92 protein-coding genes and 1 tRNA gene (1 of these 93 running past the window's edge) are annotated in these 115,343 nt (G+C 68.0%); 49 read left to right on the top strand and 44 right to left on the bottom strand.

Going from position 1 to position 115,343, the window contains the following annotated elements; translation table 11 throughout:
* The 3 genes from gyrB to dnaA all read right to left on the bottom strand — a co-directional run.
* Positions 1-1,674, bottom strand: the 5' portion of a protein-coding gene (gene gyrB, locus AC3WQZ_RS10030) for a DNA topoisomerase (ATP-hydrolyzing) subunit B (protein WP_492300442.1). The gene continues 852 nt to the left of window position 1, outside the view; 1,674 of the gene's 2,526 nt are visible here — the first part of the coding sequence; it begins with the start codon at positions 1,672-1,674; its stop codon lies off the left edge, out of view.
* 229 nt (positions 1,675-1,903) lie between these two features.
* Complete coding sequence (gene dnaN, locus AC3WQZ_RS10025; RefSeq protein ID WP_010811375.1) at positions 1,904-3,019, bottom strand: DNA polymerase III subunit beta; 1,116 nt, start codon at positions 3,017-3,019, stop codon at positions 1,904-1,906.
* 367 nt (positions 3,020-3,386) lie between these two features.
* Positions 3,387-5,153, bottom strand: a complete 1,767-nt coding sequence (dnaA, locus tag AC3WQZ_RS10020) for a chromosomal replication initiator protein DnaA (RefSeq protein ID WP_011614275.1) — start codon at positions 5,151-5,153, stop codon at positions 3,387-3,389.
* An 816-nt stretch (positions 5,154-5,969) separates the two neighbouring features.
* Here dnaA and rpmH point away from each other — a divergent pair.
* The 4 genes from rpmH (at position 5,970) to yidC (ending at position 8,686) form a co-directional block, all read left to right on the top strand.
* Positions 5,970-6,104, top strand: a complete 135-nt coding sequence (gene rpmH / locus AC3WQZ_RS10015; protein WP_008650850.1) for a 50S ribosomal protein L34 — start codon at positions 5,970-5,972, stop codon at positions 6,102-6,104.
* 133 nt (positions 6,105-6,237) lie between these two features.
* Positions 6,238-6,675: a ribonuclease P protein component gene (rnpA, locus tag AC3WQZ_RS10010; protein ID WP_492300440.1), complete on the top strand. Its 438-nt coding sequence runs from the start codon at positions 6,238-6,240 to the stop codon at positions 6,673-6,675.
* A 10-nt stretch (positions 6,676-6,685) separates the two neighbouring features.
* On the top strand, positions 6,686-6,997 hold the full coding sequence (gene yidD / locus AC3WQZ_RS10005) for a membrane protein insertion efficiency factor YidD (RefSeq protein WP_010811372.1): 312 nt from the start codon (positions 6,686-6,688) through the stop codon (positions 6,995-6,997).
* A gap of 21 nt (positions 6,998-7,018) precedes the next feature.
* Complete coding sequence (yidC, locus tag AC3WQZ_RS10000) at positions 7,019-8,686, top strand: membrane protein insertase YidC (RefSeq protein ID WP_011616294.1); 1,668 nt, start codon at positions 7,019-7,021, stop codon at positions 8,684-8,686.
* Positions 8,687-8,793: 107 nt separating this feature from the next.
* Here the strand turns inward: yidC and AC3WQZ_RS09995 are convergent, their stop codons facing one another.
* From AC3WQZ_RS09995 to AC3WQZ_RS09970, 6 genes are all read right to left on the bottom strand, one after another.
* Positions 8,794-8,958, bottom strand: a complete 165-nt coding sequence (locus AC3WQZ_RS09995) for a rubredoxin (RefSeq protein ID WP_035817912.1) — start codon at positions 8,956-8,958, stop codon at positions 8,794-8,796.
* Positions 8,955-9,830 (bottom strand): metal-dependent hydrolase, encoded by an 876-nt coding sequence (locus tag AC3WQZ_RS09990; protein WP_058697435.1) that lies wholly within the window; start codon positions 9,828-9,830, stop codon positions 8,955-8,957. Before AC3WQZ_RS09990 ends, AC3WQZ_RS09995 begins: the two co-directional genes overlap by 4 nt.
* 47 nt (positions 9,831-9,877) lie before the next feature.
* Entirely contained in the window at positions 9,878-10,840 is a 963-nt protein-coding gene (locus AC3WQZ_RS09985; protein WP_492300438.1) for an alpha/beta fold hydrolase, read from the bottom strand.
* Positions 10,837-11,727 carry an SDR family NAD(P)-dependent oxidoreductase gene (locus AC3WQZ_RS09980; RefSeq protein WP_011616291.1) on the bottom strand — a complete coding sequence of 297 codons (891 nt, stop codon included), beginning with the start codon at positions 11,725-11,727 and terminating at the stop codon, positions 10,837-10,839. Before AC3WQZ_RS09980 ends, AC3WQZ_RS09985 begins: the two co-directional genes overlap by 4 nt.
* 61 nt (positions 11,728-11,788) lie before the next feature.
* Positions 11,789-13,363: a flavin-containing monooxygenase gene (locus AC3WQZ_RS09975; protein ID WP_492300436.1), complete on the bottom strand. Its 1,575-nt coding sequence runs from the start codon at positions 13,361-13,363 to the stop codon at positions 11,789-11,791.
* A 258-nt stretch (positions 13,364-13,621) separates the two neighbouring features.
* Complete coding sequence (locus tag AC3WQZ_RS09970; protein ID WP_492300435.1) at positions 13,622-14,695, bottom strand: AraC family transcriptional regulator; 1,074 nt, start codon at positions 14,693-14,695, stop codon at positions 13,622-13,624.
* Positions 14,696-14,810: 115 nt separating this feature from the next.
* On the opposite strand from AC3WQZ_RS09970, the gene AC3WQZ_RS09965 reads away from it, so the two are divergent.
* The 7 genes from AC3WQZ_RS09965 (at position 14,811) to AC3WQZ_RS09935 (ending at position 23,214) form a co-directional block, all read left to right on the top strand.
* Positions 14,811-15,416 carry a hypothetical protein gene (locus AC3WQZ_RS09965; protein ID WP_011616288.1) on the top strand — a complete coding sequence of 202 codons (606 nt, stop codon included), beginning with the start codon at positions 14,811-14,813 and terminating at the stop codon, positions 15,414-15,416.
* A gap of 8 nt (positions 15,417-15,424) precedes the next feature.
* Positions 15,425-17,020, top strand: a complete 1,596-nt coding sequence (locus AC3WQZ_RS09960; protein WP_492298446.1) for a GMC family oxidoreductase — start codon at positions 15,425-15,427, stop codon at positions 17,018-17,020.
* A 268-nt stretch (positions 17,021-17,288) separates the two neighbouring features.
* Positions 17,289-18,263, top strand: a complete 975-nt coding sequence (locus AC3WQZ_RS09955; RefSeq protein WP_454750868.1) for a TetR/AcrR family transcriptional regulator — start codon at positions 17,289-17,291, stop codon at positions 18,261-18,263.
* A gap of 206 nt (positions 18,264-18,469) precedes the next feature.
* Positions 18,470-19,366, top strand: a complete 897-nt coding sequence (locus tag AC3WQZ_RS09950; protein ID WP_010811361.1) for a DUF1571 domain-containing protein — start codon at positions 18,470-18,472, stop codon at positions 19,364-19,366.
* Positions 19,367-19,617: 251 nt separating this feature from the next.
* Positions 19,618-20,970, top strand: a complete 1,353-nt coding sequence (locus AC3WQZ_RS09945) for a DUF2957 domain-containing protein (protein ID WP_492300434.1) — start codon at positions 19,618-19,620, stop codon at positions 20,968-20,970.
* 37 nt (positions 20,971-21,007) lie between these two features.
* Positions 21,008-22,288, top strand: a complete 1,281-nt coding sequence (locus tag AC3WQZ_RS09940; RefSeq protein WP_011616283.1) for a DUF2957 domain-containing protein — start codon at positions 21,008-21,010, stop codon at positions 22,286-22,288.
* An 86-nt stretch (positions 22,289-22,374) separates the two neighbouring features.
* A complete protein-coding gene (locus tag AC3WQZ_RS09935; RefSeq protein WP_010811358.1) occupies positions 22,375-23,214 on the top strand; it encodes an OmpW/AlkL family protein in 840 nt (279 codons plus the stop codon).
* Positions 23,215-23,282: 68 nt separating this feature from the next.
* On the opposite strand, the gene AC3WQZ_RS09930 is transcribed toward AC3WQZ_RS09935, so the two are convergent.
* The 3 genes from AC3WQZ_RS09930 to AC3WQZ_RS09920 all read right to left on the bottom strand — a co-directional run bounded on the left by AC3WQZ_RS09930 (position 23,283) and on the right by AC3WQZ_RS09920 (position 29,239).
* Positions 23,283-24,770 carry an efflux transporter outer membrane subunit gene (locus AC3WQZ_RS09930; protein WP_492300433.1) on the bottom strand — a complete coding sequence of 496 codons (1,488 nt, stop codon included), beginning with the start codon at positions 24,768-24,770 and terminating at the stop codon, positions 23,283-23,285.
* A 2-nt stretch (positions 24,771-24,772) separates the two neighbouring features.
* Positions 24,773-27,925 (bottom strand): efflux RND transporter permease subunit, encoded by a 3,153-nt coding sequence (locus AC3WQZ_RS09925; RefSeq protein ID WP_010811356.1) that lies wholly within the window; start codon positions 27,923-27,925, stop codon positions 24,773-24,775.
* A 63-nt stretch (positions 27,926-27,988) separates the two neighbouring features.
* Positions 27,989-29,239: an efflux RND transporter periplasmic adaptor subunit gene (locus AC3WQZ_RS09920; RefSeq protein WP_011616281.1), complete on the bottom strand. Its 1,251-nt coding sequence runs from the start codon at positions 29,237-29,239 to the stop codon at positions 27,989-27,991.
* 617 nt (positions 29,240-29,856) lie between these two features.
* Between AC3WQZ_RS09920 and AC3WQZ_RS09915 the strand changes: the two genes are divergently transcribed.
* A complete protein-coding gene (locus AC3WQZ_RS09915) occupies positions 29,857-30,600 on the top strand; it encodes a TetR family transcriptional regulator (protein ID WP_010811354.1) in 744 nt (247 codons plus the stop codon).
* A gap of 19 nt (positions 30,601-30,619) precedes the next feature.
* Here the strand turns inward: AC3WQZ_RS09915 and AC3WQZ_RS09910 are convergent, their stop codons facing one another.
* Positions 30,620-31,714: an ABC transporter substrate-binding protein gene (locus AC3WQZ_RS09910; RefSeq protein WP_454750887.1), complete on the bottom strand. Its 1,095-nt coding sequence runs from the start codon at positions 31,712-31,714 to the stop codon at positions 30,620-30,622.
* A gap of 296 nt (positions 31,715-32,010) precedes the next feature.
* Here AC3WQZ_RS09910 and AC3WQZ_RS09905 point away from each other — a divergent pair, with 296 nt between their 5' ends.
* Together AC3WQZ_RS09905 and AC3WQZ_RS09900 are read left to right on the top strand one after the other, a co-directional pair.
* Positions 32,011-32,685, top strand: a complete 675-nt coding sequence (locus AC3WQZ_RS09905; protein ID WP_010811352.1) for a response regulator — start codon at positions 32,011-32,013, stop codon at positions 32,683-32,685.
* 2 nt (positions 32,686-32,687) lie between these two features.
* The gene (locus AC3WQZ_RS09900; RefSeq protein ID WP_011616278.1) at positions 32,688-34,142 is read left to right on the top strand and encodes a sensor histidine kinase; all 1,455 of its coding nucleotides are present in this window, start codon (positions 32,688-32,690) and stop codon (positions 34,140-34,142) included.
* A 3-nt stretch (positions 34,143-34,145) separates the two neighbouring features.
* Here AC3WQZ_RS09900 and AC3WQZ_RS09895 read toward each other — a convergent pair whose 3' ends face one another.
* The 14 genes from AC3WQZ_RS09895 to AC3WQZ_RS09830 all read right to left on the bottom strand — a co-directional run bounded on the left by AC3WQZ_RS09895 (position 34,146) and on the right by AC3WQZ_RS09830 (position 50,875).
* Positions 34,146-35,615, bottom strand: coding sequence for a dihydrolipoyl dehydrogenase family protein (locus AC3WQZ_RS09895; protein WP_439668420.1), 1,470 nt, complete (start codon positions 35,613-35,615; stop codon positions 34,146-34,148).
* Positions 35,616-35,682: 67 nt separating this feature from the next.
* Complete coding sequence (locus tag AC3WQZ_RS09890; RefSeq protein ID WP_492300432.1) at positions 35,683-36,579, bottom strand: patatin-like phospholipase family protein; 897 nt, start codon at positions 36,577-36,579, stop codon at positions 35,683-35,685.
* Positions 36,580-36,601: 22 nt separating this feature from the next.
* A complete protein-coding gene (locus AC3WQZ_RS09885; RefSeq protein WP_010811348.1) occupies positions 36,602-37,024 on the bottom strand; it encodes a PaaI family thioesterase in 423 nt (140 codons plus the stop codon).
* Positions 37,025-37,074: 50 nt separating this feature from the next.
* A complete protein-coding gene (locus tag AC3WQZ_RS09880; protein WP_010811347.1) occupies positions 37,075-38,133 on the bottom strand; it encodes an AbrB family transcriptional regulator in 1,059 nt (352 codons plus the stop codon).
* 124 nt (positions 38,134-38,257) lie between these two features.
* Positions 38,258-39,772 carry a tripartite tricarboxylate transporter permease gene (locus AC3WQZ_RS09875; protein WP_010811346.1) on the bottom strand — a complete coding sequence of 505 codons (1,515 nt, stop codon included), beginning with the start codon at positions 39,770-39,772 and terminating at the stop codon, positions 38,258-38,260.
* A 32-nt stretch (positions 39,773-39,804) separates the two neighbouring features.
* Positions 39,805-40,278, bottom strand: coding sequence for a tripartite tricarboxylate transporter TctB family protein (locus AC3WQZ_RS09870; protein ID WP_010811345.1), 474 nt, complete (start codon positions 40,276-40,278; stop codon positions 39,805-39,807).
* Between the two features lie 230 nt (positions 40,279-40,508).
* Positions 40,509-41,477, bottom strand: coding sequence for a Bug family tripartite tricarboxylate transporter substrate binding protein (locus tag AC3WQZ_RS09865; protein WP_010811344.1), 969 nt, complete (start codon positions 41,475-41,477; stop codon positions 40,509-40,511).
* A 326-nt stretch (positions 41,478-41,803) separates the two neighbouring features.
* Positions 41,804-42,640, bottom strand: a complete 837-nt coding sequence (locus tag AC3WQZ_RS09860) for a ChaN family lipoprotein (RefSeq protein WP_058697425.1) — start codon at positions 42,638-42,640, stop codon at positions 41,804-41,806.
* Between the two features lie 90 nt (positions 42,641-42,730).
* The gene (locus AC3WQZ_RS09855) at positions 42,731-42,931 is read right to left on the bottom strand and encodes a hypothetical protein (protein ID WP_492300430.1); all 201 of its coding nucleotides are present in this window, start codon (positions 42,929-42,931) and stop codon (positions 42,731-42,733) included.
* Positions 42,932-42,961: 30 nt separating this feature from the next.
* Positions 42,962-46,159, bottom strand: coding sequence for an efflux RND transporter permease subunit (locus AC3WQZ_RS09850; protein ID WP_492300429.1), 3,198 nt, complete (start codon positions 46,157-46,159; stop codon positions 42,962-42,964).
* A 3-nt stretch (positions 46,160-46,162) separates the two neighbouring features.
* Entirely contained in the window at positions 46,163-47,386 is a 1,224-nt protein-coding gene (locus AC3WQZ_RS09845) for an efflux RND transporter periplasmic adaptor subunit (protein ID WP_492300427.1), read from the bottom strand.
* A gap of 260 nt (positions 47,387-47,646) precedes the next feature.
* Positions 47,647-48,285, bottom strand: coding sequence for an MOSC domain-containing protein (locus AC3WQZ_RS09840; protein ID WP_011616272.1), 639 nt, complete (start codon positions 48,283-48,285; stop codon positions 47,647-47,649).
* A gap of 165 nt (positions 48,286-48,450) precedes the next feature.
* Positions 48,451-49,623: an MFS transporter gene (locus AC3WQZ_RS09835; RefSeq protein ID WP_037025245.1), complete on the bottom strand. Its 1,173-nt coding sequence runs from the start codon at positions 49,621-49,623 to the stop codon at positions 48,451-48,453.
* A 226-nt stretch (positions 49,624-49,849) separates the two neighbouring features.
* Entirely contained in the window at positions 49,850-50,875 is a 1,026-nt protein-coding gene (locus tag AC3WQZ_RS09830; protein WP_010811338.1) for a D-2-hydroxyacid dehydrogenase family protein, read from the bottom strand.
* 461 nt (positions 50,876-51,336) lie between these two features.
* Here AC3WQZ_RS09830 and AC3WQZ_RS09825 point away from each other — a divergent pair, with 461 nt between their 5' ends.
* Positions 51,337-53,193: a phosphoenolpyruvate carboxykinase (GTP) gene (locus tag AC3WQZ_RS09825; RefSeq protein ID WP_058697423.1), complete on the top strand. Its 1,857-nt coding sequence runs from the start codon at positions 51,337-51,339 to the stop codon at positions 53,191-53,193.
* A gap of 61 nt (positions 53,194-53,254) precedes the next feature.
* Here AC3WQZ_RS09825 and AC3WQZ_RS09820 read toward each other — a convergent pair whose 3' ends face one another.
* Both AC3WQZ_RS09820 and AC3WQZ_RS09815 read right to left on the bottom strand, forming a co-directional pair.
* Positions 53,255-53,929, bottom strand: coding sequence for a response regulator (locus AC3WQZ_RS09820; RefSeq protein ID WP_010811336.1), 675 nt, complete (start codon positions 53,927-53,929; stop codon positions 53,255-53,257).
* A complete protein-coding gene (locus AC3WQZ_RS09815) occupies positions 53,926-55,332 on the bottom strand; it encodes a cache domain-containing protein (RefSeq protein WP_010811335.1) in 1,407 nt (468 codons plus the stop codon). The genes AC3WQZ_RS09820 and AC3WQZ_RS09815 overlap by 4 nt, the downstream gene beginning before the upstream one ends.
* 568 nt (positions 55,333-55,900) lie before the next feature.
* On the opposite strand from AC3WQZ_RS09815, the gene AC3WQZ_RS09810 reads away from it, so the two are divergent.
* The 3 genes from AC3WQZ_RS09810 to AC3WQZ_RS09800 all read left to right on the top strand — a co-directional run bounded on the left by AC3WQZ_RS09810 (position 55,901) and on the right by AC3WQZ_RS09800 (position 58,862).
* Positions 55,901-57,973 (top strand): carbon starvation CstA family protein, encoded by a 2,073-nt coding sequence (locus AC3WQZ_RS09810; protein WP_010811334.1) that lies wholly within the window; start codon positions 55,901-55,903, stop codon positions 57,971-57,973.
* Between the two features lie 14 nt (positions 57,974-57,987).
* Positions 57,988-58,182 carry a YbdD/YjiX family protein gene (locus AC3WQZ_RS09805; protein ID WP_010811333.1) on the top strand — a complete coding sequence of 65 codons (195 nt, stop codon included), beginning with the start codon at positions 57,988-57,990 and terminating at the stop codon, positions 58,180-58,182.
* A gap of 224 nt (positions 58,183-58,406) precedes the next feature.
* Positions 58,407-58,862 carry a YMGG-like glycine zipper-containing protein gene (locus AC3WQZ_RS09800; RefSeq protein WP_010811332.1) on the top strand — a complete coding sequence of 152 codons (456 nt, stop codon included), beginning with the start codon at positions 58,407-58,409 and terminating at the stop codon, positions 58,860-58,862.
* A gap of 293 nt (positions 58,863-59,155) precedes the next feature.
* Here the strand turns inward: AC3WQZ_RS09800 and AC3WQZ_RS09795 are convergent, their stop codons facing one another.
* Positions 59,156-59,410, bottom strand: coding sequence for a hypothetical protein (locus AC3WQZ_RS09795; RefSeq protein ID WP_010811331.1), 255 nt, complete (start codon positions 59,408-59,410; stop codon positions 59,156-59,158).
* A gap of 200 nt (positions 59,411-59,610) precedes the next feature.
* On the opposite strand from AC3WQZ_RS09795, the gene AC3WQZ_RS09790 reads away from it, so the two are divergent.
* On the top strand, positions 59,611-60,558 hold the full coding sequence (locus AC3WQZ_RS09790; protein ID WP_058697422.1) for a LysR family transcriptional regulator: 948 nt from the start codon (positions 59,611-59,613) through the stop codon (positions 60,556-60,558).
* Positions 60,559-60,632: 74 nt separating this feature from the next.
* On the opposite strand, the gene AC3WQZ_RS09785 is transcribed toward AC3WQZ_RS09790, so the two are convergent.
* From AC3WQZ_RS09785 to AC3WQZ_RS09770, 4 genes are all read right to left on the bottom strand, one after another.
* On the bottom strand, positions 60,633-63,320 hold the full coding sequence (locus tag AC3WQZ_RS09785; protein ID WP_011616268.1) for a DNA topoisomerase III: 2,688 nt from the start codon (positions 63,318-63,320) through the stop codon (positions 60,633-60,635).
* A 147-nt stretch (positions 63,321-63,467) separates the two neighbouring features.
* Positions 63,468-63,872: a thioredoxin family protein gene (locus AC3WQZ_RS09780; RefSeq protein ID WP_011616267.1), complete on the bottom strand. Its 405-nt coding sequence runs from the start codon at positions 63,870-63,872 to the stop codon at positions 63,468-63,470.
* 68 nt (positions 63,873-63,940) lie between these two features.
* On the bottom strand, positions 63,941-65,140 hold the full coding sequence (dprA, locus tag AC3WQZ_RS09775) for a DNA-processing protein DprA (protein ID WP_439668416.1): 1,200 nt from the start codon (positions 65,138-65,140) through the stop codon (positions 63,941-63,943).
* 7 nt (positions 65,141-65,147) lie between these two features.
* Positions 65,148-66,329: a LysM peptidoglycan-binding domain-containing protein gene (locus AC3WQZ_RS09770; RefSeq protein ID WP_010811326.1), complete on the bottom strand. Its 1,182-nt coding sequence runs from the start codon at positions 66,327-66,329 to the stop codon at positions 65,148-65,150.
* A gap of 161 nt (positions 66,330-66,490) precedes the next feature.
* Here AC3WQZ_RS09770 and def point away from each other — a divergent pair, with 161 nt between their 5' ends.
* The 12 genes from def (at position 66,491) to AC3WQZ_RS09710 (ending at position 77,707) form a co-directional block, all read left to right on the top strand.
* Complete coding sequence (def, locus tag AC3WQZ_RS09765; protein WP_010811325.1) at positions 66,491-66,997, top strand: peptide deformylase; 507 nt, start codon at positions 66,491-66,493, stop codon at positions 66,995-66,997.
* Between the two features lie 152 nt (positions 66,998-67,149).
* A complete protein-coding gene (gene fmt, locus AC3WQZ_RS09760) occupies positions 67,150-68,163 on the top strand; it encodes a methionyl-tRNA formyltransferase (protein ID WP_010811324.1) in 1,014 nt (337 codons plus the stop codon).
* Positions 68,164-68,352: 189 nt separating this feature from the next.
* Positions 68,353-69,213 (top strand): zinc metalloprotease HtpX, encoded by an 861-nt coding sequence (htpX, locus tag AC3WQZ_RS09755; RefSeq protein ID WP_010811323.1) that lies wholly within the window; start codon positions 68,353-68,355, stop codon positions 69,211-69,213.
* A gap of 132 nt (positions 69,214-69,345) precedes the next feature.
* Positions 69,346-70,746, top strand: coding sequence for a 16S rRNA (cytosine(967)-C(5))-methyltransferase RsmB (gene rsmB, locus AC3WQZ_RS09750; protein ID WP_010811322.1), 1,401 nt, complete (start codon positions 69,346-69,348; stop codon positions 70,744-70,746).
* A 9-nt stretch (positions 70,747-70,755) separates the two neighbouring features.
* On the top strand, positions 70,756-71,646 hold the full coding sequence (locus AC3WQZ_RS09745; RefSeq protein ID WP_011616262.1) for a DUF4390 domain-containing protein: 891 nt from the start codon (positions 70,756-70,758) through the stop codon (positions 71,644-71,646).
* Positions 71,643-74,075: a sensor histidine kinase gene (locus AC3WQZ_RS09740; protein WP_492300424.1), complete on the top strand. Its 2,433-nt coding sequence runs from the start codon at positions 71,643-71,645 to the stop codon at positions 74,073-74,075. The genes AC3WQZ_RS09745 and AC3WQZ_RS09740 overlap by 4 nt, the downstream gene beginning before the upstream one ends.
* A gap of 52 nt (positions 74,076-74,127) precedes the next feature.
* Positions 74,128-74,838: a response regulator gene (locus tag AC3WQZ_RS09735; RefSeq protein WP_010811319.1), complete on the top strand. Its 711-nt coding sequence runs from the start codon at positions 74,128-74,130 to the stop codon at positions 74,836-74,838.
* 60 nt (positions 74,839-74,898) lie between these two features.
* Positions 74,899-74,974: transfer RNA gene (locus tag AC3WQZ_RS09730), tRNA-Phe, on the top strand.
* 129 nt (positions 74,975-75,103) lie between these two features.
* Positions 75,104-75,304 (top strand): hypothetical protein, encoded by a 201-nt coding sequence (locus AC3WQZ_RS09725; RefSeq protein ID WP_010811318.1) that lies wholly within the window; start codon positions 75,104-75,106, stop codon positions 75,302-75,304.
* Positions 75,305-75,474: 170 nt separating this feature from the next.
* Positions 75,475-75,966, top strand: coding sequence for a hypothetical protein (locus tag AC3WQZ_RS09720; RefSeq protein ID WP_011616259.1), 492 nt, complete (start codon positions 75,475-75,477; stop codon positions 75,964-75,966).
* 107 nt (positions 75,967-76,073) lie between these two features.
* A complete protein-coding gene (locus tag AC3WQZ_RS09715; RefSeq protein ID WP_010811316.1) occupies positions 76,074-76,694 on the top strand; it encodes a LysE family translocator in 621 nt (206 codons plus the stop codon).
* A 287-nt stretch (positions 76,695-76,981) separates the two neighbouring features.
* Positions 76,982-77,707, top strand: a complete 726-nt coding sequence (locus AC3WQZ_RS09710) for an aquaporin (RefSeq protein ID WP_492300422.1) — start codon at positions 76,982-76,984, stop codon at positions 77,705-77,707.
* Here AC3WQZ_RS09710 and AC3WQZ_RS09705 read toward each other — a convergent pair.
* Complete coding sequence (locus tag AC3WQZ_RS09705) at positions 77,691-79,508, bottom strand: carbohydrate porin (RefSeq protein WP_454750766.1); 1,818 nt, start codon at positions 79,506-79,508, stop codon at positions 77,691-77,693. The genes AC3WQZ_RS09710 and AC3WQZ_RS09705 overlap by 17 nt on opposite strands.
* A gap of 349 nt (positions 79,509-79,857) precedes the next feature.
* Here AC3WQZ_RS09705 and AC3WQZ_RS09700 point away from each other — a divergent pair, with 349 nt between their 5' ends.
* From AC3WQZ_RS09700 to dinB, 3 genes are all read left to right on the top strand, one after another.
* A complete protein-coding gene (locus tag AC3WQZ_RS09700) occupies positions 79,858-80,994 on the top strand; it encodes a TRAP transporter substrate-binding protein (RefSeq protein ID WP_010811313.1) in 1,137 nt (378 codons plus the stop codon).
* A gap of 151 nt (positions 80,995-81,145) precedes the next feature.
* Positions 81,146-82,051 carry an EamA family transporter RarD gene (gene rarD, locus AC3WQZ_RS09695; protein ID WP_010811312.1) on the top strand — a complete coding sequence of 302 codons (906 nt, stop codon included), beginning with the start codon at positions 81,146-81,148 and terminating at the stop codon, positions 82,049-82,051.
* Between the two features lie 53 nt (positions 82,052-82,104).
* Positions 82,105-83,184: a DNA polymerase IV gene (dinB, locus tag AC3WQZ_RS09690; RefSeq protein ID WP_010811311.1), complete on the top strand. Its 1,080-nt coding sequence runs from the start codon at positions 82,105-82,107 to the stop codon at positions 83,182-83,184.
* Between the two features lie 74 nt (positions 83,185-83,258).
* Here the strand turns inward: dinB and AC3WQZ_RS09685 are convergent, their stop codons facing one another.
* The gene (locus AC3WQZ_RS09685) at positions 83,259-84,275 is read right to left on the bottom strand and encodes a DUF2272 domain-containing protein (RefSeq protein WP_011616254.1); all 1,017 of its coding nucleotides are present in this window, start codon (positions 84,273-84,275) and stop codon (positions 83,259-83,261) included.
* Between the two features lie 239 nt (positions 84,276-84,514).
* On the bottom strand, positions 84,515-84,793 hold the full coding sequence (locus tag AC3WQZ_RS09680) for an HU family DNA-binding protein (protein ID WP_010811309.1): 279 nt from the start codon (positions 84,791-84,793) through the stop codon (positions 84,515-84,517).
* 1,183 nt (positions 84,794-85,976) lie between these two features.
* Here AC3WQZ_RS09680 and AC3WQZ_RS09675 point away from each other — a divergent pair.
* The gene (locus tag AC3WQZ_RS09675; RefSeq protein WP_010811308.1) at positions 85,977-86,492 is read left to right on the top strand and encodes an SET domain-containing protein; all 516 of its coding nucleotides are present in this window, start codon (positions 85,977-85,979) and stop codon (positions 86,490-86,492) included.
* 43 nt (positions 86,493-86,535) lie between these two features.
* Here the strand turns inward: AC3WQZ_RS09675 and AC3WQZ_RS09670 are convergent, their stop codons facing one another.
* From AC3WQZ_RS09670 to phhA, 4 genes are all read right to left on the bottom strand, one after another.
* Positions 86,536-88,158: a sensor histidine kinase gene (locus AC3WQZ_RS09670; protein WP_010811307.1), complete on the bottom strand. Its 1,623-nt coding sequence runs from the start codon at positions 88,156-88,158 to the stop codon at positions 86,536-86,538.
* A gap of 128 nt (positions 88,159-88,286) precedes the next feature.
* Positions 88,287-88,991: a response regulator transcription factor gene (locus AC3WQZ_RS09665; protein WP_010811306.1), complete on the bottom strand. Its 705-nt coding sequence runs from the start codon at positions 88,989-88,991 to the stop codon at positions 88,287-88,289.
* Between the two features lie 158 nt (positions 88,992-89,149).
* On the bottom strand, positions 89,150-89,449 hold the full coding sequence (locus AC3WQZ_RS09660; RefSeq protein WP_010811305.1) for a 4a-hydroxytetrahydrobiopterin dehydratase: 300 nt from the start codon (positions 89,447-89,449) through the stop codon (positions 89,150-89,152).
* Between the two features lie 150 nt (positions 89,450-89,599).
* Positions 89,600-90,529, bottom strand: coding sequence for a phenylalanine 4-monooxygenase (phhA, locus tag AC3WQZ_RS09655; RefSeq protein WP_010811304.1), 930 nt, complete (start codon positions 90,527-90,529; stop codon positions 89,600-89,602).
* Between the two features lie 170 nt (positions 90,530-90,699).
* Between phhA and AC3WQZ_RS09650 the strand changes: the two genes are divergently transcribed.
* From AC3WQZ_RS09650 to AC3WQZ_RS09630, 5 genes are all read left to right on the top strand, one after another.
* Positions 90,700-91,185 carry an Lrp/AsnC family transcriptional regulator gene (locus tag AC3WQZ_RS09650; RefSeq protein WP_010811303.1) on the top strand — a complete coding sequence of 162 codons (486 nt, stop codon included), beginning with the start codon at positions 90,700-90,702 and terminating at the stop codon, positions 91,183-91,185.
* A gap of 109 nt (positions 91,186-91,294) precedes the next feature.
* Positions 91,295-97,366, top strand: a complete 6,072-nt coding sequence (locus AC3WQZ_RS09645) for an alpha-2-macroglobulin family protein (RefSeq protein WP_492300420.1) — start codon at positions 91,295-91,297, stop codon at positions 97,364-97,366.
* Entirely contained in the window at positions 97,363-98,067 is a 705-nt protein-coding gene (locus tag AC3WQZ_RS09640) for a lysoplasmalogenase (protein ID WP_011616248.1), read from the top strand. Before AC3WQZ_RS09645 ends, AC3WQZ_RS09640 begins: the two co-directional genes overlap by 4 nt.
* Positions 98,064-100,292 (top strand): penicillin-binding protein 1C, encoded by a 2,229-nt coding sequence (pbpC, locus tag AC3WQZ_RS09635; protein WP_492300419.1) that lies wholly within the window; start codon positions 98,064-98,066, stop codon positions 100,290-100,292. Before AC3WQZ_RS09640 ends, pbpC begins: the two co-directional genes overlap by 4 nt.
* A 59-nt stretch (positions 100,293-100,351) precedes the next feature.
* Positions 100,352-101,305, top strand: coding sequence for a delta(1)-pyrroline-2-carboxylate reductase family protein (locus tag AC3WQZ_RS09630; RefSeq protein WP_492300417.1), 954 nt, complete (start codon positions 100,352-100,354; stop codon positions 101,303-101,305).
* Here the strand turns inward: AC3WQZ_RS09630 and AC3WQZ_RS09625 are convergent, their stop codons facing one another.
* Positions 101,306-101,938 carry a TetR/AcrR family transcriptional regulator gene (locus tag AC3WQZ_RS09625; protein WP_037025237.1) on the bottom strand — a complete coding sequence of 211 codons (633 nt, stop codon included), beginning with the start codon at positions 101,936-101,938 and terminating at the stop codon, positions 101,306-101,308.
* 179 nt (positions 101,939-102,117) lie between these two features.
* Between AC3WQZ_RS09625 and AC3WQZ_RS09620 the strand changes: the two genes are divergently transcribed.
* Together AC3WQZ_RS09620 and AC3WQZ_RS09615 are read left to right on the top strand one after the other, a co-directional pair.
* A complete protein-coding gene (locus AC3WQZ_RS09620) occupies positions 102,118-104,106 on the top strand; it encodes an alkyl/aryl-sulfatase (protein ID WP_492300416.1) in 1,989 nt (662 codons plus the stop codon).
* Between the two features lie 270 nt (positions 104,107-104,376).
* Positions 104,377-105,099: an OmpW/AlkL family protein gene (locus AC3WQZ_RS09615; RefSeq protein WP_010811296.1), complete on the top strand. Its 723-nt coding sequence runs from the start codon at positions 104,377-104,379 to the stop codon at positions 105,097-105,099.
* Positions 105,100-105,171: 72 nt separating this feature from the next.
* On the opposite strand, the gene AC3WQZ_RS09610 is transcribed toward AC3WQZ_RS09615, so the two are convergent.
* Positions 105,172-105,372, bottom strand: a complete 201-nt coding sequence (locus AC3WQZ_RS09610; RefSeq protein WP_010811295.1) for a heavy-metal-associated domain-containing protein — start codon at positions 105,370-105,372, stop codon at positions 105,172-105,174.
* A gap of 197 nt (positions 105,373-105,569) precedes the next feature.
* On the opposite strand from AC3WQZ_RS09610, the gene AC3WQZ_RS09605 reads away from it, so the two are divergent.
* The 3 genes from AC3WQZ_RS09605 (at position 105,570) to AC3WQZ_RS09595 (ending at position 109,511) form a co-directional block, all read left to right on the top strand.
* The gene (locus AC3WQZ_RS09605) at positions 105,570-108,059 is read left to right on the top strand and encodes a heavy metal translocating P-type ATPase (protein ID WP_492300415.1); all 2,490 of its coding nucleotides are present in this window, start codon (positions 105,570-105,572) and stop codon (positions 108,057-108,059) included.
* A complete protein-coding gene (gene cueR / locus AC3WQZ_RS09600; protein WP_010811293.1) occupies positions 108,056-108,475 on the top strand; it encodes a Cu(I)-responsive transcriptional regulator in 420 nt (139 codons plus the stop codon). Before AC3WQZ_RS09605 ends, cueR begins: the two co-directional genes overlap by 4 nt.
* A gap of 103 nt (positions 108,476-108,578) precedes the next feature.
* Complete coding sequence (locus tag AC3WQZ_RS09595; protein ID WP_010811292.1) at positions 108,579-109,511, top strand: alpha/beta hydrolase; 933 nt, start codon at positions 108,579-108,581, stop codon at positions 109,509-109,511.
* On the opposite strand, the gene AC3WQZ_RS09590 is transcribed toward AC3WQZ_RS09595, so the two are convergent.
* On the bottom strand, positions 109,508-110,395 hold the full coding sequence (locus AC3WQZ_RS09590; RefSeq protein ID WP_010811291.1) for a LysR family transcriptional regulator: 888 nt from the start codon (positions 110,393-110,395) through the stop codon (positions 109,508-109,510). The genes AC3WQZ_RS09595 and AC3WQZ_RS09590 overlap by 4 nt on opposite strands.
* 230 nt (positions 110,396-110,625) lie before the next feature.
* Between AC3WQZ_RS09590 and AC3WQZ_RS09585 the strand changes: the two genes are divergently transcribed.
* From AC3WQZ_RS09585 to AC3WQZ_RS09570, 4 genes are all read left to right on the top strand, one after another.
* The gene (locus AC3WQZ_RS09585) at positions 110,626-112,185 is read left to right on the top strand and encodes a CoA-acylating methylmalonate-semialdehyde dehydrogenase (RefSeq protein ID WP_492300413.1); all 1,560 of its coding nucleotides are present in this window, start codon (positions 110,626-110,628) and stop codon (positions 112,183-112,185) included.
* A 27-nt stretch (positions 112,186-112,212) separates the two neighbouring features.
* On the top strand, positions 112,213-113,880 hold the full coding sequence (locus AC3WQZ_RS09580) for a GMC family oxidoreductase (RefSeq protein ID WP_010811289.1): 1,668 nt from the start codon (positions 112,213-112,215) through the stop codon (positions 113,878-113,880).
* A gap of 352 nt (positions 113,881-114,232) precedes the next feature.
* Positions 114,233-115,009 (top strand): ABC transporter ATP-binding protein, encoded by a 777-nt coding sequence (locus AC3WQZ_RS09575; RefSeq protein WP_010811288.1) that lies wholly within the window; start codon positions 114,233-114,235, stop codon positions 115,007-115,009.
* A gap of 17 nt (positions 115,010-115,026) precedes the next feature.
* The coding region (locus AC3WQZ_RS09570) for an ATP-binding cassette domain-containing protein (RefSeq protein WP_492300412.1) at positions 115,027-115,343 on the top strand (317 nt) is incomplete at its 3' end.

The following is a 115,343-nucleotide window of genomic DNA, read 5'->3' as shown; positions in this document are numbered from 1 at the left end:
CGCGATATAGACATAGCCGCGCTCGATGATGTCGGGCATCTGGCGGTAGAAGAACGTCAGCAGCAGGGTGCGGATGTGAGAGCCGTCCACGTCAGCATCGGTCATGATGATGATGCGGTGGTAGCGCAGCTTGTCCAGGTTGTAGTCGTCCTTGCCGATGCCGGTGCCCAGTGCGGTGATCAGCGTCAGCACTTCCTGGCTGGACAGCATCTTGTCGAAGCGGGCGCGCTCTACGTTCAGGATCTTGCCCTTCAGCGGCAGGATGGCCTGGAACTTACGGTCGCGGCCTTGCTTGGCGGAGCCGCCTGCGGAGTCACCCTCCACCAGGAAGAGTTCTGACAGGGCGGGGTCTTTTTCCTGGCAGTCGGCCAGCTTGCCGGGCAGGCCCATGCCGTCCATCAGGCCCTTGCGGCGGGTCATTTCGCGGGCCTTGCGGGCGGCTTCGCGGGCGCGGGCGGCGTCTACGATCTTGCTGCAGATGATCTTGGCGTCGCCCGGGGTTTCCAGCAGGAAGTCGCTCAGGGCCTTGCCGACGAGTTCTTCAACGGGCAGGCGCACTTCGGAAGAGACCAGCTTGTCCTTGGTCTGCGAGCTGAACTTGGGCTCGGGCACCTTGACGGAGAGCACGCAGGACAGGCCTTCGCGCATGTCGTCGCCGGTGGTTTCCACCTTGGCTTTCTTGGCGACTTCATTCTCTTCAATGTACTTGTTGATGACGCGGGTCATCGCGGCGCGCAGGCCGGTCAGGTGGGTGCCGCCATCGCGCTGCGGGATGTTGTTGGTGAAGCAGAGCACCTGCTCGTTGTAGCCGTCGTTCCACTGCATGGCCACTTCCACGGCGATACCGTCTTTTTCGGTGTTGGCGTAGAAGATGGTGGGGTGCAGCACGCTCTTGGAGCGGTTGATGTACTCCACAAAACCCTTCACGCCGCCGGAGAAGGCAAAGTCTTCTTCCTTGCCGGTGCGCTGGTCGACCAGCTTGATGTGCACGCCGTTGTTCAGGAACGAGAGCTCGCGGATGCGCTTGGAGAGGATCTCGTAGTGGAACTCGACGTTGGTGAAGATCTCTTCGTCGGCCAGGAAGTGGACTTCGGTGCCGCGCTTGTCGGTGGCGCCGATGATCTTCATCGGCGAGACTTCAACGGGCTGGCCGTCGGGGCCGGGCACGGTCTCGACGATGCGGTTCTGTACGTCGCCCTTGGCGAATTCGATCAGGTGGACCTGGCCGTCGCGGCGCACGGTCAGGCGCAGCCACTTTGACAGCGCGTTCACGCAGGACACGCCCACGCCGTGCAGGCCGCCAGACACCTTGTAGCTGTTCTGGTTGAACTTGCCGCCGGCGTGCAGCTCGGTCATGGCGATTTCTGCCGCGCTGCGCTTGGGTTCGTGCTTGTCGTCGAACTTGACCAGGGGCGGGATGCCGCGGCCGTTGTCGACGATGGAGATCGAGTTGTCGCTGTGGATGGTGACCTGGATCTCGGTGCAGTAGCCGGCCAGCGCTTCGTCGATGGAGTTGTCCAGCACCTCGAAGACAAGGTGGTGCAGGCCGGTGCCGTCGGAGGTATCACCGATATACATGCCCGGACGCTTGCGTACCGCCTCCAGGCCTTCCAGGATCTGGATCGAAGAGGCTCCGTAGGTGTTTTCCTGCTGCGGGTTCTGCTGTTCGGTCATGTCTTTCTACTCACGGCAATGGCGGAATTCGGGCCGGGCCGGCATAGCGGCGGGGCGCGAAAAGGTCCGCATGGCGGGTTACTAAAAACGGCAAAAGGGGCGGATCGTCGTTTCGATCCTGCCCCCGCTGCGGGATGGTCATCCCCAGGACTTCCCGGCCTGGGCCGGGTGTCGTTGCGTGCCGTTTGCTGCTCCGGTTCTTGTCTGGTCTGGTCCTGTTACCGGATCATCAGATGCGCATCGGCATGACGACGTACTTGAAGTTGTCGTCTTCCGGCACGGTAATCAGCGCACTCGAATTCGAGTCGCCGAGGCTGACCTGCACCTGCTCGCTCTTCAGGTTGGCAAGCACGTCAAGCAGGTAGGTCACGTTGAAGCCGATATCGAGCGCGTCGCCCGAGTAATCGAGTTCCAGCTCTTCCTGCGCCTCTTCCTGGTCGGCGTTGGTGGAGCTGATCTTGAGCATGTGCGTGTCGAGGATGCAGCGCACGCCCTTGAATTTGTCGGTCGTCAGGATCGCGGTGCGTTGCAGCGCCTGCTGCAGCCGCACGCGGTCGATGGCGAAGGCGTTCTTGTAGCCCTTGGGAATCACGCGCTGGAAGTCAGGGAACTTGCCTTCCACCAGCTTGGAGATCAGTTCGATATTGGCGAACGTGAACTTGACCTGGTTGGCGGCCAGCTGCACCTGCACCGGATCGTCGTTGTCTTCCAGCAGGCGCTGCAGTTCCAGGATGGTCTTGCGCGGGATGATGACTTCCTGGCGCGCGCCCACGCCGACGGCTTCGGTCTCAAGCTCAACGCCGCAGTACGCCAGGCGGTGGCCGTCGGTGGCGACTGCCATGACCTTCTTGCCTTCCACCACCAGCAGCATGCCGTTCAGGTAGTAGCGGATGTCCTGCTGCGCCATGGCGAAGTGGACCATCGCCAGCAGGTGCTTGAAGGTCTTCTGCGGCAGGCTGACGCTGGCGTTGAATTCGCTGGCTTCGGCAACGGTCGGGAATTCCTCGGCGGCCAGCGTCTGCAGTGCGAAGCGGCTCTTGCCGGATTGCACGGTCATGCGCTTGTCGTTGAGCGACAGGGCCACGTCGCCGTCAGGCATGGCGCGCAGGATGTCCAGCAGCTTGCGCGCGGCCACGGTGGTGGCAACGCTGTCGCTGCCAACGCCGCATTCGGCGTGCGTGGTGATCTGGATCTCGATGTCGGTCGAGAGGAAGGAAACGTTGGACCCGGACTTGCGAATCAGCAGATTGGCCAGGATCGGGAGGGTGTGGCGGCGCTCCACGATGCCGCTCACGATTTGCAGCGGACGCAGCAGGTTGTCTCGCGAGGTTTTGACCAATTGCATTGAATTTATCCTTCGTCGTTTGTAATCGGCGACCGCAGAACGCAAACAACTCCGAATTCACTTAGGAATCAAGGAGTTAATATGCCATTGTACCAAGGATAAGCCGCTGCGGTGAAGCGGGGCGGGACCGGCCGGGGGGCCAGCTGTGCCCAAAAAGCCACGCTGGCGCTGCCCGTACTTGCCATCCCGTCCCGACTCACCGCAAAGCCTTATCAGTGGCCATTTTCCGGACACTTGCCCCGGCGACGCTGACGTTAATTCCCCAGGCGCCACGGGATGTCCGTGGCGCGCACCCTACAGTATGCCAGCCCCGAGGGGCCGACCCTTCAAAACGCCTTCCCGGGGGTCCCCGGGCATCGGCCATGCATCAGCCCTTGAGCGTTTGCTCCAGCACGTGCAGTTCATGGTTGAGCTGCGCGTCCTTGCTGCGTTCGTCGGCGATCTTGCGCACGGCATGCAGCACGGTGGTGTGGTCGCGGCCGCCAAAGAGCTCGCCGATTTCGGGCAGGCTCTTCTGCGTCAGCTCCTTGGCCAGGTACATCGCAATCTGGCGCGGCCGTGCAATATTGGCAGGGCGCTTTTTCGAATACATGTCAGCGACCTTGATGTTGTAGAAATCCGCGCAGGTCTTCTGGATGTTCTCCACGGAGATCTGGCGGTTCTGCACAGTCAGCAGGTCCTTGAGCGCTTCGCGCGTCACCTCGATGGTGATGTCCTTGCCGTGGAAGTTGCTGAACGCCAGGATCTTGCGCAGCGCGCCTTCCAGCTCGCGCACGTTTGAGCGCAGGTGCTTGGCGACAAAGAAGGCAACCTCTTCGGGCACGTTGACGTTTTCCGCGGCGGCCTTCTTCATCAGGATGGCCACGCGCATTTCCAGCTCGGGCGGCTCGATGGCCACGGTCAGGCCCGAGTCGAAGCGCGAGATCAGGCGGTCGTCGATGCCGGAAATCTCTTTCGGGTAGGTATCGCTGGTGATGATCACCTGCGCCCGGTTGGCAATCAGGGCCTCAAAGGCATAGAAGAACTCTTCCTGCGTGCGGTTCTTGCCGGAGAAGAACTGGATATCGTCGATCAGCAGCAGGTCCAGCGAGTGGTAGTAGCGCTTGAACTCGTCGAACGCCTTGCGCTGGTACGCCTTGACCACGTCGGACACGTACTGCTCGGCGTGGATGTAGCGGATGCGCGCGCGCGGGTTCTCCAGCAACATGAAGTTGCCGATGGCGTGGATCAGGTGAGTCTTGCCGAGGCCCACGCCGCCATAGAGATACAGCGGGTTGTACGACTTGCCCGGGTTGTTGGCCACCTGGATGGCCGCGGCGCGGGCCAGCTGGTTGGCTTTGCCAGTGACGAAGTTGTCAAAGGTCAGGATCGGGTTCAGGCGCGAGCGCTCATGCACCGTGTCGCTGGGCTGGTGGCCGGGCATCGGCGTGGCGCCGCCCATCTGCTGGTGCGGCTGCTGCTGGGGTTGCTGCGGCGGCGCGCGGTAGGAGCGGGCGCTGGCTTCGGCGGGGTCCATCTGGACCACGTCGATCTCACCCATGTCGGCGCCGTGCGGCTGGTGGCCGTGCTGGCCAGGGTGGGGCTGGCCGCGCGCACCGGCCGGGACCGGTGCGGCGGACGGCATGCCGGCCGGATTGCCCGGGTTGCCCGGATTGCCATAGGGCGGTTGCCCCATGCCGTAGCCGGCCGCGCTGACCGGCTCGCCATAGCCATAGCCGGGCTGCTGGCCGGGCATGGCGAACGGCGGCTGGCCCATGGCCTGGCCGCCCATCGGCTGGGCGCCGGGATAGCCGCCCATGCCCGTACCCGGTGCTGCGTGGCCGTCCATGCCGCCCGGGCCCATGCCGGGCTGGGCCGGCTGCATATAGGCAGCGGCACGGCCCGAAGCGGCGGGATCCAGCACGAACTGGACGCTGACCTGCGCTTCCCAGTACTCGCAGGCCAGTGCGGTGATGCGCCCCGAAAACTGGCTCTTGACCCAGTCCAGCTTGAAACGGTTGGGCGCGGCAATGCGCAGCGCGTGCGTTTCTTCATCGAACGCAACGGGCGCCAGCGGCTTGATCCACGTTTTGAACTGTTGCGGCGTCAGCTCGCGCTCTAGTTGCGCTGCTGCCGCCTGCCAGAAATCTTGCATTGTTTGTTTTTTGGTAATCGTACCCGGCCGCAAATCAGCGGTTCCCCCGGCACGCCACAAGCAGCATCTACGCCGCGCGATCCGGGCCATCCTTACCGTATTAGGAATCAATTCCGTTCGGTGAGGCCTCCGCGGCATGCCAATGCAGCAGCAAGCGAGCCTTCAGGCTCGCCGCACTGGCGTGCGTTCAGTCATGCGTTGCCGCGGTGGGGGCCCGGGTTGCGCCTGCGCCACGCAGCCCGTGTTGTGTTTGGACCCGGATTGTACCCCCGCCCCTGAGTTATCCACAAAGGATAAGTCTGTGGATAACTTGTGCAAATGCAGTGGATTTGTGTGCACAACCCTTGGTGCGATGCGGCTTTCCGGGGTGTGGAAACGGGGGAAATCTCAGGCAAAACAGGGACTTCGCCTGTGGATGGATGCGGTAGAGGTGGCCCTCGGGACACTTGCAGTTACCCACTGGCCTTTGTGGACAATGGCGCACCACGGGCCACAGACGGGTGTGGCAATTGTGCCGGCGCACACAGTCTTGCGCCTTGACATTGCCGCAGAAAATCGGTTAAATGCCGGGTTCTGCGATGCGGCAGGGGATCACGTATGCGCATCGCCGGGTCTGGCCTGTTCGTGCCGTCCTTGCTAACAGGTCAGCGACCTGCACATGCATAAACACGGCCGGCAGCAAGACAGAACCAGAATCGTCGGCAATCCCGCTGCAGTGTCTTGCCAGCGGCAGCCCCATGCGAACCATACGCGGCGGCCACGGCACCCCGGCACCGGCCGGTGTCAGGCGCGCCCAGATCAACCAGAGAGTGCAACATGAAACGTACCTACCAACCTTCCGTTACCCGCCGCAAGCGTACCCACGGCTTCCGTGTCCGCATGAAGACCCGCGGCGGCCGTGCCGTCATCAACGCACGCCGCGCCAAGGGCCGCAAGCGCCTGGCCATCTGAGGCCGGGGCGACTGCTATGACGGCGCGCACTGCGTTGCCGTCATGGCCTGACGCCTCACCTCAGGGACGGCCGGCAGCTTGCCGCAGGGCTCAGCTAGTTAGTCAGCAGTATCTCTCGCCAGCATTGCCCAGCGTGTCTGCCCATGCCTTCCCCAAAGCCGCAAGGCTGACAAAGACGGATGAGTTTTCATCCGTTTTTGCTTTGCGGCCCCGGCGTCGCAGCCCGCATTTCGTGCTCTATGTGCGCGCCAATGACCGGCCGGAAGGCCGCCTTGGCCTGGTGGTGGGCAAGAAGTTCGCGCCGCGCGCCGCTGAGCGCAACCTGGTGAAGCGCATGGCGCGCGAGCTGTTCCGCCAGCGCCGTGAGCACCTGGCCGGGCGCGACGTACTGCTGCGCCTGCAAGCCAGGTTCCCGCGCGCGGAATTTGCGACGCGCGCGGCGGTCAGACAGGCGTGCCTGGCGGAAATCACCAGCTTGCTGGAAATTGCCGCCAGGCCGCTGCCGCCACCGCCGGCGGCAAACCCCGCTCCGCCTGCGCCACCCAGCCAGGCACCGGGCCTTCCAGCCTGACCACCCCGCCATGAAGCCGATCCTGCTAGCCCTGCTGCGTATCTACAAGATCGCCCTGAGTCCTTACCTGGGCTCGCGTTGCCGCTTCCTGCCGACCTGTTCCGACTACGCCCGCGACGCCGTCATCCATCACGGCGCCGCGCGCGGCAGCTGGATGGCCGCCTGCCGGCTGTGCCGCTGCCATCCTTTCGCCCAAGGCGGGTATGATCCCGTGCCGGGCACGGAAGCTGACGACACTGCCAGGCCGGACACCCACGCGGGCCGTTCCGTCCATGCCGCCGCAGGCCATGCGCCTGTTGCGATCCGTCTGCCCAGACCCTGATTTCTCCGACCACAGCCAGACATGGATATCAAACGCACCATCCTCTGGGTCATCTTCTCGATGTCCCTCGTGCTGCTCTACGACAACTGGCAGCGCTCCCAAGGCCATGCGTCGATGTTCTTCCCGAGCACGACCCAACAGGCCGCCTCGGCGCCCGCCGCCAGCGGCGCTGCCGCGCAGGGCGACGTGCCCAAGGCCAACGTGGCGCCAGGCGCAGCGGGTACCGCTGCCCCGGCCGCGCCGCAGGCCGCGGCCCAGCCCACCGGCGAGAAGGTCGTGGTGACCACCGACACGGTGCGCGCCGAGATCGACACCGCCGGCGGCATCGTGTCGCGCCTGGAGCTGCTCAAGGAGCATGAGAAGGACGGCAAGCCGGTGGTGCTGTTCGAGCGTGACAACGTGCGCACCTACATGGCACGCTCGGGCCTGATCGGCGGCGACCTGCCCAACCACACCACGGTGTTCACCGCCGCCCCGGGCCCGCGCACGCTGGACGGCGCCGAGCAGCTGGAAGTGGCGCTGACCGCCGAGAAGAACGGCGTGAAGCTGGTCAAGACCTATGTGTTCCGCAAGGGCAGCTATGTGGTCGACACCAAGTTCGCGGTGACCAACGCGGGTGCCGCGCCGGTCTCGCCGACGCTGTACCTGGAACTGGCGCGCGACGGCAGCAAGGTCGAGCAGTCGCAGTTCTACAGCACCTTCACCGGCCCGGCCGTCTACACCGACGCCGACAAGTACCACAAGATCGACTTCGAAGACATCGCCAAGGGCAAGGCCACCGTGCCGGCCGCCGCCAACAATGGCTGGGTGGCGATGGTGCAGCATTACTTTGCCTCGGCCTGGATCCCGCAGACCGGCAAGGAGCACAGCTTCTACGTCCAGCAGATCGATCCGCACCTGTACCGCGTGGGCGTGCAGCAGCCGCTGGGTGAACTGGCCCCGGGCGCCACGGTGACCACCGATGCACGCCTGTTCGCCGGCCCGCAGGAAGAGCACATGCTCGAGAAGATCGCCCCGGGCCTGGAGCTGGTGAAGGACTATGGCTGGCTGACCATCCTGGCCAAGCCGCTGTTCTGGCTGCTGGAGAAGCTGCACGGCTTCCTGGGCAACTGGGGCTGGTCGATCATCGCGCTGACGGTGCTGATCAAGCTGGTGTTCTTCCCGCTGTCGGCGGCGAGCTACAAGTCCATGGGCAAGATGAAGGACCTGCAGCCGCGCATGACGTCGATCCGCGAGCGTTACAAGAACGACCCGCAGAAGATGAACCAGGAGATGATGGGGCTGTACAAGACCGAGAAGGTCAACCCGCTCGGCGGCTGCCTGCCCATCGTGATCCAGATCCCGGTGTTCATCGCGCTGTACTGGGTGCTGCTGTCGTCGGTGGAAATGCGCGGCGCGCCGTGGCTGGGCTGGATCCATGACCTGTCGGTGCCGGATCCGTTCTACATTCTGCCGATCGTGATGGCCGTGTCGATGTTCGTGCAGACCAAGCTGAACCCGACCCCGCCGGACCCGGTGCAGGCCAAGGTTATGATGATCATGCCGCTGGTGTTCTCGGTGATGTTCTTCTTCTTCCCGGCGGGCCTGGTGCTGTACTGGGTGGTGAACAACATCCTGTCGATCGCCCAGCAATGGCAGATCAACCGCATGCTCGGCAAGGGCAAGGCGGCAGTGGTGGCGAAGAGCTGAAGCTGTTGCAGGTTGCGGTAAGCAAAAAAGCCCGGCAGTGATGCCGGGCTTTTTGTTTGATGGATCGGGGCGCTGACAGCCATCACCCCTCGTTGATCACCGCCCGCCTATAGCGCAACCATGTCGAAATCCGCTTTCGCCATGCCGCAGTCCGGGCAGCTCCACTCCAGCGGGACCGCGCCCCACGGTGTGCCGGGCGCGATCCCGTGCTCGGGCATGCCGAGCGCTTCTTCATAAACGAATCCACAGATACGGCACTGCCAGATGGTCATGCGGCCCCCCGCAGCGAGGGTGCACGGGTGGAGACGCCGGCGGCGCGCGCGGTGTTTTCGATCTCTTCGACCAGCGGGGCGATGCGCGCCAGCTCGGCGCGGTTGTCGTCGTCCCACGGATGGAAGCCCGGGCGGAAGTAGCTGAGCCATTCCGGGATCATCTTGGGCAGCACGCCGGGCGAGGCCCACAAAAAGCGCAGCACGCCGCCAAACCCGGTCAGCTTGTTGCGGCAGCCCTTGTCGCCCATCACCAGCGCGATGTGGAACACGAACACCATGGCCCAGAACGTCACCGTGGTGGTCAGCATGGTGAAGGTGCGCAGGAAGTAGCGGTAGGGGCCGGGCTTCATCACCGTGTTCCAGACATCGTAGGCCACGGCCTTGTGCTCGGTTTCTTCCAGTGCGTGCCAGGTCCACACCTGCCGGTAGCCGGTCTCAGAGGCCGCGCCCATGTGGCGCTGATCCTGCAGCAGGCCGCCGGCCAGCATCGCGGTGTAGTGCTCCAGCGCGATGGTGTGGGCCAGCTGCCAGGACTTGGGCAGGATCTTGCGCAGCAGGTCCAGCAGCTTCCACACCGAGCGGTCCAGCGCCGCGGCGGGCAGGCCGGCGTCTTCCATCAGCCGGTTGTAGAGGATGTGCTCGCGCGTGTGCATCGCTTCCTGGCCGATAAAGCCGGCGATGGCGCGGCTCAGTTCGGGGTCTTTCACCTGGTCGCGGTAGTTGCGCACGCTGTCCATGAAGAAGCGCTCCCCGGCGGGGAAGAAGATCGACAGCGCGTTGATGAAATGGGTGACGTGACGGCCCCGTTCGTGCCAGTCGCTGATGCGTTCTGGCGGCAGGTGGGGATGCACGTCGCGGCGGACTGGCATCATGGCGGTCTCCTTGGGTGACGGCCGGCGCGTGTTGCGCCGGCGGGGATTTATTGGGCGGCCAGGAACGGCAGCAGGTCTGCGGCCACGCGTTGCGGGTCTTCTTCCATCGGCACATGGCCAAGCCCCGCGTAGCGGCGCAGCTGCGCGCCGGGGATGCGCTCGGTGAAGGCCTGCGCGTGCGCGGGCGGGATCCAGCGGTCGCGCTCTCCCCACAGCACCAGCGTGGGCGCGCGCACGCTGCCGAGCAGGTGGGTATCAAGCTGGGCAAAGTCGAGCCTGGGCACCATCTTGCCGACGGCCTCGCGGCTGCCTTCGGCGTAGAAGAAATCGACGTAGCGGCGGAAGGTGGACTCCGGCACGCGTGAAGCATCGCCATAGACGTCGCGCGTGGCGGCGCGGATGATGAACTCCGGCAGCATCCACGGTGCCGACCAGCGCACCGGCGCATGGCGGAACAGGTCGATGTAGATCGGCAGCCGCATCGGGAAGCCGGCGGCGTCGATCAGCACCAGCTTGTCGACCGCATCGGGCCGGCGCACCGCCAGGTCCCACGCGATCAGCCCGCCCAGCGAGTTGCCGATGATGCTGGCGCGGCGCACGTTCACCGCGGCCAGGAAGGCATCGATGAAGTCGCGGTAGCGGTGCACGTCCATGGTTTCGATGCGGCCGCGCGCATCGCGCAGCGGCCCGGTCAGCCCGAACGGGGCGAGGTCCAGCCGCAGCACGCGGTAGCGCTGCGCCAGCGCCGGCACGATCCCCTGCCACGTATGCAGCGAAGCGCCGAAGCCGTGGATCAGCACCAGGGTCTCGCCGTCGGCGGGGCCTTCGTCGGTGTAGTGCACCATCGCATCCAGCACGCGCACCCAGCGCGAGGCCGGCAGCGCATGGCGCTGCGCCAGCATGGCGCGCGACAGGCTGAACAGCCCTACGCGGCCCTGCCCGAACCAGCGCGTCAGCGCCCCCGGTGGCGCCAGCAGCGCAGCATCCTGTTCGATCGCGAGCCGGTTCACGGGCGCTCTCCCTGGCCGACCGAGGCCGGTGCCGCAACCGGGCCCAGATCGCGCTTGCGGCGCGTCTCGCGCACCACCAGCGACTGGTAGGCGGCGGGCAGCAGCCGCGCCATGGCATCGGCGGCGTAGGCGTCGGGTCCGATCAGCACGCGCCGGCGGTTGCGGCGCACGCCTTCCAGGATCACGCGCGCGGCCTTGTCGGGCGAGGTAATGAAGAATTTCTCGAACTCATCCTTGCCGTGCTGCGCGTCGCGCACCAGGAAGCCGTTGACGCTGGATGACACGCGGCTGGCCTGGGCGATATTGGTCTTGATGCCGCCCGGGTGCACGGTGGTGGCCGACACGCCGCAGTCCATCAGGTCCAGCTCCTGCCGCAGCGATTCGGTGAAGCCGCGCACCGCGTACTTGCTGGCGTTGTAGGCGCCCATGCCGGGCTGGGCGAAGATGCCGAAGATGCTCGACGTATTGACCACGTGGCCGTCACCGCTGGCCTTCAGGTACGGCAGGAAGGCCTTGGTGCCGTAGACCACGCCCCAGAAGTTGATGCCCATGATCCATTCCAGGTCGTCGTAGCTCATGCCCTCGACGGTGCTGGACAGCGCCACGCCGGCGTTGTTGAAGATCAGGTTGATGCGGCCGTGGGCCTCGGCGGCCGCGGCGGCCCACGCGTAGACCGCGGCGCGGTCGGCCACATCCACGGTGTGCTGGGTGATGCGGGCCTGCGGTGCGGCGGCCATGGCCTGGGCCACGGTCTGCGCCAGCCCGGCCTCGTTGCGGTCTGACAGCGCCAGGTGGCAGCCCTGCCGTGCCAGCGCCACCGCCAGCGCGCGGCCGATGCCCGAGCCGGCGCCGGTGATCGCGGCAACCTTGTTGCGGAAGTCCTTCATGTCCGGTCTCCTTCCGGTGATGTCGTTCTTTTGGGTGTGAACCAGGGGGAATGCGTGTGCGTCAGGCACCAGCGACCGTGGCGATATCGGCCGACCCGGGCTGCATTGCGGTCTCGTCCGGCAATGCGCGCCGCACCGGGTACAGGTCGTAGTCGGTCATGCGAAAGCTCGCCGTGGCGCGTCGGAACTGCCAGGTGAAGCCCGGCCACAGCGTGGTGTTGCGGCCGCTGCGCGGGTCGATGTACCAGCTGGCGCAGCCGCCGGCGGACCAGATCGCATGGCCCAGCCGCGCCTGCAGCCGTTCGTTGAAGCGGCGCTGCACCGGCTCGCGCACGTCCACCGCCTGCACGCCTTCGCGGCGCATCTGCTGCAGGGCGTCCGCGATGTAGGCCACCTGCGACTCGATCATGAACACCATCGAGCTGTGGCCCAGGCCGGTATTGGGGCCGACCACGAAGAACAGGTTGGGGAAGCCCGCCACGGTGGTGCCCAGGTAGGCCTGCGCGCCGTCGCGCCAGGCATCGACCAGGTCCACGCCGTCAAGGCCGGAGATCACGCCGCGCGGCAGCGGGTCGGTGGCATGGAAGCCGGTGCCCAGGATGATGCAGTCCGCGGGCCGGCGCGTGCCGTCGCGCAGCACGACCGCGTCGCGCTCAACGCGGGCGATGCCGGTGGTGACCACGTCCACGTTGTCGCGTGTCAGCGCCGGGTAGTAGTCGTTGGAGATCAGCACGCGCTTGCAGCCGATGGTGTAGTCCGGCGTCAGCGTTGCGCGCAAGGCGGGGTCGCTCACCTGCCTGGCCAGATGGCGGCGTGCGACGCGCTCCACCACCTTCACGATCTTCGGATGCAGCACGAAGCCCAGCACGCGCGATTCCAGCATCCAGTAGATGCCGGTGCGCACCAGCGTCTGCGTGAACGGCAGGCGGCGGAACAGCCAGCGCTCGGTCGCGCTGACCTCGCGATCCGGCTTGGGCATGATCCACGGCGGGGTGCGCTGGTACAGGTCCAGCTGCGCCACCTGGGGCGCGATCTGCGGCACGAACTGGATCGCGCTGGCGCCGGTGCCGATCACGGCCACGCGCTTGCCGGCGAGCGCATAGGCGTGGTTCCAGTGCTGCGAGTGGAAGCACTCGCCCTCGAACGAATCCAGCCCCGGGATATTGGGGTAGGAAGGCCGGCTCAGCCCGCCCATGCCGGAGACCAGCACGCGCGCCCGCACCACCTTGCCGTCTGCCATCTCCAGGCGCCACACCTGCGCGGCCTCGTCCCAGGCGGCGTGGCGCAGTTCATGGTGCAGCCGCAGGTGCGGGCGCAGGCCGAAGCGGTCGGTGCAGCCTTCCAGGTAGGCGCGGATCTCCGGCTGGGTCGAGAACATGCGCGACCAGTCCGGGTTCGGCGCGAATGAAAAGGAATACAGGTGCGACTGCACATCGCAGGCGCAGCCCGGGTAATGGTTGTCGCGCCAGGTGCCGCCGACGGAGCCGGCCTTCTCGAAGATCAGGAAGTTGCGCTCGCCGCGCTCGCGCAGCCGTATCGCCATGCCGAGGCCGGCAAAGCCACTGCCGATGATGGCAATGTCTGTGTGCTCAAGGGCAGGGGATGCCTGCTGCGGCAGCTCCGCGGGTGCATTCATGGGCGCTCCTCACCGTTATTACAGTGTTTATTGTGACATTGATGGATGTCATCGTAGGAAGCGCAGGGCAGGTGGTCAATGCCGTGAGTTGAAGGATGGTTCTAATTTTTAGGGATTTCCAGCGGCGTTTCGCGCACATAAAACAAGGCGATGCCACCCCGCAGGCGCTTGCGCCATGGGATTCGGTCGTGTGTTTGAAACCGGGAGATTTTTTTCAGGCTTCGCGGATCACGAAAGCGTGGCCGCAACATTCAGGCGCTAGGCCGCCTGTCCCTTGCGGCGCCAGCCGTGCGGCGTTTCACCGGTCCAGCGCTTGAAGGCGTGGGTGAAGGCACTCTGCTCGGAATAGCCGAGCCGCATCGCGCACTGCGCCAGGCTGATGCCGGGATCGGCAAGATACTGCTCCGCCAGCGCGCGCCGCACGTTATCCACAAGCTGTGAATAACTGATGCCCTGCGCCTGCAGCCGCCGCTGCAGGGTGCGCACGGGCAGGCTCAGGTGCGCGGCCACGTCGGCAATCGGCAGTTCGCCCTGCGGCAGCCGCCCGCTGATATAGGCACGCGCCTGCGCCAAGGCGTCGGCCCCGGCCGGCGCGAGCTGCTGCAGCTGGGTATCGGCGATGCGCGTCATCTGCGCCTGCATGCCCGCGTCGGCCTGCAGCGACGGCAGGTCCAGCAAGGCCCGTTCGATATGCATGGCATGGCGCGCGGCGTTGAAGACCACGGGGCAGCCGAACACCTCGGCATGCAGGCGGGTATCGGCCGGCGTGGGATGCGGGAATTCCACCTGGGTGGCCACGTGCTGCTCACCGATCAGCCAGCGCGCGAACACCACCCAGGTTGCCATGTGCAGCTCATGCGCATGGCGCGACAGCGGGCCATGCCGGGCTTCCCAGGTCATGCAGGCGGCATGCGGCGTTTCGATCAGGCGGGTGCCGCCGATATCGTTGGCCAGCACCTCATAGCGGATGCCTTGCAGGATGGCGTCGCGCACGGTGGGCGTGGTCAGCACCACGTAGCCCATCTCGGCATAGTGGCGCGGCGCGAAGGCGGCGCCGGCGCGCAGGCCGACATCGGGATCGCCGGTGACCTGCTCCAGCCAGTCGAGCAGGGCCAGATAGGCGGCACCGGGAATGCGCGTGGCGGTCTGCGCACCGGTGGCGTGCAGCAGCTCGGGCGGCACGCCGACGGCGCGCAGCTGGTCGGCCGGGGCAATGCCCTGGCGCGCGCCGTGGTCGAGCACGGCGCGGAGGTAGGCGAGCGAGACGGTGCCCAATGCGGTGCCCGCTTGCATACCACTGGCACCGCCGTCGGGCAGGTTGGCGCGTGGCATCAAATCACCTGTCGTGCGGGATCAAGACCGGGCACCGATCTTTATCCATACTCCGGGTAGCGTCAATGCGGGCCTGCCCCCGCCTGAATACAGGAGACCGACGCAAGGAGACAACATGGCCCCCAATCATCCACACCGCCGTGCGGATGCCGATGCCGAGGCGCTGCACGCGCTGACGCGGCGCGGCTTCCTGAAAGTCGGCCTCGGCTTCTCGGCCGCGCTGGCCTGTACCGCGCTGGTGCCGTCGCTGGCCGGCTGCTCATCGGCCCATCCCGCGCCGCAGGCCGGCATGACCTGGCTGCGACCGGAAGACGTGGCGATGTTGCGCGCGCTGCTGCCGGCCATCGTCACCGAGCTGGCCGAAGCGCCGCCGCCGCGGCGCGCGGCCCTGGAGCAGGACGCGCTGCGCAATATCGACGCGACCTGCGCCGCCATGGGCGCGGGCGCGCAAGCCGAGCTGCGCAAGCTGTTCGGACTGCTTGCCAGCATGCCGCTGCGCTGGGCGCTGACCGGCATCCGCCAGGACTGGAGCGCGGCCACGCCCACGCAGGTGCAGGCATTCCTGGCGCGCTGGCGCGCCAGCCGCCTGGCCACGCTCAATGCCGGCGCGGTGGTGCTGGTCAAGCTCATCAGCGTGAGCTACTACGTGTTGCCGGCCGCATGGGCGGGCAGCGGCTATCCCGGCCCGAACGCGGCCGTCTACAAGGCGCTGCACGCCTGATCCCCGACATGGCCATCGACAATCTCTACGACGCCGGCATCGCCGCCGGCTGGAAGGTACTGGACGCTGCCACCTTCACCACCACGCGCACGCTCGATGCCGACGTCGTCATCGTCGGCAGCGGCGCGGGCGGCGGCATCAGCGCCGAGGCGCTCAGCCGCGCGGGCCTGCGCGTGGTGCTGCTGGAAGAGGGGGCGCTGCGCACCTCGGACAGCTTCCGCGACATGGACGAGAACCGCGCCTATCGCGAGCTGTACCAGGAGGCCGCGGCCCGCACCACGGCCGACGGTGCCATCGCCATCCTGCAGGGCCGCTCCGTCGGCGGCAGCACCACGGTCAACTGGTCATCGAGCTTCCGCACGCCGCCGCAGACGCTGGCGCACTGGGCCACGCATCACGCCGTCTCCGGCCACAGCGAGACCGACATGGCGCCGTGGTTCAGGAAAGTGGAAGAGCGCCTGGGCATCGCGCCCTGGGCGATGGCACCCAATCCCAACAACGACGTGCTCAAGCGCGGCTGCGAGACGCTGGGCTGGGAATGGCACGTGATCCCGCGCAATGTGAAGGGCTGCTGGAACTCCGGCTATTGCGGGCTGGGCTGCCCGGTCAATGCCAAGCAGTCGATGCTGGTGTCGACCATCCCCGCGGCACTGGCCAGCGGTGCGACGCTGGTGCACCGCGTGCGCGTGCGCACGCTGGACCATGACGGCAAGCGCGTGCAGTCGGTCACCGGCGAGGCGCTGGGCGCCGATGGCTACACGCCCACCGGCGTCGGCGTGATCGTGCGGGCCAGGCACTTCATCGCCGCCGGCGGCGCCATCAACACGCCGGCGCTGCTGCTGCGCTCGCGCGTGCCGGACCCGCATGAGCGGCTGGGACTACGCACGTTTATCCATCCGGTGAATATCAGCATCGCAAAAATGCCGGAGCGCATTGATCCTTATTATGGCGCACCGCAGTCGATCGCTTCCGACCACTTCCAGTGGAAGGACGGTGCGACCGGGCAGATGGGCTACAAGCTGGAGGTGCCGCCGCTGTTCCCCGGCATCAGCGCGGGCGTGGTCAACGGCGTGGGCGAGGCACTGCGCCGCGACATGGCGCAACTGCCCCATACCAACGCCATGCTGGCACTGCTGCGCGACGGCTTCGTGCCAGAGAGCGCGGGCGGGCGCGTGCGGCTGGCGGCCGACGGCAGCCCGCTGCTGGACTATGAGATGAGCGACTACGCCTGGGACGGCGTGCGGCGCGCATGGCTGAGCATGGCGCAGGCGCAGTTTGCCGCCGGCGCGGAGCGGGTGCGGCCCGCCCACCTGGACGCCGCCGAGTACCGCAGCTGGCCCGAGGCGCGCGACGCCATCGCGCAGCTGCCGCTCAAGCCGTTCCGCACCGCGCTGTTCACCGCGCACCTGATGGGCGGCTGCGGCATGAGCGACGATGCGCGCGGCGGCGTGGTGGACAGCCATGGCAACCACCACCAGCTGGCCAACCTGTCGGTGTTCGACGGCTCGGTGTTCCCGACCAGCGTGGGGGCCAATCCCCAATTGTCGGTGTTCGCGCTGACGGCGCAGAATGCGCACGCGCTGGCACGGAGCCTCACGTCATGAGGTATTGGCCGCGCAAGCCTGCAATGTCCTGCATTGCAGGCATCCGGCATGCCTGCTTCATGCAGGTTGCCGGCGACATTGTTGTGCGATTCCCCACACCAGTGGCGCAATTAGAATGTCCACTCCAATTCAGGTCTTGTGAAACGCTCGAAGCGGTGGATAGGCTTCGTACAGCTGTTTCAAGCATCCGTATGCCGTCAGAGCAGGGAGCGGAACAGCGTAGCAAATTGCTAAGGGGTTTAAGGCAGCAACGAAGAGAGACGCCCCCATGAAGACCGGCAAAAGCTCGGCAGGAGACACCAAGGCCCGGATTCTCGACGCCACGGAAAAGTTGTTTACCGAGGTCGGCTATGAAGCCACCTCGCTCAGGCAGGTCACGTCGCGCGCCATCGTCAACCTGGCCGCCGTGAACTACCACTTCCGCAGCAAAGACATCATGATGCACGCCGTGCTGAGCCGGCGGCTGGATCCGCTCAACGCGCGGCGCCTGGCGCTGCTCGATGCGTGCGAAGCGCGCTGGCCCGGCAACAGCATCCGCTGCGAGCACGTGATGGGCGCGCTGTTCGTGCCCGCGCTGCAGATGGCACGCGACCCGTCGGTGGGCGGGCCGTCGTTCCTGCGGCTGCTCGGGCGCGTGTATTCGGATACCTCGCCCTTTATCCAGCAATACCTGCTGGAGCACTACGCCCCGGTGTACGGGCGCTTCTTCGACGCCTTCTCGCGCGCCATTCCGGCGCTGCCGCGGCATGAGCTCGGCTGGCGCCTGCAGTTTGCGCTCAAGGCGCTGGCCGGCGTGCTGGCCGGCGAAGAGCTCACCAACCTGCTGCCCGCGTTCACGCAGGGCCGGCAGATGAGCGATGCGCACGTGCTGGCCCAGCTCACCGCCATGGTGGAAGCCGTGCTGAACGTGGCGCAACCCAGTGCGGACGACTTCTCGGCCCTGCAGTCGGTGTTCGAGCTTGGCGAGCAGCAGCAGGCCAGGGAGCGCGCCAGCAGGCTGGCCGCGGCGCAGTCTGCCGATGAACTGAGTGCCAGTTGCGCCGCGATGGCGGCAACCATGGGCGATGCGGCCAGCCAGACCGCCGCCGCACTCGGCAAGGCCCGCATCAGCGCACGCACCGTGCGCAATGAGGGCACCAAACGCTCAGCCGTGACCAGCATGCCGGTCCGCGCGCGCGAGCAAACCGTGAGCTTCCCCAGCAACCCGCTGGATGACTGGATGCGAATGCGCACCAGGACATAGCGGCGCGCGCCGCACCCGGTTACCGCCGGGCCGGCGCCACCGCCCTCACGCAAAAACTGAACCGTCGATCCATCCAGCGAGGCCACGCACAGGCCCCGCGGACCCCGTGCGCCTTATCGGATTTCCCAAGGGCGCGGCGGTGGCCCCGTTCGCCCTGCGCTGCCCGCGCTCCGCCTCCTGGCGGACATCTTGAGGAGGAAGCTGCCATGTCGATCCAACCGCTTTACCTTGCCGCCGTCGCCGGTGCCGTCATCGGACTGCTGGCTGCGCCACTGGCCATGCCCCCCGTGGCCATGGCCCAGACGGCCACAACCACCGCCGCCGCGGGCACGGGCTATGACGGCCAGACATCCGCACAGCAAGCCGCACTGTTCTCGCGCCAGGTCGCCAGCGGCGAACTCGCGCGGCTGTCCGATGAGCAGGTGCTGGCCGTGTTCCACGCGCTGCAGCCGGATGCACTGCTGAAATGGGCGCGCGCCGAGATGAACCGCTATCCCGAGTACGAGTACTGGATGTCGCGCCAGGAACGGCTCAACAACCAGTGGCAGGACCAGCCCGCCAGGATGCAGATCCGCTACCGCCACCAGCCGCGCCAGCTCTATGCCAAGTGGCTGCCCGGCGGCGCGCAGTCGGGACAGGAAATCATCTACGACGAGACCCGCCGCAAGGACGAGATGTACGGCCACCTGGGCGGCGTGCTGGGCTTCACCTCGATGTGGATTGCGCTGGACGGCACGCTGGCGCGCTCGCAGTCCAACCACACCGTGCGCGACCTGGGCTTCCAGTTCGTGCTGTCGATGCTGGAGCGCGATGCCAGGTCGCTGCGGGCCGCCGGCCTGTCCGAGAAATACAGCAAGGCCGAGATCGTACAGGAGCAGGGCGTGCGCATGGTGGCGCTGACCTGGGACCTGCCGGCCGGCGCGCCGCAGTACTACGCCAAGAAGGTGCAGCTGATGCTGGACCTGAAGCATCCGTATATCCGCGTGGAAACCGCCTGGGATGCCGACGGCAACATGGTCGAGAAGATCGTGTTCGACAAGCTGGTGCGCAAGACCTTCGAGGCCTCGGCGTTCGATCCGGCCAATCCTGACTATCGCTTCTGAGATGCGGCAAAGCGGCGCGCACCGTGCGTTTGAATCGGTGGCCGCGCCGCTTTGCCGCGCAGTCCGTGCAACACCCGCAATCCACCGCCACGTGCGGCATGCACGCCAGGCGCGCCTGTTTGGAACGGCCGCTCTATTGACGCCAAAACACGCGAGCGGCGAGAGTCGCCGCACCCGGGAGGGATCCGGCCGCAGAGCCGGACACCAGATCCAGAACCAGGGGTCGCCAAGAAAAAATCAGGAGACAGGCAATGACCATGTCGATGCTTCGACGCAGCACTTTGGTTTTGACAGGGGTGAGCCTTGCCGCGGCGCTGGCCGGCTGCGGTGGCGGCGGCGGCGATGAAGAGGCGCCGCGCGCCGGCACGCAGGCACCGCAATGCGCTGACACGGGCACGTGCCCCGCGCAGGGGCCGGTCACCATCGGCGGCCCGCCGGGGTCGTTGTGCCCGGCGGCACTGGACTACAGCACCACCTTCACCGGCGGCTCCGGCGCGGGCGAACTGGTGAAGCTGCGCTTCGACACCGCGGCCCGCACCTACCAGCTGGAGATCATCGAGTCGCCGGTGCCCAAGCAACCCGGCAGCGTCAGCCCGACGCGCGCGGGCGTGACTTTCACCGGCACCTTCGCCAACCTGACCTCGCTGCCGACCGCCGAGCAGAACCGCTGCGCAGTCGCGCTGCAGACGGCCACCGCATCCGACGGCACCTCGCAGGCCAATATCGACAGCGCCAGGCCGCCGGTGATCTTCCTGGGCAATGGCGTTGCCGGCGGCGGCATCCCCGGTGCCACCATCTCCTATCCGGGCGTGCTCGGGCTGGGTGCGATCCCGGCCACCACGTTCCCGTTCTACCCGGTGCTGGCATTCGCACAGACCGAGACCGACTTCACCAGGGTGGCCGGCAGCTACAACCTGCTGGGCTACCACCAGGTGCCGTCCGGCGGCTCGCTGACTTCGTCGAGCCACTTCACGCCCGCGACCGCGCAGACCACCGAGACGCTGAACGCCGACGGCAGCTGCACGGCCCCGGCCGGCAGCTGCCTCAGCACCGGCAACAGCTGGAAGCTGCGCAGCGCCGATGGCGCCTTCGAAAGCAGCAATGCCGATGGCAGCCGCCGTTACCCGTCGTTCCAGAGTGCGGCCATCACCAGCAACAACGCCAGCCGCGCCAAGGGGCTGATGGTGGTGGGCAAGCTCAACGGCGCACTGGTGCCGCTGCTGGTGCGCACCGGCTACGCGCAGATCTCGCTGCTGCCACTGACGGTCAATGTCGACGACGAATCGGGCCTGGCACTGATGGCGCCGGCGAAGGCACTGGCCAGCGGCCAGCTTGACGGCGGCTATATCGGCTCGGGCAGCGACTTTGTCTACACCGCCTCGCTGGTCAAGGGCACGCGCGTGGAGCTGCTGGACCCGATGACGATGAACCAGACCGGTGCCTTCCAGCTCGACTTCACGCAGAACGCGCCGGGAATGATCGCCACCACCGACAACAGCGGCACCACCGGTGCGCTGATTGCCAGCGGGCGCGTGTTCAGCCACCTGTCCGGCACCGGCAGCGCCAGCCCGACCTTCCGCGTCGGCGTGCTGGCAGCACCCTGAGTCCACCAAGAACACACAAAACCGAGGAGACCACGCCATGCAACCCCTTCGACTGATCCTGCCGCGGGCCTCGCGCCCATCCACGGTGCCGGCGCGTGCGCTGGCCGTGGCCGCCACCGCCATGCTCGCCGCCTGCGGTGGCGGCGGCGGCGACGACGCGCCGTCCACGCCGGCCGCGGTGCAGACGCGGCTGTGCCCGGCAGCGCTCGACTACTCCACCACCTTTACCGGCGGCACCGGCTCCGGCGAGCTGGTGAAGGTGCAGATCGACACCACCAAAAAGACCTGGCAGGTGACCTTCGTGGACTCGTCGGTGCCGCGCCAGACCGGCACCGTGCAGCCCACGCGCAGCGATCCCACCAACGGGCAGAACGTGATGCGCGGCACGCTGAAGGCGGAGACGGGGTTGCCGACCGAGAAGCTCAACCAGTGCGCGTTCGAGCTGAGCGGCGCCAGCCTCGATCCGAACCGTCCGGCCAAGCTCTTCGTCGGCGAAGGCGTGGTGGGCGGCACCATCCCGGGCGCGCGCATCCAGTTCAACGGCGTGCTGGGCGCCGGCGCGGTGCCGGACACCACCTTCCCGTATTTCCAGTTCATCGGCTTCGCGCAGACCGAGACCGACCTGTCGAAGATTGCCGGGCAATACAACGGCACGGGCTTCCACGAGGTGCCGTCCAAGCAGTTCCAGCTGGTGGCGCAGGACTACCGCATGGCGCTGGCTGCCGATGGTTCCTTCACCGTCTGCGACAACGCCACCAACACGTGCGAGCGCAAGGGCAACAACTTCGTGCCGCAGGCGAGCGGCGCGCTGCTGTCGACCAACTACAAGGCCGAGAGCCAGCCGCCCACGCTGGGCGGCACGCTGGGCAAGGCCTACCTGATCGTGGGCAAGCTGCGCGGCCAGCTGGTGCCGGTCATGATCCGCGTGGGCTATGCCAATGACTCGCTCGCCAACGGCCCGCTTGGCGCCGACGACGAGATCGGCATCGGCATGATGGCGCCGGCCGTAGCGCTTACTGAAGGCACGGTCAACGGCGAATACGTCGGCGTGGACAGCAACTTCAACTACCGCGTGACGGCACTGGTCGGCGCCGCGGCCACCATGATGGATCCGTTCCGGCCGCATGATGCCTCGCTCGCCATCCCGTACCGGCTGGATTTCTCGCAGCAGGTGCCGGGCGTGGTCCGCACGTCGCGGCGCGATGCGCCTGCAGGCTCGGCGCCGACCGGCAAGCTGATGTTCACCGGCGGCGTGTTCGGCTTCCTGGAACAGCGCGACAGCGGCCCGTACTTCACCGTCGGCGCATTCGTGCAGTAAGCACGCTGCCAGGCCCGGGCCATTGCAGCCCGGGCCACTGCGCCACGATCCGACCATACAGAGACATCCACTGCCGGGGACACAAGATGAAAACCATACGCCTCACGCTCACACTGATGCTGGCCGCGCTGGCCAGCTTCGCCCTGCCTGCCCACGCCCAGAAGAAGGGCGACAACGTGGTATCCGCGGGCTGGTTCCATATCCAGACCCACGGCCAGAGCGCTCCGCTGACTACCACCTTGCTCGACGTGCCGATCAACTACCCGCTCGGGCTGCCGTCCAGCTTCACCGCACCGGGCAGCAGCATCTCGTCATCCAACGCCAATACGCTGGGGCTGACCTTCAGCCACTTCGTCTCCGACCATATCGCGATCACCGCGGTGGGCGGCATCCCGCCGGAGTTCAAGCTCTACGGCCACGGCGAACTGATCCCGCCCGGCCCGGCCGGAGCGCTCGGGCGCCAGAGCCTGGGCGATCCGTCGCTGAACCCCATCGTCACCAAGGCACGCCAGTGGAGCCCGGCGGCGATGGTGCAGTACCACTTCCTGGATCCGGGCACGCGCTTCCGCCCGTTCCTGGGGTTGGGGGTGTCGTACAACTTTTTTACCAACATCGAGGTCAATCCGGCGTTTGCGAGCTCGGTCAACAACAACCTCGGCGCGATCCTGGCGGCGGGGGCGGGCATCCCAGGTCCGACTTCGGTGAGTGCGGATGCGTCGTCGTCATGGGCGCCCGTGTTCAATATCGGCGGCACCTACAACTTCGACGAGCATTGGGGGCTGACGGCGGCGGTGACTTATATCCCGCTGAAGACGACGTCGACGATGACGATCAAGGCGGCCGACGGGACCGTGCTGTCGACCTCTAAGACCAAGCTGGAGCCGAATCCGCTGGTGTTCTTCCTGGCGGCTTCGTACAAGTTCTGACGCTGAAAGAAAAAAACGACGCGCCTGAGCGCGTCGTTTTTTATTGCTGCAACGGCAAGCGGCAACCTTTACTGCGTCACCGTCCCCGGTTGCGCAGGCGTCGCCTGCTGCGCCACCGGACTGTTCTCCTGCAAGCCACCGCCCAGCGACCGGTACAGGTCGATCGCGTTGTTCAGCCGCAGCTGCCGCGCCTGGATCAGCGCCTGCTCGGCGGTGAACAGCTGGCGCTGCGCATCGAGTTCGTCCAGGTAGCTGGCCACGCCGCTGCGGAACCGCAGGCGCGCCAGCTCGTAGCGCGCGGCTTCGGCGTTGCGCACCTCTTCCTGGCCGGAGACCTGGTCTTCCAGCGTGCCGCGTGCTACCAGCGCATCCGCCACTTCCGCGAAGGCCGTCTGGATGGTCTTCTCGTAGTTGGCGATCTGGATGTTCTTGCGCACGTTGGCCAGGTCCAGGTTGGACTTGTTGCGGCCATAGTCGAAGATCGGCAGCGTCAGTTGCGGCGCGAACGACCACGCCTTGGTGCCGGCATCGAACAGGTTCGAGAACGTCGGGCTGATGGTGCCAACGCTGGTGGTCAGCGTGATGCGCGGGAAGAACGCCGCGCGTGCCGCGCCGATATTCGCGTTGGCCGACAGCAACTGCTGTTCGGCCTGGCGGATGTCCGGGCGTTGCTCCAGCAGGTCCGACGGCAAGCCCGCGGGGATATCGCTGATGATGCGTTCGTCCGACAGCCGCATCGGCTCAGGCAGGTTCCCGATGCTGCCGATGGGCTTGCCCACCAGCACTTCAAGCGCGTTCTGCGCCTGCGCGCGCTGGCGTGCTAGCTGCGCGGCGGCGACACGCGCCTGAGCCACCAGCGACTCGTTGTCGCGCAGGTCCAGCGCGGATGTGGCGCCGACGTCGAAGCGCTGCTTGGCGAGCCCATAGGTGCTCTCGCGCGCCTTGAGCGTGTCCCGCGCAATTTCGTACTGCTCGGCGAAGGAACGCTCGGACAGATAGGCCTTGGCCACTTCCGACACCAGCGAGATATACGCCGAACGATGCGCCTCTTCGGTGGAGAAGTACTGCGCCAGCGCCGCGCTCGACAGGCTGCGCACGCGGCCGAAGAAGTCGAGCTCGTAGGACGAGATGCCCAGGTTGGCCTGGTAGACCTGCGTCACCCCGGGCTGGCCGAGCACGGTCGAGGTCCCGGCGGCGTTGGTGCTGGCACGGGTGTAAGCAGCGTTCGCGTTCACCGTGGGCAGCAGGTCGGCGCGCTGCACCTGGTACAGCGCGCGCGCTTCTTCGATGCGCAGCGCGGCGGTGCGCAGGTCGCGGTTGTTGTCCAGCGAGGTCGCGATCAGCGACTGCAGGCGCGGGTCGCGGAAGAACTCGCGCCAGCCGATGTCGACAGCGCGGCGGGTCTCGCCGCTCTTCGCCTCGGCGGTGGCGTAGCCCTCGGGCGCCACCGGGAAGCTGTCTGCCACCGGCGGGGCAGGGCGGTCATAGTGGGGCGCGAGCGTGCACCCCGTCAGAACGCCGGCCACCAGCAGCAGTGTGGTCAGAGTCTTGGTCATGTTCAGATTTCCTCTTTCGGCTCGTGCCACTTCTGGTCCAGCATGCGCTGGCGCGCACTGCCCTTGAAGCGCTTGCGCACCACCACGAAGAAGACCGGCACCAGGAAGATCGCCAGCACCGTGGCCGTGATCATCCCGCCCATCACGCCGGTACCGATGGCGCGCTGGCTGCCCGAGCCCGCGCCGGTGGCGATCGCCAGCGGCAGCACGCCCAGGATGAACGCCATCGACGTCATCAGGATCGGTCGGAAGCGCAGGTGCACTGCTTCCAGCGTGGCTTCGATCAGGCCCTTGCCCTGCGCCTGCAGGTCCTTGGCGAATTCCACGATCAGGATGGCGTTCTTCGCCGACAAGCCGATCGTGGCGATCAGGCCCACCTTGAAGTACACGTCGTTGGGCATGCCGCGCAGCGTCACGCCGAGCAGCGCGCCGAGCACGCCCAGCGGCACCACCAGCAGCACCGAGAACGGGATCGACCAGCTTTCATACAGCGCGGCCAGGCACAGGAACACGATGATCAACGACAGCGTGTACAGGATCGGTTCCTGCGAGCCGGCCAGGCGTTCTTCATAAGACTGGCCGGACCACTCGAAGCCGAAGCCCGGCGGCAGCTTGGCGAAGTTCTCTTCCATCACGCGCATGGCTTCACCGGTACTGCGGCCCGGCGCGGCCTGGCCCGCCAGCTTCACCGCCGGCATGCCGTTGTAGCGCTCCAGGCGCGGCGAGCCCATTACCCACTTGGAGGTCGCGAACGCGGCAAACGCCACCATGTCGCCGTTGCTGTTGCGCACGCGCAGCTTGGTCAGGTCGTCCGGCAGGCGGCGGTCCGAGCCTTCTGCCTGCACGATCACCTTGCGCACGCGGCCTTCATAGATGAAGTCGTTGACGTAGTTGGAGCCGAACGCAATCGACAGCGTCGAGTTGATGCTCGCCACCGTGACGCCGAGCGCCTTGGCCTTCTCGCGGTCGATGTCGATCTGCAGCTGCGGCGCATCTTCCTGGCCTTCCGGGCGCACGCCCATCAGCACCGGGCTCTGCGCGGCCATGCCGAGCATCATGTTGCGCGCTTCCATCAGTTTGGCGTGGCCCTGGCCGGTGCGGTCCTGCAGGCGGAAGTCAAAGCCCGAGGAGTTGCCCAGCTCGGAAATCGCCGGCGGGTTGAGCGGGAAGATGATCGCGTCCTTGATGAACGACAGCGCGCCGAAGGCACGGCCCACCAGCGCCTGCGCGGTCTCGCCGTCGCCGGTGCGCTCCTTCCAGTCCTTCAGGCGCACGAACGCGATACCGCCGTTCTGGCCGCGGCCGAAGAAGGAGAAGCCCGCCACCGTGATCATCTGGTCAACCACCTTGCTTTCCTTTTGCAGGTAGTAGTCCTCGATCTGCTTGAGCACGCCGATGGTACGGTCCTGGGTGGCGCCGTTGGGCAGCTGCACCACGGTGATCATGTAGCCCTGGTCCTCATCGGGCAGGAACGACGACGGCAGGCGCTTGAACAGCACCACCACGCCGACGATGATGACCGCGTAGATGATCAGGTAGCGGCCGGTGCGCTTGAGGATGCGCGCGACCACGCCCTGGTAGCTGGTCGACGCGCGCGCGAAGGTGCGGTTGAACCAGCCGAAGAAGCCCTTCTTCTCATGGTGATGGCCGGCTTCCACGGGCTTGAGCAGCGTCGCGCACAGCGCCGGGGTCAGCGTCAGCGCCAGCAGCGCCGAGAACGCCATCGAGGAGATCAGCGACAGCGAGAACTGGCGATAGATGTTGCCCACCGAGCCCGAGAAGAATGCCATCGGGATGAACACCGCGGTCAGCACCAGCGTGATGCCGACGATGGCACCGGTGATCTGGCCCATGGCCTTGCGCGTGGCTTCACGTGGCGAGAGTCCTTCCTCGCTCATGATCCGCTCGACGTTCTCGACCACCACGATGGCATCGTCCACCAGGATACCGATGGCCAGCACCATGCCGAACATGGTCAGCACGTTGATCGAGAAGCCGAACGCCAGCAGCGCGCCGAAGGTGCCCAGCAGCGCGATCGGCACCACCAGCGTCGGGATCAGCGTGGCGCGGAAGTTCTGCAGGAACAGGTACATCACCAGGAACACCAGCACCACGGCTTCGAGCAGGGTCTTGATCACTTCCTCGATCGAGATCTTGACGAAGGCCGAGGTGTCGTAAGGCACTGAGTACTGGTAGTCCGCCGGGAAGTTCTTGGACAGCTCTTCCATCTTGGCGCGCACCGCGGTGGCCGTGGCCAGCGCGTTGCCGGTCGGGGCCAGCTTGATGGCGATGGCCGCCGACGGCTTGCCGTTGGTGCGGGCCAGCGTCGAGTAGTCGGCACCGCCCAGCTCCACCCGGCCCACGTCCTTGATGCGCACCGAAGACCCGTCCGGGTTGGTGCGCAGCAGGATGTTGCCGAACTGCTCAGGCGTGGTCAGGCGGCTTTCGGTGGTGACGGTGGCGTTGAGCTCGGTGCCCTTGGGCGAGGGCGTGCCGCCCAGTTCGCCCACGGCGACCTGGATGTTCTGCTCGCCCACCGCGGCGGTGACGTCGGTCGGGGTCAGGTTGTAGCCGGTCAGCTTGGCCGGGTCCAGCCAGATCCGCATGGCGTACTCGGTGCCGAACAGGTCGGCCTGGCCCACGCCCGGCACCCGGCGGATCGAGTCGATCACCTGCGCCGAGACATAGTTGCCGAGCTGGATCGCGTCGGCCGTGCCGGACTTGGACGACACGGTCAGGAACATCATGTAGTTGTTCCCGGCCTTGTCCACGCGCACGCCCTGCTGGCGCACTTCAGCCGGCAGGCGCGCTTCCACGCGCTTGAGGCGGTTCTGCACTTCGACCGAGTTCAGGTCGACGTTCGAACCCGGCGCGAAGGCGATGGTGATGCTCGCCAGGCCGGACGACTCGCTGGTGGAGTTGTAGTAGAGCAGGTTAGGGGCGCCGTTGAGCTCCTGCTCGATCACCGAGGTGACGGAATCCTCCAGCGTCTTGGCCGACGCACCCGGGTAGGTGGCGGTGACCGAGATCGTCGGCGGGGCGATGTTCGGATATTGCGCGATCGGCAGCTGCAGGATCGACAATATGCCGCCCAGCACGATGATCAGCGCGAGCACCCACGCGAACACCGGCCGGTCGATAAAAAACTTGGCCATAAACTGGCTCCCTCTTGGTCTAGCGGTCTAGCCGTATTTGCCGTATTGGTGGTACGGCAGGGTTCAGCCTTGCTTGGCGTCAGACTTGGCTTGCTGCGGGCCCTCGGCCTTGGGGGCCGAGGCCGGCGCCGCCGGGGCGGAGGCCGTCGCCGCGGCCGGTGCCGAGGCCCCGGCCGGCTTGAACGGTACCGCCCTGGCCGGCGCACCGACCTTGACCTTCTGCAGGCCTTCGACGATCACCTTCTCGCCGCCCTTCAGGCCTTCGGTCACGACCCAGCGGTCGCCAATGGCCTGCGGCGCCTTGACCGGCACCGCCGCGACATTGCCGTCCGTGCCCACCACCATCACGCTGGCACCCTGCGCGCCGCGGATCAGCGCCCGCTGCGGCACGGTCAGTGCGTTCTCGTCCACGCCCTGCTCGATCTTCACGCGCACGAAGGTGCCCGAGAGCAGCTCGCGCTTCGGGTTCGGGAACTGCGCGCGCAGCGTGATCGCGCCGGTGGTCGGGTCGACCGTCATGTCCGAGAACAGCAGCTTGCCGGTGTGCTCGTACTCGCGGCCGTCTTCCACGAACAGGCGCACGTTGGCGCCGCCGTTGACGCCCTTGACCACGCCGGACTCGATGGCGCGGCGCAGGCGCGTGACTTCCGAAGCCGGCTGGGTGAAGGTGACCCACATCGGGTCGACCTGCTCCACCAGCGCCAGCTTGGTCGCCTCGCCCTTGCCCACCAGCGCGCCCTCGGTCACCAGCGCACGGCCGGCGCGGCCGCTGATCGGCGCGGTCACGGTGGTGTAGCCCAGGTTGATCTGGGCGGTGCGCACCGCCGCCTTGGCCGAGGCCACGTCGGCGTTGGCCTGGCCGGCGGAGGCCACGGCGTCGTCGTACTCCTGCTTGCTGACCGCGTTGACGGCCACCAGGGGCTTGTAGCGATCGGCCTTCAGGCGCGCCGACACGGCGTTGGCCTCGGCGCGCTGCAGCGCGGCCTGGGCCGAAGCCAGCGTGGCCTGGTAGGGTGCCGGGTCGATGCGGAACATCACCTGGCCGGCCTTCACTTCGCCGCCTTCGGTGTAGTTGCGCGACAGCACGATGCCTTCGACGCGAGCACGCACTTCGGCCGTGCGTATGCCTTCCAGGCGGCCCGGCAGTTCATTGACGACGGCGACCGGCGACGGCGTCACGGTCACCACACCCACTTCCGGCGGCGGCGGGGCGCCGCCTTCGGCCTTCTTGTCGCCGCAGGCAACAAGCGCCACGGCAGACAGTGCCGCTAGTGCATAGGCAGCAACGCAACGGATACGTTGGGACTTCCTCATCGATAACCCCATGATGGCAATTTGAGATCTGCCGCATCGTCCCGACCTGTCATCCGACAAACGGATACGACACAGCCCGCCGCACGGTTTGCGGCGGACAAAAGCGTGATGCTAGCCACAAATCGCGGCGTCGCAGTGTCAAATGCGACGAACGGCGGCTTTTATGTAACGACTGGATTCATGACCGGCTGGCCTGCGGCAGGGATTGCCAACTGTGCTGGGTATGTCACAGAAGGCGGCTGGCCGAATGCCGGACAAGCGCGTATTATATATACATTCAAGCATGTATGTTAAGTTGATGTTGCAGAAGGGACTTTCGGCGCACAACCTGCGCCGCAGGGCCGCGGCAATACGGATCCCGCCCCCGGTCAAACCCAACCGGCCGGTCCAAATTGCTCCCCACCCGTTCGGAATCACGGCGCAAATCGCCGGCTCGGGTTAGGATGCGCGCCGTCGTATCGGCTCGCAGGCTGCAAGCACATTGGCATGTGACGACAACGACCCGCCGGCGCATGCGCCGGCCGTGCGGCTGCCACAGCGGGGCCGCACCCAGGGAGAACCAACAAGGCTGGCCATGACGGATCCATTGCGTCATGCCGCCGGCACCAGAGACAAAAATGGTCAGACGTACCAAGGAAGAGGCGCTTGAAACGCGCCACCGGATTCTCGACGCGGCCGAAGCCGTGTTCCACGCCCGCGGCGTGGCACGCCCGTCGCTGGCGGACATCGCCGAGGCGGCGGGTGTCACGCGCGGCGCGATCTACTGGCACTTCAAGAACAAGAGCGATGTGTTCGCCGCCATGTGCGACCGCGTCAACCTGCCCGTGGAAGCGCTGTGCGACCCCGAGCGGCTCGCGCGCCAGGAAGACCCGCTGGGCGGCATCCGCGACATCTGCGCCTATGTGATGCGCCAGACCGTGGTCAACCCGCGCTGGCGCCGGGTGTTCGAGATTATCTTCCACAAGTGCGAGATGGTGCAGGACAACGGCGCCATCTTCGAGCGCCAGCGCCAGTCGCACCAGGAAGGCCTGGTCAAGATGCGCGAGCACCTGCGCCTGGCCCTGGAGCGCGGCCAGCTGCCCGCCGACCTGGACCTGGACCTGGCCGTCAATGCCTTCCATGCCGCCATCGGCGGGGTGCTGGCGCACTGGCTGTTCTCGCCCCAGGACTTCGACCTCGACGCCAACGCCGAGCGCATGTCCGACGCCTTCATCGATACCCTGAAGTTCTCGCCGGCGCTGCGCCACGGCTACGTGCCGCGCCCGATGGCGGCGCTGGACCGGGAACTGTCCACGCTGTGCCAGCAGGCCTGCCCCAACGCCCAACCGGGCGGGCTCGATACCGGCGACCTGGTCCCCTGAGCGGCGCGCTTATCCGCGCTTATCCGCGCATGGCCTCGCGCCAGCGCGCCAGGAATGCGCGCTTGCGCATCGCGTCCTGCGCGGCCAGCAGGCCCGGGCCGACGCTGATCGGCTTGAGCGCGTAGCCCAGCCGCTCCGACAATGCCGCCGCGGTGTGCACGCTGTCGGTATCGGTGCGGATGGTGTAGAGCTGCGAGGTGGACTTGGCCAGCAGCGCCTGGCCCTCGCGCGAGAGCAGGTAGTCCAGCCACAGCCGCGCCGCATTGGGCCGCGGCGCGCGCCGGGCAATAAAGGCTACTCGCGACATCACCAGCGTGTAGTCGCGCGGGGCGATCACGTCGATGGCCGCGCCACGCTCCATCAGCGACAGCGCGTACGAACCCAGCAGGTTGTAGCCCATCACCAGCTCGCCGCTGGCGATGCGCTCGATCATCTCGGCGGTGGACGCCGACAGCTGCACCCCGGCGCGCCCCAGCGCCTGCGCCAGGTACCAGAACTCACTGCCCATGCGCGCGTCCTGCTGCGCCAGCAGGTAGCCCACGCCCGAGCGCTCCACGTCATACGTCACCACCTTGCCATGCCAGCGCGGCGCGTGCTCCTGCAGCAGCCGCGCCAGCCCGCTGCGGCTGCGCGGCGGGCGCATGCCGGCCAGGTGGTGGCGGTTGTAGACGATCACCGCGGGCTCGAAGGTGGTGCCCCAGGCCTCGTCGCGCCACACCGCCCAGCCGGGCAGGCCGGCGCGCTCGGGCGAGGCGTAGCGCTGCGCATGGCCGTCGTTGACCAGCTTGATCTGCAGGTCCATCGCCGTGCTCCACAGCACGTCGGCGAAGGCCGCATCGGGCGCGGGCCGCTTGCCGCCCAGCGCCGCGGTCTCAGCCAGGAAGCGCTGGTTCAGCTCGATCGTGTTGAGATCCTGGTAGTGCACGCGGATGCCCGGGTAGCGCGCCTCGAACGCGGCGATCAGCGGCTGCGCCACTTTCAGGTCGGTCGATGCATAGACCGTGACCACGCCTTCGCGCATGGCGCCGGCGATGGTGGCGTCATACCCGGACGGATACCCCGGCGGCGGCGCCGGGGGCCTAGACTGGGCATGAAGGGGCCACGCGGCCGGCAAGGTGGCGCCGGCCAGCAGCGATGCGCCCAGCAAGCGGCGGCGCTGCCCCGAGGCAGGCGGCTCGCAAGCGCACGGCAGGGACGGCGGGGGTGGACGCGTGGGCACGGTGGTCGGAAACGGAAGAACTGCCTGTGGAAGGGAGCGGGCGCACGGACAACACGCGCCGGGACCAGCGGGGCGGGGTTATTATAGGCGCCCGCGGCGGGCGCGCTCCATCGGTGCAGCCCCCTGTTCTCCGGACGGTTTCCGCCGCCGCAACCGAAACATGGACCAAACCGGCAGAGGAGGAGACCGGCATGCGCATCCTGCTGGTGGAGGATGAAATCGAACTGGCACGCTGGGTCGCCCGCGCGCTGGAGCAGGGCGGCTTTGTGATCGAGCATGTCGCCGACGGGCTGCAGGCCGAGGCCCGCCTGCAGGCCGAGGAATACGACGCGGTGCTGCTCGACCTGCGCCTGCCCGGCAAGGACGGGCTGGCCGTGCTCAAGTCCATGCGCGCGCGCGACGACCGCACGCCGGTGCTGATCCTGACCGCGCAGGACACGCTGGACGAACGCGTGCGCGGCCTGAACCTGGGCGCCGACGACTACCTGCCCAAGCCCTTTGCCATTGCCGAGCTGGAAGCGCGGCTGCTGGCGCTGATCCGCCGCAGCCGCGGGCGCGCGCATCCGCGCCTGCAGTGCGGCACGCTGGTGTTCGACGGCGAGACCCGCAGCTTCACGCTGGACGGCGCCCCGCTGGCGCTGACCCCGCGCGAATCGACCCTGCTGGGCGCGCTGCTGGCACGCAGCGGCCAGCCGCTGACCAAGGCGCAGCTGCTCGACAAGGTGTTCTCGCTCGACGCCGATGTCTCGCCCGACGCGATCGAGGTGCTGGTCTACCGGCTGCGCAAGAAGCTGGCCGGGCACGGCGTCACCATCGTCACCCTGCGCGGCTTCGGCTACCTGCTGGAGCCCGAGGCCGGACGCTGAAGATGGCGCGGCGCCATCGCGTCCCGTCCTGGCGCCGCGGCAGCCTGCGCCGGCAACTGCTGTTGCTGCTGGTGCCGGCGCTGGCGGCGATGATGGCGATCGACACCTGGCTCACCTACGGCACCCTGCGCGACGCCGCCAACACGGCTTATGACCGCTCGCTCTATGGCTCGATCCGCGCCATCGACAGTGCCATCGGCATGGCTGGCGACAACGTCCAGCTGACCCTGCCCGATGCCGCCATGGAGATGTTCGAGACGGCGGCGCAGACCCATGTGTTCTACCGCGTGTCGACCGAGCGCGCCGGCCAGGTCGAGACCGTCACCGGCTACGACGACCTGCCGCTTCCTGCCGGCACCCTCGTCAACAACCAGCCGCGCTTCTACGACGCCGAATACCTGGGCGAGTCCGTGCGCATCGCCGCGATGGCGCGGCCGGTATACCGCCCGGACGCGCGCATGCGCGTGATCATCCAGGTGGCCGAGACCGCCGAGCCGCGCACCACGCTGATCGGCACGGTCTGGCGCAGCGCGCTGGCGCGCGACCTGCTGCTGATCCTGCTGAGCGCCGGCATCCTGGTGGGCGGCGTCACCTACGTGCTGCGCCCGCTGGCGCGCGTGCGCGACGACGTGGAAGCGCGCTCGCCGGATGACCTGACACCGCTAACGTTCGAGCGCGTGCCCGCCGAGGTGCGCCCGCTGGTCGACGCGGTCAACCTGCACGTGTCGCGCTCCGCGGCAATGGCGCAGTCGCAGGCCCAGTTCATCGCCGACGCCGCGCACCAGCTGCGCACGCCGCTGGCCATCCTGAAGACCCAGGCCGAATACGCCCAGCGCCAGCTGCGCGCCCCTGACCCCGAGACCGCGCGCCAGGCCGCCGGCGAAGCCGTGGGCGGCATCGTCACCCAGCTGGAACAGGCCGCGCGCCTGACCAACCAGCTGCTGGCGCTGGCGCGGGTACGCCAGCACCACGGCGAAGCCGCCCAGGAAGCCGATGGCATCGACATCATCGACGCCGTCACCGTGGCCGAGCAGGTGGCGCTGGACTACCTGCCGCTGGCGCGCGGCAAGCAGCAGGACTTCGGCTGGGAGCCGGTGCCGGGGCTGAAGCTGCCGGTGCGCGCCGACCCCGCGCTGCTGCGCGAGGCGCTGGCCAACCTGGTCCACAACGCGATCCAGTACTCGCCACGCGGCAGCCGCATCACGCTGTCGGCCACGCGCGCCGACCAGACCGCCTGCCTGGTGGTGGAAGACGATGGGCCGGGCATTCCGGCCGAAGAGCGCGAAAAGGTCTTCGCGCGCTTCTACCGGCGCGTTGGCAATGCGGAGCCGGGCTCCGGGCTGGGGCTGGCCATCTCGCGCGAGATGGCGGCGCGGTTTGGCGGCACGGTGGAGCTTGGCGACGGCTTGCAGGGCACCGGCGTGCGCGCGGTGCTGAAGCTGCCCATCGGCGAATAACCCCTAACCATATAACTCCTCCGCCACCGTCGGATGCAGCTGCACCGTGGTCTGCAGGTGCGATTCGCGCACGCCCAGCCGCAATGCCACCGCCAGCGTCTGCACGATCTCGGGCGCGGCGTCGTCCATCAGGTGCGCACCGAGCACGCGCCCGCTGCGCGCGTTCAGCACCAGCTTGAACATCGACTGGTGGGAGTTGCCGGCAAAGCGGTTTTCCAGCGAGACAAAGCGCTTGACCACGGTGCGGATGCGCTCGGGCCTGCCGGCGGCTGCGATCGCCTGGGCCTCGGTCAGGCCCACGGCGCCGATGGCGGGCTCGCAGAACACCGCAGTGGGCACGAAGTCGAAATCGGCGCGTTCGCCGCGCCGGCCGTACAGGCGGTCGGCCAGCCAGCGGCCCTGCGCGGTGGCCACCGGGGTCAGGTGCAGGCCGTCGATGGCGTCGCCGAGCGCGTAGATGCCGCGCACGTTGCTGCGGAACTGGCGGTCCACGCGGATGCCGCCCTTGTCGCCAAAGTCCACGCCAAGCGCCTCCAGCCCGAAGCCCTGCACGTTGGAAATGCGCCCGATCGCCGCCAGCGCGGCCTGCGCGCGCACAGCCTCGGTCTGGCCGGGGCGGTCGGTGGGGCGGTAGCACACTTCAACCGCGCCGTTGGCCTGGCTCAGCAGGTGCACCCTGGCGTTCAGGTGCAGGCGCACGCCGCGCGCGGTCAGTGCCTCGGCCAGCGACCGGGAGATGTCGTGGTCGAAGTGGGGCAGCAGCCGGTCGCCGGCAACGATCAGGTCTACCTTGACGCCGTAGCGCGACAGGATCGAGGCCTGCTCCACGCCGATGTAGCCGCCGCCGATGACCGCGATCGAACCCGGCACGGTCTGCCAGGTGAAGACATCGTCTGAACTGGCGGCCAGTTCGCCGCCCGGGACTTCGAGCGCGCGCGGGCGCGCGCCGGTGGCGATCAGGATGCGGCGCGCGTGAATGGTCTCGTCGCCGACGCGCACTTCGTCCTTGCCGGTAACCAGTGCATCGCCGCGCAGGATTTCCACGCCGGATTCGTGCAGGCGCTGGGTGTAGCCCGCGTTCAGCCGCGCAACCTCGGCATTGACGCGCACGATGGCGTCGCGCCAGTCCTCACGCCCACCGGTATGCGACAGGCAGCCCGACAGGATGGCCGACCAGCCGGCGCCGTAGGACAGCATCTTCTTGGGCACGCAGCCGCGGTTGACGCAGGTGCCGCCGATGGCATCGCGCTCGACCAGGATCACGCGTGCGCCGTGCGCGGCGGCACGCCGCGCGCAGGCCACGCCGCCCGAGCCGCCGCCGATCACCACCAGGTCTGCCTTGCGCACCTTGTCATTGCGCCGCGTGCGGCCGTCGCGCACGCGCGGCACCTGCTCCACCGGCGGCGCCGCGCTGACCTCGCGGGCGCGCCGCGGTTCCCTGGCCCCGGCGGGGGTTGTCTGGCGCTTAGTCATCCATGCCTCCTGTCGCGGCACACGGGCCGCATCGACAACAATCAGGCCAGCGCCAGCAAACAAGAAACTAGGCAGCGGGCCGCAGTTCGGTATTCAGGATCGACGGCCACTCGCGCAGGAAAGTTTCCCCGTCGCGGCGGCCCAGTTCGTAGGCGTGAGTCATGGCATCGGGCCGGGTGTAGTCCCAGCTCGAGATCGGCACGCGCTGCGAGGGCTGCAGGTACAGGCGGCGCTGGCCGCCTTGCTCAAGCACGAAACGGCGCGGGCGCGGATACAGCCTTGTCACCAGCACCAGCACATTGCCCGGGGTGGCATCGAGCGCGTCCACGGGCACGTTGTCGACCAGCCCGCCGTCCAGCACCGGGCGGCCGCCGCGGCGCAGCACCGGCGTAAACGGCGGCGTGGAGGCCGACTGCAGCAGCAGGTCGGCCAGCTGCTCGGGCGAATCGCAGTCCTGCGCGCGCACGAACTCCGGCCGGAAGCCCAGCTTGCGCCCCAGCCGCGGGTGCAGCGTCTTGAGCACATGCTTGTCGATGTTGTACGCCAGCAGCCCCGCTGCCACCGCCAGGCGCGGGCCGCTCCAGCGCGGGATATGGGCCACGCCGATGCGGATCTCCGGCGCCTGCTGCAGGTGCGAGAGGCGCCCGTCGGCGAAGATCGTCAGCAGCGCGGTGCGGTAGATGCCGTAATGCGGGAACACGCGCTCATTGCGCAGCAGGTTGCCCCAGTAGGCATTGCGGCGGTTGTTGGACAGGACCTCGCGGTAGTAGTCCATGGTCTGGTGCGAGTCGTGCGCATAGACCATGCACGCCGTCGCCGCGCCGGCCGAGATCGCGGCGATCACGCGCGGGTGCAACTGCAGTTCCGGCGCGACCGTGTCCCACCAGCCCGCCTGCCACCAGCAGCGGTTGCCACCGCCGGCAAAGACGACCTGGTCGAAGGGATGGGCGTGGCCGGAAGTCATGGGCGCTGGCGTTGCGAGCGGATCAGAGCAGGGCGTAGGTGGTGGTGGCCTGCACCGCCAGCTTGCCGTCGGTGCCGGTCAGCTCGATCTCGCCGAACACCACGGTCTTGCCCAGGCGCAGCACGTTGGCGCGCACCAGCACGTCGCCGTCGATCACCGGGCGCATGAAATTGGTGGTGAGCGTGACCGTGGTCATCGGGCGGAAGGCGCCCAGCGCGCTGGCCACGGCGACGATCATGGCGGTATCGGCGGCGGACATCAGCACCTGGCCGCAGACCACGCCGCCCGCATGGCGGAACGATTCGCTGAACGGCAGGCGCAGCGTGACGCCCTGGGCATCGACGGCTTCGGCACGCAGGCCGAGCTGGCGCACCCATGGCGCCAGCACGCGCTCCAGCGTGGCGTCGATATCGGTGAGGCTGAATTGCGGTGCGGCTTCGGACATGGCGCTCCTGGTTCTGGCTGGCCGCACCGTAGCCGTCCTGTAACGGACCGCTACTCTGTCTCCTCCGGCGCGACGCGATGTTTGAGGCAATGATACAGGGGGCCGGTGGCCAGCACCACGAAGGCCATCCGGATCACGTGGAACGCGGTCACCAGCGGCACCCCCACCTCCAGCACCTTGGCCGTGATGCACATCTCGGCGATGCCGCCCGGCGTGGTGCCCAGGATCACCGTGGCCGGGTGCGCGCCCGACTGCGCCGACAGCCCCCAGCCCACCAGCGCCGATACCACCAGCGCCAGCACGGTGTAGAGCGCCACGCCCGACAGGAAGCGCGGCGCGGTATGCAGGAACTCGCGCGAGAAGCGCACCCCCAGCGAGACCCCGATCAGCAGCTGGCCGGCACGGCTCATCCAGGTGGGGATGGCCGACAGCTCGATCCCGGACGCGGTCAGCACCGCCGCGGCCAGCAGCGTGCCGATCACGAACGGGTTGGGCATGTTCAGCCGCTTCACCAGCAGCGCCACGCCCAGCGTGATCGCGACCAGCGCCAGCAGCCCCGGGGCGCTGACCACGCGCGGGCCGGGGATATAGGGGTCGAGCCCGTGGATGCCGCCGTACTGGAAGATGGCCGGCACGGTCACCACCACCATCAGCACCCGCAGTGAATGCGCGGCCGCCACCTGGTCGATGCGCGCGCCGTTGCGCTCGGCCAGGTTGGCCATCTCCGAGGCGCCGCCGATGGCGGTGGAGAAGAACGCGGTCTTGAAGGCCACGCCGGTGGTCCGCCGCAGCAGGATGGCACCGCCCGCGCCCAGCACCAGCGCGAACAGCGAGCCGGCAATGATGTAGGGCAGGTATTCCACCAACCGCGCCACCACGTCCGGCGTGAAGTAGAGCCCGAGCGACGCGCCAATCACCCACTGGCCCGCGTTGCGGGCCTGCGACGGCGCCCGCAGGTCGGCCCCGGCCATGCGCGCGGCGGCCACGGCCAGCAGCGGGCCGATCATCCACGGCAGCGGGGTATGCAGCGCGGTGCAGAGCAGGGCGGCGGCCAGCCCGAGCGCCAGCGTGGGCAGCGCGGACAGCCAGGGGTTGGAGAAGAGACGCATGGTTCAGCGGCCTGGCACGGAAGCGCCGGCGCCTTGTTGTTTTGGAAAACGAGAGACGAAAGACAAGAGGCCCGCACACCATTGGCGTGCGGGCCTCGCAAAGCTTACCGCAAGATCGCGCGCATCAGGCCGCGTTGTCGGCCTGCGCGTGCGCCGAGGTGCGGGTCGCGTGCCAGCGCAACAGGCGCGGGATCACCACCACCGCCACGGTCAGCGCCAGGATGGTGGCCGAGATCGGCTGGCGCAGGAACAGGGTCCAGTCGCCCTGGCCGATCGACAGCGCATTGCGCAGCTGCTTCTCGGCCATCGGCCCCAGGATCATGCCCACGATCACCGGCGCGGTGGGGAAGTCGAAGCGGCGCATCACCATGCCGAGCAGGCCGACCACGAACAGCAGCAGCAGGTCGAACCACGACTGGCGGATGCCGTAGGCGCCCAGCCCGGCGAAGATCAGGATGCCGCCGTACAGCAGCGGCGTGGGCACCCGCAGCATGCGCACCCACAGCCCGATCGCCGGCAGGTTCAGCACCAGCAGCATGACGTTGCCGATATACAGCGACGCCAGCAGGCCCCACACCAGGTCGCCCGAGGTCTGGAACAGCATCGGGCCCGGCTGCAGGTTGTAGTTCTGGAACGCGGCCAGCAGGATCGCGGTGGTGTTGGAGGTGGGGATGCCCAGCGTCAGCAGCGGGGCCAGCGTCGCGGTCACTGCGGCGTTGTTGGCCGCTTCGGGGCCGGCCACGCCTTCGATCGCGCCGACCTTGCCGAAGTCTTCCTTGTGGTCGGACAGCTTCTTCTCGGTGGCATACGACAGGAAGGTCGGGATCTCGGCGCCGCCGGCGGGGATCAGCCCGAACGGGAAGCCGATGAAGGTGCCGCGGATCCACGCCGGGATCGAGCGCTTCCAGTCCGACTTGTTCATGTGGACCGAGCTGAGCTTGTTGAAGGTGCCCGCCGGCTGCGGGAAGAACGCGTTGAACAGCGCCTCGCCCACCGCGAACAGGCCCACCGCCACCACCACGATGTCGATGCCGTCGTACAGCTCCTGCACGTTCATCGAATAGCGGGTCTGGCCCGACAGCGAATCCATGCCGATCAGGCCGATGCCCAGGCCCAGGAACAGTGCGGTCATGCCGCGCAGCAGCGACGAGCCCAGCACGGCCGAGACCGTGGTGAAGGCCAGCAGCATGATCATGAAGTACTCGCCCGGGCCGAACTGCAGCGCCACGTCCGCCGCCACCGGCGCGAACATCGACAGCATCACCGTGGCAATGGTGCCCGCCACGAACGAGCCGATCGCCGCGGTGGCCAGCGCCGGGCCGGCGCGCCCGTTCTTGGCCATCAGGTTGCCTTCCATGGCTGTGACCATGGTGGAAGACTCGCCCGGCGTGTTCATCAGGATCGAGGTGGTCGAGCCGCCGTACATCGCGCCGTAGTAGATGCCGGCGAACATGATCAGCGCGGCGGTCGGTTCCACCTTGGCGGTCAGCGGCAGCAGCATCGCCACCGTCAGCGCGGGGCCGATGCCCGGCAGCACGCCGATGGCGGTGCCAAGGAAGCAGCCCACCAGGGCCCACATCAGGTTGATCGGCGTGATGGCCACGGCAAAGCCGTGCATCAGCTGGTTCAGGGTATCCATTCGAAGACTCCTTGCTGGACGGGCGGGCGGGCTCAGAAGCCGGCGATGGGCAGCAGCGGCAGGTTGATGCCGAGCAGGAACTCAAACAGCGCCCACATCGGCACCGTGATGCACAGGCCCATCAGCGCGTCGCGCACGATGCGGCGGCTGCCGTAGCCACGCGCCACGCACACCATCAGCAGCGTGGAAGCGATCACGAAGCCAAGCGTGCCGATCAGCGCCATGTTCAACACCAGGCCCGCGGCCACCCACAGGAAGCCGCCGAAGTTATGCGGCGCGTTGGGCAGCTCGGCATCTTCTTCCGGCATGTTGCGGAAACCGCCGCGCACGCCCTGCCAGGTCAGCAGCGCGCCGCACACGGCCAGGCCGACGGCCACCAGCGTGGGCACGAAGCGCGGCGACAGGCCGGCGTAGCCCTCGTCGCCGGAAATGCCGGACAGCCCGAGGAAGAAAAACAGCGAGAGCGCCAGCACGGCAATGCCGATGGCGAGGTGCGAGGGTTTCATGGAGACTCCTTGGCCTTTGTCGCCAGCATGGGTGCTGGCGTCCGCGACGCTGGCAGGTGCTGCCTGCGCGGCGGCAGGGCCCGGCGACATATGATTATTTGTCTGGTATCGCAGGTGGACACCGGGCCCTGCGCCGTTTTCCTGCCGCCGGGTTCACCGGCGGGATTGGCAGGCACGACAGGTAAAGCAGGTTGATGCGGTACTGCCGGTTTGGGTGCTGCCGGCAGTTCTTACTTGGCCACGCCCAGTTCACGCAGCGAGCCGCCCAGGCGGGCCGATTCGCTGTCGACGAACTTGCCGAACTCGTCGCCGGTCAGCAGGAACGGGGTCCAGTCATTCTTCTGCAGCGTGTCCTTCCAGGCCTGGCTCTCGGTGGCCTTGACCACGGCGTCGATCATGGCCTTGCGCTGCTCGGCGCTGATGCCGGGCGCGCCGTACACGCCGCGCCAGTTATAGATCTCGACGTTCACGCCTTGCTCCTTGAGCGTCGGGATATCGGCGGTGCGGTCCTTGGAGGTCACCGCCAGCGCGCGCATCTTGCCGCTCTTGATGAAGGGCAGGAATTCCGACACGCCGGCGATGCCCACCGTCACGTGGCCGCCCATGATCGAGGCCGAGGCTTCGCCGCCGCCCTGGAACGGCACGTAGTTGATCTTCTTGGGATCGACGCCCGATTCCTTGGCGATCAGGCCGGCCAGGATGTGGTCGATCGAACCCTTGGAGCCGCCGCCCCAGCTGACGCTGCCCGGGTTGGCCTTGAGCTGCGTGGTCAGGTCCTTGACCGACTTGATCGGCGAGCTGGCCGGCACGGTGATGACCATGGTGTCGGCGAACAGGCGCGCGATCGGGGTGGCGTTCTTCAGCGTGACCGGCGGCTTGTTGGTCTCGATCGCGCCCACCATCACCGCGCCCACCACCATCAGCGCATTGGGGTTGCCCTTGTCGGTATTGACGAACTGGGTCAGCGCGATGGTGCCGCCGGCGCCGCCCTTGTTGTCGTATGAAGCGGTCTTGGCCTGGCCCGCGGCAATCATCGCGGCGCCCAGCGAGCGGCCGGTCTGGTCAAAGCCGCCGCCGGGGTTGGCGCCGATCATGACCTTGACGCTATCGAGCGCAAAGGCCGGCGCGGCGGCGAAGGTGGCGGCAACGGCGGCCGATGCCATCACGGCATGGGCCAGGCGGGAATAGGTACGGCGCATAGTGGTCTCCTGGTGTTACCGGGGATGCGCCATGCCAGCCTGCTGGCAGCCGCGATCCGACCCGGGCGTTCCGGCTGCCACTGCGTTGCGGGGGACGGGAAGACAGCCTGGCGGACTGCGCGAAAGGCGCAGTGCCGGTGCTTGTCTCCTGTCCGGCGCGGCGGGGCGTGGCCGGGACTGTTCTTGGACTTTTGGTGAACGTCAGACCGGAATTACCGGTCATGGGGCGGATTCTAGGCGGGGGAAACTGTCAAAAGGCTGTCAATCGGGGGCAGAAAGGGTCGGGGTTTACGTGGATGGCGGATTGCAGCGCGGGCGCAGGCCCCTCAACCCGCCGGCTTCGCCTGCAGGCACGGGTCCTTGCGCGCCACCGCCGGCACCACCACGGCCATGTCGAACTCGCCGTCGGCAGGCGGGTTTTCCACATACCCCACGCTGACCACCTGCCCCACGCCCGCCCCCAGCCAGCGCGGCACGCCGATGTCGCGCCGCACGTGGCCGTTGCCGGCGATCAGCACCGCGCCGCGCTGCGCGTAGGGGCGCAGCGTCTGCGCCATCACCGCATCGCGCGCGGACTGCGCCGCCAGCATCCCGGGCAGCATGGCCTTGGGGAAATTGCCGCAGTGGCCCCGGTCCAGCACCGCCGTCTGCGCGGCCACGAGGTCGCCGGGGAGCGCACCGGACAGACCCAGCTGCTGGCGCTCGCCGGCCGGGAACAGGCTGTCCAGTCCGCCGCGCACGATCTTGCCGGCGTCGGCGCGCGACAGGTTGGCCGCCACCAGCGGCAGTTCGTACCGCAGCGCCAGCGCCACCACCGGCCGGTACAGCGGCCATTGCCAGGCACCGCCGCCGGCCTGGGCGATCAGGTAGTCGGCATCGCGCGGGCGCTCGCGGCGGGCGCGCTCGATATCGGGCTGGCGCTCGCGGTCGAACTGTTCCATGGCGATGGCCGGGCGCCAGCCTTGCTCGACGGCACGCGTCAGCGCGGCCAGGCGCTGCTGCTGCGCGGCAGCGTTGTCGTGGACCTCGCCCAGCAGCACGTAGGACTTGCCGGCGAAGGCGGCGCTGACCGCCTCGGGTGCCGGGCCGGTGGCGGCACAGCCGGTCGCCAGCACTGCGACAGCGGCGGCCAGCATGCCGGCAATGCGCAAACGGAATGACATCACGCAGTTCCTTTCCCTATCTCGTTGTAGTGGCGGGGTTGGCGGCCTGCGCTCCCGCTTGTTGCCCGGGTTGGTGTGATGGTCACGTCATCATTCCGTGACGATGCGCGGGCGTTCCAGCAGGCGGTGCGCGGCGACGTCGAGCGCGTCGGTGTTCGCAACCTTGTGCCGGCGCGCCCACGTCACCAGCACGTAGCCGCGCCCGCTTTCAGGCGGATGGCGCGCGCAGCCACTACATGTCGCTGATGTCCGACCCTGGCCGGCACCTCGAAAGCAAAGAGCCTGCAGCAATGCTGCGGCCTCCTCTTGTCTGCCGGTGCCTCAGCGCTGGTGCACGGTCTCGCCCGAAGCCTTGTCCGGCAGCTTGGTGCCTTCAGAATCAATCTGCAACGGCCCCGTCCCGGAGAACCGGTCCAGCGCGAGGTAGATCACCGGCGTGATAAACAGCGTGATCACCTGCGAGAACAGCAGGCCGCCGACCACGGCCAGGCCCAGCGGCTGGCGCAACTCGGCACCGGCGCCTAAGCCGAGCGCCAGCGGCAGCGCACCCATCACCGCGGCGAAGGTCGTCATCATGATCGGCCGGAAGCGCAGCAGGCACGCCTGCCGGATCGCCTTCGCCGGCGTCATCCCTTGTTCGCGCTGCGCGGCCAGCGCGAAGTCGATCATCATGATCGCGTTCTTCTTGACGATGCCGATCAGCATCAGCACGCCGATCACGGCAATCAGCGACAGCTCGACATTGAAGATGAACAGCGTCAGCAACGCGCCCACCGCCGCCGAAGGCAAACCCGCCAGGATCGTCAGCGGATGAATATAGCTTTCATACAGCACGCCCAGCAGCGTGTAGATCACCGCGATGGCTGCCACCAGCAGCACGATCTGCGTCGCCTGCGACGACTGGAACACCGCCGCGTCGCCGCCCCAGCTGGTGAAGATCGAGCTGGGCATGGCGATCTCCTGCCGGTAGCGGTCGATGCGTGCCGAAGCATCGCCCAGCGCCGCGCCCGGCGCCAGGTTGAACGACACCGTCACCGAAGGCAGCTGCCCCTGGTGGTTGACGGAGATTGGCCCGACCCGGCGCTCGGTGGTGGCGAAGGCTGAGACCGGCACCATCTGGCCGGTCTTGCTGCGCACATAGAGCTTGGAGAACGCGCTCTCGTCGGTGCGGTCGACATCGGCCGCCTGCAGGATCACGTAGTAGTTGTCGATCGGCGTATAGATGGTCGACACCTGCCGCTCGCCGAAGGCCGAGTACAGCGCGGTGCGCACGTCCTGCATCTGCACACCCAGCGCATTGGCCTTGTCGCGGTCGATCGACAGGTGCGCCTCCAGCCCGGACTGCTGCGAATCGCTGGTGACGTCGCGGAAGATCGGATCGGCGCGCATCTTTGCCATCAGCTGGTCGGACGAGTCCTGCAGCTGGCCGGCCTTCACGCTCTGCAATGTGTACTGGTAGCGGCTCTTGCTCTGGCGCCCGCCCAGCTGCAGGTTCTGCACCGGCGCAAAGTACACCGCCAGGCCCGGCACACCGGCAACATCGCGCCGCAGCGACTCGATCACCTTCGGCATCGCTTCGCGCTCGCCGCGCGGCTTCAGTTCGACAAACATGCGCCCGGTGTTGATGGCGGGCGACGGGCCGCCGCCGATGGCGACCACGATGCTCTTGACCGCGGGGTTGGCGCGCATGCGCTCGGCGGCGTCGCGCAGGCGTTCCGCCATGGCGTCGAAGGAGATGTCCTGCGGGCCTTCGGCGTTGACGCGGATCTGGCCGATGTCCTCTTCGGGGAAGAAGCCCTTGGGAATGGTGACGAACAGCACCGCGGTCAGCACGAAGGTCAGGCCCGCGACCGCCAGCACGGTGCGGCGGTGCGCCAGGCACCAGTCCAGCCCGCGCGCATAGCGGTGCAGCGTGAACTCGAACAGGTTCTCAAACCACTGCGTGGAGCGCATGCCGAAGGTCTGCTTCTGCACGATGTCGGGCTGCGCCGACGCGTGGTCGCCGTAGGCATGGTGCGATTCATCCACCGGCACGTTCTCGGCCGACAGGAAGCGCGCGCACAGCATCGGGATCAGCGTCAGCGACACCAGCGCCGATACCAGGATCGCCAGCGACACCACCGCGGCAAATTCATGGAACAACAGCCCGATCACGCCCGGCATGAAGAAGATCGGGATAAACACCGCCACCAGCGAGATCGAGATCGACAGGATGGTGAAGCCCATCTCGCGCGAACCCACCAGCGCGGCCTTCAGCGGCGCCACGCCTTCCTCGATATGGCGCACGATGTTCTCGAGCATGACGATGGCGTCGTCCACCACCAGGCCCACCGCCAGGGTGATGGCCAGCAGCGAGACATTGTCCAGGCTGTAGCCGAAGGCCTTCATCAGCGCCACCGTGCCGATCAGCGAGATCGGCAGCGACACCGTGGGGATCAGCGTGGCGGCGGCGCGGCGCAGGAACAGGAAGATCACCATCACCACCAGCGCCACCGTCAGCGCCAGCGTGAACTGCACGTCGTGGATCGATTCGCGGATCGAGCGCGAGCGGTCGTTGACCACCGACACATTGACCGAGCCCGGCATCTGCTGGATCAGGCGGGGCAGGGCGGCGTTGATCGCATCGACCACTGCCACGGTGTTGGCGTCGGGCTGGCGCAGCACGGCCAGCACAATCGAGCGCTCGTTGTTGAGCCAGCTGCCGGTCTTGATGGTCTCGACGCTGTCCTCGACCTCGGCCACGTCAGAGAGCCGCACCAGCGCGCCGCTGGGCTGGCTGGCGACGATGATGTTGCGGAAGGCGTCGGCGCTGGTCAGCTGCCGGTTGGCCTGGATGGTCAGGGTCTGGCGCGCGCTGTCGAGCGTGCCCACCGGCGTGTTGGCGTTGGCGCGATTGAGCGCCGTGGCCAGCTCGTCCAGCGTCAGGCCGCGCGCGGCGAGCGCATCGGGGTGGGCGCGCACGCGCACGGCAAAGCGCTTCTGCCCGAAGATCTGCACCTGCGCCACCCCCGGCAGCGTGGCCAGCGTGGGCGAGATCAGGTTGTCGCCAAAGGCATTCAGGTCGGCCAGGCTCATCGCCGGCGAGTTGATCGCCAGCAGCAGCACCGGCGCGTCGGCCGGGTTGACCTTGCGGTACGACGGCGGCACCGTCATCTCGATCGGCAGCGAACGCTGGGCGCGGAACAGCGCCGCCTGCACGTCGACGGCCGCGTCGTCGATATTGCGGTCGTTGTTGAATTCGATGGTGATGCTGGAGTTGCCGAGCGTGTTCTGCGAGCTGATCACCGTCACGCCGGGGATGGTGGCGAACTGCTTCTCCAGTTGCGTGGCCACCGACGCCGCCATGGTCTCCGGGCTGGCGCCGGGCAGCGTGGCGGTGACCTGGATCACCGGCGAGTTGAAGCTGGGCAGCGCCGCGATCGGGATGGTCGGATACAGCACGATGCCGGCGACCACCACCGCCAGGCACAGCAGCACCGTCATCACCGGACGGCGGATGCAGAGTTCAGACAGCGTCATGGCTCAGTGCCCCGCGGTGGCAGGGGCCGGACGGGCGGCGGCGGCCGGGGCCTCGCGCACCAGCGCGCCGGGGCGCAGGTTCTGCATGCCTTCCACGACTACGCGGGCGCCGGGTTGCACCCCCTCGACCACGGCGGCGGCGGCAGTGGTGGTCACCACCTGCACCGGCACGCGCGCCACCTTGCTGTCGGGCTGGACCACATAGACAAAGCGGCCTTCGGGGCCGGTCACCACCGCCTGCGGCGGCACCGACAGCGCGCCCTTCAGGGTCTGCACCACGGCGTTGACGTTGGCATAGGTGCCCGGCCACAGCCGCTGCTCCTCATTGTCGAACTGCGCCTTGACGCGGATGGTGCCGTACTGCGGATCGACGGTGTTATCCACAAAGGTGATCCTGCCGGTCACCGGGGTCTTGCTGCCGTCGTTGGGCAGCGCGGTGACCTGCACCGGGCCGGCGTGCAGCGCCTCGCGCAGCGCGCCCAGCTGCCGCTCGGGCAGGCTGAAGGTGACGGCAATCGGCTGCACCTGGGCGATGATGACCATCGGCTGGGTGCTGTTGGGCAGCACCAGCGAACCCGGGAAGGCGTTGATCACGCCGGTGCGGCCGCTGATGGTGGCGCGGATGGCGCCGTAGCTGACCGCCACGCGGCTGGCTTCGATCGCGGCCTGGTCGGCGCGCACGGTGGCGGCAAAGCCATCCACCTTGGCCTGGGCGGTGTCGACCGCGCTCCTGGAGATGAAGTTGCGCTGCAGCAGCTCCTGGCTGCGCGCGAGCGTGCGCCGGGCATCGGCCAGGTCGGCCTGGTCGCGCAGCAACTGGGCCTGAGCCTTGGCCAGGTTGGCCTCGTCCATGCGGGTATCGAGCGAGAACAGCAGGTCGCCCGGCCTGACGGTCTGGCCTTCCTTGATATGGACGGTGCGCACGGTGCTGGACACCTGCGGGCGCACCTCGACCGTGGACAGCGCGGTGACATTGCCGTTGGCCGTGACCTGCAGCGGCACGTCGCCCTGCTGCACGCGCGCGGTGGACACCACCACGGCGGCCGGCGCCTTGGGCGCGGGCTTGGGCGCAAACCAGGTACGCCAGGCAAACCAGCCCAGGCCGGCAATGACCAGCACCACGGCCACCACCGCCCACGGCGATACGCGGCCGCGCCCGGTTCCGGTGGCCGCCCTCCAGTTGCTGTCGACGAAGCCCTTGGGCTGGTCGATCCTGTCAGATTTCATATTTGTGTGGACCCTCTGCACCGCGTCTTCGCGCCACTCCCCGTAATCGCCCGGCTGGTTGTGCCCAGATGTTGCCGGTGCGCGTCGCGCAAAGACTCTACTAGTACCGCGCTTCGCCCGCCGGAGCCAGCGCCGCGTATTACAGTCCGTTACAGGGTTGCAAGGGTCTGGTAATGCCCGGCACCGGCAAACGCCGTCCGGGCCACAGGGGAGGCCGGAGATGTGTTTAGCGGGGCGCTTGTATGGTTAGACAAACATTATCAGAAAAGCTGCCGCCGGCCATCGCGGCGCCACTGATTGACGCTGTCGACCGACAGTTCGCGTGGCCCGGCCTGCACAACCACGACATCGCCGGCGCGCACTTCTCCCTTCAGCACCACGCTGAGGTAGACCCCGGAGTAGCCGCTCTGGATCATGTCGCGCACCGCGTGGCGGTAGCCCAGCGCGGCATTGAACTTGTAGCAGGGCTTGCGCGGCGACTCCACCCGCAGCAGGGCCGTGCCCACGCGCACGAGGTCGCCGATCCAGAGTTGGGATTCAAGCAGCCCCTCCAGGGTCAGGTTCTCGCCGATGGCGCCAAACGGCAACGGCGGGCCTGACTCAGGCTGCCCGCACGCGCGGCGGCGCGCGTTCCACCACGGGTAGTGCTCGAAGGGATAGGCGTAGACCGCCTTGTCCAGGCCGCCGTGCACGGTCAGGTCACCCTGTTCGTCGCCGGCCAGGCCCAGCGGCTGCACCTGTACCCGCAACGGGTGCAGCAGGGTACTGACAGGGTGCTTGCGAATGCCCGACAGCACCACCGCCTCGGTGCCAGCCCCCGCGACCACCAGCGGGATGGCCTTGCCCAGGCTTACCGCCAGCACGCGCGCAAGGCCCGGCCGAGGTCTGGATTCGCTCACGTGCGCCCCCGCTTCGTGGTTACCCTTCCGGCTGTGGAAAGGGTTGTGGATAAGCTGCGGATATGCCTGAGGATAACGGGGCGGATAACACTGTGGACAAGTGCTTGGTGCGGTCCCTCACAAGGAAGCCGGCGGCGGGGAGCCGCCTCTGGTTTCAGCCTTGCATCACACCTGCTGCGCCGCCTGCGGCCGCTGCCACTGGCAGCCCAGCGCCCGGGCGCGTTGCGATACCGCCAGCGCCACCAGCATCAGCGCCGCCGCGCCCCAGTGCAGCGTATCGGCGCCGGCCAGTGTGTAGATGGCAGCCCCGGCCATGGCGCCGGCGGCCTGGCCCAGGTAGATCGACGAGGAATTGAGCGAGATCGACACCGATGCACGCTCCGGCGCCAGCAGCACCAGCCGCGCCTGCTGCGCGCTGTTGGTGGCAAACCCGCCCGCGCCCCACAGCATGAACAGCAACACCAGCGCAACGCTGCCCAACCCGGCCAGCGGCCACAGCACCATGGCCGTGATCGAGGTCAGCAGCGTGACCTGCACGATCCGGCTGGGCGTGACCCGGTCCATGCGCGACGCCGCCATGGCATTGCCGAACACGCCGCAGGCGCCGTAGGCCAGGAACATCAGGCTGAGCGCGCCACCGCTGATGCCGTAAACGTCGCGCATCAGCGGGGCGATATAGGTGAACACGGTGAACATGCCCGCCGACGAGATCATGGTGGTCAGCACCACCAGCATGATCGGCTTGTGGCGCAGCACCGCGCCCCAGGCCTCGCGCCCGGCCGGCGGCACCTTCAGCCCGCGCGGCAGCGCGCGCCAGACCGCCGCCGACACCAGCAGCGCCAGGGCCCCGACCAGCGCCATGCTGACGCGCCAGCCCAGCGTGCTGGAAATCCACGTGCCCAGCGGCACGCCCACCACGCTGGCAATGCTCCAGCCAAGAAACACAAAGCTGATGGCGCGCCCGCGCGTCTGCGCGTTGACCAGCAGCGGCAGCGTGGCGGCGGTCTGGGGCGTATAGATGGCCGCGCCGATCGCGGTCAGGAAGCGGATCGCCATCAGCGCCGCAAAGCTGGGCGCAAACGCGGCGGCCAGGTGCATTACCCCGTAGATCAGCAGCGACCCGGCCAGCAGCAGCCGGCGGTCGATGCGCGAGCCCAGCGTGGCAAACAGCGGGGCGCCGATGCAGGTGGCCAGCGCAAACACCGAGATCAGCTGCCCGGCGCTGGCCGCGCCCAGCCCGAAATCGCCGGCAATGTCGTTCAACATGCCGGTAACGATCATCGCACCGGTGCCAATGACGAAGTTGCCGACGCAGAGCGTCACTAGCCTGGGGTCCATGCCGGCCTTGGGAATTGTGGATTGGCGCAGGGGGCGCCTTGTTGTTGTCTGGGCTGCCGCGGGCCGTGGCAGGCCGGGCGGTAAGGGAAGTCCCGAGTGTAGCGGTTTCATGGAATTCGCGTTTCCCGGAGGAAATGCCCGGCCAGATGTGAAACACCCCTGTCCCGCATGGCGGAACAGGGGTGTCGGGGGCGGGCCGTCCGGAGGCAATCCGGCCGCTGGTGACTCAGCGCGTCAGCACCGGCGCCAGCGCCTTCGGGTTGACGATGCAGTCATGGTTGCCGGCCAGCACGTCCAGGATGTTCTGGAACGCGGTGCGGAAGTACAGCTCGTAGCTGTCGCGCTCAACATAGCCCAGGTGCGGCGTGCAGATGCAGTTTTCCATGCGCAGCAGCGCGTGGCCCTGCAGGATCGGCTCGGACTCGAACACGTCGATGGCCGCCATGCCCGGGCGGCCCCGGTTCAGCGCGGTGACCAGCGCGTTCTCTTCCAGCAGTTCGGCACGGCTGGTGTTGACGAACAGCGCCGTGGGCTTCATCCGGGTCAGGTCAGTCATCTTGACGATGCCGCGGGTGTCGTCATTCAGGCGCAGGTGCATCGACAGCACATCGCTGTCGGCAAACAACTGCTCCTTAGATTCGGCCACGCCCAGCCCGTCGGCACGGGCGCCTTCGAGCGACGCCTCGCGGCCCCAGACCAGCACCTTCATGCCAAAGGCGCGGCCGTAGCCAGCCAGCAGCCGGCCGATCTTGCCGTAGCCCCAGATCCCCAGCGTCTGGCCGCGCAGCACCTGCCCAAGGCCGAAATTGGGCGGCATCGTCGTCGATTTCAGCCCCGATTGCTGCCAGGCGCCATGCTTCAGGCTGGCGACGTATTGGGGAATGCGTCGCTGCGCCGCCATGATCAGCGCCCAGGTCAGCTCCGCCGGCGCAACTGGCGAACCCACGCCCTCGAGCACAGCCACGCCACGGTCGGTGGCGGCATCCAGGTCGATATGGCTGCCGGGGCCGGCGCCGACCTTGCCGGTCTGGCTGATCAGCTTCAGTTTGGGCAGTTTTTCCAACAGTTGCCGGGTGATGCGTGTGCGTTCGCGGATCAGAACCACGGCTTCGACGTCTGACAGGCGCGCGGCCAGCTGGCCCACGCCCTTGACGGTGTTGTTGAACACCTTGACGTCGTGCCCCTCCAGCAAGCTGAAGCAAGGCAGCTTGCGCACGGCATCCTGGTAATCGTCGAGTACGGCAATCTTCATCGGCAACTCTGGTTATCTAACGGTCTTGTGCCGGTTGGTGCGCGCGGCCACCGAGCAGCGCGCCGGCCAACAGTATTGTTGAGAAATATCGAAAAACCCGCGCCGGCCGGTGGCGGCGATTGTTGCATAGCAAAAAACAGGGGGGTGCGCCAGTGGTATCCTTGCCCGTTCCGGTGCCGCCGCGGATTGTCGGTCGAGCATTGCTCCCGCCACGCGATCGCACCCGGGCAAAGTCCGGCCAGCCCGCGCAGCCACCCCTGCGCGCGCGAAGCGCAACTGTAGCGCAGCCGCAGGGACCGCCGCGACCTTTTGCATAAACGGGGCCGCCGCGGAGTTGTAACGGGATGTGTCGATCCGAGTGTGACCATCACTCCGGGCGTGTGACGGCCCCATCTGCCCGCTGGCCAGGCTTTGCAAGGATTCCTTCCCTTCCTTCCCTTTACGAATCTGGAGTCTGCAGTATGAACCACCCCACGATGCAAGGTACGGCGCCCGTCAATGCGCCGGCCTGGGTCAAGCACCCCAAGCTGGTGGCCTGGGTCGCGGAAATCGCCGCCCTGACCAAGCCTGACAATATCTATTGGTGCGACGGCTCCCAGGAAGAATACGACCGCCTGTGCGAGCAGATGGTCGCCGCCGGCACCATGAAGCGGCTGAACCCGGCCAAGCGCAAGAATTCCTTCCTGGCACTGTCGGACCCCTCGGACGTGGCGCGGGTGGAAGATCGCACCTTTATCTGCTCTGAAAAGCAGGAAGACGCCGGCCCCACCAACAACTGGACCGCACCCGCCGAGATGCGCCAGACGCTGAACGGCCTGTTCGACGGCTGCATGCGCGGCCGCACGCTGTATGTGGTGCCGTTCTCGATGGGCCCGCTGGGTTCGCCGATCGCCCATATTGGCGTGGAACTGTCCGATTCGCCGTATGTGGCGGTCAATATGCGCATCATGACGCGCATGGGCCGCGCCGTGTACGACGTGCTGGGCACCAACGGCGAGTTCGTGCCGTGCGTGCACACCGTGGGCAAGCCGCTGGCCGCCGGCGAGCAGGACGTGGCCTGGCCGTGCAATCCGACCAAGTACATCGTCCATTTCCCGGAAACGCGCGAGATCTGGTCGTTCGGCTCCGGCTACGGCGGCAACGCGCTGCTGGGCAAGAAGTGCTTTGCACTGCGCATTGCATCGACCATGGGCCGCGATGAAGGCTGGCTGGCCGAGCACATGCTGATCCTTGGCGTGACCTCGCCCGAGGGCAAGAAATACCACGTCGCCGCCGCGTTCCCGTCGGCCTGCGGCAAGACCAACTTCGCCATGCTGATCCCGCCCAAGGGCTTCGAGGGCTGGAAGGTCACCACCATCGGCGACGACATCGCCTGGATCAAGCCGGGCCAGGACGGCCGCCTGTACGCGATCAACCCGGAAGCCGGCTACTTCGGCGTGGCCCCGGGCACCAGCGAGAAGACCAACTACAACGCGATGGCGACGCTGAAGGAAAACGTCATCTTCACCAACGTGGCGCTGACCGACGACGGCGACGTGTGGTGGGAAGGCATGACCAAGGAAGCGCCGGCGCACCTGATCGACTGGCAGGGCAAGGACTGGACCCCGGAAATCGCCAAGGCCACCGGCGCCAAGGCTGCGCACCCGAACGCCCGCTTCACCGCGCCGGCATCGCAGTGCCCGTCGATCGACGACAACTGGGACAACCCGGCCGGCGTACCCATTGATGCGTTTATCTTCGGCGGCCGCCGCTCGACCACCGTGCCGCTGGTGACCGAGGCCCGCAACTGGACCGAAGGCGTCTACATGGCCGCCACCATGGGTTCGGAAACCACCGCCGCGGCCGCCGGCCAGCAGGGCGTGGTGCGCCGCGACCCGTTCGCCATGCTGCCGTTCTGCGGCTACAACATGAGCGATTACTTCGGCCACTGGCTCGAACTCGGCAAGAAGCTGGAAGCCGCGGGCGCGAAACTGCCGAGGATTTACTGCGTCAACTGGTTCCGCAAGGACGCCGACGGCAACTTCGTGTGGCCAGGCTTCGGCGAGAACATGCGCGTGCTGTCGTGGATGATCGACCGCGTGGAAGGAAAGGGGCAAGGCGCCGAGCATATGTTCGGCACTACCCCGCGCTACCAGGACCTGAACTGGAATGGCGTTGACTTCACGCCGGCGCAGTTCGCGCAGGTGACTTCAATCGACCGTGAAGCGTGGCAGCAGGAGCTGGTGCTGCATGATGAGTTGTTCACCAAGCTGCGGCATCGGCTGCCGCAGGCGCTGGCGGATGTGCGGGCGGCGCTGGGCAAGCGGCTGGAAGGCTGATCGCGCCACGGTTCGCGCAGTTCGCAATAAAAACGCCCGTCTCTGCCGAGACGGGCGTTTTTTATCCCGCCTCGCTATCCCCCAGCGTCTCCACTGCGTACTTCACCAACCCCGCCCGCCCCTCGATCCCCAGCTTGCGCTTCAGGTTCAGCCGGTGCGTCTCCACCGTGCGCACCGAAACCCCCAGCTGCGCCGCGATCTCCTTGTTGGCCAGGCCCCGCCCGATGCCGCGCAGGATGTCGCGCTCGCGCGGCGTGAGCGCATCGAGCGGCCCTGCGGCGGGGCTCTGCTCGGCCATGCCGCGCGCAATGCGGGCGCTGTAGAAGACCCGTCCGGCCAGCACGGACTGGATCGCCGCCATCAGCTCGTCGGCGGGCGCGTCCTTGAGCACATAGCCGCGCGCACCCGCACGCACCGCCTGGCGCACGTATTCCAGGTTGTCGTGCATCGACACGATCAGCACCGCCAGTTCCGGATAGCGGTCATGCAGCGCCGCGGCCAGGGCAATGCCGCCCATGCCGCGCATGCCGATATCGGTGATGACCAGGTCGGGCAGCTCGGCGGCACCGGCTCGGTCCAGCCACGCCAGCGCGGCCTCGCCGTCGTCGGCTTCACCGACCACGCGCAGGCCGGGCTGCAGCGCCAGATGCATGCGCATTCCGTCGCGCACCAGCGCATGGTCGTCGATCAGTAATACGCGGGCGGGCACTTCGGCGGAGTCGGCTAGCTGGGTCATGACGGCGAGGGTCCTGCTGAAACGGGATCGTGCGCAATGGCCGCGGGCCTGGCCAGCGGCAGTGAAGCGACCAGCTGGGTGCCGCCCATGCCCGAAACGATGTCGAACTGCCCGCACAGCGCGGCGATGCGCTCGCGCAGGTTGCGCAGTCCGATGCCGCGCTGCGGGTCCTCCTGCATGCGCGCCACGTCGAAGCCATGCCCGTCGTCGCGCACGGTGAGGCGCGTGGCATCGGCATCGAAGGCCAGCGCCACCACGACCCGGCGCGCGCCGGCATGGCGCTCGACGTTGGTCAAGGCTTCCTGCGCGATCCGGAACAGCGCCGTGGCCTGCTCGTCGGGCAGTTCGCGCGGGGTGCCGCTCTGAGTCACCGCAATTTCCAGCCCGCTGCCGCCCTGCATCTCGCGCGCCAGGTGCTGCAGCGCGGCGTACAGGCCCAGGTCGTCGAGCAGGGCGGGGCGCAGGTTGCGCGCCACGCGGCGCACTTCATTGAACACGGTATCGAGCCGGTTCAGCGCCATGCCCAGCACCGGCGCCACCGCGGCGCCTTCGGCCGGGGCCAGGCGCAGGCGGTTGGTGGCGGTTTCCAGCACCAGCTTGACCGACACCAGCAGCTGGCTGATGCCGTCGTGCAGCTCGCGCGAGAGCCGGGCGCGCTCTTCTTCCTGCGACTGCACCACGCGCTGCGCCAGCTGGCGCAGCTTGGCGTCGGCCTCGCGGTGCTCGCTGACGTTCAGCGCCAGGCCGCTGGCGGCGACCAGCAGGATGCTGATGCCGGCAATCACGCCGATCCAGGCCATGGTCTGGCGGATATCGGTCTCGGCACGGGCATCGAGCTGGCGCAGCGTGCTTTCCACGTCATCCAGGTAGATGCCGGTGCCCACCATCCAGCCCCATTCGGGCACCGCCACCACATAGCCGAGCTTGGGCGCCAGCTGCTGCGACGAGGGCTTTCTCCACAGGTAGCGCACCGCGCCGCCACCACCCTTGGCCGCGGCAATCAGTTGCTGGATGGTCAGCGCGCCCTGCGGGTCGCGCAGCGTCCACAGGTCCTGGCCGACCAGTTCGGGCTGGCGCGGGTGCATCAGGTTGCGGCCGTGCAGGTCATACAGGAAGAAATAGCCGTCGGGGCCGTAGTCCAGCCGCGCAAGTGCCTCCATCGCGGCCTGCCGGGTGGCGGCGTCGGTGCGCCCGGAGCGCACCAGCGGCGCGATCGCGCTCTGCGCCAGTTCTACGTAGTGGCGCAGCTCGGTTTCCTTGCTCTGCAGGTAGGCGGCCTCGACCAGCGCGCGTTCATGCTGCGCGAGCTGCGTGGCCTGGAAGCGCACGGCAAGTGCGATGCCCAGCATGGCAACCGCAAGTGGCGCCACGGCTAGCAACAGGATCTTCTGGCGGAGTTTCATACGAGTGCGGGGGGACCGGGGGTAAACACCGATGCCGCGCAGGCGGCATGCCACCGTCGATTTGCGTAGTACTACGCAGAAGTGCTGCGTAGTTACGCGCTTGTGCGGGGTTTGGCGGGTGTCAATACTACACGCCGAACGCGCCGCCGCCTTAGTGGCCTGTTCCGCAGGTAACTTGCCAAGAATGAAATCGTCCAGTTGGTCGTCAGGCTAGGCGCGAGGAGGCGCCATAGCCGTAGCTATGGCAACGACGAGCAACGACGCATGGCGGCCAACTGGGCGGTTTCATGGCAAGGTACCTGCGGAACAGGACACGATCAGGGCGCATGCGCGGACGCAGCTGGTGCACCGTCCACACCCGGACGGTGCGTCGCCTGCCTGCAAGACGAGATCCGGAAACGACGACACAACCGGGCGCGCAGCAGCTATCCCAGGAGACACCCTCACCGCCGGATTGCCCCCGCTGCCCGCCCTCGGCGCACCCCCGCTGCCGATCCTGCCAGTTGCCTGTTACCAGTCTTTCGCCGCCGCAGGCTATCCATATCCCGGTCTGAGGAGACCCTTCACTATGAATCGCATCGGAGAACACCTGGTGTGGCTGGCTGTCGCCGTCCTTGGCGCGTTTGCCTTCGGCACTGTCGCGCTGGCGCGCGGCGAGGCCGTCAGCGCGCTGTGGATCGTGGTTGCCGCGCTCTGCATCTACCTGATCGCCTACCGCTACTACAGCCGCTTTATCGCCGACAAGGTGATGCAGCTCGATCCCAAACGGATGACGCCCGCGTGGCGCCATAACGACGGCCTGGACTACGTGCCGACCAACAAGGCGGTGCTGTTCGGCCACCACTTCGCCGCCATCGCCGGCGCCGGCCCGCTGGTCGGCCCGGTGCTGGCCGCGCAGATGGGCTATATGCCGGGCATGCTGTGGCTGCTCGCCGGCGTGGTGTTCGCCGGCGCGGTGCAGGACTTCATGGTGCTGTTCATCTCCACGCGCCGCGACGGCCGCTCGCTGGGCGACCTGGTCAAGTCCGAGATGGGCACGATCCCGGGCATGATCGCGCTGTTCGGCTGCTTCATGATCATGGTCATCATCCTGGCGGTGCTGGCGCTGATCGTGGTGAAGGCGCTGGCCGACTCGCCGTGGGGCACGTTCACCGTGGCGGTGACGATCCCGATCGCGCTGTTCATGGGCATCTATACGCGCTATATCCGCCCGGGCCGCATCGGCGAGGTGTCGGTGATCGGCTTCGTGCTGCTGATGCTGGCCATCATCGGCGGCCAGTACGTACACGAGAGCGCCGTGCTGGCGCCGCTGTTCACCTATGACGGCAAGGCGCTGACGTGGATGCTGATCATCTACGGCTTTATCGCCGCCGTGCTGCCAGTGTGGCTGCTGCTGGCGCCGCGCGACTACTTGTCGACCTTCCTGAAGATCGGCACCATCATCGCGCTGGCGGTCGGCATCCTGATCGTCGCCCCGGACCTGAAGATGCCGGCCTTCACGCAGTTCGCGCAAGGCGGCGGACCGGTGTGGTCGGGCAACCTGTTTCCGTTCCTCTTCATCACCATCGCCTGCGGCGCGGTGTCGGGCTTCCACGCGCTGATCTCGTCGGGCACCACGCCCAAGCTGCTGGAGAACGAGACCCACGCGCGCTTTATCGGCTACGGCGCGATGCTGGCTGAATCGTTCGTCGCGATCATGGCACTGGTAGCCGCCTCGGTGATCGAGCCGGGCGTGTACTTCGCCATGAACAGCCCGGCCGCCGTGATCGGCACCACGCCGGAAGCGGTGGCGCACGCGGTCTCGACCTGGGGCTTCGTGATCACGCCTGACGTGCTGGTGCAGACCGCCAAGGACGTCGGCGAAAACACCATCCTCTCGCGCGCCGGCGGCGCGCCGACGCTGGCCGTGGGCATCGCCCATATCCTGCACCAGGTGGTGGGCGGCCAGGCCATGATGGCGTTCTGGTACCACTTCGCCATCCTGTTCGAGGCGCTGTTCATCCTGACCGCCGTCGACGCGGGCACCCGCGCCGGCCGCTTCATGCTGCAGGACCTGCTGGGCAGCTTTATCCCGTCGATGCGCAAGACCGATTCGCTGGTCGCCAACCTGACCGCCACCGCGCTGTGCGTGGCGGCATGGGGTTACTTCCTGTACCAGGGCGTGGTCGATCCGCTGGGCGGCATCAACACGCTGTGGCCGCTGTTCGGCATCTCCAACCAGATGCTCGCCGCGGTGGCGCTGGTGCTGGGCACCTGCGTGCTGGTCAAAATGAAGCGCGGCCAGTACGCCTGGGTCACGCTGGTGCCGACCGTGTGGCTGCTGATCTGCACGCTGACCGCCGGCTGGCAGAAGCTGTTCCATGCCGACCCCAAGGTCAGCTTCCTGACCCACGCCGCCAAGTTCAGCGCCGCCATTGCCGAAGGCAAGGTGCTGGCCCCGGCCAAGTCGATGGAGCAGATGCACCGCATCGTCTTCAACGACTACCTGGACGCCGGCCTGTGCGCGCTGTTCATGCTGGTGGTGCTGTCGATCGTGTTCTACGGCTTCAAGACCGCGCTGCAGGCGCGCGCCGCGAAGCGCCCGACCGACAAGGAAACGCCGTTCGAGCCGCTGCCGGGCGCCGCCTCGGCCCAGTCCTGATACCGGAGCCCGCCATGCTGGAACAACTCGGAACGATGGGACGCTACCTGGGGCAGTCGCTCAGGCTGATGGTCGGGCTGCCCGACTACCAGACCTACGTGGCCCATATGGAAAGCACCCACCCCGACCGCGAGCCGATGAGCTACGAGGAATTCTTCCGCGAGCGCCAGGAGGCACGCTACGGCGGCGGGCAGGGCAAGTGCTGCTGAGCACACGCTGAACGCCGTCCTCCTGCGGGGCCGGCGGCATACAAAGCAGACAGGCGATCACTTGATCGCCTGTCTTTTTATCAAGTGTTGCGTGTTTACCGCGCTTTTGTAATGCACGGATACCGTTTCTGTAGCGGGTTACAGGGCTTTACAGGTAGTTACAGCAAGGGTGCGGCTCCTTCTCTACACTTGCGACACATCATGGCAATTCGAGGAAAAAAGATATGACTCGCCATCCCGTTCGCAATCTGACCATTGCCCTCGCCCTGGCGGCCTGCGCGCTGCCGGCCGTCGCGAGTGACATGAACAACGCCCTGGGCGGCGCACTTGGCGGCGTCGCCGGTGCCGCGGTGGGCGGCGCGCTGGGCGGCAGCACCGGCGCAGTGATCGGTGGTGCAGTAGGCGGCGGCGCCGGTGGCGCAGTGACCTCCAACCGCCGTGAGCGCACCGGTGCCATCATCGGCGGCGCGCTGGGTGGCGGTGCCGGCACCGCAGCTGGCAACGCCATGGGCGGTCGCACCGGTGGCCTGATCGGCGCCGGCCTGGGCGGCGGCGCGGGTGCGGCGCTGGGCGGCAATGTCTCGCGCAGCAACTCGTACGACGATGACCACCGCCGCTATTACAAGAGCAGCTACAAGCGCAAGAAGCACAAGCACCATCGCCACCACTACGACGACTAAGAAGTCGTAGTGGTCAGCAAAACGGGCCGTCATGGCCCGTTTTTTATTTGCGGCGTCTGGCATAATCATCCGCCAGTGCTTGCAAAGCCGCCGGATGCAGAAACAAAGAAGCCCGCAACCGGAACCGGTGCGGGCTTTTTCTCCAATAAAGGCGGAGAGGCTGCAAGGCGCTCCCCCAAGGACCTGTGGAGACCAGGTTTGAAGCAGGCGGGGCCGCACAAGCGGAGGAAGCGGCCCCGGGATCGCGCTGCCAGAGACCGCCGGGGAGGCAGGCCTGAGGCGGCCAGGCGGCCTTACAGCGGCGCGCGATCGGTAGTGGTGTCGTACTTGCCGCCTTCGGTGTAGGTGTCGAACTTGCCGGTGCGGGCGCCATCGACGTACGGATCGAACTTGCCGGTGCGGGCGCCGTCGGTGTACGGATCGAACTTGGCTACCTTGGCGCCGTCGGTGAACACATCGAACTTGCCGTTCTTGGCAAAGGCCGGTGCGGCCGACAGGGCGGCGGCGAGGGTGGCGACAGCGATCAGGGCGTAGCGGTTGGTTTTCATGATTCAGGCTTTCTCTATTGCATGGATGCCTGAGCCGTCACTTCGACGAAAGACTATGTTGCATTGCGGCATCCGATGGCTAGATATTAGGCATTTCCCTCATATCAATAAATATCAGGATCCACAATGATTAGTTTTGATTCGAACAATAAAATAGGCTGATTACGTAAGAATTCAGCGCAGAACCGGGAGACTGTGTCATGGATCGCCTGCAATCGATGCGTGTGTTTTCCAAGGTGGTGGAACTGGGAAGCTTCGCGCGTGCAGCGCAGCAGCTGGAAATGTCCAACGCAGTGGTGACGCGCTACGTGGCCGACCTGGAGAGCCACCTGGGCACGCGCCTGCTCAACCGCACCACCCGCAGCCTGTCGCTGACCGACGCCGGCGAAACCTACCTGCAGCGCTGCCAGCAGATCCTGGAAGACGTGGAAGAAGCCGAAAGCGTGGTCACGGCGCGCAGCCAGTCGCTGTCAGGCACGCTGCGGCTGGTCACCCCGGTGATGTTCGGCCTGCACCTGCTGCCGGAATTGCTGGCGCGCTTCCAGCAGCTGTATCCGGACGTGGTGTTCGACGTGATCCTGTCGGACCGCAACGTCGATATCGTCGAAGAAGGCCGCGACGTGGCCGTGATGCTGTCCGACCTGGGCCTGGGCTCGCACCTGGTGGCGCGCCCGCTGCTGTCGGCCGAAGTGATCCTGTGCGCATCGCCGGGCTATGTGGCGGCGCACGCGCCGATCCGCCATGCCCATGAACTCAGCCACCACCGCTGCATTGCCATGCGCCTGCCCAGCGCCGAGCACGAATGGACGCTGCTGGGCCCGGAAGGCGAGGTGACCGTGCCGATCCGCCCCGGGCTGCTGTGCAGCAATGCCGAGCTGGCCCACCAGGCGGCGCTGGCCGACATGGGCGTGGCCATGCTGTCGTCCTACCTGGCGCGTCCCAATATCGAATCCGGCAAGCTGGTGCATGTGCTGCCGCAATACCAGCTGCCGCGGCGCGATGTCAGCGTGGTCTACCCGAGCCGCAAGTTCTTGCCGACCAAGGTGCGCGCCTTTATCGACTTCCTGCTCGAAGAAGGGCAGGTACGCGGCAAGGAAGCGCAGCCGGCGCCAGCCGCCAGCCACGGCACGCAAGCCGTGCGCACCTGAGCGGCTACCTAGGCCGATCCACCCAAAGCAAAACGCCCGGCGATGCCGGGCGTTTTGCCGTGACGCGCTGACGCTTACTCGCCGGCGGCCGCCGCGCGCGACTTCTTGGCCGCGGCGGTCTTGGCGGGGGCCTTCTTGGCTGCCGCCTTCTTGGCCGGTGCCTTGGTGGCCGGAGCCTTGGCGGCTGGCGTCTTGGCCGCGGTCTTCGCTGCCGTCTTGGTTGCCGGCGCCGCCTCGGCCGTGCCATTCGATGCCGCCTTGGCCGTGGTCTTCGCCGCCGTCTTGGCGCCCGCCTTGGGCTCGCGCGCCTCGAACTCGAAGCCGATCTTGCCGTCCGGCTGCTTGACCAGGAAGGCCTTGAAGTTGCGGCCGGTGCGCGACGACTTGAACCCCGTCAGCAGGTCGGTCTTGCCGTCGGTGAGCAGCTTGCCGATCTGCTCGCGGCTGATTTCCTGCTGCAGGATGATCTTGCCGGTGGTGAAGTCGCAGCTCTTGGGGCTGGTCGCGCTGTTCTCGCAGACGTACTTCATGCCGTGCTCGAACACCGAGCCGCCGCACTTCGGACAGGTGCCCACCGGCTCCTGGCCGCTGAAGTCGACCGGCTCGCCGTCGTTGTCGTCGTCGTTCTGGCCGAAGTCGAATTCCATCTTGTAATGGCCTTCGTCGTCCTTGCCCAGCTTGAGGATGGCGGCGAACGGACGGCCCATCTTGCTGCGGAAACCCTGCAGCGGACCGATTTCCTTCTTCAGCAGCAGTTCTTCGACCTCATCGATCTCGAACTGGCGCCCGCCCGGGATCTTGCTGATCGAGAACTCGCACGCGGTGCAGGCAAAGCGGCGGTAGTTCTCCTTGACCTGTCCGCCGCATTGCGGGCACGGCGTGTCCAGCGTGGCGTAGTCGCCCGGGATGGTGTCGCTGTCGTATTCCTTGGCGCGCTTGACGATCTGCTGGGTCATCTGCGCGATCTCAAGCATGAACTCGTCGCGCTTCAGGCGCCCGCGCTCGATCTGCGAGAGCTTGTGTTCCCACTCGCCGGTCAGCTCGGCCTGCGTCAGTTCCTGCACGCCCAGGCCGCGCAGCAGCGTCATCAGCTGGAACGCCTTGGCAGTCGGAATCAGCTCGCGGCCTTCGCGCACCAGGTATTTTTCCGTCAGCAGGCCTTCGATGATGGCCGCGCGCGTCGCCGGCGTGCCCAGGCCCTTGCCGGCCATGGCCTCGCGCAGCGCGTCGTCGTCCACCAGCTTGCCGGCGCCTTCCATCGCCGACAGCAGCGTGGCTTCGTTGTAGCGCGCGGGCGGCTTGGTGGTCAGGCCGACGCTCTCGACCTTGTCGGTCTTGACCTTCTCGTCCTTGGCCACCGGCACCAGGTTGGCGGCATCCTTGTCGCCCTGCGCCTCGCGGCCGTAGATCACCAGCCAGCCCGGGTTGACCAGCACCTTGCCTTCGGTCTTGAAGTGGTGGCCGGCGACTTCCGTGATGCGGGTGGTGACCTGGAACTCGGCCGCCGGGAAGAACACCGCCAGGAAGCGGCGCACTACCAGGTCGTACAGCTTCTGCTCCGGTTCGGACAGGTTCTTTGGCGCCTGCAGAGTCGGGATGATGGCGAAGTGGTCGCTGATCTTGCTGTTGTCGAAGATCTTCTTGTTCGGCTTGACCCAGCCCTGCGCCAGAATCTTCTTGGCGTGTGGCAGGTAGTTGGGCGAGCTGTCGGCCAGCATGTCCATGGTCTGCTTGACCGTGTCCAGGTAGTCCTCGGGCAGCGCGCGCGCATCGGTACGCGGGTAGGTCAGGACCTTGTGCTTTTCATACAGCGCCTGCGCCAGGCCGAGCGTGTTCTTGGCCGAGAAGCCGAAGCGCGAGTTGGCCTCGCGCTGCAGCGTGGTCAGGTCGAACAGCGCCGGCGACTGCTGCGTCGACGGCTTGGATTCCTCGGTGACGGTGCCCGGCTTGTCGCGGCAGGCGGCGACGATGCTCTTGGCCTCGGCCTCGCTCCACAGTCGCGATTCGCGCGCCTCGGGATCGAACTCGCTCTTCTTGAACTTGGGGTCGAACCAGCGGCCTTCATACAGGCCGGCGGCGGCGATGAACTCGGCCCGCACTTCCCAGTAGTCGCGCGGCACGAAGTGCTTGATCTTCTCTTCACGCTCCACCACGATCGACAGCGTCGGCGTCTGCACGCGGCCCACGGTGGTCAGGAAGAAGCCACCGCCCTTGCTGTTGAAGGCGGTCATGGCGCGGGTGCCGTTGATGCCGACCAGCCAGTCGGCCTCGGAGCGGCAGCGCGCGGCGTCGGCCAGCGGCAGCATGTCTTCGTCTTCGCGCAGGCTGGCGAAGCCATCGCGGATCGCCTGCTGCGTCATCGACTGCAGCCACAGCCGGCGCACCGGCTGCTTGGCCTTGGCCTGTTGCGCGATCAGCCGGAAGATCAGTTCGCCTTCGCGTCCCGCGTCACAGGCGTTGATCAGGGCGGTGACGTCCTTGCGCTTGATCAGCCGGTTCAGCACCTTCAGGCGCGACTCGGTCTTGGCGATCGGGCGCAGGTCGAAATGCGGCGGGATCACCGGCAGGTTGGCGAAGCTCCACTTGCCGCGCTTGACCTCGTATTCGTCCGGCGCGGCGATCTCGACCAGGTGGCCGACGGCGGAGGACAGCACGTAGTCGTCGCTCTCGAAATACTCGTCGTGCTTGGTAAACCCCCCGAGGGCACGGGCGATATCCGCCGCGACCGACGGTTTTTCCGCGATGATGAGGGCTTTTGACATGGGAAGGGTCCTTGCGAGCTGCATCCGGCAACCCGCGAATTGCACTACAAACGAAGTAATCAGAACGCCGGGGGGCTATGAGGCGCCAATAATAAGCGCGCTTTCAACGGCGGTGCAAGCAAGCCCCGCCGCCGACCCTGTCGCCGCCTAGGCGGCGCTGCTCCCCCCGGCAAGCAACCAGTCCAGCACCTGCGGCACGTCTTCGGCACTCGCCGGCATCGCCGCACCGCGGCTCAGCATGCGTTCCAGCACCTCGATGTGCGGCAGCAGGGTGCCATAGAACTGGGGCGTGCCGCCCGACGCAGGCTGCACCAGCAGCGTCGGGAAATTCTCAATATCGATATCGCCAAGCGCATCCGCGTGCGTCTCGATGTCGATCCAGACGAAGCAATCCTCCGGATGGCGCGAGGCCAGCGCGGTCAGCGCCGCCAGGTAGTCCCGGCACGTGCCGCACCACTGCGCGCACAGGCAGGCCACCAGGCGGCCCTGCGGCCGCGCTGCCAGGCACCCGGCAATGGCGCCTGCGTCACGTTCTGGAAAGTAAACGGTCATGGCATCGGAAACATGAGGCGCCCGCGGCACGCGGGCTGCCGGCGATTGTATCGGTATTGCGCTGCGGCTCACCCAAGCCGCCGAAACACGTTTCCCGGTAGACGCTCGGCGTGCCCGGCCAGTTCCAGTTCCAGCAGGCGCGCCGCGACGGCTTCCGGCGGCTGGCCGCTGCGCTCGCACAGCGCATCCAGCGTAACCGGATCGTAGCCGAGAGCGGCCAGCAGGGGGTCGGCGTGGCCGGCAAAGTCAGAAAGATCTGGTTGCTCCGGTACGGACGCGGGAACGCGCGCGGCAGCGGGGCGGGCAGGTGCCGGCAGCAGGTTGATCTCTTCCAGCACATCCTCCACGCGCTCCACCAGCTTCGCTCCCTGGCGGATCAGCAGGTGGCAGCCGGCTGACAGCGGCGCGTGGATCGAGCCCGGCACCGCAAATACCTCGCGCCCCAGGTCGGCCGCCAGCCGTGCGGTTATCAGCGAGCCCGAGCGCGCCGCGGCCTCCACCACCAGCACCCCGCGTGCCAGGGCGGCGATGATACGGTTGCGGCGCGGGAAGTTGGCGGGCAGGCCCTGCATGCCGAGCGGGAACTCGGTGACGATCGCGCCGCGCGCGGCCACTTCGTGGGCCAGCGCCAGGTTCTCGGCCGGATAGACCCGGTCGGCCCCCGTACCCGTAACAGCGACGGTACCGCCGCAACCCTGCAGCCCGCCGGCATGGGCGGCGGCATCGACGCCCAGCGCCAGCCCCGAGACCACCGCCAGCCCCGACTCGGACAGCGCCCGCCCGAAGGCCTGCGCATCGCGCTTGCCCTGCTCGGTGGCGCCACGCGCGCCGACGATGGCCACCGCAGGACGCGCCAGCAGCGCGGGATCGCCCTTGATATATAGCAGCGGCGGCGGGTCGGGCAGGTCGAACAGGCGGGCAGGGTAGGCGTCGTCGCCAAACGTGACCACGTGGTTGCCGGGCGTGCCGAGCCAGCCGAGGGTGCGTTCGACCAGTGCCGGCAGCCCGGTGCCGGGCCTGGCCAGCACCGCGCGGGCGTGTTTCTTGGGGACGACGGACGACAGCGCTGCCACGCTCTGCGCCAGGATCTGCTGCGGCAACCCGAATGCGGTCAGCAGCAGGCGCACCGTGACCGGGCCGACCCCGGGCGCGCAGGCGAGCTGCAGCCACGCCTTCAGCTCGTCGGGATCGCGCGTGGTGAGCTGCCGGGCAGCGCCGGCATGGCAAAGAGAAGCGGCGGCCGCCAGGGCCGCCTGCGATGTCGCCAAGACCGGCTCAGCGCGGCGAGGTCGCCCGGTCGCCGACCGCGATCACGTTGGAGGCGTCGGTGACCAGCGCATACGACACCCCCGGGAACACGCGGAAGACAAAGGCCAGGCCGTAGCGCTCGTCGGGCAGGCGGATGGCGCGGTTGCTGTCGGTCTTGTCGGCGACGGTCTCGCCAGTGCGCGACAGCGCCAGCACATGCCCGGGCTCCACCCCGGCCTGGCTGCCGAGGTTGAGCACCACCACCTGCTTGGCGCCGCCGAACTCGACCCCGCCATAGACCTTGGCCACGCGGCCGTCGAGTTGCGTATCGGGCGCGTGCGGCACATAGCGCGCCGCTTCGCGCGCGGGCTGCGGCATCAGCAGCGTGCCCACGCCCATTTCCTGCCTGGCCTGCGTGACCTGCATGGTCGAGACCGCATCCGGGCCCTGCGCAGCGCGCGCCAGGCGCACGTTGCCTTCGTATTCGGCCTCGTAGCCGAGCACGGCATTGGAGACGGGGTCGCGCACCGGGGTGACCGGACGGTAGGCCTGCCAGTCGCTGCCTTGCGGCGCGTCGGCGGGGATGCCGCGCGCGTAGCCGGTATCGTCGCGGCCAAGGATGACGCGCGACTCGGACACGGCGACGATGCGTGCCGAGGTGGCCAGCGTATCCTGGTCGACCACCAGCGGGCGGATCAGGAAGGGCTCGATATCGGAAGACGCGATGCTCAGGATGGCGGCGCCGTCGGCGGCGTTGCCGCGTATCTGCGGCGACAGGCGCACCGTGCCGCTGCCGGCGGGCGTGGTCGACAGCCAGGCGCGGCCGTCGCGCTGGATCAGGTACAGGATCTGTCCCGGATAGATCAGGTGCGGGTTGCGGATCTGTTGCCGGTTCATGCCCCATAGCTCAGGCCAGCGCCATGGCTGGCGCAGGAAGCGGCCCGAGATCCCCCACAGCGTGTCACCCGTGCGCACGGTGTACTGCGACGGCGCATTGGCAGCCAGGTCTGAAACGGGGATGCCCTGTTGGGCCGTGCGCTGGGCTTCGGCCTGCTGCGCCGGCGTGACCGTCAGGTCCGCAGCCAGGGCCGGAAGCGCGGCCGCCGCAGTGATGCCGGCGGCACTCAGCAACGCATAGGCAAGCTTAGGGATGAACGCGTGCAGCCTGCGGCCCGACGCCGCCTGGTGTTCTTTGGTAAGATCGCGCATTTTCCTGACCGGCCGGTGGTTTCGGCCGGATTGACCCGGGAGAGCGTGCCTGTTTCGGCGCGCCTTGAATTTTTGTACTTGCGCCCCGATTCTGCATGTAAACACCCGCCGCCGCAACGCGGCCCGGTTGCCGGCAGCAGCCGGCGTTGCGCCTGAGCATCATGGCAAAACTCGATATCCTGACCTACCCCGATCCCCGTCTGCACACCGTTGCCAAACCCGTTGCGGCAGTGGACGACCGCATCCGCCAGCTGGTGAAGGACATGGCTGAAACCATGTACGAAGCGCCCGGCATCGGGCTGGCCGCCACGCAGGTCAACGTGCATGAGCAGGTGGTGGTGATCGACGTCTCGGAAACGCGCGACCAGCTCCAGGTCTTTATCAACCCGGAGATCGTCTGGGCCAGCGACAACCGAAAGGTGTGGGAAGAGGGCTGCCTGTCGGTGCCCGAGGTCTATGACCGCGTCGAGCGCCCCGACCGGGTGCGCGTGCGCGCGCTCAACGAGAAGGGCGAGAGCTTCGAGCTCGAAGCAGACGACCTGCTGGCCGTCTGCATCCAGCATGAGATCGATCACCTGCGCGGCAAGGTCTTTGTCGAATACCTGTCGCCGCTCAAGCTCAACCGCATCAAGAGCAAGCTGCAGAAGCGCGAGCGCACCCGCATGTAAGCGGCGCCCTGCCACAAAGATGTAACAGCCCGCCCGGATTCCCGCCGCCAGCGCGCGGCACCCGCGCGGGGTCTGTTATCTTTATGACTTCCGAAGAACAAAAGAACCGGCCGCGATAGCGGCCGGTCCTGTTTCAGGCCACGGAACCTGCCATGTCCCAAGCCAGACCCCTGCGTGTTGCCTTTGCCGGCACGCCCGAGTTCGCGCGCGTCGCGCTGGAAGCCATCCACGCCGCCGGTTTTCCCATCGTGGCGGTGCTGACGCAGCCTGACCGCCCCGCCGGCCGCGGCCTGCAGCTGCACGCCAGCCCGGTGAAGCAGTTCGCCGCCGCCAGCGGCCTTGGGCCAGTGCTGCAGCCGCGCTCGCTGCGCCGCCAGGGCAAGTACCCGGAAGACGCCGCCGCGGCCATCGACGCGCTCGCCGGCACTGCGCCCGACGTGATGGTGGTGGCCGCCTACGGCCTGATCCTGCCGGCCGAGGTGCTGGCCCTGCCGCGCCTGGGCTGCCTGAATATCCACGGCTCGCTGCTGCCGCGCTGGCGCGGCGCGGCGCCGATCCACCGCGCCATCGAGGCGGGCGATGCCGAGACCGGCATCACGCTGATGCAGATGGACGAAGGCCTGGACACCGGCGACATGCTCACGCGCGCGGCCGTGCCGATCGGCCCGGACGACACCACCGGCACGCTGCACGACACGCTGGCCGCGCTGGGCGCGCGCATGACCGTGGCAGCGCTGCAGGAGCTCGCCGCCGGCCGCGCGCTGGCCGCCACGCCGCAGCCGGCCGAAGGCGTCACCTACGCCGAGAAGATCGCCAAGGACGAGGCCCCGCTGGACCTGCGCCGCCCGGCCGCGGCGCTGGCCAACCAGGTGCGCGCGTTCAACCCCTTCCCGGGCGCGACGGTGCAGGTCGGCGATACCGTGATCAAGTGCTGGCAGGCCGTGCCGCTGGCCGCCGCCAGCAGCCTGCCGCATCCGCCCGGCACAGTGCTGGCGGCCGACGCCGCCGGCGTCCTCATCGCCTGCGGCGAGGGCAGCGCACTGCAGGTCACCGAGCTGCAGAAGCCGGGCGGGCGCCGCCAGCCGGCGCAGCAGTTCCTGCAGGCCCTGCCGCTGCCGCCGGGCACGCGCTGCGCGGTACCCGGCAACGGCGCCGCGCAGGCATGATCGGACGGGCCTTGGCCGCACATGGCGGCATAAGTGCCGGCGGCACCGCCCCGGCCGGCGCAAGCGGCCACGGCTCCCCCCTGAAACCGTTGAACAGCCGTTGAATTTTCGGGTATCGCCCCCTATCTAACGGTCATCGCGTCCGCTTTCCCCCGGGACGCGGCTCACGATTACACGGAGATCACCGCAATGTTCAACTGGGTCAAGACCTTCATGCTGATGGCGGCCATCACGGCGCTGTTCATCGTCATCGGCGGCATGATCGGCGGGCGCAGCGGCATGATGATGGCGCTGCTGCTTGCGCTGGGCATGAACTTCTTCTCCTACTGGTTCTCGGACAAGATGGTCCTGCGCATGTACAACGCGCAGGAAGTCGACGCCGGCAGCGCGCCGCAGTTCTACGGCATGGTGCAGGACCTGGCGCAGCGCGCCGGCCTGCCGATGCCGCGCGTGTACCTGATCAACGAAGACGCGCCCAACGCCTTTGCCACCGGCCGCAACCCGGAGCACGCCGCGGTGGCGGCCACCACCGGCATCCTGCGGGTGCTGTCCGAGCGCGAACTGCGCGGCGTGATGGCGCATGAGCTGGCGCACGTGCGCCACCGCGACATCCTGACTTCGACCATCGCCGCCACCATGGCCGGTGCGATCTCGGCGCTGGCCAACATGGCGATGTTCTTCGGCGGCCGCGACGAGAACGGCAACCGCAGCAACCCGATCGCCAGCATTGCCGTGGCAATCCTGGCCCCGCTGGCGGCATCGCTGATCCAGATGGCAATCTCGCGCGCACGTGAATTCGAAGCCGACCGCGGCGGCGCCGAGATCAGCGGCGACCCGCAGGCACTGGCCAGCGCACTGGACAAGATCCACCGCTACGCCCAGGGCATCCCGTTCCAGGCGGCCGAAGAACACCCGGCCACGGCGCAGATGATGATCATGAACCCGCTCTCGGGCGGCGCCATCGCCAATTTGTTCTCGACCCACCCGGCCACCGAGGAGCGCATCGCGCGCCTGATGCAGATGGCCCAGACCGGCACCTATCCCGCCTGAGCGGCCGGAAATCCGGGGCAGGGCCCCCGCACAGGGTAAACTGCCCGCTGTTCCGCATGGACCGGCGGGCTTTTTTTGTGCCCGCGCCGGCCTGCTTCCCGATTCCAACGCCTGACCCGCCGCCTGACCGATATGCGCCTGCCTCCCGATTCGCTTGCCTTCCAGATGCTTGGCGCCGCCGCCGCGGTGCGCGCCGTCAGCGAAGGCACAGCCTTGCCCCAGGCGATCGAGGACGCCGCCGCGCAGCTGCGGCTGGACCGCGTGCAGGATGCCGCCACGCGCGGCGCGCTGCAGGACATCGCCTATCGCACCATGCGCCAGTTCGGTACGGCACGCGCACTGGTGACAAAGCTGGTCACGCGCCCGCCGGGCGCGCAGGTCGATTCGCTGCTGGCGGTGGCGCTGGCGCTGCTGCTGGAACACGCACCGGGCCCGCGCGACAAGCAGGACGGCGCGGACGCCGGCCGCCCGGGCTACAGCACCTTCACCGTGGTCGACCAGGCGGTCAGCGCCGCCGCCTCCGAACCCAAGACTGCGCATGCGCGCGGCCTGGTCAACGCGGTGCTGCGCCGTTTCCTGCGCGAACGCAAGGCGCTGCTGGCCGAGGTCAACCGCGACGAGCAGGCGCGCTGGAACCTGCCGCCGTGGTGGCTGCGCATGCTGCGCGAGGCCTACCCGGACCAGTGGATGGCCCTGGCCGCCAGCGCCAACGTGCGCCCGCCGATGACGGTGCGCGTCAACACCGCGCGCGTGTCCGTGCAGCAGTACCAGACCGATCTTGCCAACGCCGGCCTGGCTGGCCATGTGGTCGGCCCGCAGGCCGTGCGCCTGGTGCGCGCGGTGCCGGTGACGCAGTTGCCGGGCTTTGCCGAAGGCGTGGTCTCGGTGCAGGATGCCGGCGCACAGCTGGCCGCGCCGCTGCTCGAGGTGGCCGACGGCATGCGCGTGCTGGATGCCTGCGCGGCGCCCGGCGGCAAGACCGGGCACCTGCTGGAACTGGCCGATATTGAAGTCACCGCGGTGGAAAGCGACCCGCAGCGCACCACCCGCATCGCCGAGAACCTGGCGCGCCTGGGCAAGCAAGCCAGGATCGTGGTCGGCGATGCCAGCCGGCCCGCCGACTGGTGGGACGGCCAGCCCTTTGACCGCATCCTGGCTGACGTGCCGTGCTCGGCTTCGGGCATTGTGCGGCGCCATCCCGATATCCGCTGGCTGCGCCGCGAGACCGATATTGCCAAGCTCATCACCGAGCAGCGCCGCATCGTCTCGCAACTGTGGCCGCTGCTCAAACCGGGCGGCATCCTGGTCTATGTCACCTGTTCAATTTTCCCAACGGAAGGCGAGGAGCAGGCGCGCTGGTTTGGTGCACAGCTGGCAGATGCGATACGATTGCAGGCGCCGGGGCAGCTGCTGCCCGGCACCCATGCCACGCAAGCCGCCGGCGCCAATGGCGAAAAGGACGCCACTGCCGGCACCAGCCTGCCGTCGGATCACGATGGCTTCTTCTACGCCCGCTTCCAGAAACGCGCCTGATCTGATCCGATGCTGAGCACGCCGCGCCTGTCAGACTTCCGCGTCATGGTGGACACGAACGTGGACACTGCCGCGGACCGGGCGTGCCTGCATCTGCGCCCCGGCGGCGCGGGCAGGCGTGGCCTGCTGGCGCGGTGGTGGCTGGCACTGGTGCTGGCGCTCGCCTCGCTACTGTGGCTGCCGCCCGTCGCGCGCGCGCAGGTCATCGAGGCCACCGAGGCGCGCATCGAATTCCAGGACGGCGGCTTCGAGCTCGCCGCCAGCTTCGACTTCGACCTGCCGCCCGCGCTGGAAGACGCGTTGCACAAGGGCATCTCCCTCTATTTCGCGGTCGACTTCCAGCTCTCGCGCTCGCGCTGGTACTGGTTCGACGACAAGCCGGTCAACACCACCCGCAGCGTGCGCCTGTCGTACCAGCCGCTGACGCGCCAGTACCGTGTCTCCACCGGCGGCCTGCAGCTGCCGTTCACGCGCCTGAAGGGCGCGCTGCAGTTCATCCAGCGCGTGCGCGGCTGGCGCGTGTTCGAGCGCAATGTGGTCAAGCCGGGCGAGACCTACCACGCGGAAGTGCGCATGCGGCTGGACCTGTCGCAACTGCCCAAGCCGTTCCAGATCAACGCCGTCAACACGCGTGAATGGAACCTGGCCTCCGACTGGCGGCGCTTCGCCTATACGGTGCCGACGGACCTGAACGCAGCGCCCCCACCTCCGCTGCCCGCAGCGCCGCCGCCCGCGCCGGCCCCAGGCCCCGCATCGCCGGCGCTGCCGGCCTCGCCCGCCGTACCCGCGCCTGCGTCGGCGCCTGCCGCTGCCATTGACGCACGCGGCCTGACCATGCAGACGGTGTCGTACGGACTGTCGCCCGCACTGCTGCTGCAGCCCGCCTCGAGCCAGCCATGAGCAACTCGCTGTGGGACAGCCGGTTCCGGCGCGTGCTGTACCGCGTCGTGGCCGGGATCATCGTCTTCCTGGCACTGGTGCTGGTGGGCCTGCTGGCCGGCGCATCGGCCAACACCGAATTCTTCGATCGCTATTTCACGCTGCTGTTCAAAGTGAACCTGGTGATCGGCGCGCTGCTGGTGCTGATCGTGGGTGCGCTGGCGCTGACGCTGTGGCTGCGCTATCGCCGCGGCAAGTTCGGCACGCGGCTGATGACCAAGCTCGCCGTGTTCTTCGGCGTGGTGGGCGTGCTGCCCGGCGTGCTGATCTACCTGGTATCGCTGCAGTTCGTCTCGCGCAGCATCGAGTCCTGGTTCGACGTGCGCGTGGAAACCGCGCTCGAGGCGGGCCTGAACCTGGGCCGCTCCACCATCGACAGCTCGCTCGCCGACCTGCAGGTCAAGGCACGCCTGATGGCCGAGCAGCTCGCCGGCGCCTCCGGCGTGGCCACTTCGCTGCAGCTGAACCGGCTGCGCGAGCAGTATGGCGTCCAGGAAGCCGCCATCTTCACCGGCAGCGGCCGCGTGCTGGCCACGGCGTCCAGCAACTACGCGTCGCTGGTGCCGGACCTGCCTTCGGGCGTGCTGGCCGAACAGGCGCGGCTGGCCGGCGGCTACGCGGCGGTGGAGGGCGGCACCGACCCGTCGGGCGACGGCAGCCCGAGCCCCGAACGCGTCGACAGCAGCCACCTGTACCGGCTGCGCGTGATCATTCCGCTGGGCGCCAGTCCAACCGCGGCACAGGATGACGCCGCAGGCGGCAGCGCCCCGCGCGCGCTGGCCAAGCCGCCGCGCTGGGCCGGCTCCGGCCTGTCCGTGGAGCGCCGCCCGGAGGAATCGCCGTCGAGCGGCTTCGGCCTGGTCGGCGAGACCGTGCGCGAGGAACGCTACCTGCAGGTGCTGCACCCCGTGCCGGCGGTGCTCGCGCGCAATGCCGACGAGGTCCAGCGCGCGTACCAGGAATACCAGGAGAAAGCGCTGGGCCGCACCGGCCTGCGCAAGATGTATATCGGCACGCTGACGCTGACGCTGTTCCTGGCCGTGTTCATCGCGGTGATGCTGGCGCTGCTGCTGGGCGGGCAATTGGCGCGGCCGCTGCTGATGCTGCTGCAGGGGACCAAGGAAGTGGCCGAGGGCGACCTCTCACCCAAGCGCGAACTGAAAAGCCGCGACGAGCTCGGCATGCTCACGCAGCAGTTCAACCAGATGACGCGACAGCTGGCCGAGGCGCGGCTGGCGGTGGAAGAGAACCGCACCGCGCTCGAGCAATCGAAGGCCTACCTGGAAAGCGTGCTGCAGAACCTGACCGCCGGCGTGCTGGTGTTCGACCGCCGCTTTGTGCTGATTACCGCCAATCCGGGCGCGGAGCGCATCTTCCGCCAGCCGTTCGGCGCGGTGCTGGGCCTGCCGGTTGAGCAGATCCCTGGCATGGGGCCGTTCGGCGAGATCGTGCGCCAGGCCTTCTCGGACCAGAACACCAGCGAGGTGCTGGGCGGCGCCGAGCACTGGCAGAAGCAGATCGAGCTGCCGCAGGGCGAGGAACAGCCGCTTACGCTGCTGGTGCGCGGCGCACGCCTGCCCGGCTGCGAGCGCGATGAGCCCGGCTACGTGATCGTCTTCGACGATATCTCCGATGTGATTTCCGCTCAACGCTCGGTGGCCTGGGGCGAGGTGGCACGGCGCCTTGCGCACGAGATCAAGAACCCGCTGACGCCGATCCAGCTCTCGGCCGAGCGCCTGCAGATGAAGCTCTCGCCCAAGCTCGAAGGCACCGACGCCGATGTGCTCAAGCGTGGCGCGGCCACCATCGTCAACCAGGTGGCCGCGATGAAGCGCATGGTCGATGACTTCCGCGACTACGCGCGCACACCGCCCGCGGTGCTGCAGTCGCTGCAGCTCAACAGCCTGGTGGCGGAAGTGCTGCACCTGTATGGCATCGATGATCCCGCGGTGCACGAGCATCCGGTGATTCATCCGACGCTGGGCACCGCGCTGCCCGAGATCAAGGGCGATCCGACGCAGTTGCGCCAGGTCATCCACAACCTGCTGCAGAACGCACAGGATGCCGCCACCGAGAACGTCGCGGCCGGTAGGGCGGCGCCCCATATCACTCTGAACACCGAGACTGTAGAATACAAAGATTCTGCCGGCGAAAACCGGCAGGCCGTCAAGCTCACCATTGCGGACAATGGTCCCGGTTTTGCGCCACGAATCCTGAGCCGTGCGTTCGAGCCCTACGTGACCACGAAAGCCAAGGGCACGGGCCTGGGGCTCGCGATGGTAAAGAAGATCATTGACGAACACGGCGCGCGAATCGAGATGCGCAATCGCATGGAAGGTGCGGAGATCGTCGGTGCACAGATCTCGATCCTGTTCGTTAAACTGACATAGTCAACAATGGCGTCCGGTCCCGGAACGCTGCGGTGGGGTTAAGAGGGGAAGTATGGCAACGATCCTCGTAGTCGATGACGAAATGGGAATCCGGGAGCTGCTCTCGGAGATCCTCAGCGACGAAGGCCACGTGGTTGAACTCGCGGAGAACGCGCTGCAAGCGCGCGAATACCGCGCGGCGGGTACGCCCGACCTCGTGCTGCTCGATATCTGGATGCCCGATACCGATGGCGTGACCCTGCTCAAGGAATGGTCCGCGCAGGGACAGCTGACGATGCCCGTCATCATGATGTCGGGCCACGCCACCATCGACACGGCGGTCGAGGCGACCAAGATCGGCGCGCTCAATTTCCTTGAGAAGCCGATCGCACTGCAGAAGCTGCTGTCCGCGGTCGAGCAGGGCCTGGCCCGCGGCATCGAACGCCCGCGCAGCAGCTCGGCCACCACCACTGCCCCCGCCACGGTCCCGTCTGCCGAACCCGGTTCGTCAGACATCGTGCCCGAGGCCACTGCCGAGGCCGCCCCCAACGGCAGCCCCGCGCGCGTGCCCGAGGCCGAGATGCAGTTCTCCTTCGACATGCCGCTGCGCGAAGCGCGCGACCTGTTCGAGCGCGCCTACTTCGAATACCACCTGCTGCGCGAACACGGCAGCATGACCCGCGTGGCCGAGAAGACCGGGCTGGAGCGCACCCACCTGTACCGCAAGCTCAAGCAGCTCGGCGTCGAACTGGGCCGCAACAAGCCCGAGCCGGCCGAGCAATGAGGCTGTGACGCACATGACGCTTGACTGACCAAAAAAGTCCAGTTATAGTTTCCCTTCTTTGGCCCGGTAGCTCAGTCGGTAGAGCAGAGGATTGAAAATCCTTGTGTCGGCGGTTCGATTCCGTCCCAGGCCACCAGAACAAGAAAAGCCCGGCTCCCGCAAGAGCCGGGCTTTTTGCTTTGTGGCATCGCATAGGCAGATTTGTGTACAGGCAGCGCTGGGCCCTGTGAACCGGCGTTGGTAACCCGCCGCGAGGTACTGAACCATGTCGACGAAACGCAAAATCCATATCCCATCTGATGCCGAGGACAAGGCGCTGACGCTTGCCGCGCGCGCGGACGCGGACAACCCCCCGCTCACCGCCCGGGAACTGGCCCGCATGCGGCCGGCGCGGGAAATCCTGCCGAGACTGGTAGGGGATAAGATGGCCCTGGTCATGCTGCAGCCCCGCTGCCGGCGTGCTTGACCAACGCGCAACAGCCAACCCAGAAGTAAATATCTTCTACTTGGCAGCCGATATATGTATCTCTACGATGGCCTGACGCGCTGCCGCCCGGCGGCGCGGACCGAGCCGGCCAAGCCGCACCCATAACGCGGACAGCTGGTCCAGGGCTTACTTTCTTACCGGGGGGTCTGATGGATACGTTGATCGGGACAGACAACCGCTGGCCGCCGCAGACTGCGGGCGAAGAGCGCGGATTGTGGAAGAGCACCATGGCCGCGGCCAGCCACGCGCTGGGGGCGGCGGGGCGGGTGCAGCAGGCGGTCTCGCAGACGCTGAAGCTGCAGCACAAGATCCGCGCGCTGCGCGACGAGCTGCACCAGATGGAGGCCGAGCGCGACGTCTACCGCGAGCTGCATGCGCGCACGGTCGAGGAGCTGCACCAGGCGATCGACCGCAGCCCGGCAGAGATCCGGCGGCTGCGTGCGGAGACCGAGGCCATGCAGGTGCGCCACCGCGCCTACAAGCTGCTGGTGCAGCACTACATGCGCCTGGGCACGCCGATCGATCCCGGGGTCTTTGCCGAGCAGCGCAGCCGCGTGCAGCAGCACATCCTGTTCCAGCGCCGCAAGGGCATTCCGGTGGCACAGATCCGCGTCGAGGACATCGCGTTCCTGCTGCGCTGAGGCGCGCTGCAGCCGTCAAGCCATGCGCTTTGCCGCGATGGGCCAGGCTGCACTAACATGGCGGCAGCGATGCATCCCGCACTCGCATCCGACACTGCCAGGCCACCATGTTCGACATCCAGAACTACACCAGCTTCGTGCTCGCCATCCTGGTGTTCCAGCTGATCCCCGGCCCGGGCACGATCGCCATTCTCAACGCCACCGCGCGCAATGGCATGGCGGCCGGCATGGGCGCGGTCTGCGGCACGCTGCTGGGCGACCTTGTGTACATGCTCGCCGCGGTGGCGGGGCTGGCGGCGGTGATGCAGGCCAATCCGCTGCTGTTCCACGGCTTGCAATGGTTCGGTGCCGCGTACCTGTGCTGGATGGGGGTGCAGCTGCTGCGTACACGCTTTGCCGCGGACGCCGGCGTGCCCGAGCCGCGCAAGTCCACGCGCGTATACCTGCGCCAGGGCTTCACGGTGAGCCTGACCAACCCCAAGGTAGTGCTGTTCTTTGTCGCGTTCTTCCCGCTGTTCCTGCGCCCGGATGCGTCGCCGGCCACGCTGGCGGCGATGATGGCCCACGTCACGGTGCTCAGCCTTGCCTACCAGGCGGCGCTGGTGCTGGCGGGCAACGCGGTGGCCAGCCGGCTGCGGGCGCTGCCGTTCGCGCGCACGCTGGCAACGCGACTGGCCGGGATCGCGCTGGTCGGCTTCGGCCTGCGGCTGGCGGCCAGCAACCGGTAACGGCCCGCGGCCAGCGCCGCGATTCGATACCGCGCGTCTGCACACAACAAAGCGGCCACGCATTGACGCGCTCCGTGCACGAACGGAACACTGTCGCGTCCGCGCTCACCGCATGTGCGCGGGCTTGCTACTGAACCGCCACCGTTCGAGGCGTCGTCTCAGGCGACGTTGTCCATCTTGCCGCTGCACGTTTTCCTTACTGCCTTTGCCGCGATCTCGCGGTCGCTCTCGTATCCCGTTCGTTGCTCCGCTTTATCGCTGCCGCGCGCCGTCAACGGAGCGCAGCGATGAGTACGCTCGTACGCCGCCTGGTGGCCGAAGGCCTGGGCACGGCCCTGCTGGTGGCGATCGTGGTGGGCTCCGGCATCCGTGCCGAGCGCCTCGCCGCAGGCGACACCGCGCTGGCGCTGCTGGCCAATTCGCTGGCCACCGGGGCTGGGCTGGTGGCGCTGCTGGTGTCGCTGGGCCCGGTGTCGGGCGGCCATTTCAATCCGGTGGTGAGCCTGTCGGCGCTGCTGCAGGGCACGCTGCCGCCGCGCGATGCGCTGCGCTATGTGCTGGTGCAGGTGGCGGGCGGAGTCTGCGGCGTGCTGGCCGCCCATGCGATGTTCGGCGAGCCGGCGCTGGCCTGGTCGGCGCAGAGCCGCACCGGCGCGGCGATGTGGTGGAGCGAGTGCGTGGCCACCTTCGGCCTGGTCGGCGTGGGCATCGGCACGCTGCACAGCCGGCCGCAGCTGGTGCCGTTCGTGGTGGCAGGCTATATCACCGCGGGCTACTGGTTCACGTCGTCGACCTCGTTTGCCAACCCGGCGCTGACCATCGCCTGCGCGCTGACCGATACCTTCACCGGGATCCGGCCGCAAGACGTGCCGGGCTTCGTGCTGGCCCAGATCGGCGGCGGGCTGGCTGCCACGCTGCTGTTCCACTGGCTGTGCCGCAAACCCGCTGCGGCCGCCACGGCGCAGGCCGACTGGCGCGCTGCGCCCGCCAGCGCCCCTACCAGCGCCGATTGAGCTGCACGCCGAAGATCGAGCCGCTCGCCTGCGAGGCCCACGCGTCGGCCGGCGCAGTGTAGCCGATGCCGTCGACGTCGCTGGCACGGCTATAGGTGTAGAAGGCGCGCAGGTTGGCATTGCCGGCCGACTTGCCCAGCGTCAGCGTGGGCGCCACGGTCAGCGCGGTGCGCTGGCCGCTGACGCCGAAGCCGGACGAGATCTGGTCGTGCGAGACCTCGAAGTTCAGGCGGAACTGGTTGCTGGCCACGTAAGCAGGACGCAAGCGCGTGGTGGTCCACTGCAGCGTGCCGACCGGCGACCGGTCGAACTGCAGGCTTTGCTCCACCGCGCCGCTCAGCCCTGAACGGCCCCTCCATTCCATCGATTCCGCCACGCGCGTGCGCGACAGCGCCGGTCCCATGCCGGTGTAGCCGGTCATGGCGTTGCGCGATCCCGATCCGAACTGCACCCCGAACCGGTTGGTGCCGTACAGCACGCCTTTCTGCTCATGCAACGCAGACGCCCACCATGCACCGCCGGGGTCCTGCACCAGCGGCTGCGCCTCCACCCGCGTGAAGCCGAGCTGGATCGAACCCTGTTCGTTGGTGTTGATGGGCGCGGTGCGCAGCGAGTGGTAGCTGGGCAGGTTCTGGCCGTTCTGGTCGGCGCGCGCGGTGTACTGGTAGCTCAGGCCGATATCGCCGATCACCTTGGCGTTGTCGATGCCGAAGCGCATCGCCGTGGAATTGGGCGGCAGCAGGCCGGACGACAGCAGGAACGGCGCATTGTCGCGCCGGCCGGCCCACATGGTGGCGCCGTCCAGCACCGCCAGGCCGCTGACGGCGGTATAGAACTGCGGCACCAGGGCGTAGGGATCGATCGCCGCGGGGCGGCCATTGACCGTGGTGGCGTCGGTGCCGCGCGCCTGCGCGATCAGCATCACCTGCGCGCCGCCATCCAGGTCCAGCACCGATTCGCGGATCTTGACCTCGCCGGCGCTGCGGCAGGCCAGGCCGTTGCCGATGCCGGTGGAAAGTGCGCCGCCGGGGCAGGCGCGCATGGTGGCCGGGCGTTCCTCGGCCGCGGCGCGGCCGCTGTAGCCGAGGCGCCACACGGAATCCCCGGCGGGGTCGTCGGCGGGCAGCTGCGAGTGCAGTACCGGCGGGGCGTCCGGCGGTATGCCACCGGTGGTGCTGTCCGCCGGCTCGGCGGGCGCCTCGGCCTGGAACTGGCCGAGCCGGGGCGGGAACAGCACCAGTGGCGGCGGCGGCTGGGGTGGCGGTTCAGGCGGTCCGACGAAGCTCGGGTCGGCAGCGGAGCTGGTGCCGGCCAGGGTTGCCGGCGCGCTGCCGTCAGGCTGCACGCCGGGCTGGGCAGCCGGCTCGCCCGTGGTACCTGGCGCCGGTGCCGCTGGCACGGTCACGCTGGCCGCGGGTGCCGCTTCGCCGGCGATCAGCGCCGCCAGCGGATCCTCCGTGCTTGCCGTGGCCGGCGTGGCAGGCTCGGCGGCTTGCGCCGAACCAGCGGTCACCACCGGCGGCACCGCCGGGCGCGGTTCGATGCGGGGCGGCGGGGTGGTCGCGCTGGTCGTCGCATCCCCGGTCTGCGCGCACGCGACCAGGCCCCACGCGGCCAGCACGGCAAAACCGAGGCGGCGCAGGGGCAGGCCACCGCGTCCGGCAGGGCCGGGACAAAGCGGGATGGCGGGAATCCGACGAGAGACTGGCGGCAATTCGGACAGCAATTCAGTCAAGCAACATCGATGGCCGGAGCAGGCAAGGGCTCCGGAGGCGGGACTGTTTTTTATCAGCCGACCCATTTGACCGCAAGCCGGGTTACAAAATCCATCACACTGTGCGCCGTCTCACAATGCGAAAAACCCCCGGATATGTCGCGATTGACTAGCGAAAACCCGCACTTGCGCGATACCCCGTGGCGAAAGAGCCACCGCTATAATCGGCTGGCTTGTCTTTCGGGTAAGACAGCCCTTTGCCGTGGCCCGCGTCCGGCGCCAGGCATGCTGGGCACGCCGCCGTGCCCGTTCGCAACAGGCACAGCGTTGCGCAAGCCGCTGTACCCCGGCGGCTGGTGCGTCACGGTCCGGCGCGCGGCATCATGCAAGCCGCGAGCCTGCATCCGAATCAATATCTATAAGAGGAGAAGTGGAGATGGAACGTCGTTCCTTTCTGTTGAAAGCGTCGGCCGTGGCCGCCACCGGGGCACTGGCCGCGTGCGGCAAGGGTGAAGAGAAGGCTGCACCTGCCGCCGCCAGCGGGCCGGCAGCGCCGGCCGTGGTCGGCAGCAACCCGGCCGTGGAATGGCGCCTGGCCTCGAGCTTCCCCAAGTCGCTCGACACCATCTTCGGCGGTTCCGAACTGCTGTCGGCCCGCGTCAAGGAACTGACCGACGGCAAGTTCAACATCAAGGTCTTTGCCGCCGGTGAAATCGTGCCGGGCCTGCAGGTGCTGGACGCGGTGCAGAACAACACCGTGCAGATAGGCCACACCGCCGGCTACTACTACTTCGGCAAGAACCCGACGCTGTGCTTCGACACCACGGTGCCGTTCGGCCTGACCGCACGCCAGCAGAACGCCTGGATGATGCAGGGCAACGGCATGAAGCTGATGCGCGAGTTCTTCAAGGAATACAACGTCGTCAATTTCCTGGGCGGCAACACCAATGCACAGATGGGCGGCTGGTTCCGCAAGGAAATCAAGACCGTGGCCGACCTGCAGGGCCTGAAGTACCGCATCGCCGGCTTTGCCGGCGTGGTGCTGTCGCGCCTGGGCGTGGTGCCGCAGCAGATCGCCGGCGGCGACATCTACCCTGCGCTGGAAAAGGGCACCATCGATGCAGCCGAGTGGGTGGGCCCGTACGATGACGAGAAGCTGGGCTTCTACAAGGTGGCGCCGTACTACTACTACCCGGGCTGGTGGGAAGGCAGCGCGCAGCTGTCGTTCTACGCCTCGGCCACCGAGTACGAGAAGCTGCCGGCGCTGTACAAGCGCGCGCTGGAAACCGCCACCATCGAGGCGCACACCAACATGATGGCCAAGTACGACACGGTCAACCCGCAGGCGCTGGCCCGCCTGCTGGAAAACGGCGTCAAGCTGCGCCCGTTCTCCAAGGAGATCATGGAGGCCTGCTTCAAGGCGACCCAGGAATCCTACGCCGACGAAACCGCCAAGAACCCGTCGTTCAAGAAGATCTACGACGACTGGCGCGTGTTCCGCAACAACCAGGCCGCCTGGTTCAACGTGGCCGAGCAGGGCTTCGCGCAGTTCAGCTTCGCGCGCAAGCTGTAAGCGGCACACTGCCCCGGGCCGCACGGGGCTTGCCGCAAACCCCATGTTCCCTCGGGAGCATGGGGTTTTTTGTTGGCCACGGCAGGCGGGCGCCCGCCGGGCGGGGATCGCGCGGCGCCGGTAGAATCGCCGGCATCTACCGGAAATCCCTATGCAACTCGGCATTCTCTACGCCCTCCTGGCCTACATCATCTGGGGGCTGCTCCCGCTCTATATCAAATCGCTGCCCGGCATTGCGCCGCTGGAGATCCTGCTGCACCGGATGGTGTGGTCGCTGGTATTCCTCGGCCTGATCCTGACCTGGCGGCACCAGTGGGCGTGGCTCGGCCGGGTGCTCAGGGACCGGCGCCTGCTGCTGTCGTTCGGCGCCAGCGCGGCGCTGCTGTGCGCCAACTGGTTCCTCTACATCTGGGCGGTGTCGGCCAACCGCGTGGTCGATGCCAGCCTGGGCTACTTCATCAACCCGCTGTTCAGCGTGCTGCTGGGCGTGGTCTTCCTGCACGAGCGGCTGCGCCTGGTGCAATGGCTGTCGATCGCGGTAGCCGCGGCCGGTGTGGCCTGGCTGACGGTGGCGGCAGGCCAGCTGCCGTGGATCGCGCTGGGGCTGGCGGCCAGCTTCGGCGGCTATGGCCTGCTGCGCAAGACCGGCGCGCTGGGTGCGCTGGAAGGGCTGTCGCTGGAGACGCTGCTGCTGTTCCCGCTGGCCGCGGCGGCACTGGCCTGGCTGTTCGCGACCGGCCAGGACAGCTTCACCCACGCAGCGCCGGGTACGCAGTGGCTGCTGCTGCTGGCCGGGCCGGTCACGGCGGTGCCGCTGCTGTTCTTTGCGGCCGGCGCGCGGCGCATTCCGCTGTCGTTGCTGGGCCTGCTGCAGTACACCGGGCCGACGCTGCAGCTGCTGCTGGGCGTGTGGCTGTGGAACGAGCCGTTCCCGGCGCAGAAGCAGGTCGGCTACGCGCTGATCTGGCTATCGCTGGCCTTGTATGCAGCCGAGGGGCTATGGATGAATACGCGGCAGAAGCCCGCTATCATCCAGTCGATCAATGAAACCAACTAGAAATCAACTCATTTCATTTGTCACACGCATAACTGATACGGTGCCTGGCCACCATGTCTGCCCCGCCTGATGCCACCCCCGCAGTCCAGCGCAAGATCATCCATTGCGACTGCGACTGTTTCTACGCCTCGGTCGAGATGCGCGACGACCCCTCGCTGCGCGGCCGCCCGATGGCCGTGGGCGGCTCGCCCGACCGGCGCGGGGTGATTGCCACCTGCAACTATGAAGCGCGCGCCTTTGGCGTGCGTTCGGCGATGCCGTCGGCGCAGGCGCTCAAGCGTTGCCCGGACCTGCTGATCGTGCGCCCGGCGATGGACAAGTACCGCGAGGTCTCGCGCCGGATCTTCGCGATCTATCGCGAATACACCACGCTGGTCGAACCGCTGTCGCTGGACGAAGCCTACCTGGACGTGAGCCTTTGCACCCGCCACGCCGGCAGCGCCACCCGCATCGCCGAGGAAATCCGCCAGCGTGTGCGCGATGAAGTGGGCGTGACGGTATCGGCCGGGGTGGGGCCGAGCAAGTTCGTGGCCAAGATCGCCAGCGACTGGAACAAGCCCGACGGGCTGTTCGTGGTCAAGCCGGCGGCGGTCGATGGCTTTGTCGCCGCGCTGCCGGTGGAACGCATCCACGGCGTAGGCAAGGTCACCGCGGCCAAGCTGCGGCGCCTGGGTGCCGGGACCTGCGGCGACCTGCGGCCGTGGTCGCCGGACCGGCTGCACCGCGAGTTCGGCGTCTTCGGGGCGCGGCTCTACAAGCTGTGCCGCGGGGTCGACGAGCGCGAGGTCACGCCCGAGCGCGAGCGCAAGTCGATCAGCGTGGAAGAGACCTATGCCGACGACCTGCCCGACCTGCAGGCCTGCATGGCCGAGCTGGAACCGCTCATCGCCATGCTGGAAGCCCGCATTGAGCGGGCTCAGGCACACGACACCATCGACAAGCTGACCGTGAAGCTGCGCTTCTCTGACTTCCGCCAGACCACGGTGGAATGCCGCGGCCACGCGCCGGACCGCACCGTCTACGCGCGCCTGCTGGCTGAGGGCCATGCGCGCCGGGGCTTGCCAGTGCGGCTGCTGGGGGTGGGGGTAGGGACCAGCGACCGGGATACGTCGCAGCTGGAACTGTTCGACTGAGCGCAGGATTATTCGAGCGAATAATCAACGCACCTTAAATAATGGTGTATTGATAAATCGCATCAATAGCCAAGCTATTGCAGGTCGTTGCGCATCACCAGCAGCCACGGCATATGCGAATTGGTGACGCCGTCGAGCCGGCCCGAATCGCCCAGCTCGATCTCCTCCATCGACACCGACTGCTGGACATTGCCGCCGATGGCACGCACCACGCGCGTGGCCGGATCCACGCCGACCACGATGTCGCAGTGCATAGGGGTGGTGCCGAAGCCGATTTCGGCGATGTCCTCCAGATAGCGGTCGCGTCCGCGCCCGGCGCAGATGATGTCGCCGGGCCGGGGCATGGCGGGGACGGGCTCGATATGGAAGGCTGGCCTGGGCAGGATGCCGTCGCGGGCATCGACCACGTACATCGAGTGCGACTGCCCGGTCAGGAACTGGCGCTCGTCCAGCCCCGCCTTGCGCAGCACCCATGAGATAAACACCGCCGACCAGGCCCAGGATCCCTGCGTCACCTGCCGGCAGCCGGGCGCTTCGCCGACGATGCCCCAGTAGCGGCGCGCCAGCGAGCAGCCCAGGGGCGTGGCTTCCATGCCGGTGCCGTCCGGAAAGGACAGGCAGCTGGCGGCCGGTGGCGGATTGCCGTTGGTCTTGGATTCGGTATCGGTGGTGGCGGCAGCGGGTGCCCCGGCCTCCGCGGGGGACGGTGGCTGGGCCTCCGGGATCTCTGGCAGTGGCGCAGGCAGTTCCGGTGCGGGCACCGGGCTGTAGGTGACGCAGGAGGTGTCGTCCCGGCCCAGCCGCACCACCTGCCCGCCCCAGCGGGCCCATTCCTGCGTGGCGATCTCGACGATGCGTTCGCGCGGCGTGGCGCCCGGGCGCGTCACCGGCCTTTCGGTGTCGGGCAGCGCGCGCGCCTGCGGCCGCACCGGCTCGCTGACGGTGGTGCAGGCACTCAGCAGTGCCAGCGCCACGGCAACACAGGCCGCGCGCATGGTGCCTGCAGCCTGTGGAGAAAGCTGTGGAACCGGCTGTGGAAAGCGCTGTGCATAACGCTGTGGAGATCTGCGGCGCGGCGGACGGGCAAGCATGGAGGCCCCATGTGGCACGGCACCCGGTCCGGCCTGTCACGGCCACGGCTGGACGCCTGTTGGAAGACTTCGCGCGCGATCGCTCCGGCGACGGATTCAGCGATGCGGCGGATACTGCAGAAAATCAGCTTACCGCTGTGGATAACGTCCCCCGCCTGGCGCTCGCCTGCGCCCTCGGGCACCGGGCGGCGGCATGGCGGGGTCTGACAATTCGGGCCCTGCAGTGCAGCCCGTCAGGCTCACTGGTTGACAGCGTCCTTGAACTTCTGGCCAGCCTTGAACTTCACGGTCTTGGCTGCTTCGACCTTGATTTCTTCGCCGGTACGCGGGTTGCGCGCCATGCGCTCGCCACGCTCGCCCTTGCTGAACGTGCCAAAGCCGATGAGGCTCAGCGTTTCGCCCTTGGCCACGGCGTCCATGATGGCCGACAGGGTCACGTTCAGTGCCTGTTCCGCCTTGGACTTGGTCAGACCGTCCACCCCGGCTGCGATAGCGTCGATCAGTTCGGTTTTCGTCATGCTTCACTCCGTATCGAGTTGATAAAACACAGGCGTCCGCATGCCGGGCGGCCTGACTGGCACCGCTCCGGCAAAGACACCGCGGGCCACATGATACCGTGTCGGACAAGGCGCACCGGGAACAGATTGTTACCTGGCAGGTTCCGCGAGGCCGCGCCAGGCTGGGCTTCGCGGCAAATCGACGCAGCTGGGTACAGCCATCGCAAGCCGCGGAAGGTGACGAAAGCGTCCTAAGCTGACAGGCAGGGCCCCCAGGTCGCGCAGGCGAGATAGCGGGCGGGCCGCGTACCTAGCCTCTCACCCATCCCTCGCCAGAGGCCCTCAGAGGCCCTCTGCGCACGCGCAGGCGCATTGGACAGGGCTGGAGAGCGAGTGACGGCCAGAAACGCTTGCAGGCGCTCTGGCAGCCTCGGAGGCGCAGACTGCACTATGTTGCATGTTGTCGGATCATTGGGCTGGCGGCGAACCGAGCCGCTATTCGGCGCATGCATGGCACCTTGCCGGGGCGGTTTACGGGCCAGCTCCAGATCCTGCGGGCGGCGTATACGCGCAAGTCGGTGTGGTTGGGCGTATACGCCCGAGGTATACGCCGAATCTTCAAATCCAAAACCACAAAGCTTCGCGCTATCGCGACGTTTACAGTCCCGGCCATTTGGATGACGCCTTGGGGGCATTCTTTTGCTGACGCCGTTGGTTCGTTCTTTCGGTTTACCTTTTTCTTTCATGTATACAAATAGTAGTAGTAAGTAAACACCCGCCCCCGCTGTGGAAAACCACGTAAACGTCTTTCGGTTCAACGGTTTACGTAAACGAGAAGTGGTCGTATCCAATGTTGGTCGAGGTGGATGACTCAGCCATCCGGAGGAGGCCAGTGCCGCAAGCCCTCCGACTTATGCCTGAGGCATCCCCATGCCAGCCCCAGGCAGCCCACATCCAATCCGCGTGCTTGTCCACAGTTCGAGGCGGGGTTATCCACACGCGGGGACGTAAACGGGCGTCGCGGCTGAGGCGGAAATGGGGTGCCGTATACGTGTCAATCGCAACCAGGGCGTATACGGTGAGGTCGCCGGAAAGGGGGGTTACGTATACGTGTCACGGTTGCACCGGTATCATCCCCGATCGCGCCGGAACGGCCGGCACAGCGGGCCACTCAGGCAAACAGGCGACGAGCACGGAAAGGCAAATGGCGGACAAGGCAAAGCGCAAGGCAGCGGACGAGGGCAAGAAGAAGACGGCGAGCGACCGGATCGAGGTGCGCCAGTCAGGCGTGCACGGCAAGGGCGTCTATGCGATCGGCCAGATCGCCGAAGGCGAACGCGTGATCGAGTACAAGGGCGAGCACATTTCGTGGAAGAAGGCGCTGGAGCGCCATCCGCACGATCCCAGCGATCCCAACCACACTTTCTACTTCAGCCTGGACGACGGCAGCGTCATCGACGCCAAGTACGGCGGCAACCGCGCGCGCTGGATCAACCACGCCTGCGAACCCAACTGCGAAGCGCGCGAGAAAAAGGGCCGCGTCTTCATCCACGCGCTGCGCGACATTGCCGAGGGCGAGGAGTTGTTCTACGATTACGGCCTGGTCATCGACGCGCGCTATACCGCCAAGCTGAAGAAGGAGTTCGAGTGCCGCTGCGGCAGCCCGCAATGCCGCGGCACCATGCTGGCACCGAAAGAAAAGAAGAAGAAGGCCAAGTAAGGCGCGCGTCCCAACCCGCGCCTCCGCCAGCGCAGCGGCGGGTTCAGGCCACCGATCCTGGCGGTTCGCAGGGGATCCGGATCACGAAGCGCATGGTCGGCCGCCGTTCGGGCGCGCCGTCCGCGGCCGGGGTATCGCCGGCCGCACCTGGAACCGGCGGCACGTCCTCGATGCGGATGGTGCCCTGGTGCAGCGTCACGATCTCATGGACGATGGCCAGCCCCAGCCCGGCGCCGCCGCTATGGGCCGCCCGCCCGCCGCCCGGCTCAGGGGCGCGGTCGCCGCGGAAGAAGCGCTTGAAGACTTCCTCGCGCCGCTGCGGCGGGATGCCGGGGCCGTTGTCTTCCACCATCACCACCGCCATGCCGCGGTGACCCATGGCCTCGCCGCCGGCGCGCACCGTGATGCGCCCGCCCGCGGGCACGTACTTCACCGCGTTGTCGATCAGGTTGGACAGGGCCTCGCGCATCAGCAGCCGGTTGCCGCGCACCACCGCGGGCGCGCTGCCGGTGAAGGTGGGGCCGGGCAGGATCTCGAAGCCCAGGTCGATGCGTTGCGCCAGCGCCTGCGGCACCCACTCGGCGCCGATCTCGAAGGCCAGCTCGGCCAGGTCGAAGTGTTCCACCGGCCCGAGACGCTCCAGCGACAGCCCCGGCTCGGCGCGCGCCAGCGACAGCAACTGGTTGGACAGCCGCACCGCGCGGTCGGCGGCGGTCTGCACCTCGCGCAGCGCATGCCGGGCAACTTCCAGCGAATCGGCTTCCTGGGCCCGGTCGGCATGCAGCTTGACCGCGGTCAGCGGGGTGCGCAGCTGGTGCGCGGCATCGGCAATGAACTTGCGTTGCGCGTCGAGCGCGTCGCGCAGCCGCGCCAGCAGTGCATTGAGGCCGCGGATCAGCGGCGCCACCTCGGCCGGCACCTGGGTCTCGTCGAGCGCGGCGAGTGAGCGGGCAGTCTGCCGGTTGAGCTTGTCGGCCAGGATCTGCAGCGGCACCAGCTCTTCCTTGAGCACGTGCGACAGGATCAGGCTGCCGACCAGCAGCAGCAGGATCAGCGGCACCGACACCGACAGCAGGATCTCGTTGGCGGCGGTCTCGCGCCGGTCCAGCAGCTCCGCCACCTCCACCACGATCGGCCCGCGCGCGGGTTTGCCGGCCTCGCTGGTGCCGAGTTCGTCCACTGCGGCGCTGGGCAGCATCACCGGCAGCCGCACCGCGCGCACCTGGCGCCCGCTGAACCAGGCGTAGAACAGGCGCGCATCGTGCAGCGTGGTCTGGCCGGTGCCGTAGCCCAGCCAGGTGTCCATGCCGCCGATCAGCCCGTCGGGGCCATGGATGCGCCAGTAGATGCGGTCGGTGCCCTCGGCCTCGACCAGCGTCTGCGCGATCATCGGGATGTCGTGCTCCAGGCGCGGGCCGGCAATGCGGATCTGCTGGGCGATGTTGTTGGCCACGCCATACAGCGCGCGGTCGAACACCTGCGTGGTGTAGTGCGCCGCCAGCCAGTACGACAGCGAGCCGCTGGTCAGCACCAGTGCAAACAGCGGCGTGGCCAGAGCGCGCAGCAGGTGCGCGCGCAGGCTGATGTTGGAGCCGGGGCGGGACGCCTGGCGCGTCGCCGCGGGGGTGTCGCCGGCGGCGTCAGCGGTGGCGGAGGCCGGGGGCACGTTCCGCGTTGCGATGCGGGAGGCCGTGCGCCAGGAAACCCGGGAGGAGGTGCGGGAGCGAGGCCACATTGCCGGCTAGGCCGAAGGGCAGGGCCGCGTGTCGGATGACCGTGGCGGCCGGAGCGGTTTCATTGTCCGGCGCGGATCTGCAGCAGGTAGCCGAAGCCGCGCACGGTGACGATCTCGACATCGCTGTCCTCGAGCTTCTTGCGCACGCGGTGCACATAGACCTCGATCGCGGTGTCGCCCACGGTGTCGCCGCCTTCGCCGGCGGGGTGGGCAAAGGTGGCCAGGTGGTCCTGCAGCTGCGCCTTGCTGACCACGCGGCCCTGGCGCTGCAGCAGCAGTTCCAGCACCGCGAACTCGCGCGGCGACAGCTCCAGCGGGCGGGCGTCGATAAACATGCGGCGGTCGTTGCCCGACAGCCGCAGGCGCCCCAGGCGCACGTCGCGCTCGGGGGCGGCCTCGCCCTGCTGGCTGCGGCGCAGCAGCACGCGCACGCGCGCTTCCAGCTCGGGCAGGGCGAACGGTTTGATCAGGTAGTCGTCGGCGCCGGCGTTCAGGCCCGAGAGCTTGTCTTCCAGCTCGTCGCGCGCGGTCAGGATGATGACCGGGGTGGTGCGGTTGCGGGCGCGGTAGCGCGCCAGCAGGGTCATGCCGTCGATGCCGGGCAGGCCCAGGTCGAGGATGACCAGGTCGTGCTGCTCGCGCAGCAGGTGTTCGGTGGCATAGACGCCGTCGTGGACGACGCGCATCTGGTGGCCAGCGCGGGACAGGCCGGCTTCGACGCCGCTGGCAATCTGGCGGTCGTCCTCGATCAGCAGGATACGCATGGCGGCAGCTCGGGCAGGAAGTTGGGCATGGCTGGAGGGAAGGCCTCTTGGCGCACACGGGAGGTGCGGGCCTGCCGCAGATTGTACTAGGCGCGGGCCTCCGCTTCCTTACGGATTGCCTACAGCGGCCCGATCCGGCGCTGCCGCCGCGCCCGCGCTTAGTCGGTCACCGCGTCGGCGGCGCGCTCGATGAAGTGGGCCAGGTCGATATCGCGCTGGGTCAGGCCGTTGGCATCGTGCGTGGACAGCGTGATGTCGACCCGGTTGTAGACGTTGAACCATTCCGGGTGGTGGTCGGCCTTCTCGGCCTGGATCGCCACGCGGGTCATGAAGCCGAAGGCGGCATTGAAGTCATGGAAGGTGAAGCGCTTGAAGATCGCGTCGCGGTCCGGGACGGTGGTCCAGCCGGGCAGGTCTGCCAGCAGCGTGGCACGGGCTTGCGGGGAAAGCGGAGTCATAGGGGGCTCGATCTGGTCGTAACGAAAACGAAGGCCGCAAATCAATGCGGACAGCCGGCCCGCCCGCGCCGTGGCGGCGGGCATGCCGGCATTGTTTCACAAAGCGGGAAGCGGGGCAGGGCGCCCCGGGTTTGCCGGCAAGGGGCCGGATCAGATGTCTTCGGTATCGGCCCAGCCTTCGCGGGTGCCGACATTGAGCACCTGGTCGCCCGGGGCCACGTCGCCCGCGCCCAGCGTCGGCTGCGCGCGCAGTTCTTCGTACAGCGGCGCAAAGTCCGGCCGGGTGGCGTCGAACAGCTGTTCGAAGCTGTCGATCACGAAGTAGGTCTTCTGGAAGGTGTCGATGCGGTAGCGCGTGCGCATGATGCGGCGCACATCGAAGCCGATCCGGTTGGGGCTGGCCGAATCCAGGCTGTAGATCGACTCGCCCTGGCTCGACAGGATGCCCGCTCCGTAGATGCGCAGGCCCTGCGCGGTGCGGATCAGACCGAATTCAACCGTGTACCAGTACAGCCGCGACAGCATGTCCAGCGCGCCCAGCCCGTTCGCCTTCAGGCCGCCCTTGCCGTAGGCCTCCATATAGTCGGCAAAGACCGGGTTGATCAGCAGCGGCACATGGCCGAACACGTCGTGGAAGCAGTCCGGCTCCTGCAGGTAGTCCAGCTGCTCGGGCTTGCGCATCCACCAGCTGGCCGGGAAGCGGCGGTTGGCCAGGTGCTCGAAGAACACCTGGTCCGGCACCAGGCCGGGCACGGCCACGACCTGCCAGCCGGTGGCGCGCATCAGGGTTTCATTGAGCTGGTCGAAATCGGGGACGCGGTCCTTGTCCATGCCCAGCGTGGCCAGGCCCTGCAGGAATTCATCGCTGACACGGCCCTGCAGCATCGCGGCCTGGCGCTCGTACAGCTTGCGCCAGATGGCGTGGTCGGTGCTGGTGTAGCGGTGCACCGGCTGGGCGATGGTGAAGTCCGGGCGCAGTTCCTGGCCGGACAGCAGGCCGGCGTCGAACTGTTCCTTGAGCTTGTCGGTCAGGGTGCCCTGGAAGGCGCCGGGGGCTTCGGTGGCCGTGGCGATGGACATAGGTGCGCGTCTCCTTGTAATGCGTGCTTGCTGCATCGGTGGCAGCATCAATGCGGATTTACTGCGTAGTTTAGACATCCAGGCGCGCAGAAAGGCCGCAAAATCCGCTTGTATTGGTGTTTTGACGCATATAATGTGCATTATTCAACTGAAGAATGCGGAATTTGTGTATGACTGCCTCCGGCGTCTCCCTGGACCCCTTCGACCTCGCGCTGCTGGCCGTCCTGCAGGCCGACGGCCGCACCACCCACCAGCAGCTGGCCGAACGCGTGCACCTGTCGCCCAGCCAGGTCGGGCGCCGGCTGGCGCGGCTGGAAGCCGACGGCGTCATCACCGGCTACCGCGTCAACCTGTCATCGCAGGCGCTGGGCCTGGGGGTGATGGTCTTTATCAGCGTCAAGCTGGCCCACCATGCCGACACCATCATCGAACGCTTCCGCGAAGAGATCCTGCTGCTGGAAGAGGTGCAGGAGTGCTATTCGGTGGCCGGCGAGGCTGACTACCTGATCCGCGTGGTCGTGCCCGACCTGCCCACGCTGGCCGAATTCACCATGAAGCGGCTGATGCGGGTGCCGGGCGTGGAAAGCGTGCGTTCGAACATCGTGCTGACCGCGATCAAGTGCGACGGCCCGCTGCCGCTGTCGCACCTGCGCTGAATCTTTTCCTGCGGCGCGTTGCAGGTTTGCGTGCCGGTCTTGCGCTCCTGTGGCGTGCGTGTCACCCTCGCCGGGTGCCGCAAACGTGGCGGGAACGGAGGATGGCAGGATGAAGGGAATCGTCGCCCGAGCCGATCGGGGTCTTGGCAGGATGCCAATGCAATTGCATGCGCGGCGCGCAGTCCTGGCCCTGGTGGCCACGCTTGGAATCCTGGCAGCGGGCGGCGCGCAGGCCGCGCAGGTGACGCGCTTCTCCCCTGAAGGCACGGTCGGGCAGGTGCGGCAGGTGGCGATCCGCTTCGACGAGCCCATGGTGCCGATGGGCGACGTCCAGGCCACCGCGCCCGCGGCGGTTTCCTGCACCGGTGCCGGCACCGGCGGGCAGGCCCGCTGGATCGATGCGAAGAACTGGGTCTATGACTTTGCCAGCGACCTGCCGCCGGGTGTGCGCTGCACCGTGCGCATGCGTACCGGCCTGCGCAGCGTGGCCGGCACCGCCTATGCCGGCAAGCCGGAGTACCGTTTCGAGACCGGCGGCCCGACGGTCGTGTCCAGCCGGCCTGCGGGCGGCGAGATCGAGGAAGACCAGGTCTTTGCGCTGCGCTTCAATGGCGCCGCCACCGCGGCCTCGGTGCGCGAGCACGCCTGGTGCCAGGCGCAGGGGCTGGGCGAGCGCATCCCGGTGCGCTTGCTCGCCGGCAAGGAGCGCGATGCCGTGCTCGACGCCATCCACTGGGAGCGCATCGCCAAGCAGGCGCCCGATGCCGTGCACCTGCTTGCCTGCCAGCAGCGGCTGCCGGCCGCGGCGCGGGTGCAGCTGGTGCTGGGCGCGGGCATTGCCACGCCCTCCGGCGTGGCCACGCGCGACGAGCGCCGCTTTGACTACACCGTGCGCGAACCCTTCACCGCCAGCTTCAGCTGCGAGCGTGAACACGCGCAGTCGCCGTGCACGCCGCTGCGGCCGATGTCGGTCAGCTTCTCCTCGCCGGTGCCGCGCAAGCTGGCCGAGAGCGTGGTGCTGAAGACGCCGTCCGGCCCGCGCGCGCCGCAGTTCGATCCCGACCTGGCGCCGGACGCCAGCGTCAGCGCGCTGACCTTTGCCGCGCCGTTCGCGGAGAAGGCCCAGTTCACCATCGAAGTGCCGCGCAACCTGAAGGACGACAGCGGCCGCACGCTGGCCAATGCCGACCTGTTCCCGCTCAAGGTGGCCACGGCATCGATGCCGCCGCTGGCCAAGTTTGCCGCGGCGCCGTTTGGCGTGGTGGAACGCTTCGGCGAGCTGCCGCGCGGCAAGGCGCCGGCCGACTACCCGCCGCTGCTGCCGGTGACGCTGCGTAACGTCGAGGCTGACCTCGCCGTGCGCGGCGTGCAGGCCAGGGCCGGCACCGTGATGAAGCTGCGCGTGGACGACGACACTGCCGTGATGCAGTGGTTTGGCCTGGTGCGCCGCATGCATGAGGCCAGCTATACCCGGGCCGAGCTCGACGCCGTGCTGGCGGGCCGCTCCCCGTATCGAGTCAACAACCCGCGCAATGCCGTGTCGATCGAGACGCGCTCGGTGTCCCTGCTCGAGCGCGCCCCCGGCGTGCAGAAGCTGGCCGTGCCCAAGCCTTCGGGCGATGCGCCGCGGCCGTTCGAGGTGGTGGGCATCCCGCTGCCGGAACCGGGCTTCCATGTGGTGGAGATCGCCTCGCCGATGCTGGGCGAGTCGCTGCTGGGCAAGCGTGCGCCGATGTACGTGCGCACCGCGGCGCTGGTTACCAACCTGGGCGTGCATTTCAAGCTCGGCCGCAGCGCCGGCAATGAAGACGATGGCAGCCGCAGCGGGCTGGCCTGGGTCACCGCACTGGACGACGGCAAGCCGGTTGCCGATGCCGCCGTGACGGTGCGCGACTGCAGCGGCCGCCTGCTGGGCGAAGGGCGTACCGATGCCAGCGGCGTGGTGCGCTTTGCCAGCCTGGCGGCGGCGCCCGAGGGCGCCTGCGAGCAGAACGGGCTGTCGGGCTATTTCGTCTCGGCCCGCATCGGCGTCGGCCACCCGCAGGCACGCGGCAAGGCCGACATGGCCTTCGTGATGTCGGACTGGAACCGCGGCATCGAGAGCTGGCGCTTCAATGTGCCGACCGACACCGGCACCGCACCCACGGTGCGCGCCCACACCATCTTCGACCGCACGCTGCTGCGCGCCGGCGAGACCGTGTCGATGAAGCATGTGATCCGCGCCGAGACCGCGCAGGGCTTTGCCCTGCCGCCGGCCAGCCGACCGCTCCCCACGCGCGTGGTGATCCGCCATGAAGGCAGTGGCCAGACCTACGAGCTGCCGCTGCAATGGCGCCAGACCGCGACCGGCGGGCGCAGCGCGGAAAGCACCTTCCAGGTGCCGGCGGCGGCCAAGCTGGGGGTCTACAGCGTCGAGCTGGAAACGCAGAAGGGTGAAGGCGCGCAGGACAATGGCGGTGCGCGCGGCTACACCAGTGGCAGTTTCCGGGTCGAGGCATTCCGCTTGCCGGTGCTGGCCGGCACGCTACAGGTGGCAGGCAAGGCGGGGCCCGTGGTGGCGCCTGCCGAACTGCCGGTCGGCGTGGAGATCCACTACCTCTCCGGCGGCGGTGCGGCCGGGCTGCCCGTGCGTGTGTCCGCGCTGCTGCGCGACAAGTACGTCAGCTTCCCCGGCTATGACGAGTTCTCGTTCAACCCGCCGCGCGCGCAGCGCGAAAGCGCCAGCGGCGACGAGGAGATGGATGAGGACGAGCAGGGCGATGCCAGTGCCGACAGCCAGAAGCTGGTTGCCGACAAGCTGCCGGTGACGCTCGACAAGAACGGCAACGGCACCGTCACGCTGCGCAAGCTGCCCAAGATTGAAGCCCCGCGCGACCTGCTGCTCGAAGCCGGCTTTGCCGACCCCAACGGCGAGATCCAGACGCTGCGCCAGACCGTGCCGGTGTGGCCGGCGGCGGTGGTGGCCGGCATCCGCACCGATGGCTGGGTCTCGGTCAAGCAGAAGCTGGCCGTGCACGGCGTGGTGCTGGACGTCAACGGCAAGCCGGTGGCGGATGCGCCGGTCAAGATCAACGCGCGGGCACGCATCACCACCTCGGCGCGCAAGCGCGTGGTGGGCGGCTTCTACCGCTATGACAACCGCTCCGAGACGCGCGACCTCGGCACCGTGTGCGAGACCCGCACCGATGCGCAGGGCCGTGCGCGCTGCGACGTGGCGCTGGAGCAGGCCGGCCAGATCGAACTGGTGGCGAGCGCGCGCGACAAGGACGGGCGCACCGCGCAGGCGGCCTCGACGGTCTGGGTCACGCGCCAGGGCGAGCTCTGGTTCGGCGGCGAGAACCATGACCGCATCGACCTGCTGCCGGAGAAGAAGTCCTACGCGCCGGGCGACACCGCCGTGTTCCAGGTGCGCATGCCGTTCCGCCATGCCACCGCGCTGGTGGCGGTGGAGCGCGAGGGCATCTACCAGACCCAGGTGGTGGAACTGCATGGCAGCGATCCCACCGTGCGCGTGCAGGTGAAGCCGGAGTGGGGGCCCAACGTCTACGTGTCGGTGCTGGCCTTGCGCGGGCGCCTGCATGAGGTGCCCTGGTATTCGTTCTTCACCTGGGGCTGGCGCCAGCCGGGCGAGTGGTGGCGCGCGTTCCGCAGCGAGGGCCGCGAATACGCCGCGCCGACCGCGCTGGTGGACCTGTCCAAGCCGGCCTTCCGGCTGGGGCTCGCCGAGATCCGCGTCGGCAATGCGGGCCACCGGCTCGACGTTACCGTGACGCCGGACAAGGCCAGCTATCCGGTGCGCGGCAAGGCGCGCGTGGCGATCCAGGTGAAGCTGCCAGACGGCAAGCCCGCCGCCAACGGCGAAGTGGCGCTGGCCGCGGTGGACCAGGCCTTGCTGGAACTGATGCCCAACACCAGCTGGGATCTGCTCGATGCGATGCTGCAGCGGCGCGGCTACGGCGTGGAAACGTCGACCGCGCAGATGGAGATCATCGGGCGCCGCCACTACGGGCGCAAGGCGGTGCCGGCGGGCGGCGGCGGCGGCAAGAGTCCCACGCGCGAGCTGTTCGACACGCTGCTGGTATGGAACCCGCGCGTGCAGCTCGACGCCGAGGGCCGCGCCAGCATCGAGGTGCCGCTCAACGATTCGCTGACCAGCTTCCGCATCGTCGCGGTGGCGGACCTCGGCCTCGGCCGCTTCGGCACGGGCAGCGCCACCATCGCCGCCACGCAGGACCTGCAGGTGATTTCCGGCCTGCCGCTGCTGGTGCGCGAGGACGACCGCTACCGAGCCATGTTCACGCTGCGCAATACCACCAGGCGCGCGATGACGGTGCAGGCCAGCGCGCGCGGCACGCTGCTCGGCAATGAGGCCAGCCTGCCGGCGCAGACCGTGCAGATCCCTGCCGGCGAAGCGCGCGAGATCGGCTGGGACGTGACCGCGCCAGCGTTGCTGGCGTACTCACGCAGCGGCACCGTGATGTGGGAAGTGCAGGCGAGCGAGCAGGGCACGGGGGGCGCGGCCGACCGCATCAAGGTGTCGCAGCAGATCGTGCCGGCGGTGCCGGTGACAGTGCAGCAGGCCACGCTGGCGCAGGTGTCGCCGTCGCTGTCGGTGCCGCTCAAGGCACCGCCGGGCGCGCTGGCGGATCCTGCGGGCAAGGTGCGCGGCGGGCTGCAGGTGAACTTCCAGTCGTCGCTGGCGGGCGGCATGCCGGGCGTGCGCGAGTGGTTCCGCAACTACCCGTTCACCTGCCTGGAGCAGCGCGCATCGAAGGCCATCGGCCTGAACGACACCGCCGCGTGGGACGCGCTGATGACGCAGCTGCCGTCCTACCTCGATGCCAACGGGCTGGCCTCGTACTTCCCGCTGAACGCCGACGGCGACTTCGGCAGCGAAGTGCTGACCGCCTACCTGCTGGCGGTCACCGACGAGGCCGCGCGCGCCGGGCTGGCGCTGCGCATCCCCGACGCGCAGCGCACGCAGATGGAGCGCGGGCTGACCGACTTCGTCGAAGGCCGCATCCGCCGCGACAGCTGGGCCCCGGTGGCCGGAACGCAGTACCTGGACGCGCGCAAGCTGGCCGCGCTCGAGGCGCTGTCGCGCACCGGCCATGCGCAGGCGCGCATGCTGGGCTCGATCCAGATCCTGCCGGCGCAGTGGCCGACCTCGGCGCTGCTGGACTGGACCCTGCTGCTCACGCGCATGCAGGACATCCCGCAGCGCGAGCAACGCCTGGCCGAGGCGCAGCAGCTGCTGCGCTCGCGCCTGACGGTGCAGGGCACGCGCCTGGCGTTCTCCACCGAGCGCAACGACAACTGGTGGTGGATGATGGCCGGCGGCGACACCAATGCCGCGCGCCTGCTGGCGCTGGCGTCGGAACTGCCGGGCTGGAAGGAAGATGCGCCGCAACTGGCCACCGGGCTGCTGGGCCGACAGGTGCATGGTGCCTGGGGCACCACCACTGCCAACGCGTGGGGCATGCTGGCGGTGACGCGCTTCTCGCAGGCGTTCGAGAAGACCCCGGTGGCGGGCACCACGCGGGCGAGCGTGAGCAATGCGGCCGACGCCTCGCGCAGTTTCGACTGGGCGCGCGCGCAGCGCACCGACGGTATGGCTCAGGGCAGCGTCGAGCTGCCGTGGCCGACCGGCGCCGACGGCGGCACGCTGCAGGTGGAGCACGCCGGCGCCGGCCAACCGTGGGCCACGGTGCGGGCGCTGGCGGCGGTGCCGGTGACCGCGCCGCTGGCCGCGGGCTACCGCATCAGGCGCACCGTGACGCCGCAGGAGCAGGCGGTGCAGGGCAAGTGGTCGCGCGGCGATGTGTACCGCGTCAAGCTGGAGATCGATGCGCAGGCCGACATGACCTGGGTGGTGGTCAGCGATCCGGTGCCTGCCGGCGCCACCATCCTCGGCAGCGGCCTGGGCCGTGACTCCACGATCGCCACGCGCGGCGAGCGGCGCAAGGGCGCGGCCTGGCCGGCCTACACCGAGCGCACGCCGCAGGCCTACCGCGAGTACTTCGGCTACCTGCCCAAGGGCACGGTATCGGTCGAATACACGGTGCGGCTGAACAACGCCGGCGACTTCGCGCTGCCGCCCACGCGCGTGGAAGCGCTGTACGCGCCCGACGTGTTCGGTGTGGCGCCCAATGCGCGGCTGGCGGTGGGGGCGCGCCCATGAGCTGGCTGGCAATGATGATGCCGGCACGCGTGCGCGAGTGGTGGCTCGCGGGCACGCTGGCCGGCATCATCTACGGCGCGCTGCTGGTGCAGGTGGCGATCGAGCTGCCTGAAGGCGCGCCGCTGACCGGGCATATCGCCATGCAGCCCGCGTGGAAGACCGCGATGGCGCTGCTGCTGGCACGCGCCGCGTGGTTCCACCGGCCGCTGGTTGAGCGCCGCTGGCTGGTCACTGCGCTGCTGTTCTCGGCCCTGGGCGACCTCCTGCTGGCGCTGCCGACGCTGACGTTTTCGTTCATGGGCGGGCTTGGCGCCTTTTTGCTCGCGCACCTGGCCTACCTGCGCGTGCTGGTGCCGCTGGCGGGCGACACGCGTCCGCACCGGCTGATTGCGTGCGGCGCCATGCTGGGCGTGGCGGGCACCATGCTGGGCCGCTTCTGGCCCAATATGGGCCCGCTGACGGTGCCGGTGGCGGTATACGTGGGCGTGCTTGCGGCGATGGCCTGCAGCGCGCTGGTGGCGCGCCTGCCCACGCCGCTGGCGGCGCTGGGGGCGCTGTGCTTTGCCGCATCGGACATGATGATCGGCATCGCGCGCTTCCTGGTGCCGTTCGAATCTTTCCAGCTTGGCATCTGGTGGACCTACGCCGCGGCCCAGGTGCTGCTGGTGGCGGGCATCGTGGCGGGACGCGAGCAGGCATGAAGCAGCGCTGTATTCGCATGGTGCTGGCGACGGCGTTGATCTGGTCCGCGCCGGCCATGGCGCTGCCGTCCTTCGAGCAAGTCCGTACCGACTGGCGCAGTGCCGACGTGGTGGTGCTGGACCGCCACGGCGATACCGTGGGCCGCGTGCGCGACGACTTCCGCGCGCGCCGCGGCGACTGGGTCGCGCTGGCCGATACCTCGCCCGCGCTGCGCACTGCCATCGTGCTGTCGGAGGACCGGCGCTTCTATGCCCACAGCGGGGTCGACTGGCAGGGCGTGGCGGCCGCGGCCTGGGCCAACCTGTGGAACACACGCACGCGCGGCGCCTCGACGCTGACCATGCAGCTGGCGGGCCTGCTCGATGAGGACCTGCGCCGGCCGGGCGCGCCGGGGCAGGGCCGCAGCTTGACGCAGAAGCTGGGGCAGGCCGCCGGTGCGGCGGCGCTGGAGCGCAGCTGGAGCAAGGACCAGATCCTGGAGGGCTACCTGAACCTGGTGCCGTTCCGCGGCGAGCTCGTGGGCCTGTCTGCGATGTCGCAGGTGCTGTTCGGCAAGTACCCCGAAGGGCTCAACGCGAGGGAATCGGCCCTGGCGGTGGCGCTGGTGCGCGCGCCCAATGCCAAGGCCGCCCAGGTGGCAAGCCGCGCCTGCGGCATCCTGCGCGAGATGCGCCTGCCGCGCGAGTGCGAAGGCCTGGAAGGCTTTGCGCAGCTGGCGCTGCTGCGCACCGGGCCGGTCGCACAGCGCGCCGCGGCCGCCACGCCATCGGCGGCGTCGCCGCAGCTGGCACCGCACCTGGCACGGCGCCTGGTCGGCGAAGCGCGCTCGCAACTGGCCGCGGGCGTACCCATGCCTGCGCGCATCGCGTCCACGCTCGATGCCCGCCTGCAGCGCGAGGCTGCCACCAGCCTGGACCGGCACCTGCGCGAACTGGCCGGGCGCAATGTCGAGGACGGCGCGGTGGTGGTGATCGACAATGCCAGCGGCGACGTGCTGGCCTATGTGGGCTCGTCGGGCACGCTGTCAGGCGCCGCGCAGGTGGACCACGCGGCGGCGCTGCGGCAGGCGGGCTCGACGCTCAAGCCCTTCCTGTACGAGCAGGCGCTGGAAGAGAAGCGGCTGACCGCGGCTTCGCTGCTGGACGACCGGCCGGTGAACCTGCCGGTCGGCGGCGGGCTCTACGTGCCGCAGAACTACGACCACCGCTATGCCGGCTGGGTCAGCCTGCGCGCGGCGCTGGCCGCGTCGCTGAACGTGCCCGCAGTGCGCACGCTGGTGATGGTGACCCCGCACCGCTTCCACAAGCGGCTGGTGGCGTTGGGGCTGCCGTTGACCGAGGCCGGCGACTACTACGGGTTCAGCCTGGCGCTGGGCAGCGCCGACGTGTCGCTGCTGGCGCTGACCAATGCGTACCGGGCACTGGCCAATGGCGGGCGCTACGCGCCGCCACGGCTGCGGGAAGGGGCGCCGCCAGCCGCATCGATGACAGTGGTGATGCAACCAGGCGCCAGCTACGTGATTGCCGACATCCTGTCGGACCGCCATGCGCGCGCGCGCGCCTTCGGCCTGGACAGCCCGCTCACCACGCGCTTCTGGACCGCGGTGAAGACCGGCACCAGCAAGGACATGCGCGACAACTGGTGCATCGGCTGGTCGCAGCACTACACCGTGGGCGTGTGGGTCGGCAATGCCAGCGGCGCCAGCATGCACGAGGTCTCGGGCGTATCGGGCGCAGCGCCGGTCTGGCACGACATCATGGAAGCGCTGCACCGCACGCGCGCCAGCCACGCGCCCGCCATGCCCGCCGGCGTGCAGCGCGTGGCGCTGAGCTTCGACGACGGGCTGGAGCCGGCGCGCGATGAAGTCTTTCTGGCCGGCACGGCGATCCGGCGCGTCAGCGTGAGCGCACCCGCCGCGCGCCCGACCGCACCCGTGATCGCCAATCCCGCCGACGGCACCGTGTTTGCGCTGGACCCCGACATGCCGCCCGCGGCGCAGCGGGTCTGGTTCCATGCCGAGGGCGTGGCCGGCCAGACCGCGCGCACGGTCAGCTGGCGCATGGACGGCAAGCCGCTGGGGCGCGGCGGCGAGGTGGCATGGCTGCCGTGGCCGGGGCGGCACCAGGTGGAGCTGCTCGATGCGTCTGGCAAGGTGGTGGACCGCATCGGCATCGAGGTGCGTGGCGCGTCAGTGCGCGCGCCGGTGCCAGCGGCCAAACGCTGAGGCCGCTGGCGCTCTGTGCGCAATAATGGCGCTTCGCAACGTCTTGCCGGAGCCAGCGCATGTTCCTCGTCCCCCTCGATGCCGCCAGCACCGCGGCGCGCCTGCCGTATCCCGAACTGGCGCAAGCCATCGCCGACATGCTGGCCGAGCTGCGCGACGGCACCGCCATGGCGCCGCCGCGCATTGCGCTGCCGGTGGGCGATGCGCAAGGCGGCGAAGGCACGCTGCTAGTGATGCCCGCGCGCAACCGCGGCCTGGTGATGACCAAGAACATCACCGTCCATCCCGGCAACCCGCGGCGCGGGCTGCCCAATATCCTCGGCGAGGTGGTGGTGGCCGACGCGCACACCGGCGTGCGCATCGCCATGCTCGACGGCCCCACGGTGACGGGACGGCGCACCGCGGCCGTGTCGCTGCTGGCGGCGCAGTGCTTTGCCGCGCAGCAGGACGGTGAGCTGCTGATCGTCGGCGCCGGGGTGCAGGCGCTGACGCACCTGGAGGCCTTCGTGGCCGGGCTGGGCGTGCGCAAGGTGTGGCTGCATTCGCGCACGCGCGACAAGGCCGAGGCACTGGCCGCGCACGCGCGCACGCTGGGCGTGGAAGCGCAGGTGACGGAGTCGGTCGCGGCGGTACTGCCCCGTGTGTCGATGGTGATCACGGTCACCTCCAGCCGCAGCCCGGTGCTGCCGGACCTGGACAGCGGCCTCTGGCGCGACGATCACTTCATTGCCGCGGTCGGTGCGTTCCGGCCCGACATGTGCGAACTGCCGCCGGCGCTGTGCCATGCGGCCGCGGATAGCGGGCGGCTGCTGGCCGATACCCTGTTCGGGATCGAGGACGAAGCCGGCGACCTGCTGCAGGCCGGCATCGACTGGGCCGACGTGCAGCCGTTCGAGACCGCGATCCTGCAGGCCGATGCCATCCGTGCGCGGGCCGGCAGCCCGCTGGTGTTCAAGAGCGTGGGCTACGCGCTGTGGGACCTGGCGGCCTGCGTGCTGGCCAGCCGCGGGTGACTACCCCGCGCCATCGCGGGCACGCAGCCAGTCGCTGAAAAGCTCGCGCGCCGGTGCCAGGAAGCCGGCGATCGGTTCGCTGCGGTCGCTGGCATACCAGTGGCAGTAGCAGCCGTGGATGGTCGCCACCATCAGGCGCGCCATCGGCGCGGGCAGTGGGCGCCCGGGGGCGGACAGCGCATCGACCAGGTCCTGCACATGCGCGTCCCAGCTGCGGCGGATCTCCTCGCGCACGCTGGGCGGCACGCTGCCTGAGAACAGCAAGGCCAGCACGACACCCTTGGCTTCCGGATTGGCCGTGAAATAGTCGGCCACCCGGTCGAAGGCGTTTTCCAGCCGCCGCGCCGCGGTCTTGCCCCGGTGCGGCTCCGTGCCGAGCTCCTCGCCGATATCCCGGAACAGGCTGGTTGCGGCCTCCGCCAGCAGCATTTCCTTGCTGCCGAAATGCCACAACAGGCTGCTCTTGGCCACGCCGGCCTCGGCGGAAATCTGGTCGAGGGTCACCTCGGCGTAGCCGTGTGCGCTGATCAGTCCGCGCGTCACGGCAAGGACGCGTTCCCGGGTTTCCAGGCCGCGGCGGTTCTTGGTGACGGAGGCTGGAGGCTTTTGTGCGGCCGGGCGGGTCGGTGGCATGGGCGGGGGCGGAAGACAGGTGGTGCCGGCAGCAATTTATGAATATTCGGGCCGGATGCCTATTTGACAGCGGCCGGGTCTGCCAGCAAACTCCAGTATTGTACTGAATGTTCAGCACAATTACGGAAGTGTTGCAGGCCGGATACGGACATCCGGCCCAGGATTTCCAGGAGACCAGGATGTCGTACCCGACTGCCATTGCCGCAGCCGCCGCCGCGCTGGCTGCAGCCGCCATCAGCCTTGCCGGCACCGCCGGCGCCGCACCTGCCCCGGCCACCGCGGGCAATCCCGCCACCGATGCCACCGCCCGTGCCAATGCGGCCGTGCTGCAACAGCTGCCGTTCCAGGACCGGCGTGACTTCGAGGCCGCGCGCCGTGGCTTTATCGGCACGCTGGATAACACCGAGATCCGCGATGCCAAGGGCAATGTGGTTTGGGCGCTGGCCCCCTATGGCTTCCTCAAGCAAGACCGGGCGCCGGCCACCGTGAACCCCAGCCTGTGGCGCCAGGCGCAGCTGAACATGCACAACGGGCTGTTCCAGGTGACGGATCGGATCTACCAGATCCGTGGCTTCGATATCGCCAACATGACGATCATCGAGGGCGATACCGGCCTGATCGTGATCGACCCGCTGACAGCGATGGAGACCTCGCGCGCCGGCCTCGACCTGTACTTCAAGCACCGGCCCAGGAAGCCCGTGGTCGCGGTGATCTATACGCACAGCCATGGCGACCACTTCGGTGGGGTCAAGGGCGTCGTCAGCGAAGACGACGTCAAGGCCGGGCGGGTCAAGGTGCTGGCCCCGGAAGGTTTCATGGAAGAGGCCGTCAGCGAGAACGTCTTCGCCGGCAACGCCATGAGCCGGCGCGCGCAGTACATGTATGGCTTCAACCTGCCGCGCTCGGCAACCGGGCAGGTGGATGCGGGGCTGGGCAAGGGGGTGGCGCACGGCACGCTGACGCTGATCCCGCCGACGGACCTGATCCACAAGACCGGCGAGACGCGCACCATCGATGGTGTGCAGATCGAATTCCTGATGGCGCCGGGCACCGAGGCCCCGGCCGAGATGCTGATGTACTTCCCGCAGTGGAAGGCACTGTGCGCCGCCGAGGACGCCACCCACAACCTGCACAACCTGTACACCATCCGCGGCGCCCAGGTGCGCGACGCCAACCAGTGGTGGCGCGCGCTGGACGAGACCATCGACCGCTTCGGCGGCCGCACCGAGGTCCTGTTCGCCCAGCACCACTGGCCTACCTGGGGCCGCCAGGACATCGTCACTTACCTGGGCAAGCAGCGCGACGGCTACAAGTACATCCATGACCAATCGCTGCGGCTGGCCAACATGGGCTATGTGCCGGCCGAGATCGCCGAGCGCGTGAAGCTGCCGCCGTCGCTGGCCGCCGAATGGCATCTGCGCGACTACTACGGCACCGTCAGCCACAACGCCAAGGCGGTATACCAACGCTACCTCGGCTGGTATGACGCCAACCCTGCCAACCTGAACCCGCTGCCGCCGGAAGAGGCGGGCAAGCGCTATGTCGAATTCATGGGCGGCGCGGCGCGCGTGCTGGAGCAGGCGCGTGCGGCGTATGCGCGTGGCGAATACCGCTGGGTGGCCGAGGTGGTCAAGCACGTGGTCTTTGCCGATCCGTCCAACCAGGCTGCCCGCCGGCTGGAAGCCGACGCGCTGGAGCAGCTCGGCTATCAGGCCGAATCCTCGCCCTGGCGCAATGCCTACCTGACCGGTGCCGCCGAACTGCGCAGCGGCCCGCCCCAGGCCGGCCGCCGCGCCGGCAGCCCGGACGTGCTGCGCGCCATGACCGACACCATGTTCCTGGACTACCTGGCGATCAGCCTGAATGGCGACCGCGCCGCGGGCAAGACGCTGGCGCTGAACTGGGTACAGCCGGACACCGGCAAGCGCTTTGCGCTGACGGTGGAGAACGGCGTGTTCCGCTACAAGCCCGACGCGCAGCACGCGTCCCCGCAGGCCACGCTTACCATGCCGCGCGCCGTGCTGATGGGCGTGCTGGCCGGCCAGACCACACTGCAGGCCGAGACCCAGGCGGGCCGCGCCCGTGTGGACGGCGACCCGCAGGCGCTGGCGACGTGGACGGCGCTGATGGACAAGTCCGAGCCGAACTTCAGCATCGTGACACCCTAACCGCACCGAGATGGGGCAGGCGCGCGGCCACTGTTGCGTGTCCGCCCTATAAAACCGCTCTTGCCTGAGGGTTTTTTCCTGCGCGCGGCATAAACCGTTGTGCGGATGCCTCGGTGAACGGCCCTGAGAGCCGCTCCCATGCTGGTTTCTTAGTGGTTAACCCTCCCTTTAGGGGGCGTCCTCTACGAATCAGTGTCATCGGTGAAACAGTCGTGCTCCGGCTGGCCGGATAATGCACACGGCAGTAACCGAAAGAGGAGTAAGAGGATTATGAAATCGACCTATAAGAAGATGCTGGCGGCAGGCGCTGTCATGGCGCTGGCCGGAGCCGCACACGCGCAGTCCGCCGGCAGCAATATCGTCAGTCTGGGCTGGTTCCGCGTGATGCCGAACAGCTCCGCCGATCCGCTGACTGTCGACAGCATCAACGGCCGCCCGGTCGGCATGACCCGGCCGAACACCGGCGCGGAGATCGAATCTGCCGACACGCTGGGCCTGGCCTTCACGCACTTCTTCACCGACAACATCTCCGGTGAAATCGTCGCGGGCATTCCGCCCAAGCATGACGTCAAGGGCACCGGCAACTATGCCCAGTATGGCAAGCTCGGTTCGGTCAAGCAGTGGAGCCCGGCGCTGCTGGTCAAGTACCACTTCTTCGACGCCAAGACCAGGTTCCGTCCCTATGTCGGCATCGGCGTGAACTACACCTGGTTCACCGACGAGACCATCACCAACCAGAACTTCGTGAACCGCGAATTCTTGCCGGGTGCGCGCATGACCGCCAGCGCCAAGCCGTCGTGGAACCCGGTCTTCAACATCGGCGCCAACTACGCCATCAACGACAACTGGTTCGTCGGCCTGTCGGTCTCGTACGTGCCGCTGTCGACCCGCGCGTCCTTCACCACGCAGGCGGGCCCGGTAACGATCCAGTCACACACCAAGATCAAGATCGATCCGGTGGTGACCTTCCTGAACGTGGGCTACCGCTTCTGAGCGCGGCACACTGACGGCAGAAAGGGCACCCGGGGGTGCCCTTTCTTGTTGGCGCCGGCTGCGGTGGCCAGCTTACGCCACCGACTTGACCGGATAGCCGGCCTCTTCGATGGCATCGCGCAGGGCCTCTGGGTCGGCGCTGCTCTCGACGCGTACGGCCTGGGCGGGCACATCCGCGCTGACACGCGCGGCCGGGTCAACCGCCTGTACGGCACGCGTGATGGCGCCCACGCAGTGGTTGCACGACATGCCTTCGACCTGGAACTGGATCATGGTGGGACTCTCCTGAACGGGATGAGACGGGCGGCGGGTGCCGCGACAGATGCAGTTTGAACCTTCCCATGGTGGGAAGCGCAAGAGGAATTTGTTGGCGCCGATGTGACGGTAACACCCTGTGCATCCGGCCTTGACCTTCCAATGATGGTAAGGTCCATGATGCTGACATCGACACTGTGGATGACTCAGGACCCATGCCAAATTCCAGCGCTGTGCTCGCTTCACAACCTGTCCGGCCGGCTGACCGGCCGGCCGACGAAATGCCCGAATGGCGCCTGCCGGTCGACGGCATGACCTGCGCCTCATGCGTGCGCCGCGTGGAGAACGCGCTGGCCCGGGTGCCGGGCGTGCGCGACGTGGCCGTCAACCTGGCAACTGAAGCCGCAACGCTGCGCGCCGACTCGGGCGCGGTGCTGCCGGCCGCCGCCCGTGCCGTGGCCGATGCCGGCTACACGGTGCCGCAGGACACCATCGAACTGAATATTGCCGACATGACCTGCGCCTCATGCGTGTCCCGGGTCGAAAAGGCGCTGCGCGCCGTGCCGGGCGTGATGGAGGCGCAGGTCAACCTGGCGACCGAGCGCGCCAGCGTCACGCTGCTGCGCGGCGCGGCGGATACTGCGGCGCTGGTGGCCGCGGTCGCGCGCGCCGGCTATGGTGCGACGCCGGTGGCCGATGCCGCATCGCAGGCGCCGCAGGCCGCGCAGGGCACTGCCTTCTGGGATGGCCCCTGGCCGGTGGCGATCTCGGCGGCGCTGTCGCTGCCGCTGGTGGCACCCATGGTGCTGGAATGGCTCGGCGTGCACTGGATGCTGCCGGCATGGGTGCAGTGGCTGCTGGCCACGCCGGTGCAGTTCGTGTTCGGCTGGCGCTTCTACAAGGCTGGCTGGAAGGCGGTGCGCGCCGGCGCCGGCAATATGGATTTGCTGGTGGCGCTGGGCACGACGGCGGCCTATGGGCTGTCGCTGTGGCTGATGTGGCGCACGCCGGCCGACGCCATGCCGCACCTGTACTTCGAAAGCGCGGCGGTGGTGATCACGCTGGTGCGCCTGGGCAAGTGGCTGGAGACCCGCGCCAAGCGCCAGACCGCCGATGCCATCCGCGCGCTCGCGGCGCTGCGTCCCGATACTGCCCGCGTGCGCCGCGGCGGCGTGGAGCAGAGCGTGCCGCTGGCGGCGGTGCGCGTGGGCGACGAGGTGGTGGTGCGCCCCGGCGAGCGCATCCCGGTGGACGCCGAGGTGATCGAAGGCAACAGCCACGCGGACGAATCGATGCTGACCGGTGAAAGCGTCCCGGTGCCGAAGAAGCCCGGCGACCGCATCACCGGCGGCGCCATCAATTTCGAAGGGCTGCTGGTTGCGCGCACCGAGGCGGTGGGCGCCGAGACCGTGCTGGCACGCATCATCCGCATGGTCGAGCACGCACAGGCGGCCAAGGCGCCGATCCAGCGCATGGTCGACCAGGTCAGCGCGGTGTTCGTGCCGGTGGTGCTGGGCATCGCGCTGCTGACGGTGCTGGGCTGGGGCCTCTTTGCCGGCGACTGGGAAACCGCATTGCTCAACGCGGTGGCGGTGCTGGTGATCGCCTGCCCGTGCGCGCTGGGCCTGGCCACGCCCACGGCAATCATGGCCGGCACCGGCGCCGGCGCGCGCGCCGGCATCCTGATCAAGGATGCCGAGGCACTGGAGGTGGCGCACCGCGTCAGCGTGGTGGCATTCGACAAGACCGGCACGCTCACGGTGGGCAAGCCGGAAGTGGTGGCGCTGCATGCGGCCGATCCCGCCGATGCCGACGGCAGCGCGCTGCTGGCGCGGCTGGCCGCGCTGCAGGCCGGCAGCGAGCATCCGCTGGCCCGCGCCGTGCTGGCCGCAGCGCAGGCGCGCGGCATTGCCGCGCCGCAGGCCACGGAAGTGCAGGCCCTGCCAGGCCGCGGCATTGCCGGCGTGGTGGACGGCCAGGCGCTGCAACTGGGCAGCGAGCGCCTGCGTGAGGCGCTGGGCGCAGCGGCAGGCACGCTGGCAACGCTGGCGGAGCAGTTGCGCGCGGACGGCCGTACCGTGTCGTGGCTGGTCGAAACCACGCTGCCGCGCGTGGCCGGGCTGGTCGCGTTCGGCGATGCCATCAAGCCGGGCGCGCCGGCGGCGATCGCCAGGCTGCGCGCGGCCGGTGTGCGCACCGTGATGCTGACCGGCGACAATGCCGGCGCGGCGGCGCGCGTGGCGCAGGCGCTGGGGCTGGACGACGTGCAGGCCGAGGTGCTGCCCGAGGACAAGGCTGCCCGGGTGCAGGCGCTGGGGCGCGATGGCGCGGTGGTGGCGATGGTGGGCGACGGCATCAACGATGCGCCGGCGCTGGCGGCGGCGGATGTGGGCATTGCCATGTCGACCGGCACCGACGTGGCCATGCACGCCGCCGGCATCACGCTGATGCGCGGCGACCCGGCGCTGGTGGCCGATGCGCTGGCGGTCTCGCACCGCACCGTGCGCAAGATCCGGCAGAACCTGTTCTGGGCTTTTTTCTACAACGTAGTAGGCATTCCGCTGGCAGCGGCCGGGTTGCTGAATCCGGTGGTGGCGGGTGCGGCGATGGCTTTTTCCAGTGTCAGTGTGGTCAGCAATGCGCTGCTGCTGCGCCGCTGGCGTCCGCAGGCCGGGGCTGCCACGGCACAGGGAGGCGAGCGATGAATATCGGCGAAGCGGCGCAGGCGTCGGGCGTGTCGGCCAAGATGATCCGGCACTATGAATCGATCGGGCTGGTGGCGGCACCGCCGCGCACCGAGGGCGGCTACCGTCGCTATGACGAACGCGCGGTGCACAACTTGCGCTTCGTGCGGCGCGCCCGTAATCTGGGATTCTCGCTCGACGAAATCCGCAACCTGCTGTCGCTTTGGCATGACCGCGGCCGCGCCAGTGCCGACGTCAAGGCGCTGACGCTGCGGCATGTGGCCGACCTTGAGCTGCGCATCGCTGAACTGGCCGCCATGCGCGACACGCTGCGCGAGCTGGCGCAGCACTGCAGCGGCGACGATCGGCCGGATTGCCCGATCCTCGCCGATATGGCGCAGCCGGAAGCGCAGGGCAGGCTTGCCTGCCACGGTTGAGCGGGACAGAGTGCAAGGCAGGCAGCAGGCAGCACCACAAAGAATAACGACAGCCGGCGCCAGCCTTTTGCTGGCGCTCCGTGCCGGGAGGAGACTTGCGCGAATGGAACAACCGATGACGGACGATCCTGCTATTGCCGGTGTTGCCGGCATGCCTGCCGATACCCCAGCCGGCACGCACGCGCCGGTACAGAGCCGCCAGCGCATGCGCGACGGCACCGAGCTGCTGCTGCGCACCTGGCAGCCCGATCCGGCGCGCTTTGCCGAGCCGCTCGGCTCGGTGCTGCTGGTGCATGGGCTTGCCGAGCATGCCGGACGCTACCAGCATGTGGCCGATGTGCTGTGCGGGCTGGGCCTGCGCGTGCGCGCGCACGACCTGCGCGGCCATGGCGCCAGCGGCGGCGCGCGCATGGTGGCGGACCATCAGGATGCCTACCTCGACGACCTCGCCGAGATCTACGATGCCGCGGTGCCGGGCTGGAACGAGTTGCCGATCCTGCTCGGCCACAGCATGGGCGGGATGATCGCGGCGCGCTTTGCCACCGCGCGCGTGCGCCCGGTGCGCGCGCTGGTGCTGTCCTCGCCTGCGCTGGCGCTGCGCCTGTCGGGCCCGATGCTGGCGCTGCACCGCGTGCTGCTGGCGCTGGCGCCGCGGCTGCGCGTGCCCAATCCGATCGATGCGCGGCTCTTGTCGCACGATCCCGCCGTGGTGGCCGCCTACCGCTCAGACCCGCTGGTGCAGACCACCATCACCGCCAGCGTACTGGAGAGCTTTATCCGCGGCATGGCGCAGGCGCAGGCCGATGCCGCGCTGCTGGAGGCCCCCATGCTGATGCTGGTCGGCGGCGCCGACCGCGTGGTGGACCCGGCCGGCAGCCGCAGCTTCTTCGACCACGCGCCGCCGGAGTTGCGCGAACAGGTCTGGTTCGAGCACGGCTACCACGAGATCTTCAATGAAGCGCAGCCGCTGCGCGGCGAAGTGTTCGCGGCGCTGACCGGCTGGCTGCAGCGTCACCTGCAGCAGCAGGGACACTAAGTCCGGAACACCGACTCGGCCACGCCGAACACTGCCGCGACGACCGGGTCGTCGCGGCGCGTGGCCAGGCATACCAGCGTCAGCTCGGTCTGCACCGAGACCCCTTCAACGATCACCAGCCCGTGCGCATGCGATTCGCGCAGCGCGATCGCGTCGCGCACCAGCGACAGCCCCACGCCGGAGCGCACCAGGTCCAGCATCGAAGCCTCCTGGTCGACATGCGCCACCTTGGGCACGCCGGCCGGGTCGACGCCGGCCTGCGCAAAGCGCGCGGACAAGAGCCGGTTGTGTGCCGATTCGGGCGGCGTCCAGATCCACGGCAGCGTTGCCAACTGCGCCCATGAGCGCAGCGCGGTGCGCTCTTTCCAGCCCTTCGGTGCCACCACATAGTAGGAGAACGGCGTCAGCGTCAGCGCATGGAAGCCGGCGTCAGGCGGCTGGCCCAGGTAGAAGCCCACGTCGAGCGCGCCGCTGCGTACCTGTTGCAGCACCCAGCCCGACATGCCGTGGCGCAGTTCTGTGCCGATCTGAGGGTGGCGTTCCACCAGCGTGCGCAGCATCGGGCCCAGCCGCGTGAATTCCGGATCGAGGATGGTGCCGATCGCCAGCCGGCCGCGCACGGTGTGATGCATCGCGCTGACGGTGTGCTGCAGGTCGCCCACGCCGTCGAGGATGCGTTCGGCCAGCGGCAGCAGTGCGGCGCCGTCGGCGGTCAGCGTCAGGCCCGCGGCAGTGCGCTCGAACAGCCGGATGCGCCACGCCGATTGCAGCGCCTTCAACTGCAGGCTGACTGCGGGCTGGGTCAGGTGCAGCCGCTGCGCGGCGCGGGTCAGGTTGCCCTCGCGCGCGACGGCAACGAAGGCGCGCAGGTGGTGGAGGTCCAAGGCAGTGTCGGGGCGAAAGGTGGCACAGGGGCGAGGCGTGGTGCGGCGCAATATTTTGCGCGGCTTATATTGCGATTGACGATAAATCATTGGACGGGGCCGCGCAACTGCACCAAGCTTGCGCTCAATACGGCCCGGCACGCCTTGTGCGGCGCGGCATCGATGCCAGTGCGAGACTGGAGGATGTTTGCGCCAGCGTCTTCACCAGACGCAAAGATCGGGCGAGCCGCATGCCGTCAGCGACCCAGCATTCAGGAGCGGAAGTGGAAGACATCCTTGCAGAAGCCAGCGCGGTGCAGACCATCATCGGCCATAGCATCGCAGGCCGGCAGACACGCGGCGCATCGCAGCGTCTGGCCGATATCTATAACCCCGCCACCGGCGAAGTCGCCGCGCGCGTGGCACTGGCCACCGCGCAGGACGTGGCCGACGCCGTCGCCGCCGCCCATGCCGCATTCCCCGCCTGGGCCGACACCCCGCCGCTGCGCCGCGCGCGCATCCTGTTCAAGTTCAAGGAACTGCTCGACCAGCACCACGACGACCTGGCCGCGCTGATCACGCGCGAGCACGGCAAGGTGTTCTCGGACGCCAGGGGCGAAGTCACGCGCGGCATCGAGGTGGTGGAATTCGCTTGCGGCATCCCCAACCTGCTCAAGACCGACTTCACCGACAACATCGGCGGCGGCATCGATAACTGGAACCTGCGCCAGCCTCTGGGCGTGGTGGCCGGCATCACGCCGTTCAACTTCCCGGTGATGGTGCCGATGTGGATGTTCCCGGTGGCGCTGGCGTGCGGCAATACCTTCGTGCTGAAGCCGTCGGAACGTGATCCGTCGCCGAGCCTGCTGATTGCCGACCTGCTGCGCCAGGCTGGTTTGCCCGATGGCGTGTTCAATGTCGTGCAGGGCGACAAGGAAGCGGTCGATGCACTGCTGGCGCATCCGGATGTGCAGGCGCTGTCGTTCGTCGGTTCGACGCCGATTGCCGAGTACATCTATACGGAAGGCACCAAACACGGCAAGCGCGTGCAGGCATTGGGCGGCGCCAAGAACCACCTGGTGGTGATGCCCGATGCCGATCTCGACCAGGCGGTCGATGCGCTGATCGGTGCCGCGTATGGTTCTGCCGGCGAACGCTGCATGGCGATCTCGGTCGCCGTAGCGGTGGGCGATGTCGCTGACAAGCTCGTGCCGCGGCTCGCCGAGCGCGCCAGCTCGCTGAAGATCCGCAACGGCATGGAGTCCGACGCCGAAATGGGTCCGCTGGTGACCGCTGCGCACAAGGCGAAGGTGGAGGGCTATATCGCCAAGGGCGTGGAAGAGGGCGCGACGCTGGTCACCGATGGCCGCGGTCATACCGTACCCGGCCATGAGAACGGCTTCTATGTCGGCGGCACGCTGTTCGACCACGTCAAGCCGGATATGACGATCTACAAGGAAGAGATCTTCGGCCCGGTGCTGTCGGTAGTGCGCGTGCATGACTTTGCCGAAGCGGTGGCGCTGATCAATGCGCATGAATTCGGCAACGGCGTGTCGTGCTACACCAGCGACGGCGGCATCGCGCGTGCGTTCGCGCGGCAGATCCAGATCGGCATGGTCGGCATCAATGTGCCGATCCCGGTGCCGATGGCGTGGCATTCTTTCGGTGGCTGGAAGCGATCGCTGTTCGGCGACCATCACGCCTATGGCGAAGAGGGTGTGCGCTTCTACACGCGCTACAAGAGCGTGATGCAGCGTTGGCCGGATTCGATCGCCAAGGGCGCCGAGTTCACCATGCCGGTGGCGAAATAAGCGGCAACTATGATGACAAGAACAGCGATGGAGACATTCGACTACATCATCGTGGGGGCCGGTTCGGCAGGCTGTGTCCTGGCCAACCGCCTGACGCAGGATGCGGACGTCAGCGTGCTGCTGCTGGAGGCCGGCGGCAAGGACGACTACCACTGGATCCATATCCCGGTGGGCTACCTGTACTGCATCGGCAACCCGCGCACCGACTGGCTCTATCGCACCGAGGCCGAGGCCGGCCTGAACGGCCGCTCACTCGGCTATCCGCGCGGGCGCGTGCTGGGCGGTTGCTCGTCGATCAACGGCATGATCTATATGCGCGGCCAGCGCGAGGATTATGACGAGTGGGCGCGGCTCACCGGTGATGCTGGCTGGCGCTGGGACAATGTGCTGCCGTTGTTCAAGCGCAGCGAGGACCACCACCGCGGCCCGAGCGAATTCCATGGCGCCGGCGGCGAATGGCGCGTGGAAGGCCAGCGCCTGCGCTGGGACATCCTGGAGCGCTTTGCCGATGCCGCCGAAGAGGCGGGGATTCCGCGCACGGAGGACTTCAACCGCGGCGACAACTTCGGCGTCGGCTATTTCGAAGTGAACCAGCGCCGCGGCATCCGCTGGAACACGGCCAAGGCCTTCCTGCGGCGTGCGTCGGAGCGTCCCAACCTGACCATTGTCACCGGGGCGCAGGTGAGCGGGCTGACCTTCGACGGGCGCCGCTGCACCGGCGTGAACTATATCGGCGGCGGCCGGCCGCACACGGTGGCGGCCACGCAGGAAGTGATCCTCGCCGCGGGCGCGGTCAATACGCCGCAGCTGCTGGAGCTGTCGGGCATCGGCCAGGCCGAGCGCCTGCAAGCGCTGGGTATCCCGGTGCGCCATGCGCTCGCCGGCGTGGGCGAGAACCTGCAGGACCACCTGCAACTGCGCTCGGTGGTGAAGGTCAGCGGCGTGCGCACGCTCAACACGCGCGCCGCGAGCCTGTGGGGCAAGTTCTGCATCGGCGTGCAGTACGCCTTCAACCAGAGCGGGCCGATGAGCATGGCGCCGTCGCAGCTGGGTGCCTTTGCGCGCTCGGACCCGGCGCAGGCGCGGCCGAACGTGGAGTACCACGTGCAACCCTTGTCGCTGGACAAGTTCGGCGACCCGCTGCATGCGTTCAACGCCTTTACCGCGAGTGCCTGCAACCTGCGGCCGACCTCGCGCGGCAGCGTGCATGTCGGCAGCGCGGATTTCCGCCAGGCGCCGGTGATCGCGCCCAATTACCTGGCGACCGACGAGGATCGGAAAGTCGCGGCCGACTCCATCCGGCTCACGCGCCGCATCGTGGCGTCGCCGGCGCTGGCACCGTTCCAGCCCGAGGAATGGCTGCCGGGCCCGGCATTCCAGACCGACGAACAGCTGGCCGAAGCGGCCGGCAATATCGGCACCACCATCTTCCATCCGGTGGGCACCTGCAAGATGGGCCGCGCCGACGACCCGATGGCCGTGGTCGACCATCGCCTGCGCGTGCTGGGTATCGATGGCCTGCGCGTGGTCGATGCCTCGGTGATGCCGCTGATCACATCGGGCAACACCAATTCGCCGACCATCATGATCGCCGAGCGCGCCAGCGACCTGATCCGCGAAGACCGCCGGCAGGGCCTGGCGGCGGCGGAAGTATTGGTGCAACCGGCGCCGGCGGCAGCCGCTGCAGGCGCCTGACATGAGCGCGCCACGGGTCGCGGGCGGGGCCGTGACCGAGTGGCGCAGCCTGCTCATGTGCGCTTGCAAAAAAACTGACACTTGGTTCATGTTTCATAGTGCAAACCCCGATGTTTTGCGATGCAACAGGCGCACACAATAGACGCCTCACAGGGTGCGTCGGCAGCACATCGAAGCCATCGCCGCAACCTGCGCGGGAGCCGCCCCGCACCAATACAGAAAGCCGCAGGCAGGGCCGCAAGCACGGCCAGCCTGGCGGAACAAGCGGCAGCAAGGGCCTACAAGGCCGGTTCGGACCATTGTCAGTGCCGGGCATCACCCCGGCAGTTCAGCAAGAGGGCGGGCAGGAGACATGAACCAGCAGGAAACCATCCTGGAAACGCGGAACCTCACCAAGGAGTTCAAGGGGTTCACGGCGGTGAGCGACGTCAACCTGCAGGTGCGCCGCGGGTCGATCCATGCGTTGATCGGGCCCAACGGCGCGGGCAAGACGACTTGCTTCAACCTGCTCACCAAGTTCCTGGAGCCGACCACCGGCACCATCCTTTTCAACGGCATCGACATCACCCGTGAAAAGCCCGCGCAGATCGCGCGGCGCGGCGTGATCCGTTCGTTCCAGATCTCGGCGGTATTCCCGCACCTGACGGTGATGGAGAACGTGCGCATCGGGCTGCAGCGCCAGCTTGGCACGGCGTACCAGTTCTGGCGCAGCGAGCGCTCGCTGGACGTGCTTAATGACCGCGCCATGGAGCTGCTAGAGCAGGTCGGCCTGACCGAGTTCGCGCAGACGCTGACGGTGAACCTGCCGTACGGCCGCAAGCGCGCGCTGGAGATCGCCACCACGCTGGCGATGGAGCCCGAGCTGATGCTGCTCGACGAGCCCACGCAGGGCATGGGCCACGAAGACGTGGACCGCGTCACGCAGCTGATCAGGAAGGTCTCGGCGGGCCGCACCATCCTGATGGTGGAACACAACATGAGCGTGGTCTCGTCGATCGCTGACAAGATCACCGTGCTGCAGCGTGGCGCGATCCTGGCCGAAGGCCCGTATGCCGAAGTGTCCAGGGATCCGCGCGTGATGGAGGCCTACATGGGCACCGTCGACGCGGAACTGCAGGGCGCGCACTGAGAGGGCCGGGGAACGATATGACTTCATTGAACACACCCGCCAACACACCCGCGCTCGAGATCAAGGACCTGCACGCCTGGTACGGCGAATCGCACATCCTTCACGGCGTTGACCTGACCGTGAACCACGGCGAAGTGGTCACGCTGCTGGGCCGCAACGGCGCTGGCCGCACCACCACGCTGCGCGCGATCATGGGACTGACCGGCGCGCGCAAGGGCTCGATCAAGGTCAATGGCCACGAGACCATCAGCCTGCCCACGCACAAGATCGCGCACTACGGCATTGGCTATTGCCCCGAAGAGCGGGCGATCTTCTCCAGCCTCTCATGCGAAGA

The organism is Cupriavidus sp. FW305-26 (assembly GCF_058787975.1).
Note: the sequence above shows the minus strand (reverse complement) of the source record. Positions and strands in the feature narration are given on the sequence as shown.

Coding starts and splice junctions, on each gene's coding strand:
- AC3WQZ_RS09680 (WP_010811309.1), bottom strand. CDS start 84,793: ATGACGAAAACCGAACTGATCGACGCTATCGCAGCCGGGGTGGACGGT.
- AC3WQZ_RS09940 (WP_011616283.1), top strand. CDS start 21,008: ATGCAACCCCTTCGACTGATCCTGCCGCGGGCCTCGCGCCCATCCACG.
- AC3WQZ_RS09650 (WP_010811303.1), top strand. CDS start 90,700: ATGACTGCCTCCGGCGTCTCCCTGGACCCCTTCGACCTCGCGCTGCTG.
- AC3WQZ_RS09605 (WP_492300415.1), top strand. CDS start 105,570: ATGCCAAATTCCAGCGCTGTGCTCGCTTCACAACCTGTCCGGCCGGCT.
- AC3WQZ_RS09575 (WP_010811288.1), top strand. CDS start 114,233: ATGAACCAGCAGGAAACCATCCTGGAAACGCGGAACCTCACCAAGGAG.
- AC3WQZ_RS09790 (WP_058697422.1), top strand. CDS start 59,611: ATGGATCGCCTGCAATCGATGCGTGTGTTTTCCAAGGTGGTGGAACTG.
- AC3WQZ_RS09745 (WP_011616262.1), top strand. CDS start 70,756: ATGCTGAGCACGCCGCGCCTGTCAGACTTCCGCGTCATGGTGGACACG.
- AC3WQZ_RS09930 (WP_492300433.1), bottom strand. CDS start 24,770: ATGACCAAGACTCTGACCACACTGCTGCTGGTGGCCGGCGTTCTGACG.
- def (WP_010811325.1), top strand. CDS start 66,491: ATGGCAAAACTCGATATCCTGACCTACCCCGATCCCCGTCTGCACACC.
- AC3WQZ_RS09925 (WP_010811356.1), bottom strand. CDS start 27,925: ATGGCCAAGTTTTTTATCGACCGGCCGGTGTTCGCGTGGGTGCTCGCG.
- AC3WQZ_RS09805 (WP_010811333.1), top strand. CDS start 57,988: ATGCTGGAACAACTCGGAACGATGGGACGCTACCTGGGGCAGTCGCTC.
- AC3WQZ_RS09780 (WP_011616267.1), bottom strand. CDS start 63,872: ATGACCGTTTACTTTCCAGAACGTGACGCAGGCGCCATTGCCGGGTGC.
- AC3WQZ_RS09660 (WP_010811305.1), bottom strand. CDS start 89,449: ATGACTCCGCTTTCCCCGCAAGCCCGTGCCACGCTGCTGGCAGACCTG.
- AC3WQZ_RS09875 (WP_010811346.1), bottom strand. CDS start 39,772: ATGGATACCCTGAACCAGCTGATGCACGGCTTTGCCGTGGCCATCACG.
- AC3WQZ_RS09905 (WP_010811352.1), top strand. CDS start 32,011: ATGCGCATCCTGCTGGTGGAGGATGAAATCGAACTGGCACGCTGGGTC.
- AC3WQZ_RS09705 (WP_454750766.1), bottom strand. CDS start 79,508: ATGGGTCGGCTGATAAAAAACAGTCCCGCCTCCGGAGCCCTTGCCTGC.
- AC3WQZ_RS09825 (WP_058697423.1), top strand. CDS start 51,337: ATGAACCACCCCACGATGCAAGGTACGGCGCCCGTCAATGCGCCGGCC.
- AC3WQZ_RS09770 (WP_010811326.1), bottom strand. CDS start 66,329: ATGCGCGATCTTACCAAAGAACACCAGGCGGCGTCGGGCCGCAGGCTG.
- AC3WQZ_RS09810 (WP_010811334.1), top strand. CDS start 55,901: ATGAATCGCATCGGAGAACACCTGGTGTGGCTGGCTGTCGCCGTCCTT.
- AC3WQZ_RS09610 (WP_010811295.1), bottom strand. CDS start 105,372: ATGATCCAGTTCCAGGTCGAAGGCATGTCGTGCAACCACTGCGTGGGC.
- phhA (WP_010811304.1), bottom strand. CDS start 90,529: ATGTCCATCGCCACGGCCACCGAAGCCCCCGGCGCCTTCCAGGGCACC.
- AC3WQZ_RS09720 (WP_011616259.1), top strand. CDS start 75,475: ATGGATACGTTGATCGGGACAGACAACCGCTGGCCGCCGCAGACTGCG.
- AC3WQZ_RS09820 (WP_010811336.1), bottom strand. CDS start 53,929: ATGACCCAGCTAGCCGACTCCGCCGAAGTGCCCGCCCGCGTATTACTG.
- AC3WQZ_RS09870 (WP_010811345.1), bottom strand. CDS start 40,278: ATGAAACCCTCGCACCTCGCCATCGGCATTGCCGTGCTGGCGCTCTCG.
- AC3WQZ_RS09795 (WP_010811331.1), bottom strand. CDS start 59,410: ATGAAAACCAACCGCTACGCCCTGATCGCTGTCGCCACCCTCGCCGCC.
- AC3WQZ_RS09835 (WP_037025245.1), bottom strand. CDS start 49,623: ATGGACCCCAGGCTAGTGACGCTCTGCGTCGGCAACTTCGTCATTGGC.
- fmt (WP_010811324.1), top strand. CDS start 67,150: ATGTCCCAAGCCAGACCCCTGCGTGTTGCCTTTGCCGGCACGCCCGAG.
- AC3WQZ_RS09785 (WP_011616268.1), bottom strand. CDS start 63,320: ATGTCAAAAGCCCTCATCATCGCGGAAAAACCGTCGGTCGCGGCGGAT.
- rpmH (WP_008650850.1), top strand. CDS start 5,970: ATGAAACGTACCTACCAACCTTCCGTTACCCGCCGCAAGCGTACCCAC.
- AC3WQZ_RS09970 (WP_492300435.1), bottom strand. CDS start 14,695: ATGCCACGCGCCAACCTGCCCGACGGCGGTGCCAGTGGTATGCAAGCG.
- dnaA (WP_011614275.1), bottom strand. CDS start 5,153: ATGCAAGATTTCTGGCAGGCGGCAGCAGCGCAACTAGAGCGCGAGCTG.
- AC3WQZ_RS09800 (WP_010811332.1), top strand. CDS start 58,407: ATGACTCGCCATCCCGTTCGCAATCTGACCATTGCCCTCGCCCTGGCG.
- AC3WQZ_RS09625 (WP_037025237.1), bottom strand. CDS start 101,938: ATGCCACCGACCCGCCCGGCCGCACAAAAGCCTCCAGCCTCCGTCACC.
- AC3WQZ_RS09965 (WP_011616288.1), top strand. CDS start 14,811: ATGGCCCCCAATCATCCACACCGCCGTGCGGATGCCGATGCCGAGGCG.
- AC3WQZ_RS09885 (WP_010811348.1), bottom strand. CDS start 37,024: ATGTCCGAAGCCGCACCGCAATTCAGCCTCACCGATATCGACGCCACG.
- dinB (WP_010811311.1), top strand. CDS start 82,105: ATGTCTGCCCCGCCTGATGCCACCCCCGCAGTCCAGCGCAAGATCATC.
- AC3WQZ_RS09915 (WP_010811354.1), top strand. CDS start 29,857: ATGGTCAGACGTACCAAGGAAGAGGCGCTTGAAACGCGCCACCGGATT.
- AC3WQZ_RS09685 (WP_011616254.1), bottom strand. CDS start 84,275: ATGCTTGCCCGTCCGCCGCGCCGCAGATCTCCACAGCGTTATGCACAG.
- AC3WQZ_RS09585 (WP_492300413.1), top strand. CDS start 110,626: ATGCCGTCAGCGACCCAGCATTCAGGAGCGGAAGTGGAAGACATCCTT.
- AC3WQZ_RS09845 (WP_492300427.1), bottom strand. CDS start 47,386: ATGAAATCTGACAGGATCGACCAGCCCAAGGGCTTCGTCGACAGCAAC.
- dnaN (WP_010811375.1), bottom strand. CDS start 3,019: ATGCAATTGGTCAAAACCTCGCGAGACAACCTGCTGCGTCCGCTGCAA.
- yidD (WP_010811372.1), top strand. CDS start 6,686: ATGAAGCCGATCCTGCTAGCCCTGCTGCGTATCTACAAGATCGCCCTG.
- AC3WQZ_RS09710 (WP_492300422.1), top strand. CDS start 76,982: ATGAGTACGCTCGTACGCCGCCTGGTGGCCGAAGGCCTGGGCACGGCC.
- AC3WQZ_RS09735 (WP_010811319.1), top strand. CDS start 74,128: ATGGCAACGATCCTCGTAGTCGATGACGAAATGGGAATCCGGGAGCTG.
- AC3WQZ_RS09580 (WP_010811289.1), top strand. CDS start 112,213: ATGGAGACATTCGACTACATCATCGTGGGGGCCGGTTCGGCAGGCTGT.
- AC3WQZ_RS09955 (WP_454750868.1), top strand. CDS start 17,289: ATGAAGACCGGCAAAAGCTCGGCAGGAGACACCAAGGCCCGGATTCTC.
- AC3WQZ_RS09640 (WP_011616248.1), top strand. CDS start 97,363: ATGAGCTGGCTGGCAATGATGATGCCGGCACGCGTGCGCGAGTGGTGG.
- htpX (WP_010811323.1), top strand. CDS start 68,353: ATGTTCAACTGGGTCAAGACCTTCATGCTGATGGCGGCCATCACGGCG.
- AC3WQZ_RS09975 (WP_492300436.1), bottom strand. CDS start 13,363: ATGAATGCACCCGCGGAGCTGCCGCAGCAGGCATCCCCTGCCCTTGAG.
- AC3WQZ_RS09620 (WP_492300416.1), top strand. CDS start 102,118: ATGTCGTACCCGACTGCCATTGCCGCAGCCGCCGCCGCGCTGGCTGCA.
- AC3WQZ_RS09880 (WP_010811347.1), bottom strand. CDS start 38,133: ATGCGTCTCTTCTCCAACCCCTGGCTGTCCGCGCTGCCCACGCTGGCG.
- AC3WQZ_RS09960 (WP_492298446.1), top strand. CDS start 15,425: ATGGCCATCGACAATCTCTACGACGCCGGCATCGCCGCCGGCTGGAAG.
- AC3WQZ_RS09665 (WP_010811306.1), bottom strand. CDS start 88,991: ATGCGTATCCTGCTGATCGAGGACGACCGCCAGATTGCCAGCGGCGTC.
- AC3WQZ_RS09700 (WP_010811313.1), top strand. CDS start 79,858: ATGGAACGTCGTTCCTTTCTGTTGAAAGCGTCGGCCGTGGCCGCCACC.
- pbpC (WP_492300419.1), top strand. CDS start 98,064: ATGAAGCAGCGCTGTATTCGCATGGTGCTGGCGACGGCGTTGATCTGG.
- AC3WQZ_RS09815 (WP_010811335.1), bottom strand. CDS start 55,332: ATGAAACTCCGCCAGAAGATCCTGTTGCTAGCCGTGGCGCCACTTGCG.
- AC3WQZ_RS09895 (WP_439668420.1), bottom strand. CDS start 35,615: ATGACTAAGCGCCAGACAACCCCCGCCGGGGCCAGGGAACCGCGGCGC.
- AC3WQZ_RS09950 (WP_010811361.1), top strand. CDS start 18,470: ATGTCGATCCAACCGCTTTACCTTGCCGCCGTCGCCGGTGCCGTCATC.
- AC3WQZ_RS09595 (WP_010811292.1), top strand. CDS start 108,579: ATGGAACAACCGATGACGGACGATCCTGCTATTGCCGGTGTTGCCGGC.
- AC3WQZ_RS09900 (WP_011616278.1), top strand. CDS start 32,688: ATGGCGCGGCGCCATCGCGTCCCGTCCTGGCGCCGCGGCAGCCTGCGC.
- AC3WQZ_RS09830 (WP_010811338.1), bottom strand. CDS start 50,875: ATGAAGATTGCCGTACTCGACGATTACCAGGATGCCGTGCGCAAGCTG.
- AC3WQZ_RS09675 (WP_010811308.1), top strand. CDS start 85,977: ATGGCGGACAAGGCAAAGCGCAAGGCAGCGGACGAGGGCAAGAAGAAG.
- AC3WQZ_RS09935 (WP_010811358.1), top strand. CDS start 22,375: ATGAAAACCATACGCCTCACGCTCACACTGATGCTGGCCGCGCTGGCC.
- AC3WQZ_RS09995 (WP_035817912.1), bottom strand. CDS start 8,958: ATGACCATCTGGCAGTGCCGTATCTGTGGATTCGTTTATGAAGAAGCG.
- AC3WQZ_RS09850 (WP_492300429.1), bottom strand. CDS start 46,159: ATGACGCTGTCTGAACTCTGCATCCGCCGTCCGGTGATGACGGTGCTG.
- cueR (WP_010811293.1), top strand. CDS start 108,056: ATGAATATCGGCGAAGCGGCGCAGGCGTCGGGCGTGTCGGCCAAGATG.
- AC3WQZ_RS09890 (WP_492300432.1), bottom strand. CDS start 36,579: ATGACTTCCGGCCACGCCCATCCCTTCGACCAGGTCGTCTTTGCCGGC.
- AC3WQZ_RS09715 (WP_010811316.1), top strand. CDS start 76,074: ATGTTCGACATCCAGAACTACACCAGCTTCGTGCTCGCCATCCTGGTG.
- AC3WQZ_RS09630 (WP_492300417.1), top strand. CDS start 100,352: ATGTTCCTCGTCCCCCTCGATGCCGCCAGCACCGCGGCGCGCCTGCCG.
- rsmB (WP_010811322.1), top strand. CDS start 69,346: ATGCGCCTGCCTCCCGATTCGCTTGCCTTCCAGATGCTTGGCGCCGCC.
- AC3WQZ_RS09920 (WP_011616281.1), bottom strand. CDS start 29,239: ATGAGGAAGTCCCAACGTATCCGTTGCGTTGCTGCCTATGCACTAGCG.
- AC3WQZ_RS09945 (WP_492300434.1), top strand. CDS start 19,618: ATGACCATGTCGATGCTTCGACGCAGCACTTTGGTTTTGACAGGGGTG.
- AC3WQZ_RS09860 (WP_058697425.1), bottom strand. CDS start 42,640: ATGTCATTCCGTTTGCGCATTGCCGGCATGCTGGCCGCCGCTGTCGCA.
- AC3WQZ_RS09990 (WP_058697435.1), bottom strand. CDS start 9,830: ATGATGCCAGTCCGCCGCGACGTGCATCCCCACCTGCCGCCAGAACGC.
- yidC (WP_011616294.1), top strand. CDS start 7,019: ATGGATATCAAACGCACCATCCTCTGGGTCATCTTCTCGATGTCCCTC.
- AC3WQZ_RS09615 (WP_010811296.1), top strand. CDS start 104,377: ATGAAATCGACCTATAAGAAGATGCTGGCGGCAGGCGCTGTCATGGCG.
- rarD (WP_010811312.1), top strand. CDS start 81,146: ATGCAACTCGGCATTCTCTACGCCCTCCTGGCCTACATCATCTGGGGG.
- AC3WQZ_RS09725 (WP_010811318.1), top strand. CDS start 75,104: ATGTCGACGAAACGCAAAATCCATATCCCATCTGATGCCGAGGACAAG.
- AC3WQZ_RS09645 (WP_492300420.1), top strand. CDS start 91,295: ATGAAGGGAATCGTCGCCCGAGCCGATCGGGGTCTTGGCAGGATGCCA.
- AC3WQZ_RS09740 (WP_492300424.1), top strand. CDS start 71,643: ATGAGCAACTCGCTGTGGGACAGCCGGTTCCGGCGCGTGCTGTACCGC.
- AC3WQZ_RS09865 (WP_010811344.1), bottom strand. CDS start 41,477: ATGCGCCGTACCTATTCCCGCCTGGCCCATGCCGTGATGGCATCGGCC.
- AC3WQZ_RS09980 (WP_011616291.1), bottom strand. CDS start 11,727: ATGAAGGACTTCCGCAACAAGGTTGCCGCGATCACCGGCGCCGGCTCG.